111 protein-coding genes, 1 tRNA gene, 1 other RNA gene, 2 pseudogenes and 2 riboswitches (2 of these 117 cut by a window edge) are annotated in these 110,691 nt (G+C 64.2%); of the genes and pseudogenes, 41 read left to right on the top strand and 74 right to left on the bottom strand.

Features of this window, described 5'->3' with window-relative positions:
- The 9 genes from RQP53_RS00480 to RQP53_RS00520 all read right to left on the bottom strand — a co-directional run.
- Positions 1–1,652: the beginning of a GH36-type glycosyl hydrolase domain-containing protein gene (locus RQP53_RS00480; protein WP_315647966.1), read on the bottom strand. It extends 6,730 nt beyond the left edge of the window; only the first 1,652 of its 8,382 coding nucleotides appear in the window; it begins with the start codon at positions 1,650–1,652; its stop codon lies off the left edge, out of view.
- Positions 1,653–1,753: 101 nt separating this feature from the next.
- On the bottom strand, positions 1,754–1,966 hold the full coding sequence (locus RQP53_RS00485; RefSeq protein ID WP_315647968.1) for a hypothetical protein: 213 nt from the start codon (positions 1,964–1,966) through the stop codon (positions 1,754–1,756).
- 124 nt (positions 1,967–2,090) lie between these two features.
- Positions 2,091–2,444, bottom strand: a complete 354-nt coding sequence (locus RQP53_RS00490) for a hypothetical protein (RefSeq protein ID WP_315647969.1) — start codon at positions 2,442–2,444, stop codon at positions 2,091–2,093.
- Positions 2,445–2,468: 24 nt separating this feature from the next.
- Positions 2,469–2,630 (bottom strand): DUF1328 domain-containing protein, encoded by a 162-nt coding sequence (locus tag RQP53_RS00495; RefSeq protein ID WP_315647970.1) that lies wholly within the window; start codon positions 2,628–2,630, stop codon positions 2,469–2,471.
- Between the two features lie 46 nt (positions 2,631–2,676).
- The gene (locus RQP53_RS00500) at positions 2,677–3,309 is read right to left on the bottom strand and encodes a hypothetical protein (protein ID WP_315647971.1); all 633 of its coding nucleotides are present in this window, start codon (positions 3,307–3,309) and stop codon (positions 2,677–2,679) included.
- Between the two features lie 44 nt (positions 3,310–3,353).
- Positions 3,354–3,671, bottom strand: coding sequence for a BON domain-containing protein (locus RQP53_RS00505; protein WP_315647972.1), 318 nt, complete (start codon positions 3,669–3,671; stop codon positions 3,354–3,356).
- A gap of 166 nt (positions 3,672–3,837) precedes the next feature.
- Positions 3,838–4,803: an OmpA family protein gene (locus RQP53_RS00510; protein ID WP_315647973.1), complete on the bottom strand. Its 966-nt coding sequence runs from the start codon at positions 4,801–4,803 to the stop codon at positions 3,838–3,840.
- Between the two features lie 58 nt (positions 4,804–4,861).
- On the bottom strand, positions 4,862–5,299 hold the full coding sequence (locus RQP53_RS00515; protein WP_315647974.1) for a DUF4398 domain-containing protein: 438 nt from the start codon (positions 5,297–5,299) through the stop codon (positions 4,862–4,864).
- Between the two features lie 159 nt (positions 5,300–5,458).
- Positions 5,459–6,196 carry a Crp/Fnr family transcriptional regulator gene (locus tag RQP53_RS00520; protein ID WP_315647975.1) on the bottom strand — a complete coding sequence of 246 codons (738 nt, stop codon included), beginning with the start codon at positions 6,194–6,196 and terminating at the stop codon, positions 5,459–5,461.
- 252 nt (positions 6,197–6,448) lie between these two features.
- Between RQP53_RS00520 and RQP53_RS00525 the strand changes: the two genes are divergently transcribed.
- Both RQP53_RS00525 and RQP53_RS00530 read left to right on the top strand, forming a co-directional pair.
- Positions 6,449–6,985: a Dps family protein gene (locus RQP53_RS00525; RefSeq protein ID WP_315647976.1), complete on the top strand. Its 537-nt coding sequence runs from the start codon at positions 6,449–6,451 to the stop codon at positions 6,983–6,985.
- 26 nt (positions 6,986–7,011) lie between these two features.
- A complete protein-coding gene (locus RQP53_RS00530; protein WP_315647977.1) occupies positions 7,012–7,296 on the top strand; it encodes a hypothetical protein in 285 nt (94 codons plus the stop codon).
- Positions 7,297–7,552: 256 nt separating this feature from the next.
- On the opposite strand, the pseudogene RQP53_RS24725 reads toward RQP53_RS00530, so the two are convergent.
- From RQP53_RS24725 to RQP53_RS00540, 3 genes and pseudogenes are all read right to left on the bottom strand, one after another.
- Positions 7,553–7,663: pseudogene (locus RQP53_RS24725) on the bottom strand (glycine zipper 2TM domain-containing protein); the annotation flags it as partial.
- Between the two features lie 204 nt (positions 7,664–7,867).
- Positions 7,868–8,185: pseudogene (locus tag RQP53_RS24730) on the bottom strand (beta/gamma crystallin-related protein); the annotation flags it as partial.
- 96 nt (positions 8,186–8,281) lie between these two features.
- A complete protein-coding gene (locus RQP53_RS00540; protein WP_315647981.1) occupies positions 8,282–9,037 on the bottom strand; it encodes a Crp/Fnr family transcriptional regulator in 756 nt (251 codons plus the stop codon).
- Positions 9,038–9,189: 152 nt separating this feature from the next.
- Here RQP53_RS00540 and RQP53_RS00545 point away from each other — a divergent pair, with 152 nt between their 5' ends.
- Entirely contained in the window at positions 9,190–10,473 is a 1,284-nt protein-coding gene (locus tag RQP53_RS00545; RefSeq protein WP_315647982.1) for an OmpA family protein, read from the top strand.
- Positions 10,474–10,513: 40 nt separating this feature from the next.
- On the top strand, positions 10,514–11,074 hold the full coding sequence (locus RQP53_RS00550) for a sterol desaturase family protein (RefSeq protein WP_315647984.1): 561 nt from the start codon (positions 10,514–10,516) through the stop codon (positions 11,072–11,074).
- A gap of 32 nt (positions 11,075–11,106) precedes the next feature.
- Here RQP53_RS00550 and RQP53_RS00555 read toward each other — a convergent pair whose 3' ends face one another.
- The 7 genes from RQP53_RS00555 to RQP53_RS00585 all read right to left on the bottom strand — a co-directional run bounded on the left by RQP53_RS00555 (position 11,107) and on the right by RQP53_RS00585 (position 15,669).
- On the bottom strand, positions 11,107–11,829 hold the full coding sequence (locus tag RQP53_RS00555; RefSeq protein WP_315647986.1) for a Crp/Fnr family transcriptional regulator: 723 nt from the start codon (positions 11,827–11,829) through the stop codon (positions 11,107–11,109).
- 336 nt (positions 11,830–12,165) lie between these two features.
- On the bottom strand, positions 12,166–12,936 hold the full coding sequence (locus tag RQP53_RS00560) for a PRC-barrel domain-containing protein (RefSeq protein WP_315647988.1): 771 nt from the start codon (positions 12,934–12,936) through the stop codon (positions 12,166–12,168).
- A 63-nt stretch (positions 12,937–12,999) separates the two neighbouring features.
- A complete protein-coding gene (locus RQP53_RS00565) occupies positions 13,000–13,281 on the bottom strand; it encodes a sll1863 family stress response protein (protein WP_315647989.1) in 282 nt (93 codons plus the stop codon).
- A 263-nt stretch (positions 13,282–13,544) separates the two neighbouring features.
- Positions 13,545–14,291, bottom strand: coding sequence for a hypothetical protein (locus tag RQP53_RS00570; RefSeq protein ID WP_315647990.1), 747 nt, complete (start codon positions 14,289–14,291; stop codon positions 13,545–13,547).
- Positions 14,281–14,583: a hypothetical protein gene (locus RQP53_RS00575; protein ID WP_315647991.1), complete on the bottom strand. Its 303-nt coding sequence runs from the start codon at positions 14,581–14,583 to the stop codon at positions 14,281–14,283. The genes RQP53_RS00570 and RQP53_RS00575 overlap by 11 nt, the downstream gene beginning before the upstream one ends.
- A complete protein-coding gene (locus RQP53_RS00580) occupies positions 14,580–15,260 on the bottom strand; it encodes a VC1465 family Xer recombination activation factor (RefSeq protein ID WP_315647992.1) in 681 nt (226 codons plus the stop codon). Before RQP53_RS00580 ends, RQP53_RS00575 begins: the two co-directional genes overlap by 4 nt.
- A 19-nt stretch (positions 15,261–15,279) precedes the next feature.
- Positions 15,280–15,669, bottom strand: coding sequence for a helix-turn-helix domain-containing protein (locus RQP53_RS00585; RefSeq protein ID WP_315647993.1), 390 nt, complete (start codon positions 15,667–15,669; stop codon positions 15,280–15,282).
- Between the two features lie 175 nt (positions 15,670–15,844).
- Between RQP53_RS00585 and RQP53_RS00590 the strand changes: the two genes are divergently transcribed.
- From RQP53_RS00590 to RQP53_RS00625, 8 genes are all read left to right on the top strand, one after another.
- Positions 15,845–16,069, top strand: coding sequence for a hypothetical protein (locus RQP53_RS00590; protein ID WP_315647994.1), 225 nt, complete (start codon positions 15,845–15,847; stop codon positions 16,067–16,069).
- Positions 16,066–17,289, top strand: coding sequence for a phage/plasmid replication protein, II/X family (locus RQP53_RS00595; RefSeq protein WP_315647995.1), 1,224 nt, complete (start codon positions 16,066–16,068; stop codon positions 17,287–17,289). The genes RQP53_RS00590 and RQP53_RS00595 overlap by 4 nt, the downstream gene beginning before the upstream one ends.
- Entirely contained in the window at positions 17,286–17,603 is a 318-nt protein-coding gene (locus tag RQP53_RS00600) for a hypothetical protein (RefSeq protein ID WP_315647996.1), read from the top strand. The genes RQP53_RS00595 and RQP53_RS00600 overlap by 4 nt, the downstream gene beginning before the upstream one ends.
- A gap of 210 nt (positions 17,604–17,813) precedes the next feature.
- Positions 17,814–18,134: a hypothetical protein gene (locus RQP53_RS00605; RefSeq protein WP_315647997.1), complete on the top strand. Its 321-nt coding sequence runs from the start codon at positions 17,814–17,816 to the stop codon at positions 18,132–18,134.
- A gap of 60 nt (positions 18,135–18,194) precedes the next feature.
- Positions 18,195–18,398: a major capsid protein gene (locus RQP53_RS00610; RefSeq protein WP_315647998.1), complete on the top strand. Its 204-nt coding sequence runs from the start codon at positions 18,195–18,197 to the stop codon at positions 18,396–18,398.
- Positions 18,399–19,564: 1,166 nt separating this feature from the next.
- Positions 19,565–19,933 carry a virulence factor TspB C-terminal domain-related protein gene (locus RQP53_RS00615; protein WP_315647999.1) on the top strand — a complete coding sequence of 123 codons (369 nt, stop codon included), beginning with the start codon at positions 19,565–19,567 and terminating at the stop codon, positions 19,931–19,933.
- Between the two features lie 3 nt (positions 19,934–19,936).
- Positions 19,937–20,236 (top strand): DUF2523 family protein, encoded by a 300-nt coding sequence (locus RQP53_RS00620; protein ID WP_315648000.1) that lies wholly within the window; start codon positions 19,937–19,939, stop codon positions 20,234–20,236.
- A 1-nt stretch (position 20,237) separates the two neighbouring features.
- Positions 20,238–21,380, top strand: coding sequence for a zonular occludens toxin domain-containing protein (locus RQP53_RS00625; RefSeq protein WP_315648002.1), 1,143 nt, complete (start codon positions 20,238–20,240; stop codon positions 21,378–21,380).
- Here the strand turns inward: RQP53_RS00625 and RQP53_RS24670 are convergent.
- Positions 21,359–21,721, bottom strand: coding sequence for a helix-turn-helix domain-containing protein (locus tag RQP53_RS24670; protein WP_350340384.1), 363 nt, complete (start codon positions 21,719–21,721; stop codon positions 21,359–21,361). The two genes, RQP53_RS00625 and RQP53_RS24670, sit on opposite strands and share 22 nt — an antisense overlap.
- 490 nt (positions 21,722–22,211) lie before the next feature.
- Between RQP53_RS24670 and RQP53_RS00630 the strand changes: the two genes are divergently transcribed.
- The 3 genes from RQP53_RS00630 (at position 22,212) to RQP53_RS00640 (ending at position 28,326) form a co-directional block, all read left to right on the top strand.
- Positions 22,212–23,843 carry a M64 family metallopeptidase gene (locus tag RQP53_RS00630; RefSeq protein ID WP_315648003.1) on the top strand — a complete coding sequence of 544 codons (1,632 nt, stop codon included), beginning with the start codon at positions 22,212–22,214 and terminating at the stop codon, positions 23,841–23,843.
- A 138-nt stretch (positions 23,844–23,981) separates the two neighbouring features.
- Positions 23,982–24,839: a helix-turn-helix domain-containing protein gene (locus tag RQP53_RS00635; protein WP_315649171.1), complete on the top strand. Its 858-nt coding sequence runs from the start codon at positions 23,982–23,984 to the stop codon at positions 24,837–24,839.
- A gap of 124 nt (positions 24,840–24,963) precedes the next feature.
- Positions 24,964–28,326, top strand: a complete 3,363-nt coding sequence (locus tag RQP53_RS00640; RefSeq protein WP_315648004.1) for an amidohydrolase family protein — start codon at positions 24,964–24,966, stop codon at positions 28,324–28,326.
- A gap of 74 nt (positions 28,327–28,400) precedes the next feature.
- Here the strand turns inward: RQP53_RS00640 and RQP53_RS00645 are convergent, their stop codons facing one another.
- The 3 genes from RQP53_RS00645 to RQP53_RS00655 all read right to left on the bottom strand — a co-directional run bounded on the left by RQP53_RS00645 (position 28,401) and on the right by RQP53_RS00655 (position 32,133).
- Positions 28,401–29,993, bottom strand: coding sequence for a Do family serine endopeptidase (locus RQP53_RS00645; protein ID WP_315648006.1), 1,593 nt, complete (start codon positions 29,991–29,993; stop codon positions 28,401–28,403).
- 77 nt (positions 29,994–30,070) lie between these two features.
- A complete protein-coding gene (locus tag RQP53_RS00650; protein WP_315648008.1) occupies positions 30,071–31,477 on the bottom strand; it encodes an ATP-binding protein in 1,407 nt (468 codons plus the stop codon).
- Entirely contained in the window at positions 31,474–32,133 is a 660-nt protein-coding gene (locus RQP53_RS00655) for a response regulator (RefSeq protein ID WP_315648010.1), read from the bottom strand. The genes RQP53_RS00650 and RQP53_RS00655 overlap by 4 nt, the downstream gene beginning before the upstream one ends.
- A 111-nt stretch (positions 32,134–32,244) precedes the next feature.
- Positions 32,245–32,349, top strand: a riboswitch (glycine riboswitch).
- Positions 32,350–32,358: 9 nt separating this feature from the next.
- Positions 32,359–32,468, top strand: a riboswitch (glycine riboswitch).
- 40 nt (positions 32,469–32,508) lie between these two features.
- On the opposite strand from RQP53_RS00655, the gene gcvT reads away from it, so the two are divergent.
- From gcvT to RQP53_RS00680, 5 genes are all read left to right on the top strand, one after another.
- Complete coding sequence (gcvT, locus tag RQP53_RS00660; protein WP_315648011.1) at positions 32,509–33,642, top strand: glycine cleavage system aminomethyltransferase GcvT; 1,134 nt, start codon at positions 32,509–32,511, stop codon at positions 33,640–33,642.
- An 82-nt stretch (positions 33,643–33,724) separates the two neighbouring features.
- On the top strand, positions 33,725–34,099 hold the full coding sequence (gene gcvH, locus RQP53_RS00665; RefSeq protein WP_315648012.1) for a glycine cleavage system protein GcvH: 375 nt from the start codon (positions 33,725–33,727) through the stop codon (positions 34,097–34,099).
- 155 nt (positions 34,100–34,254) lie between these two features.
- Entirely contained in the window at positions 34,255–37,155 is a 2,901-nt protein-coding gene (gcvP, locus tag RQP53_RS00670) for an aminomethyl-transferring glycine dehydrogenase (RefSeq protein ID WP_315648013.1), read from the top strand.
- A 93-nt stretch (positions 37,156–37,248) separates the two neighbouring features.
- On the top strand, positions 37,249–37,611 hold the full coding sequence (locus RQP53_RS00675; protein WP_315648014.1) for an ASCH domain-containing protein: 363 nt from the start codon (positions 37,249–37,251) through the stop codon (positions 37,609–37,611).
- A 12-nt stretch (positions 37,612–37,623) separates the two neighbouring features.
- Positions 37,624–39,015 (top strand): L-serine ammonia-lyase, encoded by a 1,392-nt coding sequence (locus RQP53_RS00680; protein WP_315648015.1) that lies wholly within the window; start codon positions 37,624–37,626, stop codon positions 39,013–39,015.
- A 39-nt stretch (positions 39,016–39,054) separates the two neighbouring features.
- Here RQP53_RS00680 and RQP53_RS00685 read toward each other — a convergent pair whose 3' ends face one another.
- The 7 genes from RQP53_RS00685 to RQP53_RS00715 form a co-directional block, all read right to left on the bottom strand.
- A complete protein-coding gene (locus RQP53_RS00685; RefSeq protein WP_315648016.1) occupies positions 39,055–39,777 on the bottom strand; it encodes a substrate-binding periplasmic protein in 723 nt (240 codons plus the stop codon).
- Positions 39,778–39,995: 218 nt separating this feature from the next.
- On the bottom strand, positions 39,996–41,093 hold the full coding sequence (locus tag RQP53_RS00690) for a PEP-CTERM sorting domain-containing protein (RefSeq protein ID WP_315648017.1): 1,098 nt from the start codon (positions 41,091–41,093) through the stop codon (positions 39,996–39,998).
- 233 nt (positions 41,094–41,326) lie between these two features.
- Complete coding sequence (locus RQP53_RS00695) at positions 41,327–44,551, bottom strand: efflux RND transporter permease subunit (RefSeq protein WP_315648018.1); 3,225 nt, start codon at positions 44,549–44,551, stop codon at positions 41,327–41,329.
- 10 nt (positions 44,552–44,561) lie between these two features.
- Complete coding sequence (locus tag RQP53_RS00700; RefSeq protein ID WP_315648019.1) at positions 44,562–45,782, bottom strand: efflux RND transporter periplasmic adaptor subunit; 1,221 nt, start codon at positions 45,780–45,782, stop codon at positions 44,562–44,564.
- A 125-nt stretch (positions 45,783–45,907) separates the two neighbouring features.
- Positions 45,908–47,101, bottom strand: a complete 1,194-nt coding sequence (locus RQP53_RS00705) for an MFS transporter (protein ID WP_315648020.1) — start codon at positions 47,099–47,101, stop codon at positions 45,908–45,910.
- Complete coding sequence (gene aroC / locus RQP53_RS00710) at positions 47,101–48,201, bottom strand: chorismate synthase (protein ID WP_315648021.1); 1,101 nt, start codon at positions 48,199–48,201, stop codon at positions 47,101–47,103. The genes RQP53_RS00705 and aroC overlap by 1 nt, the downstream gene beginning before the upstream one ends.
- Before the next feature lie 154 nt (positions 48,202–48,355).
- Positions 48,356–48,826, bottom strand: a complete 471-nt coding sequence (locus RQP53_RS00715) for a CBS domain-containing protein (protein WP_315648022.1) — start codon at positions 48,824–48,826, stop codon at positions 48,356–48,358.
- Between the two features lie 82 nt (positions 48,827–48,908).
- Between RQP53_RS00715 and RQP53_RS00720 the strand changes: the two genes are divergently transcribed.
- Genes RQP53_RS00720 through RQP53_RS00730 form a run of 3 tightly spaced genes read left to right on the top strand, consistent with a single transcriptional unit; the run spans position 48,909 to position 51,400 of the window.
- On the top strand, positions 48,909–50,213 hold the full coding sequence (locus tag RQP53_RS00720) for an O-acetylhomoserine aminocarboxypropyltransferase (protein WP_315648023.1): 1,305 nt from the start codon (positions 48,909–48,911) through the stop codon (positions 50,211–50,213).
- A gap of 21 nt (positions 50,214–50,234) precedes the next feature.
- Complete coding sequence (locus RQP53_RS00725; protein ID WP_315648024.1) at positions 50,235–51,035, top strand: alpha/beta fold hydrolase; 801 nt, start codon at positions 50,235–50,237, stop codon at positions 51,033–51,035.
- 41 nt (positions 51,036–51,076) lie between these two features.
- Positions 51,077–51,400 carry an Mpo1-like protein gene (locus RQP53_RS00730; protein WP_315648026.1) on the top strand — a complete coding sequence of 108 codons (324 nt, stop codon included), beginning with the start codon at positions 51,077–51,079 and terminating at the stop codon, positions 51,398–51,400.
- A 7-nt stretch (positions 51,401–51,407) separates the two neighbouring features.
- Here the strand turns inward: RQP53_RS00730 and RQP53_RS00735 are convergent, their stop codons facing one another.
- Together RQP53_RS00735 and kbl are read right to left on the bottom strand one after the other, a co-directional pair.
- Positions 51,408–52,361 (bottom strand): NAD-dependent epimerase/dehydratase family protein, encoded by a 954-nt coding sequence (locus RQP53_RS00735; protein ID WP_315648027.1) that lies wholly within the window; start codon positions 52,359–52,361, stop codon positions 51,408–51,410.
- Positions 52,362–52,430: 69 nt separating this feature from the next.
- Positions 52,431–53,636 (bottom strand): glycine C-acetyltransferase, encoded by a 1,206-nt coding sequence (kbl, locus tag RQP53_RS00740; RefSeq protein WP_315648028.1) that lies wholly within the window; start codon positions 53,634–53,636, stop codon positions 52,431–52,433.
- A gap of 101 nt (positions 53,637–53,737) precedes the next feature.
- On the opposite strand from kbl, the gene RQP53_RS00745 reads away from it, so the two are divergent.
- Positions 53,738–54,316 (top strand): helix-turn-helix domain-containing protein, encoded by a 579-nt coding sequence (locus tag RQP53_RS00745; RefSeq protein ID WP_315648029.1) that lies wholly within the window; start codon positions 53,738–53,740, stop codon positions 54,314–54,316.
- Here the strand turns inward: RQP53_RS00745 and RQP53_RS00750 are convergent, their stop codons facing one another.
- The gene (locus RQP53_RS00750; protein ID WP_315648030.1) at positions 54,317–55,630 is read right to left on the bottom strand and encodes a YihY family inner membrane protein; all 1,314 of its coding nucleotides are present in this window, start codon (positions 55,628–55,630) and stop codon (positions 54,317–54,319) included.
- Positions 55,631–55,649: 19 nt separating this feature from the next.
- Here RQP53_RS00750 and RQP53_RS00755 point away from each other — a divergent pair, with 19 nt between their 5' ends.
- Together RQP53_RS00755 and RQP53_RS00760 are read left to right on the top strand one after the other, a co-directional pair.
- Positions 55,650–56,063: a DUF2069 domain-containing protein gene (locus tag RQP53_RS00755; protein ID WP_315648031.1), complete on the top strand. Its 414-nt coding sequence runs from the start codon at positions 55,650–55,652 to the stop codon at positions 56,061–56,063.
- Between the two features lie 9 nt (positions 56,064–56,072).
- A complete protein-coding gene (locus RQP53_RS00760) occupies positions 56,073–57,482 on the top strand; it encodes an FAD-binding oxidoreductase (RefSeq protein ID WP_315648032.1) in 1,410 nt (469 codons plus the stop codon).
- Positions 57,483–57,487: 5 nt separating this feature from the next.
- Here the strand turns inward: RQP53_RS00760 and RQP53_RS00765 are convergent, their stop codons facing one another.
- The 25 genes from RQP53_RS00765 to rpsO all read right to left on the bottom strand — a co-directional run bounded on the left by RQP53_RS00765 (position 57,488) and on the right by rpsO (position 83,906).
- A complete protein-coding gene (locus tag RQP53_RS00765; protein ID WP_315648033.1) occupies positions 57,488–60,703 on the bottom strand; it encodes an efflux RND transporter permease subunit in 3,216 nt (1,071 codons plus the stop codon).
- Between the two features lie 3 nt (positions 60,704–60,706).
- The gene (locus tag RQP53_RS00770; protein ID WP_315648034.1) at positions 60,707–61,855 is read right to left on the bottom strand and encodes an efflux RND transporter periplasmic adaptor subunit; all 1,149 of its coding nucleotides are present in this window, start codon (positions 61,853–61,855) and stop codon (positions 60,707–60,709) included.
- A 150-nt stretch (positions 61,856–62,005) separates the two neighbouring features.
- A complete protein-coding gene (locus RQP53_RS00775; RefSeq protein ID WP_315648035.1) occupies positions 62,006–62,494 on the bottom strand; it encodes a DUF1178 family protein in 489 nt (162 codons plus the stop codon).
- 42 nt (positions 62,495–62,536) lie between these two features.
- Positions 62,537–63,121, bottom strand: a complete 585-nt coding sequence (locus tag RQP53_RS00780; RefSeq protein WP_315649172.1) for an NUDIX domain-containing protein — start codon at positions 63,119–63,121, stop codon at positions 62,537–62,539.
- Complete coding sequence (locus RQP53_RS00785) at positions 63,117–63,425, bottom strand: DUF2818 family protein (RefSeq protein ID WP_315648036.1); 309 nt, start codon at positions 63,423–63,425, stop codon at positions 63,117–63,119. Before RQP53_RS00785 ends, RQP53_RS00780 begins: the two co-directional genes overlap by 5 nt.
- A 38-nt stretch (positions 63,426–63,463) precedes the next feature.
- Positions 63,464–64,945 carry an NADH-quinone oxidoreductase subunit NuoN gene (gene nuoN / locus RQP53_RS00790; protein ID WP_315648037.1) on the bottom strand — a complete coding sequence of 494 codons (1,482 nt, stop codon included), beginning with the start codon at positions 64,943–64,945 and terminating at the stop codon, positions 63,464–63,466.
- A gap of 14 nt (positions 64,946–64,959) precedes the next feature.
- Positions 64,960–66,432, bottom strand: a complete 1,473-nt coding sequence (locus RQP53_RS00795; RefSeq protein WP_315648038.1) for an NADH-quinone oxidoreductase subunit M — start codon at positions 66,430–66,432, stop codon at positions 64,960–64,962.
- Between the two features lie 19 nt (positions 66,433–66,451).
- Positions 66,452–68,497, bottom strand: a complete 2,046-nt coding sequence (nuoL, locus tag RQP53_RS00800) for an NADH-quinone oxidoreductase subunit L (RefSeq protein WP_315648039.1) — start codon at positions 68,495–68,497, stop codon at positions 66,452–66,454.
- A 32-nt stretch (positions 68,498–68,529) separates the two neighbouring features.
- Positions 68,530–68,853, bottom strand: a complete 324-nt coding sequence (gene nuoK / locus RQP53_RS00805) for an NADH-quinone oxidoreductase subunit NuoK (protein WP_315648040.1) — start codon at positions 68,851–68,853, stop codon at positions 68,530–68,532.
- Positions 68,853–69,494, bottom strand: a complete 642-nt coding sequence (locus tag RQP53_RS00810; RefSeq protein ID WP_315648042.1) for an NADH-quinone oxidoreductase subunit J — start codon at positions 69,492–69,494, stop codon at positions 68,853–68,855. Before RQP53_RS00810 ends, nuoK begins: the two co-directional genes overlap by 1 nt.
- Positions 69,495–69,650: 156 nt before the next feature.
- Positions 69,651–70,133 carry an NADH-quinone oxidoreductase subunit NuoI gene (nuoI, locus tag RQP53_RS00815; RefSeq protein WP_315648044.1) on the bottom strand — a complete coding sequence of 161 codons (483 nt, stop codon included), beginning with the start codon at positions 70,131–70,133 and terminating at the stop codon, positions 69,651–69,653.
- Positions 70,134–70,217: 84 nt separating this feature from the next.
- The gene (gene nuoH / locus RQP53_RS00820; RefSeq protein WP_315648045.1) at positions 70,218–71,327 is read right to left on the bottom strand and encodes an NADH-quinone oxidoreductase subunit NuoH; all 1,110 of its coding nucleotides are present in this window, start codon (positions 71,325–71,327) and stop codon (positions 70,218–70,220) included.
- Positions 71,328–71,331: 4 nt separating this feature from the next.
- Positions 71,332–73,656: an NADH-quinone oxidoreductase subunit NuoG gene (gene nuoG, locus RQP53_RS00825; RefSeq protein WP_315648046.1), complete on the bottom strand. Its 2,325-nt coding sequence runs from the start codon at positions 73,654–73,656 to the stop codon at positions 71,332–71,334.
- 31 nt (positions 73,657–73,687) lie between these two features.
- Positions 73,688–75,025, bottom strand: coding sequence for an NADH-quinone oxidoreductase subunit NuoF (gene nuoF / locus RQP53_RS00830; RefSeq protein ID WP_315648047.1), 1,338 nt, complete (start codon positions 75,023–75,025; stop codon positions 73,688–73,690).
- A 12-nt stretch (positions 75,026–75,037) separates the two neighbouring features.
- Positions 75,038–75,547, bottom strand: a complete 510-nt coding sequence (locus tag RQP53_RS00835; protein ID WP_315648049.1) for an NADH-quinone oxidoreductase subunit NuoE family protein — start codon at positions 75,545–75,547, stop codon at positions 75,038–75,040.
- Between the two features lie 10 nt (positions 75,548–75,557).
- Positions 75,558–76,811 carry an NADH-quinone oxidoreductase subunit D gene (locus tag RQP53_RS00840; RefSeq protein ID WP_315648050.1) on the bottom strand — a complete coding sequence of 418 codons (1,254 nt, stop codon included), beginning with the start codon at positions 76,809–76,811 and terminating at the stop codon, positions 75,558–75,560.
- Positions 76,812–76,897: 86 nt separating this feature from the next.
- Positions 76,898–77,494, bottom strand: a complete 597-nt coding sequence (locus RQP53_RS00845) for an NADH-quinone oxidoreductase subunit C (protein WP_315648052.1) — start codon at positions 77,492–77,494, stop codon at positions 76,898–76,900.
- 15 nt (positions 77,495–77,509) lie between these two features.
- Positions 77,510–77,986, bottom strand: coding sequence for a NuoB/complex I 20 kDa subunit family protein (locus RQP53_RS00850; RefSeq protein WP_046113908.1), 477 nt, complete (start codon positions 77,984–77,986; stop codon positions 77,510–77,512).
- Between the two features lie 129 nt (positions 77,987–78,115).
- Positions 78,116–78,475, bottom strand: a complete 360-nt coding sequence (locus tag RQP53_RS00855) for an NADH-quinone oxidoreductase subunit A (RefSeq protein ID WP_315648055.1) — start codon at positions 78,473–78,475, stop codon at positions 78,116–78,118.
- Positions 78,476–78,710: 235 nt separating this feature from the next.
- Positions 78,711–78,795, bottom strand: a tRNA-Leu gene (locus RQP53_RS00860).
- A 149-nt stretch (positions 78,796–78,944) separates the two neighbouring features.
- Positions 78,945–79,310 (bottom strand): preprotein translocase subunit SecG, encoded by a 366-nt coding sequence (secG, locus tag RQP53_RS00865; RefSeq protein ID WP_315648056.1) that lies wholly within the window; start codon positions 79,308–79,310, stop codon positions 78,945–78,947.
- A gap of 68 nt (positions 79,311–79,378) precedes the next feature.
- The gene (tpiA, locus tag RQP53_RS00870; protein WP_315648057.1) at positions 79,379–80,119 is read right to left on the bottom strand and encodes a triose-phosphate isomerase; all 741 of its coding nucleotides are present in this window, start codon (positions 80,117–80,119) and stop codon (positions 79,379–79,381) included.
- A gap of 30 nt (positions 80,120–80,149) precedes the next feature.
- Positions 80,150–81,136, bottom strand: a complete 987-nt coding sequence (locus RQP53_RS00875; protein WP_315648058.1) for an NAD(P)H-quinone oxidoreductase — start codon at positions 81,134–81,136, stop codon at positions 80,150–80,152.
- Positions 81,137–81,160: 24 nt separating this feature from the next.
- A complete protein-coding gene (pnp, locus tag RQP53_RS00880) occupies positions 81,161–83,314 on the bottom strand; it encodes a polyribonucleotide nucleotidyltransferase (RefSeq protein WP_315648059.1) in 2,154 nt (717 codons plus the stop codon).
- A 322-nt stretch (positions 83,315–83,636) separates the two neighbouring features.
- Positions 83,637–83,906, bottom strand: coding sequence for a 30S ribosomal protein S15 (gene rpsO, locus RQP53_RS00885; protein ID WP_315648060.1), 270 nt, complete (start codon positions 83,904–83,906; stop codon positions 83,637–83,639).
- Positions 83,907–84,454: 548 nt separating this feature from the next.
- On the opposite strand from rpsO, the gene RQP53_RS00890 reads away from it, so the two are divergent.
- The gene (locus RQP53_RS00890) at positions 84,455–84,895 is read left to right on the top strand and encodes an Hsp20/alpha crystallin family protein (RefSeq protein WP_315648061.1); all 441 of its coding nucleotides are present in this window, start codon (positions 84,455–84,457) and stop codon (positions 84,893–84,895) included.
- A gap of 42 nt (positions 84,896–84,937) precedes the next feature.
- Here the strand turns inward: RQP53_RS00890 and tsaD are convergent, their stop codons facing one another.
- From tsaD to uvrB, 10 genes are all read right to left on the bottom strand, one after another.
- Positions 84,938–85,969, bottom strand: a complete 1,032-nt coding sequence (gene tsaD / locus RQP53_RS00895; RefSeq protein WP_315648062.1) for a tRNA (adenosine(37)-N6)-threonylcarbamoyltransferase complex transferase subunit TsaD — start codon at positions 85,967–85,969, stop codon at positions 84,938–84,940.
- On the bottom strand, positions 85,966–86,301 hold the full coding sequence (fdx, locus tag RQP53_RS00900) for an ISC system 2Fe-2S type ferredoxin (RefSeq protein WP_315648063.1): 336 nt from the start codon (positions 86,299–86,301) through the stop codon (positions 85,966–85,968). Before fdx ends, tsaD begins: the two co-directional genes overlap by 4 nt.
- Before the next feature lie 2 nt (positions 86,302–86,303).
- Positions 86,304–88,160: a Fe-S protein assembly chaperone HscA gene (hscA, locus tag RQP53_RS00905; protein WP_315648064.1), complete on the bottom strand. Its 1,857-nt coding sequence runs from the start codon at positions 88,158–88,160 to the stop codon at positions 86,304–86,306.
- Positions 88,161–88,164: 4 nt separating this feature from the next.
- A complete protein-coding gene (gene hscB, locus RQP53_RS00910) occupies positions 88,165–88,683 on the bottom strand; it encodes a Fe-S protein assembly co-chaperone HscB (RefSeq protein WP_315648066.1) in 519 nt (172 codons plus the stop codon).
- 91 nt (positions 88,684–88,774) lie between these two features.
- A complete protein-coding gene (iscA, locus tag RQP53_RS00915; RefSeq protein WP_226878667.1) occupies positions 88,775–89,098 on the bottom strand; it encodes an iron-sulfur cluster assembly protein IscA in 324 nt (107 codons plus the stop codon).
- 27 nt (positions 89,099–89,125) lie between these two features.
- Positions 89,126–89,512: a Fe-S cluster assembly scaffold IscU gene (gene iscU, locus RQP53_RS00920; RefSeq protein WP_315648068.1), complete on the bottom strand. Its 387-nt coding sequence runs from the start codon at positions 89,510–89,512 to the stop codon at positions 89,126–89,128.
- Between the two features lie 93 nt (positions 89,513–89,605).
- Positions 89,606–90,826 (bottom strand): IscS subfamily cysteine desulfurase, encoded by a 1,221-nt coding sequence (locus tag RQP53_RS00925; protein WP_315648070.1) that lies wholly within the window; start codon positions 90,824–90,826, stop codon positions 89,606–89,608.
- A 28-nt stretch (positions 90,827–90,854) separates the two neighbouring features.
- The gene (gene iscR / locus RQP53_RS00930) at positions 90,855–91,388 is read right to left on the bottom strand and encodes a Fe-S cluster assembly transcriptional regulator IscR (RefSeq protein ID WP_315648072.1); all 534 of its coding nucleotides are present in this window, start codon (positions 91,386–91,388) and stop codon (positions 90,855–90,857) included.
- A gap of 220 nt (positions 91,389–91,608) precedes the next feature.
- Positions 91,609–92,100 (bottom strand): low molecular weight protein-tyrosine-phosphatase, encoded by a 492-nt coding sequence (locus RQP53_RS00935; RefSeq protein WP_315648074.1) that lies wholly within the window; start codon positions 92,098–92,100, stop codon positions 91,609–91,611.
- Entirely contained in the window at positions 92,097–94,205 is a 2,109-nt protein-coding gene (gene uvrB, locus RQP53_RS00940; RefSeq protein ID WP_315648075.1) for an excinuclease ABC subunit UvrB, read from the bottom strand. The genes RQP53_RS00935 and uvrB overlap by 4 nt, the downstream gene beginning before the upstream one ends.
- A gap of 145 nt (positions 94,206–94,350) precedes the next feature.
- Between uvrB and RQP53_RS00945 the strand changes: the two genes are divergently transcribed.
- From RQP53_RS00945 to rsxB, 3 genes are all read left to right on the top strand, one after another.
- Positions 94,351–95,553 (top strand): amino acid aminotransferase, encoded by a 1,203-nt coding sequence (locus tag RQP53_RS00945; RefSeq protein WP_315648076.1) that lies wholly within the window; start codon positions 94,351–94,353, stop codon positions 95,551–95,553.
- 257 nt (positions 95,554–95,810) lie between these two features.
- A complete protein-coding gene (locus RQP53_RS00950; RefSeq protein WP_315648077.1) occupies positions 95,811–97,118 on the top strand; it encodes a polyhydroxyalkanoate depolymerase in 1,308 nt (435 codons plus the stop codon).
- Complete coding sequence (rsxB, locus tag RQP53_RS00955) at positions 97,115–97,804, top strand: electron transport complex subunit RsxB (RefSeq protein ID WP_315648078.1); 690 nt, start codon at positions 97,115–97,117, stop codon at positions 97,802–97,804. The genes RQP53_RS00950 and rsxB overlap by 4 nt, the downstream gene beginning before the upstream one ends.
- Positions 97,805–97,830: 26 nt before the next feature.
- Here rsxB and RQP53_RS00960 read toward each other — a convergent pair whose 3' ends face one another.
- From RQP53_RS00960 to RQP53_RS00975, 4 genes are read right to left on the bottom strand one after another with little or no spacing between them, the layout of a single operon-like run.
- Positions 97,831–98,643 (bottom strand): ChbG/HpnK family deacetylase, encoded by an 813-nt coding sequence (locus RQP53_RS00960; protein WP_315648079.1) that lies wholly within the window; start codon positions 98,641–98,643, stop codon positions 97,831–97,833.
- A complete protein-coding gene (locus tag RQP53_RS00965) occupies positions 98,640–99,017 on the bottom strand; it encodes a GtrA family protein (RefSeq protein ID WP_315648080.1) in 378 nt (125 codons plus the stop codon). The genes RQP53_RS00960 and RQP53_RS00965 overlap by 4 nt, the downstream gene beginning before the upstream one ends.
- Positions 99,014–100,036 (bottom strand): glycosyltransferase family 2 protein, encoded by a 1,023-nt coding sequence (locus tag RQP53_RS00970; RefSeq protein ID WP_315648081.1) that lies wholly within the window; start codon positions 100,034–100,036, stop codon positions 99,014–99,016. The genes RQP53_RS00965 and RQP53_RS00970 overlap by 4 nt, the downstream gene beginning before the upstream one ends.
- Positions 100,037–100,047: 11 nt before the next feature.
- Positions 100,048–101,520, bottom strand: coding sequence for an ArnT family glycosyltransferase (locus RQP53_RS00975; RefSeq protein ID WP_315648082.1), 1,473 nt, complete (start codon positions 101,518–101,520; stop codon positions 100,048–100,050).
- Positions 101,521–101,604: 84 nt separating this feature from the next.
- On the opposite strand from RQP53_RS00975, the gene nth reads away from it, so the two are divergent.
- From nth to RQP53_RS01000, 5 genes are all read left to right on the top strand, one after another.
- Entirely contained in the window at positions 101,605–102,243 is a 639-nt protein-coding gene (gene nth / locus RQP53_RS00980; protein WP_315648084.1) for an endonuclease III, read from the top strand.
- Positions 102,244–102,302: 59 nt separating this feature from the next.
- Positions 102,303–102,518, top strand: coding sequence for a cell division protein ZapB (zapB, locus tag RQP53_RS00985; RefSeq protein ID WP_315648085.1), 216 nt, complete (start codon positions 102,303–102,305; stop codon positions 102,516–102,518).
- The gene (locus RQP53_RS00990; protein WP_315648086.1) at positions 102,515–102,838 is read left to right on the top strand and encodes a cell division protein ZapA; all 324 of its coding nucleotides are present in this window, start codon (positions 102,515–102,517) and stop codon (positions 102,836–102,838) included. Before zapB ends, RQP53_RS00990 begins: the two co-directional genes overlap by 4 nt.
- A 30-nt stretch (positions 102,839–102,868) precedes the next feature.
- Positions 102,869–103,046, top strand: a non-coding RNA gene (ssrS, locus tag RQP53_RS00995) — 6S RNA.
- Positions 103,047–103,113: 67 nt separating this feature from the next.
- Positions 103,114–103,575 carry an EVE domain-containing protein gene (locus RQP53_RS01000; RefSeq protein WP_315648087.1) on the top strand — a complete coding sequence of 154 codons (462 nt, stop codon included), beginning with the start codon at positions 103,114–103,116 and terminating at the stop codon, positions 103,573–103,575.
- A 25-nt stretch (positions 103,576–103,600) separates the two neighbouring features.
- On the opposite strand, the gene RQP53_RS01005 is transcribed toward RQP53_RS01000, so the two are convergent.
- The gene (locus RQP53_RS01005; RefSeq protein WP_315648088.1) at positions 103,601–104,629 is read right to left on the bottom strand and encodes a GGDEF domain-containing protein; all 1,029 of its coding nucleotides are present in this window, start codon (positions 104,627–104,629) and stop codon (positions 103,601–103,603) included.
- A gap of 367 nt (positions 104,630–104,996) precedes the next feature.
- On the opposite strand from RQP53_RS01005, the gene RQP53_RS01010 reads away from it, so the two are divergent.
- The 6 genes from RQP53_RS01010 (at position 104,997) to RQP53_RS01035 (ending at position 110,162) form a co-directional block, all read left to right on the top strand.
- Positions 104,997–106,229, top strand: coding sequence for a BaiN/RdsA family NAD(P)/FAD-dependent oxidoreductase (locus RQP53_RS01010; RefSeq protein ID WP_315648089.1), 1,233 nt, complete (start codon positions 104,997–104,999; stop codon positions 106,227–106,229).
- 190 nt (positions 106,230–106,419) lie between these two features.
- Positions 106,420–106,632 carry a 30S ribosomal protein S21 gene (rpsU, locus tag RQP53_RS01015; protein WP_056196873.1) on the top strand — a complete coding sequence of 71 codons (213 nt, stop codon included), beginning with the start codon at positions 106,420–106,422 and terminating at the stop codon, positions 106,630–106,632.
- Between the two features lie 155 nt (positions 106,633–106,787).
- On the top strand, positions 106,788–107,234 hold the full coding sequence (locus tag RQP53_RS01020; RefSeq protein ID WP_315648091.1) for a GatB/YqeY domain-containing protein: 447 nt from the start codon (positions 106,788–106,790) through the stop codon (positions 107,232–107,234).
- 42 nt (positions 107,235–107,276) lie between these two features.
- A complete protein-coding gene (locus tag RQP53_RS01025) occupies positions 107,277–107,618 on the top strand; it encodes a protein tyrosine phosphatase family protein (protein WP_315648092.1) in 342 nt (113 codons plus the stop codon).
- 163 nt (positions 107,619–107,781) lie between these two features.
- Positions 107,782–108,375 carry a TRAP transporter small permease subunit gene (locus RQP53_RS01030; RefSeq protein ID WP_315648093.1) on the top strand — a complete coding sequence of 198 codons (594 nt, stop codon included), beginning with the start codon at positions 107,782–107,784 and terminating at the stop codon, positions 108,373–108,375.
- Positions 108,376–108,386: 11 nt separating this feature from the next.
- Positions 108,387–110,162: a TRAP transporter large permease gene (locus tag RQP53_RS01035; RefSeq protein ID WP_315648095.1), complete on the top strand. Its 1,776-nt coding sequence runs from the start codon at positions 108,387–108,389 to the stop codon at positions 110,160–110,162.
- A 162-nt stretch (positions 110,163–110,324) separates the two neighbouring features.
- Here RQP53_RS01035 and RQP53_RS01040 read toward each other — a convergent pair whose 3' ends face one another.
- Positions 110,325–110,691: the final stretch of a TRAP transporter substrate-binding protein gene (locus tag RQP53_RS01040; protein WP_315648096.1), read on the bottom strand. The gene runs 716 nt beyond the window's last position; only the last 367 of its 1,083 coding nucleotides appear in the window; the start codon falls outside the window, past its right edge — the gene reads right to left on this strand; the stop codon is at positions 110,325–110,327.

The following is a 110,691-nucleotide window of genomic DNA, read 5'->3' on the forward strand; positions in this document are numbered from 1 at the left end:
TGTTCGGTCGCGGCATCGCTGAAATCGGACAGCAGGGCAAACTGCGCCTGCTGCTCGCGATTGGCCAGATAGTGGCGTTGCAGCTGCCGGACCAAGGCAGGTACCGCGGCGGCACTGCCAATCAGCACCGGCAGCACCAGCAACACCCGATCGGCAGCCGCGATGCCGTTCTTCAGCGCCAGCCGCGGCAGTCGATGCGGGCGCAGGGTTTCGCTGATCAGGCGGTTGGCCACGGCGATCACCGCCTCGGCCAGCGGCCACAGCAGGCACAGGCCCAGCAACAGTTCGGCGCCGACGCCCAGCGGCAGCGCGCCTCGGCGCTCGCTCAGGCTGGCCAGCAAGCCGGCACCCAGCAACAGACTGACCACGGCCAGCGTGCCCAAATAGAGCGGCAGCAAGAGGCGGCGTAACTGGGGCTCGCTGCGCCAGCGCAGCTGCCACCACGCTGGCCGCAGGCCCAGCGCCTGCAGCAGGGCCGGGCGACCCGCGCCGTTGAGCCAGTAGGCCGGCGAGGCCTGCACGGCGCCTTGTTCATCAGCAGGCGCTGCGGCCGCCATCAGGCCGAGCAGCTGGCGCGCAATGTGCAACTCGCTCAGCGCCTCGGGGCGATGGCGCGACAGCGCCTCGATCTCATGCAGGCTGGCATCCTGGGTGTCGTCGTGCTCAGCACAAAAGGCACTCGATTCGCGCATCAGCAGCATCAGTGCGCTGCTCTGGGCGATCAGGCTGCGCCAGTCGATGTCGCCGAGATGGCGCAGGGCGGTGATGGCGTTGCTGACGCTCAGGTTGTCGGCCGCCTCTTCGGCCTGCTGGGCCAGCCGGGCCGCGCCGGGATCGGGCAGCAGCAGCGCCAATTGGCGAGCCAGTTCGGCCAGCGGATGCGCCGGTTCGGCCCCGGGCTGCGAACCATTCTGCGCCGGCAGCGCGCTGACCATGCCGACCGCCAAGCCCGGCTCTGGCTGCAGCCTTTGCAAGAGCTGCAGCGCGAACACCGGCTGCACACCGCGCTCGGCCATCAAGGGCAAGCTGGCCAAGCTCTGCGCTGCGCCCTCGCTGGCCCACTGATCGGCGCAGAGATTGGCCAGTTCGCGGGCCGCCTTGGCCGCCGCGACGCGTTCGGCCAGGCGGCGCAGATTCTCGATCAGCACCACCCGCAGGCTGGTGGGCAGGGCCCAGAGCTCGCCCAGGGTCAGCTCGCGGGACTGCTGGTAGGCGCTGAGGAACTCGGCCAGCAGGCAGGCGTCGATGGCGCTGTCGGTGTGCGCCACCAGCGCCCAGGCCATGCCATAGACGCGCGGCAGACCGGCCAGGTGCTCATCCAGCAGCACCGGCAGATGGCGGAAATAGCGCCGCGGCAGGCCCTCGTGGATCTGCGCCAGCTGCAGCTGGACGATGTGAAAGTTGTCGAGCAGCCATTCACCGGCCGGGCTGACATGGTGGCCGCTGCGCTCCTGCAAACCGATGTAGTGATGGGCCTCGGTGAGCACGCGGATGTTGTCGTGCAGGCGCGGGAAAAAGGCGGCCGAGCGGGCTGCGGTCAGTGTGGCGGCTTGCGCCAGGCCCAGGCTGTGGCCATGCTGGCGAAAGCGCGCAGCGCCAAAGATCTCGGCGCGAATCGGTGCCGCCAACACGCCGCGGGCAGCATGCAGCATGGCAGCGGCTTCGCTGCTCAGCCCGGCTGCACGCAGCAATGGGGCAGGGCGAGCGAAGCGCCAGCTCCGTGGTGGCGCAGGGGGGCTGCCCATGCGCGTCCTTAGATCAGGCCGTACAGCACAAGCAAGGGCAGCGCGAGCAGCAGCAGGCCGCTTGCCGGGCGTCGCATCAGCCAATCCCTGGACGCTTCGCCGATGCAGCGCAGGCGATGCAGGCGGCCGCGGGCGCCGTGGCACTGCAGCAGATGCAGTCCCAGCTGTTCGGCCAGTGGTGTGGGGTCAGCACGATCGAGACCTGAGCTTGATGCAGCCATATTCGCTCCAGCGTTGGATGGGAAGGACGCGGCAGCCCCGGCGCAGCAACGCCAGCACGGAGCTGGCGTTGCTGCGCTTGCTAACCGTGTGAATGGCCAGCGGCGTCTGCCGACAATCAGGCCTTCAGCCGCGCGGCGGCGCCGGCCAGAGCAGGCGTGCCGCAGCCAGCAGCAACGCGCCACCAGCAGCAGCCATGGCCACCGATTTCAGCGGCTCCTGGCGGATATAGCCCTGCGTCTGCTCGCCCAGGCGGCGCGCGCTGGCCAGGCCCTGATCGCAGCGTTGAACGGCGCGGCTGGCCAGCCCGTCAACACGGGCAATCGCTTGGTCAGCGCCTTTGGCCAGGCTCATGGCCACCGTCTTCGCGGCGCTATCGACGGCAGCCGTGGCCTGCTCGGCCAAGGCCGATGGCGTGGCAGACGGCGTAGCAGTCGGCGCCGTGCTGGCCGAAGCCGACTGCGTGTTCAGATTGCTCATGATGGATTCCTTGAATGGGTGAGTTCAGCGACGCAGCAGGCCAAACACAAAGCTTGCCAGCGCCAGCACGATGAAGATGAAGAAGAGGACCTTGGCAATCTCGACGGCACCGGCGGCGATACCGCCGAAGCCGAACAGCGCTGCGATCAGCGCGATGACGAAGAAGACGACGGCGTAATGCAGCATGGTGGCTCCTTGTCCCGGTGGCGACGGGCACGCCGCCGCCCGGGCTTCACGGTTGGTGGTTGTCGGTCTTGGCCGTGATCAGGCAGTTGGCCTTGGCGTCGCCAGCGAGCGAATCGCACTTCTGCTTGGCCAGCGCATAGGCGGCTTCGCGCTTGTCGGCGCTCGCATCGGCGCGGGCCTCGTTGGTCTTGCTCTTGGCGGTGGCCAGGGCGGCGTCGGTCTTCTCACGTGCATCGGCATTGGCGTCGGCAGTCTTGACTGCCAGCTTGGCGTCGGCCTTGGCCTTCACATGCTCGCTGCTGGCCTGCTTGCGGCAGACGTCCTTGGCATTGCCGGCCATATCGTCACAGCGCTCCTTGGCGATGGCGAAGGCCGCGTCGGCACGGCTCAGGCGCAGCTCATAGCTGTGCTTCTCCGAGGGCTCGTAGTTCTGCTCCAGCTCGGCGCCGCTGATGTTCTGTGCGCCCTTGGCTTCCTCGATGCAGATGTCGCGGGCGTTGCCCGACTGGCTGTTGCAGGCCTGCTTGTCGGCCTTGTACTTGCTGGCAATGTTGTCCTTGGCGGCCTTGTAGTCGGCCTTGTTCATGGACGCAGCAACCGCATTGCCGATCCAAAGTGAAGAGGCCAGTGTGCTGATCAGGATCGCAGCGCTGAGCGCGTGCAGTGTGGGCTTGTTCATGGCAGTGATTCCTTGATGTGATTGAGCAAGAGGGCTGAAGCGATTCACTTCAGCTTCATGTCATTGGCGACCGAGCTGACGCCCTTGATGTCGCGGGCCAGGGCCACCGCGCGGTTGATGTCGGCCTGCGAGCTGACGAAGCCGCTGAGCTGCACCCGGCCCTTGAAGGTCTCGACATTGATCTCGGCGGATTTCAGCGTCGGCTCATTGAGCACGGCGGCCTTGACCTTGGTGGTGATCACCGTGTCGTCGATGTACTCGCCGCCGCCTTCGCTGTGGCGCGTGGAAGCGCAGCCGGTGAAGGCCAGGGTGCTGATGAGCAGCACGGCGAGGGCGCTGCGGCGTAGGCAATGCGTGTTCATGATGGTGTCCTTGTGCGAGTTCGAGAGGCTTGGCGCCGGAGATGCCGTCGCGGGTTGGCAGAGGGCTTGTCACAGCGTTGACCCAGCATCGGGCATGGCGGCGCGGCGGTCGGTGCGCTGACGTACAAAAGAGTCGTTATGTGCGGCCAGCGCTGACCCGCTGGGTTCAGTTCATCGACACGTCTTCGTCCTGTGCGGTGAACAGGATCTCGACACGACGGTTCTGCTGCCGGCCGGCGACGGTATCGTTGCTGGCGATCGGCTGCTCTTCGCCGTAGGCGCGCACCGTCAGCCGACTGGCGTCTACGCCCAGATCGGTGAGCGCCCGCACGACGGCCTGGGCGCGACGCTCGGACAGCAGCTGGTTGGCGCCTATCGTGCCGACGCTGTCGGTATAGCCTTCCACGGTCGCACGGCGGGTCGGGTAGCGCTGGAAGAACTCGGCCAGCTTGCTCATATTGCGCCGGCCTTCAGGGCTGAGCGCGAAGCGGCCGGTATCAAACAAGGTGTCGGACAGCGTGATCACCATGCCGCGCTCGGTCTTCTTGGCGTGGAGGGCATCCAGCTGTGTCTCCAGCTCATGCATCCGTGCCTCGCGCTGGGCCAGTGCAGCATCGCTGCGATCGGCCTTGGCATCGGCGCGTGCCAGCGCACCGCTCTGCGCTGCATTGGCCTGCTGCGACTGCGCCAGCTGCGCGCGCGCCGTGTCGGCTTCCTGGGTGCGCATAGACAGGCGCATGCGTTCGCGCTCGGCCGCAGCCGTCTTGACCTGTTGCTCCGCGTTACGGCTGGCGGCGCTTTCCTCGGCCAGGGCCACGCGCTGATTGGCGAGGTAGGCCAGATGATCGGTCTCGGCCAGCGTGCCGCCCGTGGCCAGCGATTGATCGGCGCTGCGCAAGGCCTGCGCCGCCGCTTGCAACTCATCAACCGCCATGCCATTGACTTGCGGGTTGGACTGCGCCGCGCCGAAGCGGGCATGGGCCCGCTCCAAGGCCAGATTGCGTTCCGGCATGCTGCTGCAGGCGGCAATGCCGCCAATGCTGGCAAGCAGGGTGATTAGGGCTATCGTCATCGCATCGGCCCGGGCGCTGCGCGGTGCCGGCGACTGAAGGGTAGAGGGATCGAGCTTCATGGTGTTTGTTCCTTGTTGGTTTGGAGGCGTGCGGGCAAAGGCTCGCTTCACACGCGGTTCAACCCGGTGTCTTGCGCTGGATTTCTTCCGACAGTGCGCGGGCGGCGTCCTGGGTTTCCTGGGCCGCGCGGCGGTTGCGTACCGCTTGCGCGCGGCGCTCGGCCAGCAAGGCGTCGAGTTGCGCCTGCTCGGCATAGCGTCGGGCGCTGTCGTAGTCCTGCGCGGTGACCGCAGTGCGGGCCGCGGCCAGCTTGTTCAGGGCAATCTGCAGCTCGACGCCGGCACTCTCGCTGGTGCTGCGTGTATTGGCGCTTTGCACCGCGGCTTCAGCAACTGCCAGCTGGCTGCTGGGCAGGGGCGCGCTGGCACAGCCTGCCAGCAGGGCGGCTGCGATCAGCAGGCCTGCGGCCGAAAGCGCCGTGCCGCGGGAGGCGAAGTGAATGCGAGGGCTGCCGGCGGGCGCCAGCAGGTGCTGCGTTGCGAGAATCGGCTTCATCGTGGATCTCCTGGTGGCATGGGCGGCGAAGTCGCCCTTCAGTGCAGGAGCCCAGTCTGTTCAGCGCCGCCTACCTTGTCTGTGTGGCAGCGCACGCCAGCGACAGTGTTTCTTTAGAGACGCTCTGTTACAACATTAGCGATATGGACGGCGCAAAGATCAAGCCCGCAGCTTGCCCAACACCTGCTGCGACAGCGGCAGCAAACGGTCGTACTCGCGCTTCACGACCTCGTAGCACTCGCAGGCTCGCCGCTCGAGTCCAGCACGATCGAGCACGGTGATGTGGCCGCGGTGGTAGCGGATCAGGCCGGCTTGCTGTAGATGGCCGGCCGCTTCGGTGACGCCTTCGCGGCGCACACCCAACATATTGGCGATCAACTCCTGGGTCATCTGCAGTTCGCAGCTGTGCAGGCGGTCCAGGCTGAGCAGCAGCCAGCGGCACAGCTGCTGGTCCAGTGAATGATGGCGGTTGCACACGGCCGTCTGCGCCAGCTGGGTGATCAAGGCTTGAGTGAAACGCAGCAGCAGCGCCTGGGTAGGACCGGCGCGATTGAATTCGCTGATCAGCGCTGCGGCCGGCAGGCGAAAGCCGTGGCCGCCGCTTTGCACCACGGCGCGGCTGGGCGTCGTCTGGCCCCCCATGAAGAGTGAAATGCCAACCACGCCTTCAAAGCCGGTGACGGCGATCTCGGCCGAACCACCGTCTTCGGTCACATACAACATGGACACGATGGCGCTGACCGGGAAGTAGGCGTGGCTCATGCGGCCACCCGATTCCTGCAGCACCTGGCCCAGTGCAAGGTCAACGGGTTCCAGATGGGGCAGCCACTGCTTCAAAGCTTGCGCTGGCAGCGCGCCCAGCAGCTGATTGCCGCATGGATCGCAGGCCTGATTCATGGGGCCTCCCTCATCCCGTACAAGCGAGCGCACCTTGGAAGAAGGTGTAAGCACTGCTTTGTCAGGTTGCAATCAGTATAGGTAGCCAAGTCATCAATGCCTTCATCACCCCAAATCCGGCCGACCTTTGCACAGTGTTAGCTAGCGCACAGACTGCGCGGCTCATCGCAAGCAGCCTCAGCGCACCGGCCCACAGGCCGCGGGCCGGAGGGTCTGCGCGGGGCAGCGGTGCTCACAGCAAGGACAGCCATCATGAAAGTCAGCAATGTCGATCTCAGCCTGCATGCCAACCGGCCACTGCAGACCCCGTCGGCCCTGGGCAGGCAGGCCTGCCAGGATCTCAGCGCCTCGATGAATGCGCTGCTCGCCGACGTGTTCGCCATCTACATGAAGACCAAGAATTTCCACTGGCATATGAGCGGCCCGCACTTTCGCGACTACCACCTGATGCTGGATGAGCAGGCCACGCAGTTGCTGGCGATGACGGATGTGCTGGCCGAGCGAGTGCGCAAGCTCGGCGGCACGACGCTGCGCTCAATCGGTCACATCGCCCGCACCCAGCGCGTGCTGGACAACGATGCCGCTTATGTCGAGCCCGCCGACATGCTGGCTGAGCTCGGTGAAGACAATGGCCTGTTGGTGGCGCGCCTGCGCGAGACCCACGATCTGTGCGCCGAGCATCGCGACATCGCCAGCGCCAGCCTGATGGAGGTCTGGATCGATGAGAGCGAACGCCGCGCCTGGTTCCTCTACGAGTCCGGGCGCCGGGCTGACAGCGGCGGGCACTGAGCATGGAAGCCGCGTCGCATGGCCCCATGCTGCCCCCGCCGATTTCCTTGCGGGAGCCTTTCTATCACCATGAATCCGGCACCGTGCGCTTCTGGGTATTGATTGAGGAAGCGGTGATCGGCGCCAGTGTCGGCCGCCTGGCCCTGCACTACCGCTACTGCCCGGAGGCGCGCGACGATGACCCGCTGGCCACCTACCTCAGCCACGCCAGTGAGGTTGACGAGGCGGTGCGCTTGCGCTGGGCCGAGGGCGCCCTGGAGCCGGTGATGCTGCGCGAGTTCGATCTGCGCCGGGTGAGGCGCTCGCCGTAGGCAAGAAGGTGTCGCAGAGCGGCCGCGCCTGAGCTGAACCGGTCAAGGCGGCCGCTCTGCGGCCTTACTGCCGCGGTTCGCCGCGTGCATTGACGCTGATCGTCGCGCCTGGTGCCATGCTGAGCTGGGCGCGATGCAACTGACCGGCGTGGCGGTAGCTGATGTCCCAGTACTGTGGTGGGCCGTCAACAGCGGTTTCGCAGCGTTGGATCTGCCGGCCATCGCCGGCCTCCTCACGATCACCACCGGCACGGGAGCCGATCACCGCCCCGGCCACGGCGCCACCGGCGGTGGCCAGGTCACGCCCGGTGCCGCCGCCGATCTGATGGCCCAGAATGCCGCCGATCAAGGCACCAACGATGGCGCCGCCACTGCTGTTGCTGCGGCCGCGGCTGGGCTGTTCATGTTCCAGCCAGCAGCGCTGCTGCGGCGTGCCATAGACCGCGCGAGCTGACAGGACTTCTGCCTGGTAGAGCCGCTCCTGCGGGCGCCGGCGGTATTCATAGCTGGGCATGATGGCACCGACCGGGGCCTCGTTGTCAAAGCGGCGGTCTTCGTCAACCGGACGCGCCGATGAGATGCGATTGTTCAGATTCATGCCTTGCAGCGAGGCATAGCTGCCTGGCCGCAGCACCCGGCAGCGCCCGGCATAGTCATTGCCTTCGCACACCTCCCAGGCGCCCTGGCCGACCACCGCCGATGAGGCGCGATCGTTGAAGCCGCTGCGTTGCAGGCGGCTCAAGGGCCTGTCGAGCTGCAGCAGCTGACCTCGAAAGTCAGTGCCTTCGTACAGGCTCAGCTGTGCCCAGGCCGATGAGAGACCCAAGCTTGGAAGGAGCAGGGCGATGGCGCACAGGCGCAGGGCCTTGCGGCCGGATCTTGCATTCATAGGGGGCTCCAGTGGTTTAAGTTGTGGCTTAAGTTGTGGCGTCGGTCCGCAGCATGGGCGGCGGCAAGGCAGGCTGTCTGTGCGCTGGCGGACCGTTCAGCGCTCGGCCGTAGCCATGCCCATGCCAAGCGCATAGCTGCGCAGATCGGCGCGATAGCAGCTGCAGGCCGCGGCACGCAGGGCAGGTCGATCGCAGAGCTGCATATCGCCACGGTGGTAGCGGATCCAGCCCTGCGCCTGCAGGGCAGTGGCCGCCTGCGTGATGCCTACCCGCCGCACCCCCAGCATGGCGGCAAGGAATTCCTGCGTCAGCGCGAAGCGCGACTGGCCGGCGCGATCGGCACTCATCAACAGCCAGCGGGCCAGCCGTGGCGTGATCTCGTGAAAGCGCAGGCAAGCCGCCGCACGGGCTCGTTGGGCCAGCAGCACGGCGGCGTAGCGCAGCAGCAGCGCATGAAGTTCTGGCTGCTGCGGCAAGACCCGCAGAAAGGCCTGGGCCTCGATGGCAAACGCCATCCCCTGGCCCTGCACGATGCCTTGCAAGGCCTGCGGTGGGAGCGCTGGCGCACCACGCGCTGCGCCCAGCGCGAGCTGAATGCCGAGCATGCCCTCGCGGCCGGCCATGCCGACTTCGACACCGTGGCCGCCCTCGGTATGACCCTGCAGCTGAGCCAGCAGCGACGCAAAGCCGCTGAGCGGAAACAGCGCCTGCGCGGTGGGCTCCCCCACCTCGAACAGGTGGTGCCCGAGTTGCAGGCTGATCACCTCGCCGAGGGGCTGCAGCTGCGCCAGTCGGGCAGCGGGCAGGGCGGCCAGCAGGTGATTGCCGTCGGGTTTCTTTCGAGTACTCATGCAACGCAGTCTGGGCGCCGCCAGGGCAAGCGACCGTCCCCTAGCGCACAGACGCAGGCCCCAGGGAGCTCTACAAGGGCGATGTGGAACTCGAGCTGTGGCAATCGCCGACTTCGACCACATCACCGAATTCAGCACAAGGACTGCACACCATGAGCAACACCCCTGCCAGCCCCCGTTCGCCGCCGCGATCTGCTACTGCCAGCAGCGCGACCAAGCGTTCCAGCATCTTGCCTCCGGCCTACACGCTGCTGATGCTGGCCCTGTCGCTGGCGCTGCCCGGCGCCGTGCGAGCGCAGGATGCCAGCTACGGCTATGGCGGTCTGGCCATTGGCCAGGCCCGTGGGCATTTCGATATCGAACGCATCAGCGCGCGCCAGCTGCTGGCCAGTCCGCAGCCGCTCACTGTGACTGGCAGCAGCAGCGATCTGCGTGATACCGCCTACCGGCTCTTCCTCGGCTATCAGTTCGACCGCCACATCGGGCTCGAAGCTGGCTTCTTCAATCTGGGCCGCTACAGCTTCCAGAGCCGCACCGAGCCCGACGGCGTGCTGAACGGCCTGATCAAGGTGCAGGGCGCGAGCCTGGATCTGGTCGGCACGCTGCCCATCAGTGACGACTTCGCGATGCTGGCTCGCGTGGGCGCGCAATACCCGAAGACGCGCATCAGCTACAGCGGCGGCGGCGCGGTAAGCGCTGTCTCGGCCAGCCCCAGTCAGCGCCAGCTGAACTACAAGTTCGGCCTGGGGCTGCAGTACCGGCTGAGCGCGAATCTGCTGCTGCGCGCCGAGGCCGAGCAGTACCGGGTCGCCGATGCGATGGAGGGCCATGGGCGCATCAGCCTGGTGTCGCTGAGCCTGGTGATGCCTTTTGGCGAAGGCGCTCGTGGTGCACGTGCCGCTGCGCCCAGCACCAGCAACTACGCTTACCGGCCGCCGGTGGTCGAGCCCACGCCGGCCCCGCCGCCCGTGGTGAGCGCGCCTCCGCCGATGCCGATGCCGATGCCGATGATGCCCATGAACAAGCCCGACCCGGCAGCGCAGCGCGAGCCGCCTCGCCGGGTCAGCTTCAGCGCCGAATCGCTGTTTGGCTTTGACCAGAGCTCGGTGAGCCCCAAGGGCCGCGAGGCCTTGGACCAGTTTGCCCGCGACATGGCCGGCACCCGCTTTGAACTGGTCGTCGTCGAGGGCCATACCGACCGACTCGGTTCGGCCGCCTACAACCAGACGCTGTCACTGCAGCGTGCCGACGCGGTCAAGGCCTATCTGGTTGCCTCTGGCGGCCTGGATGCCAGCAAGATCAGCACGGCAGGGCGCGGCGAGGGCTCGCCGGTGACGCGTGCGGGTGATTGCCTGGCCAGCTTGCCCACGGCCGCGCTGCGGGCCTGTCTGCAGCCGGATCGACGCGTCGATGTTGAGGTCAGCGGCACCCGCTGAATTCCAGTGACGCCACAGCCTTGCACAGGAAACACAGCTCATGACCAGCATGGAACTCAGCCGCAAGGCCTATATCGCCGACTTCGTCGTCTACACGCTGTTGGTGGCTGGCCTCGGCCTGTGGCTGGCAGCGTCGGCACCTTGGCTGCCCAGCCTGGGCTTGCTGCTGTTGGGGGCCTTGAGTTGGAGCCTGCTGGAGTACCTGCTGCACCGCTGGGTGCTGCATGAGCTGCCGCCGTTCTGCAACTGGCATGCCGATCACCATCGCCGGCCCGGCGCGCTGATCGCCGCGCCGACCTGGCTCAGCGCCGGCCTGCTGGGCATTGCCACCTTGCCTGCCTGGTGGTGGCTGCAGGCCTGGCAGGCCGGGGCGCTGAGCCTGGGGCTGTCGGCGGCCTATCTGGGCTATGGCGTGGCCCACCATCTGGCTCACCATCCCTGGCGCGGGCCCAGTCTGCCTGGCGTCAACCTGGCCGGCTTTCGGCGCCGGCATGCGCTGCATCACCGCGGCAGCGCTGGGCTGTCACCCGAGCCCTGCAACTACGGTGTCAGCACTGGCGCCTGGGACTGGTTTTTTCAGAGCGCGCCGCGGCGCCGCTGAACACCGCGCCATCCCCAAGGCCTGCCGGCGATTCAGCTGGCCTGGCGATCCGGCAGCAGCCGGTCGTATTCCTTCTTCACAACGCCGTAGCACTCGCAGCTGCGGCGTTCGATGCCGGGGCGGTCCAATACACTGATGTGGCCGCGGGCATAGCTGATCAGGCCGGACCTCTGCAGCTTGAGCGCCGCCTCGGTGACGCCCTCGCGGCGCACGCCCAGCATATTGGCGATCAATTCCTGGGTCATCACCAGCTCACGGCCTTCGAGTCGATCCAGGCTGAGCAAGAGCCAGCGGCACAGCTGCTGATCCAGCGAGTGATGGCGGTTGCAGACGGCGGTTTGCGACATCTGCGTGATCAGGGCCTGCGTGTAGCGCAGCAGCAGATGCATCACCGGGCCGGCGCGGGCAAACTCCTGCTTCAGCAAGGAGGCGCGCAGCCGGTAGCCCTGGCCGGCACTTTGCACCACCGCGCGGCTGGGTGTCGATTCGCCGCCCATGAACAGCGAGATGCCGACCAGGCCTTCTCGGCCGACCACGGCGATTTCGGCCGAAGCGCCGTCCAGCATCACGTAAAGCAGCGAGACGATGGCGGTGGTCGGGAAATAGACATGGGTCAGGGGCATGCCGGACTCATACAGCACCCGGCCCAGCGGCAGCTCCACCCATTCCATCTCGTCGTGCCAGCGCGCCCATTCCTCGACCGGCAGCGCCGCCAACAAATGATTGGCCAATGCGGCATCGCGGTGTTCGTTCATGCAGTCCTCCCGCGCCGGCTCCCGTGAGAGCGGACGTCCATGTGTATCGGCGTCTCGGATCACCGGCCCGGCTGGCGGCTGATGGAGGCTGCGCGCTGCGCAGCCCCAGAGGCGGACTCTAGCGCTTGGCCGGTGCGCTGTTGGTTCGCTAGCGTACAGACGGATCTGCGGCTGCGCCCACCTGGAGCTGCCCACCAAAGCGCCGGGGTCAAGCGGGACAGGGGGGGCAGTGGGGCGGGCAGTGGGGTTTGGCGTGTGCGGCGTGGCGCTCACGGTGCGGTAGTCAGCCGGCGGCTGGGTCCAGGGGAGAGGACCGTCAGCTCAAGAAGCGCGGGCTCAGTCCCAATAGCCCTGACGCTTGTAGCTCTGGTGCAGGCGAGTCTCGTAATCGCGATGCAGCTGATCCAGGCCTTGATAGACCGGGCTGGCCTTGACCTGGTTGCGCGTCAGATTGACGTGCAGGCGGCGCGTGGCCCATTCGATCTTGTCGACCCAGTGCAGGCCGATCAGCACCTTGCGGCCGCCGGGCCACCAGCTGTTGGTGTCGAGGATCAGATAGCGGATGGCCCAGTTGTAGTCGTCGAAGATGAAGTCCTCGACCTGACCGATGGATTCATGGGCCGCCTCGATGTGATAGCCGATCACCTGCGTGCTGCTGCGCAGATGCACGTCGGCCGGCTTGAAGTCGCGTTCCAGCATCGCGCGGTTGGCGGCCAGTTCGGCCTCTGACAGCGGCATCATCGGCCCATAAGGCGTCAGCCCCAGGCCCCAGAGCCCGCCGCCAGCCCAGTATTCGGGGTACTGGTAGAAACCGAGCAGCTCGCGTTCATGGCGCCGCGACACCGGCTGATGCGTGTCCACATCGGGGCTGTCGCGCAGCTGCTGCTTTGTCAGGTTCACGCGGATGCTGCGCGTCTCGCCCAGCGGCTGCCGCACGGCATAGGGCGAAATCAGCACCTTGCGCTCGGCCAGCCAGCTGCCGGTGTTGATGACCAGATAGCGGATCGCCCAGCTGTGGTCGTCGAAGAAGACTTCGCTGACCTGACCGATCTCGCCATCGCTGGCGTGAACGCTTGAGCCGCTGAGATGGCTGACGCTGTTGAGCATGATGAACTCCTGGAGTTTCAGAGAGCGGTGGGACGCATTGAACTTGGACGCGAGAGCGTCTGCCTAGACCTTGAAGTAGTCGAAGGAATGCCTGAAGGCCTCGCGCAGCTTGTCCATCTGGTTGCTCATCTGGTCCCAGCTTTCTTCGCCGGCTCTTTGCAAGGCGCTGAACTGGGTGGCGGCCTGGTGCGACTGCGCGCGCAGCTTCTTCAGCTCGGCCTGATAGCCCTGTCGGGCTTCCTCGCGAACGGCTTCGGCCTTGGCCTCCAGGCTGTCGATTTGGCTGTTCAGTTCATCCAGCTGGCGCTTGACGGTCTCGGTGTAGTGCTGGCGGGTTTGGTGCATGGCAGATCACTCCGTGTGGGTCGAGGTGGCGGCAACGGAACGATCCGCGGGATCGGGCCGTTGTGGCACTTGTAGAACCGGCGCCGCGGGCAGTCTGTTCGCCAGCGCACTGGCAGTCCAATGCCTCCATTAATTCGACAATGTGTACATACTCAATTTGATTCTCTCCTGAAAATACTTCAGCGCGGAAGCAAAAAAATAGTTAGTAACTCGGTAAGCATGGTCTTGATGGCGCGAATTTGCATCGAGATATTCGATTTTTCTTAGCCGCGAATACCCGCCGAATTACTGCCAGGTTGGCAGTTCCCGCTGCCTTCGGCATGCTCTCTGGGGCTCTGCCCCAGCCCCCGCTTGGCTGCGGGCTTGGGCAGCCACTCGGCACCGCCGAGGCTGGCCAAGCGCTTGGCCTCATCTGCCGCACCCTTGACGCCGAAGCGTTCGGCCTGGCGAAAAACCGCAAGCCGGAACAGATCCGCAACGTCCTCAGCGAACATGAACGGATCGAACCAGGCCGCAGGGTCTGCTGGGTCGTAGTCGGCATCGTCCGGCTCTTGCCAGGTCTTGCGCCTGGCTGCCAGGAATGCGGCCGCAGCAAGAGCCTTCACGACCTCGAGGTCGAGCCAATCCGCAGCCGCCTGGCGTGCTTGATCGGCCAGACTGGCATTCGGGTCTACGCGGCACAGCGATCGCGTCTCTGAGGCCGTTTCCGGGCCTCCGCGAAGCCTGTGCACCCGCGCCGTGATCCCGTCAGCGCCCAGCTCAATAGCGGGCAGGGTGCCTGGCAGGGCGGTGCCAGTCTTGCGCTCTGCTGGAAGGATGGCCAGGCCGTGCCGCTCCATGAAGATGCGCAGCGTCGAATAGGCCAAATCCAGCATGCCGATTCGAGCGCCGACCAGCTGCGTCAACCGATACAGGCTGATGCCGGGATGAATCTGAATGAGGCCCTCAATGGTCGCAATGTGCTCCTGCCGCAAACGACCTTGCTTGTTGCGGGAGTGATCACCGGCCATGGTTGCCTCCTTGGCTCGCATTGCTCGCAACCATCGGGCTTGCGACCAAAACCAGCCGTTTGGCCTTGATGCGTGCTGAGCGATCTGCCACGTGCTGTGGCACCTCTCGGATCACGCCGTGCAGGGCCAGAAAGTTGTGCAGCGACTTGTAGGTCACGTGGACCAGGCCAAGGCGTTGTGCGGCCAGGGGTGCCAGCTTGCGCAGGGACTTGCCGGGGTTCTCTGCAACCACTTGGCGCACGCCTGCCAGGTGCTCCGGCAGCAGGGCGACTCGGACAGAGCGCTTGCTCATCGAACGCCTCCCGTGCCTGAAATCGACGCTACGCGCCAAGGCATGTCGGTGCCGTCGGGCAGCGTCATTGCGCCCGGGTCGAGCAGTTCATCATGTGAAAAACGAGGGGGCGAATTCTCACCGGTGAGAATTGCGGGACGTGTTACAAGACCGTCCCGACCCTGACTCAGGGTTTGCCCGTGGGTGCGCTGCGCGCCTCCCACGGGCACCCCCTGAGTCGACAGACCTCGGCGCTCACGTGCCATGACGCCCCAAACCGCCAGCTCCAGAACGCCGGCGCGGCCTTCTGCGGTGATGGCCTGTTCTTCGGCGCGTGCCAACTCCTGGCGGGCTTCAGCGAGCTTCTGCCTCAGCTCGACGCGCTCACGGCTGAGGACGGTGAACATTGCCGAGCGCCGGACCGTGAGGTTGAGCCAGGCGAAATCCTTGCCGTCAAAGCCGTGGCCCTCAGGGCTCCACAGCGTGCCGCGGTTGAAGCACCAGCCTTGCCAGGTCGCGCCTGGCAGTTCCTGATGGCTCATCAGCCGCAGCAGCTTGATGACTGAGAACGGAATACGTTGATCGCCAGCTTCCCAGTGATAAATGGTTCGCTCGGAGACCTGAAGAAATGTCGCAAGCTGGGCTCTGGAATAGCCCAGGTAGCGATAGAGGGAACGCAGCTTGCGGCCTTGTTCCATGCGGGATTCCTGGCGGTGATCAGCTCGCCCTGGCTTCCTCAGTTTGTTCGACAATGTGTAATCCGTTCGGATGCGCACCAAACGAGTTAGCCTTAGCATTCATCGGGGTTACCAGCGATCCAGCCCCGACAAAACCCACTGACAAAACGACAGTCAAGAGCCGTCCAAGTCCTGCGGTTTTGACCTGGCGAAAGTAGTCCAGCTGGGCCGGATTAGCCTCCTGTTCTGCCAGCCATTCCACCAGCGGTTTAGGGTCAATTTCCAGCACCATCGACAGCGCCAGGATCTGCGCCAGCGTTGGCCGGCGCTTGCCGTGTTTCCATTCGCTGATGCGGCTGTGTGGAATGCCCAAGGCTTCCAGGGCATGCCGCTGTTCTTTTGTCAATCCCGCCAAAAGTAGGGTAAGCATCTGAGTCTCCGCTGTACCAAATTGGTACCAGAATGCGCCCCGTACCAAGATGGGACGCGGCGGAATGATAAGCGCACAAAACATGGGAGAAGGGCCAACAGCTGGCCCACTGACGCACAGGGCCTACACCGGCCACTTCGTCAGCCGCGCCCTGGAGTCTGGGAAGACTCCGACAGTGCACGTTCAGATTCGGCGCAAGGGTGTCACGCTCTGCGGCACCGTGGCCGAGATGGTCGAGCAGTTCGACCAGTCCGCGCGCGGCGAGTGGTTCAAGGTCGATTGCGACCTGGGCCGCGTCTGGGTCGAGTCCCGCAACGTCCGGCTGTGCTCGGGCGATGGCCGATGCACGTGCGAATCTGTTTGCACATTGCCATCTGCAAACACGGAGGCGCGGGCATGACGCTGCGCCTGGCGACTTCGGAGCACCGACTAGCCCCCCATTTGCTGGCGAAGGGTGGCCCCGGGGGAGGCGCGCAGCGCACCCCCGGGGAAACCCTGGGCCGGGCAGGTGACGTGCATGTCACACGTCACCAACGTATCACCGGTGATACAGGCAGCGAGCAAATCGCGTCTGGATGCAGTCGGCTTGAGCCGTTCTTTGTGGACTATTTGGGGCTGTATCAGAGCCATGCTGAAGACCTGCCGGTCATCCATGACGGGGAGGTGTTCGGCGTTGATGCCAACGGCGAGTTGATCTGGAAGACCAATCGGAAGCGCCGCATCAAGGGCTCGTTTGAGACGTCTGTTTCAGTTCGGTGTGATGGCCACACGGTCAGCTTTGACGGCAACGTCAGCCGCTTTGGACGGTCGAACAACGTGTTCGGCTTCGACCTGGCCGAGTGCTTGCGCCGCGTGAATGAGATCCTGGCCAAGCTCGGCTTGCCGCCGTTCACCTGGGGGCGGAAGTTCTATCGGCCCAAGAAGAGCACTAGCAATGGCGTGCTTGAGAACACGGGCGAGGTTGAAGAGTGCTGGACCGGTGCGCGTATCACACGCATTGATTTGACGGCGAACTATGGCGCTGGGTCGATGGCTGACGCTCGGGCCTACATGGAATGGCTCGCAGCGCAGCAGCACAGCGCGCGCGTCAAGGTCGATACCTACGCTGATGGCGAAACGGTCGATTGGGGCCGCGGCAGCCGTCGCGTGTATGCAAAGTGTTATTTGAAGTCTGTCGAACTGGCGAAGCATGGGGCACCCGCTCACCTGGTCGACTATTGCGCAGAGGCCGGAATGGTGCGGTTCGAAGTAACCGTAAAGGCGACGCAATTGATATCGATGGGGTGCCAATACCTGGGGAGTTTGGATATGCACCAGCTCGAATTGTTGTTTGAAGACCGGCGGGCGGTCATGGGGCGTGCTGAGCACTCGACCGATGACCTTGAGCAGTTGCCGAATCACTTTAGGCGTACTGCTCGGGACTACTTGGCCGGCGATGACCTGGCGGCTCGTATGTCGCGGATGACCTTCTATAGGCATCGGCAAGCGCTTTTGCCCTACGGGCTTGATATCGCTGTCAAGCGCAACGTGATCAATTTCAAACCGAAGGTGAGGGTGATTGAACTGCGCCCGCTCTCGGCTCCCTCCTGGTATCAGTTCGATGAAAGAAAGTCAGCATGAAAGTCAAAGTCACAGGGTTCAAGTACTTCACCGGCACGGTGGACGGCAAGTCGATCAACAGCGGCAAGCTCTACACCGAGTGCGCGCTTGATGTGTCGCGTAACGACTCTGAAAAGCAGTGGGCCAAGGGCATCTTTACTGAAGAGTGGAAGGTGCCGGTTGAAGCTGTGAAGCGCTTGATGCATCTGCCCGTGCCGTTCCTGGCCGAGCTGGAGGTTCAGCGCGTCGGTAACGGCAAGGAAGCGCGCGAGCTGGTCACCGATGTGGTGCCGCTTGAGGCTGTGCCGGCTCGGCCGGCTCCTGCAAAGGCTTGACATGCTGCACCTCTGGCTTGCTCTTCTCTGTGTGCCGCTCGCTGGCCTGGCCGTGGTTCGCCAGCTGCGCGCCCTGCTCAACCACGATCACGCCGGCTTGATGGCTAGCGACTCGCTGCGGCCGCTGGATTGGACTAGGGCAGGGGTAGCACGCCGCGCAACAGCTGCGCACCGCCTGGCTCGATCTGCTGGCTTGGCGGGGGTCTGCTGATGCTGCCGGTCTGTGTCAAAACGCTGCCTAGCGGCGATCAGGTCATTGCACCGGATGAGACCGGCAGCTGCGGCATCTACCTGATGAGTCAGCCGGATCTCGATGTTTGGAATCAGGGCCTGTATGGCGGTCCGTCCACGGCATGGCAAACACAGGATCAGGTGAGGGCGGTCGTTCGCGAGGAAATGCCGGTCAATCCGCTGTCGTTGACCACCGAGCAGGGCCTGGCGTTATCGGCTGCCATCGCTGGTGTCTGGGTAACCGCTTGGGTGGTTCGGATGCTGATCCGGGTGCTTCGCGCTGACGGGGCGACTGAATGAGTTTCGGGCTGCTAGACGCCGATATAGCGCCCGTGTCATTGGATCGGCAGGAGAAACATCATGAACAAGAAGTTTTTGAAGCGAGCCGCGGTTGTCGCTATTGGCCTGGCCACTGCTGCAGCTGCTCACGCAGACGCAATCGACCTGACTGGGCCTCTGGCTGATATCAAGTCCGCTGCCGCGGCTGTTGCCACGATTGGCGGCGCTGTGTTCACGGTTCACATCGGCATCAAGGTCTGGAAGTGGATCACGCGGTCTGCGTAAGCCTGGCGGCCCTTCGGGGCCTTTTTTTTCGTCTGGGGGTGAGCCGTGGGAATCTGGGTAGTGATTGCGTTTTTGGGGGCGCTATGGCTGTTGCTGGAAGACTGATTCTTTTTGTCCTGTTTTTGCTGTGCTCGCGCGACGGTTTGGCGTTCGGTAATGTCGGGTCTAAGACCGTTCGTCTTTACAGTGGCACGTGCTACGGTGTTCAGATGACGGATTTGCCGCGCTCTGTCTGGTTGTCGCAGTGCGCTGCTAAGAATACGTATACCGGTAACGGCTCTCAGTCGTCGTGTAATGACGGTAGGCCGAGGGTGCGAAAGCAGACTGTTACGGCGTCTGGTGGCTCTGACTGGGTGGCGCCTGGTGGGCAGTCCGGAACTTGGTCGTTTGCTTCGCATCAGTCCGTTGTTGAGACTGATCCTTGTACTGGGATTGTGACGACGGCAGAAAACGATTATCCGGCTGTCACGCCTGGTCCGAGTACTAACAATATTTGGAAGTTGGGCTATGCGTGCCCAGACTCGGCCAGTGGTACTGGTTCTGGTGCGAGCCTGAAATGCTTTTGTGTAGCTGGATATAAGCCGGGGCCTGGCGGTGACTGTGTGCCTGTGAGTTGTGGTTCGCCTGGTTCCTCTAGCGTGGTTACTCAGCCAGATATTGAGGTTGTTAGCGTCGGTATGCAGTGTCTGGGCGGCTGTGAGGTGCGGCCTAACACTGTGAAGACTAGCCCTGATGGGCGGCTGTGGGCCACGTGGCCGTTTACATACTCTGGCAATTTTTGTCAGGGCAAGTCAGATCCGGCAAATCCCGGTGGCACTGGCGAGACAAAGATCAGTGACGCGCCGGTGCCGTGTGGCGCGAATATGTGTCCTGGCACTGTCAACGGTCAGTCGATGTGCGTGGCGTGCAAAGGCACGACTGCGCCTGGTCCAAGCGAGTCGGCCAGCTCGCCGAGCTCGGGGGCGTCGAGTCCTGGTTCTGGTAGCACTAAGGACAGTTCGACCAGTTGTGACGGCCTGAATTGCACGACGACGACGACGACGAAGGATGGCCAGGGCAACACGACCGGCACGACGACGAAGACTCAGGACCAGCGGAGCTTTTGCCAGGAAAACCCGGCATCGCCGCTGTGTAAGCAGAGCAGTATCGGCGGCAGCTGTGCGGCTGTGACGTGTGACGGTGACGCCATTCAGTGCGCGATCGCAGCTGAGCAGCAGAAGCGTAACTGCCAGTGGTACGACGAGTACAACAAGCCGGCGAAGGAAAAGGGCGATCAGCTGCAAGCTTTGAACGGCCAGGCCATGCCGGATGGCCACCCAGGCAAGCAGCCACCGGAAATGGACGCCTCACGCCTGGTGCGCGATGTGGATCTGTTGGCAGGCAGCTGCCCGGCTGATATTCCGCTGAATTTGTCCGGCCAGACCGTGGTGATTCCGCTGGGCTCAATGTGCGGGCCATTGCAAATGATGGGTCAGCTCGGTGTCGGCCTGGCGTATTTTCTGGCCGCGTTCATCATGTTTGGTAAGCGAGGTTAAGCCATGGGCATTTTTATATCTGCATTGATTGGCGGCTTGTGGTCGGTGCTCGGTTCATTTGTCGGCCAGGTTCTGATTTCACTCGGTATCTCGTATCTTGTGTTTACTGGCGTCGATGTGTCGATTGATTTTGCTCGCGATACTCTGATTAACTCGATACTGCAAACCAATCCTCAAATTGTGGCCATTTGCAGCACGCTCAAGGTTGGACGCATCGTCAGTATCTTGTCTTCCGCAGTTGTTGGCCGTGCCACCTTGCAAGGCTTGTCGAGTGGCAAGCTGCGCGTTATGACAGGTAAGTGATATGGCGCTCACCCTCATTACTGGCCTGCCAGGCCACGGCAAAACGCTTTACTGCCTGTGGCGCTGGCGCGCTGAAGCCGAGAAAGAAGGGCGCCAGGTCTACCATAACGGCATACCTGGCCTGAATATCCCCGGCTGGCAAACCTGGGAGGTCGAGAAGTGGCAGCAGCTTCCACCAGGCGCGGTGTTCATCGTCGACGAGGCGCAGTTTGCCTTTCCGGTGACCGGTCGTGGTCAAACGCCAGAATGGGTGCAGAAGCTTGCGGTGCACCGGCATAGCGGCGTTGACCTGGTCGTGCTGACCCAAGACCCGATGCTGCTTGATGTATTCGTTCGCAAGCTCATCGATAGGCATTTCCACGTTGTGCGGAAATTCGGCACGACATTCGCGACCATTCATGAGTTTGTGAACGGCGTCAGGGATAACGTAGCCAAGAACAAGAAGGATTCAATCCGCCACGAGTGGAAATATCCGCCAGAGGTCTACACCTGGTACAAAAGCGCCGAACTGCACACCGTCAAGCGCAGTATTCCAATGCGTGTTTGGATCTTGTGCGCGCTGCCATTGCTGACGGCTGGCCTGGCCTATTACGGGTGGTCAATCCTCAAGTCAACGTCTGCCAGCTCGACGGCATCAGAGCATACGCCGGCAGCAGTGCATGCACCTGGTGCGCCTGGCCGGTCTGGCGTTGACTCATGGTCTGGCCGCGGCGGCCGCGATCGCCAGACGCCGGCTGAATATGCCGAGTCCTACACGCCGCGCATCCCTGGCCTGGCGCACACTGCGCCGGTCTATGACGAGGTCACCAGGCCGGCGCAGGCTCCGTATCCGGCAGCCTGCGTGCTCATGCGTGGCGTGTGCCGCTGCTACACCCAGCAGGCCACGCGCCTCGATGTGCCGCACCAGCTGTGCGTTGACATAGCCCAGGGCGGTTATTTCGTCGCTTGGGAGCGCCCAGCTGTCCAGGCGGTGCCAGTCTCCAGCCAGGCCAGGCCGATAGAGCAGCAAGGGCCTGGCCTGATCGGCATCAACGCTGGCGGCTCACCAGCTGCGCCGCCACCTCAGCAGGTAGCCGCTGCAGATCTGCCGGCACAGGTGCCGCCAGTGCGCCGGCCCATTCATCAAGACCCGACCCGGCCATAAGCGCTAGGCTCGTTAGCTGGTGGGCCGTAGGCCCGGAGGTCCGGCGTTCGCAGCTGTGCCTGTCTAAGCTTGGCAACCTCGCGCCAGAGCGCCGCCTGCTGAGTGAGCGCCAGTTGCGTCCTGTTGTGCATTTCGGCGTCCCAAACGCTGTGGCCGTGGCGCGACAGCCACCACAGCGAAAGCCGAGCAACACGCGGGGCTTCTGAGGCGAACCAGCGCCAAACAGTGCGCTCAGACACACCCAGCGCCCGAGCAATTCGCGGCGTGTCGTGAGCAGATAGACCTAGGTCGGAAAGCAGCTCCCTGAAGCTGCCGGGATCGCTCGGAAGGCGATTTAGCATGCGGCTGTTATCGGCTTGGCCAGGGCGAAAAAAAGGGCCGCTAGGCGGCCCGACAGGATCAGTTGCACGGTCCTACGACGCCGGCGCAAAGCTTCGACAATGTGTATTATGTAAACACTTAAAGATGCGAGCCGGAGGCCAATCCTTCCAAGCGATTCATCCTTCGGCCCACCTTTCATTTGCCAACTGATCATCGATGGCGAGCTCGAGCATGAGTCCCTCGGCCGCAGGCAGGCTGCCCTCGCCAGGAGCGCTACGCAGGTATTGGCACTCCAACACCCACCGATGCACAACACGCTGTTTATTCGGTAATCCAGTGAAACACGGGCATTCCCTCGCTGCGTGACCGCCACGTTTGGATCATTTCGGCCAATTTGCGCGCAAAGCGTACAAGGCGCAACCGAACGGCTGCATGAATATTGGGCCACGGTCGTGCATTGGCCGCTGGCCATGCAGGCTGACTTCTCAATTCAAACGGCGCTGAAACTCCATGAAACTAAAGCTCTTGCCTTTGCCCGTGACACTGGCTGCCGCCATGCTGCTGCTCAGCCCGTTCGCGAAAGCCGATGACTTGATGCTGCGGCTGCGCTTGCAGCAAGGCCCGGCATCGAGCAGTTACGACTTCATCCATGCCGAGGCTGGCAGTTTCAATGGGCCTGCCGCAGTGACGGACAGCCGCGACGGTGATCTGTGGCTGATCGGCCGCGACGCTGCCGGCAAGGAATTGTTCCGCCGGCCGCTGCGCCACCCGGGCCGGCATATGGCCGAGGTGTTCAATCCGCAAACCGGCGACATCGCCGTGGCGCGCCCCATTCAGCGCGATGGCGTAGTCGAATTGCTGCTGCCAAATCCACCAGCCCTCGCCACGCTTGATCTGCTTGATAGTGCGCCAGGCGGCCGCGGCGCCTTGGCGGCTGCAACGCCGCTCAAACGAATGAGCCGGGCTGATATCAGCGCCCTGTTGGACAGCAGCCAGCAGCCGCGCGCCGGCCGTCAAGCGCTGGCCACCGCCGTGCCAACGGGCAGTGCTTCACTATGGAACAGTGGCGCAGCCAATGCACGGATGGACCTGGTGTTGATCGGCGATGGCTACACCAGCGCCGAGCAAAGCAAATGGCAGACCGATGCGCAGAAAATCGCCAACGGCTTGCTGGCTGATCCGCTGTTCGCGAGCTACAAGAACTCGTTCAACATCACCCGGGTCGATATCGCCAGCCCGCAGTCGGGCGTCAGTGAAGGCGGCGTTACCCGCAATACCGCGCTGGGCACGGTGATCGGCTGTTATGGCATCGACCGGCTGGTCTGTGCCGACGAAACCAAGGTGTATGCCGCGGTCGGCAGCGTGACGGCAGCCGACGCACGGGACGTGATCATCGTCGTGGCCAACAGCACCACCTATGGGGGTGCCGGCGGCAATATCGGCACGATGACCATGCATCCGCAGTCGATCGAGATCGCACTGCACGAGATCGGCCACACCGCCTTCAAGCTGGCCGATGAGTACGACTACGGCACCTGCGCCACCAGCAGCGAGCCGAGTGAGGCCAATGTCACCAGGAGCGCCACACGCAGCGGCGCCAAATGGGCGTCCAGAATCGCCGCCAGCACCGCGGTGCCTACACAGCCCGGCAGTTATGCCAATGGCACCGTCGGCCTCTTCGTCGGTGCCAAGTACTGCACCAGCGGCGTCTACCGCCCGACCGAGAACTCGCGGATGCGCAATCTGGGCCAGCCCTGGCACCAGGTCAACGAGGCGCGGGCAGCTCAAGTCTTTGCCAGCTACACCGGCAGTTCAGGCGGCGGCACCGGCACAAGCACCACGGTGAATGGCACCTTGTCCAGCGTTGGCGCCAGCGCCAGCTACCCCAGTGGCTCGCCGGGCTACTACCAAAGCAGCGCCGGCGGCAGCTTCAGTCTCAAGCTGAGCGGCCCGGCCACAGCCAACTTCGACCTCTACCTGTACAAGTGGAATGGCAGTGCTTGGGCCGTGGTGGCGCAGGCCAAGGCGGCCAACTCGACGGAGAACATCAGCTACAGCGGTGCTGCGGGCTATTACTACGCCCAGGTCAAGTCGGTCAGCGGCACCGGGGCGTTCACGCTCAGCTACAGCTTCCCAAAGTAAGTGCAAGGGCGATGCAGGACGGTGGCCACGCGGACAGGGAAACCGAGATGGGGAATTGCCCCCGGTCGGCGTGCCACCCCGCCCTGTCTGTGCGCCAATGTGGTTTCTCATGAAGTGGAGGAGGAGTCCATCGTGTCCATGCTTCAGCTGAACGCCGGTGCCCCCTGGCGCCCTGCCCGGACGGACACGCTTACCCTGCCCACGCCGCTGGCCGGCCCCTTCGATGCCGCACCCGCAGCCGAGCAGGCGCTCTTGTTCGGCGCTGCGCAAACAGCCATGCTGTTCGACGGCATTGCCGGCTTTCTTTTCGTCGTCAAGGACCGCAGCGGCCGCTATGTGTCCTTCAATGCCTCCTTGCTTCAGCGGCTTGGTTTGCATGGCGATGAGCAGCGGCTGCGTGGCCGCACGGCGGTCGAACTTTGGCCGGGCGATCTTTCCAACCGCTATCGCCTGCAGGACGAGTGGGTGATCGAGCGCCAGGTGCCGCTGCTCTATCAACTCGACCCCATCCTGTTGCCCGGCGGCAAGCCGGGCTGGTGCGTCACGCACAAATACCCGCTGTGTTCGGAGCAAGGGCGGCTGCTGGGCATTTTGTGCCTGTCGCGCGATGTGCCCGGCCTGGCTCGCGAGCGCGAGGATGAGGCGCTGATGCAAGCGGTTGACCGCATGAGCAAGTGCAGCGCCGAGCGTCTGCTGATTTCCGAGCTGGCCGATCTGGCCGGCCTCAGCCAAGCCCGTTTTGCCAGCCGTGTACGGCGCATCTACGGCGTCAGCCCGATGGAATTCATCCAGCGCAACCGGGTGCGTGCCGCCTGCGCAATGCTTTTGCACGGCGACGAGCCGTTGCTGCAGGTGGCGCTGGCCTGCGGCTTCTATGACCAGGCGCAGTTCAGTCGCCAGTTCCGCCGCATCGTCGGCATGGTGCCCTCGGCCTACCGGCAGCTGGGTGCCGGGGCCGCCGTCAGCCCCTGGCGCTGGGACGGCGGCCTGCCCTGAGCACGTCATCGCCCTGCGCCATGCCATTGGTCATGGCCTGGCGTGCGGCAGGCGGTTTTGCTGCTGGATAGCTACAGGCAAGCCCGATGGGCCGCGGCCGCGCGCCTCGTTATGCTCGCGCCCCATGCGTATCACTCCCCCCCTCCGCCACCCGGGCAAGCGCCCTGCTCCACTGCAGCCTCTGCTGCTGCTCCTGATCGCGTCCGGCCTGTGCACCAGCACCGCGCTGCATGCCGAGGACAAGCCCGCCACCAAGCCAGACACCAAGCCAGACACCAAGACGGCGTGGAACGTCAACCAACCGCCCGGCCCCTCGCGCCAGGTGCAGATCGACACCCGCCGCGGCAGCTGGATGAGCGTGGACATCAGCCCCGATGGCAAGCAATTGATCTTTGATCTGCTCGGCGACCTCTATCTGCTGCCCATCGAAGGCGGCGAAGCCAAGGCGCTGACGCACAGCATCGCCTGGGAACATCAGGCCCGCTTCAGTCCCGACGGCAAGAAGATTGCCTATGTGTCCGATGCCGGCGGCGGCGACAACATCTGGGTGATGAACGCCGATGGCAGCGAGCCGCGCGCGCTGACCAGCGAAGACTACCGGCTGCTCAACAACCCGGTCTGGCATCCCAGCGGCAACTACATCGCCGCGCGCAAACATTTCACCGGCACCCGCTCACTGGGCTCGGGCGAGATCTGGCTCTACCACCTGGATGGCGGCAAGGGCGTGCAGCTGAACGAAAAGCCCAACTGGCAGAAAGACCTGGGCGAGCCGGCGCTGTCGCCCGACGGCAAGTACCTGTACTACTCGCACGACAGCACACCCGGCCGCAGCTTCGAGTACAACAAGGACGCCAACGGCGAGATCTTCCGCATCTACCGCCAAGACCTGAGCGACGGCAGCGTTGAGCCCTTTGTCGCCGGCGCTGGCGGCGCCATCCGTCCGACGCCCTCGCCCGATGGCAAATACCTGGCCTTTGTACGCCGCATCCGTGGACCCAAGGGCCAGCAATCGACACTGTTCCTGAAAGACCTGAACAGCGGCCGCGAATTCCCGGCATGGGGCGGGCTGGAGCGCGATCTGCAGGAGAGCTGGTCGGTGCACGGCGTCTACCCGGCCTTTGCCTGGACACCCGATGCCAAGCAGATCGTCGTCTGGGCGCAGGGCCAGCTCTGGCGTGTCGATCCCTTCAAGCAAACGGCGACCGCGATTCCCTTCCATGTGAAGGACAGCCGCGAGGTTCGCGAGGCGCTGCGCTTCACGCAAGACGTGGCCCCGGCGCAGTTCGATGTGCACCAGCTGCGCTGGGTCAATGTGGCGCCGGATGGCAAGCGTGTCGTCTACTCGGCCCTTGGCCAGCTGTGGATCAAGGACCTGCCCTCGGGCGAGCCGCGCCGCCTGACCCGCCAGAACGAGCATTTCGAGTTCTACCCGAGCTTCTCGCGCGACGGCCGCGAAGTCGTCTACGTCAGCTGGCATGACGACAAGCTCGGCGCCGTGCGCAAGCTCGATATCGCCAGCGGACGCGAGACGGTGCTGACGACGCAGCCCGGCAAATACCTGTCGCCACGGCTGTCGCCGGACGGCAAGCAGGTCGCCTATGTGAAGGCCCGCGGCGGTTACCTGACCTCACCCTGGCAAGGCCTGGAAACCGGCGTCTTTCTGGCGGCCAGCGATGGCCGCGGCCAGGCGCAGCGCATCGCCAAGGAAGGCGACAGCCCGCAATGGGGCGCCAGCAACGAGCAGCTATTCCTGACCCGCCACAGCTACGCCAGCGAGGTGGATTCGCAGCACAAGCTGGTTCGCATCGATCTGAAGGACCGCAGCGAAACGGAAGTCGCCAAGAGCGAGTTCGCCAGCGAGTTCGCCATCTCGCCGGATGGCAAGTGGCTGGGCTTCGTCGAGCGCTTCCACGCCTATGTGGCGCCGCTGCCGCAAACCGGCAAGGCGCTGTCGCTGTCGCCCAAGATGGAGGCGCTGCCGCTGCGCCAGCTTGATGTGAACGCCGGCGAATACCTGCATTGGGCCGGCAACAGCCAGACCCTGCACTACGCGCTGGGCGACCAGCTGTTCAGCGTGGCGCTGGACCAGGCTTTCGCACCCGCCGCCAAGCCAGAAGACAAGTTCAAGCCCAGCGAACAGGGCCTGAAGATCGGTTTCAAGCAGGCGGCCGACAAGCCGCGCGGTCGCATCGCCATCAGCGGCGCGCGCATCGCCACGATGAAGGCCGACAGCGTCGATCAGGTGATCGAGGACGGCGTCATCGTCGTGGACGGTGATCGCATTGCCGCCATCGGCCCGCGTGGCCAGGTCAGCGTGCCGGCCGACGCGACGGTGATCGACGCCAAGGGCAAGACGGTGATCCCGGGTCTGATCGACGCGCACTGGCACGGCGGCATGGGCGAAAGCCAGCTGATCCCGCAGCAGAGCTGGGTCAACTACGCCTCGCTGGCCTTTGGCCTGACGACGATCCACGACCCGTCCAACCGCACCAGCGACATCTACACGCAGAGCGAGATGCAGCGCGCGGGCCTGACGGTGGCACCACGGATCTACTCGACCGGCACCATCCTCTACGGCGCCAAGGCCGATGTGTCCGCATTGATCAATAGCTACGACGATGCGCTGACGCATCTGAAGCGGCTCAAGGCCGGCGGTGCCAGCTCGGTGAAGAGCTACAACCAGCCGCGCCGCGATCAGCGCCAGCAGGTGCTGGAGGCGGGGCGCCAGACCGGCATGATGGTGGTGCCCGAGGGAGGCTCGCTGTTCCAGATGAATATGAGCATGATCGTCGACGGCCACACCGGCATCGAGCATGCGATTCCGCTGGCCCATCTGTACGACGATGTCACCCAGCTGTGGAGCCAGACCCAGGTCGGTTACACACCGACGCTCAACGTCGCCTATGGCGGCCTCGATGGCGAGCACTACTGGTACGCGACGAGCGATGTCTGGCAACACCCCATCCTGTCGCAGTTCGTGCCGCGCTCGGTGCTGCAGCCACGTTCGGTGCGCCGTCAGACCGCACCGCTGGAAGACTTCAATGTCATCGAGGTGGCCAAGACGGCCACCCAGCTGCAGCGTGCCGGCGTCAACGCCAATATCGGCGCCCACGGCCAGCGTGAGGGCTTGGGCGCGCATTGGGAGATGTGGATGTTCGGCCTCGGCGGCATGACACCGCTGGAGGCCATCCGCACGGCAACGCTGAATCCGGCCCGCTACCTTGGGCTCGACAAGGACCTGGGTTCTCTGGAAGTCGGCAAGCTGGCCGATCTAGTGATCATCGACGGCGATGTGTTGAAGGACATCCGCCAGAGCGACAAGATCAGCCAGGTGATGCAGGGCGGGCGGCTCTACGCCGTGCCGGCGATGAACGAGGTCTGGCCGCGCAAGAAGCCACGCAAGCCCTTCTTCTTCGAGGGCGCCGGCAATCAGAACGCCCCCATCGACTTTGACCAGATGGGTGCCGGCCACGGTCACGGCGACTGAGACGTATCACCGCTCAATGAAAAAGGCCTCCTGCAGCCGCTGCAGGAGGCCTTTTGTCTGATGCTGTCGGGAACTCAGCCCAGGCGCACCGGCACGAAGATCTTCTGATTGCCGCGCTGCACCAGCAAGGCCACCGACTTTTCGGCGCCAGCCACTACCGAGCGCACCTGCTCGACACTGCTGACCGGCGTGCCGTTGATGGCCAGCAGCACATCGCCGGGGCGCACACCGGCCTTGGCGGCGGCACCGCCGGCCTCTTCAACAATCAGCCCCTCGCGGACACCGGCCTCACGCCGCTCGTCCTGCTGCAGCGGGCGCAGCGCCAGGCCCAGCTTGCCTTGCGGTGCGGCGGCCTCGTCGCTGCTGGCCACTTGTGCAGCCTTCTCGCTGGCGTCACCGAGCTTGGCATTCAGCACCTCCAGCTTGCCATTGCGCCAGACCTCCAGCCGGGCCGATTCGCCCGGGACGGACTGGCCGAGCAGCGCTGGCAGATCACGGCTGGCGACGATGGGCTGATCACGGAACTTCAGGATGACGTCGCCAGAGCGCAGGCCGGCCTTGGCGCCGGGGCTGCCATCCTCGATGCTGGCCACCAGCGCGCCGGCCGGTCGATCGAGCTTGAAGGAATCGGCCATGGCCTGGTCAACGTCCTGGATCACGATGCCCAAGCGCGCATGCTGTGCCTTGCCGCCCTTCTCGATCTGCTGGCGCACGCGGTTGGCCACTTCAATCGGAATCGCGAAAGACAGGCCCTGGTAGCCGCCGCTCTGGCTGTAGATCTGCGAGTTGATGCCGACGACCTCGCCGCGCGCATTGAACAGCGGCCCGCCGGAATTGCCAGGGTTGATGGCCACATCGGTCTGCAGGAAAGGCACAAAGGTTTCCTGACCCAGCGAACGGCCCTTGGCGCTGACGACGCCGGCACTGACGCTGTTCTCAAACCCAAACGGCGAGCCAATGGCCAGCACCCATTCGCCAACGCGCAGATCGCGGGTATTGCCCAGCGCCACCGTCGGCAGTCCCTTGGCCTCGATCTTCAGCACGGCGACATCGGTCTTGGGATCGGAGCCCAGCACCTTGGCCTTGAACTCACGGCGGTCGTTCAGCTTGACGGTGACCTCCTGTGCCTCATGGACCACATGGGCATTGGTCAGGATCACACCGTCTTCGCTGACGATGAAACCCGAGCCCTGGCCGCGCAGCTGCGGGCCGCCTTCGCCGTCGCCATTGGGGCCGCCGGGCATGCCCGGCACGCCAAAGCGGCGGAAGAACTCGAAGAAGGGGTCATTCGGGTCCAGCTGTGGCGCCTGGCGGTTGCCGCGCCGCACGATGGTCGACTTGGCCGTGCCGGAGACGCTGATGTTCACCACCGCAGCGCCTCGGGTGGCCGCGATCTGGGCGAAGTCGGGCAGCACGGTTGGCGCGACCGCAGCAGTGTTGCTCGAGCTGGCCACCGGCGTGCTGGTGGTCGATGCGCTGGCCAGCAGCTGGCTGCTCTCGGCGCTGGCCGTCTCGTTGGAAACGGCACTGCTGCTGTTCGAGGTCTTGATCGCGCTGGCCGTGTGCATGGCACCCGCGCCCCCGGCGGCGCCAAGCACGCCCGCGGCGGCCAAGGCCCAGACCAGACGCCGGGCCGGAATCATTGTTTCGCTATTGAACTTTGCCATGAGGCCTCCTGTTGGAATTCGCCGCAGGCCCCTTGCCTGCGATGGTCGAACTCTCGCGCAGCAGACTTAGACATCACTTAAGCAGCGGCTGAAACGACCTTCATCGGCAGGCGCAGCTCCACCCTCAGCCCGCCGAGCAAGCTGGAGCGATCAAGCCGCAGCCGTGCACCATGTCGCTCGGCGATCGCACGCACGATGGACAGCCCCAAACCGCTGCCGGCCGCGCCGTGTGCACCGGCCTCAGCACTGCGATAAAAGCGATCAAATACCCGTTCGCGCTCAGCCTCGGCGATGCCTGGGCCGCTGTCCTCAACCACCAGTAGCGCCTCGTCGCCGAGCGCCTGCAGGCTCAGGTCGACCCGGCCGCCCTCTGGGCTGTACTTGATCGCGTTGTCCAGCAGATTGCGCAACAGGATGCGCAATGCCTCTGCATGGCCACTCGCCTGCAGCGCATCGCAGCGCCCCAGGCCGACGTCGATATGACGCAGGGCGGCCGCATCGCTGGCCTCGACAACCGCATCGCGGCAAAGCGAGGCCAGATCGACCGTCTGCATGAGCTGCAGCGCCGCGGCGCCGCCACCATCCTCACGCGCCAGCACCAGCAACTGCTCGACCAGGCGGCTGGCCCGCTCAATGCCCTGCCCCAGGCGCTCTACCGCCTGAGCCTGTGTCGCTGAGTCTGTTGCACGCTGCAAGGATTGAAGCTGCAACTGCAATGCGGCCAGCGGCGAGCGCAGCTCATGCGCGGCATCGGCAACGAAATGCTGCTGAGTCTCGAAGGCTTGGCGCACACGGGCCAGCAAGGCATTGAACTCGTCAATCACCGGCTGCACCTCGGCCGGCAGATTCGCGCCCGCCACCGGCGAGAGATCGGCAGCAGCACGGCCGGCCAACTGCTCGCGCACCCGCGCCACCGGCTCCAAGGCATGGCTGACGCCCCACCAGACCACCAGAGCCAAAAGCGGCAGCATCAGCGCAATCGGCGCGATGGTGCGCCAGGCCAGCTGCCCCGCCATGCGCTGGCGCACGGCAATGTCCTGTGCCACCTGGACGACCTGGTAACGGGTCTGGAAGGAAAAGACGCGAAAGCGCCGGCCATTGGAGCGCTGCTCGGAAAAGCCCAGCACCGCGCGCTGCGGCAGCCAGGCCTCGCCCGGCGAGCGAAACAGCGGCGAGCCGTCGAGCGCCCAGACCTGGACCTGAAAATCAAAGCTCTGTTCTTCGCCCAGCGGCAGCGAGACGGTGCCGCTGCCCACGGTGCCGCGCAGCGACAGCGCCATCTGCTGCATCTGATAGTCGAAGATCTCGTCGGTTTCGCGCAGCGCGGTGTTGTAGGCGCTCAAACCCTGCAGCAGCGCCGCCGCGCTGACGGCGAGCAGCAAGAACATCAGCAGCCGATAGCGCAGCGAACGCGGCACCAGCAGGGCCGCCGCACGCTGCCAGGCGCTGGCGGCTGGCGTGGGGTCAGGTCTTGCCTCACTCATTCCTTGGGCACCCGGTAGCCAACGCCACGCACGTTTTGAATCAGCCCGGCGCCCAGCTTCTTGCGCAGGCCGTGGATATAGACCTCGACTGCATTGCTGGAGATCTCGTCCTTCCAGCTGTAGAGCTTTTCTTCCAGCTGCTGGCGCGACAGCACCATGCCGGGCCGGGCCAGCAGCGGCTCCAGCACCGCCCATTCGCGGGCCGAGAGGCTGACCGGCTGCCCGTCCAGCAGCACCTCGCGTGTGGCAGGATTGATGCTGACGCCCTTGTGTTCGTAGACCGGCTCGGCGCGCCCACTGGCACGGCGCAGCAGTGCGCGGATGCGGGCCAGCAGTTCATGCAGCTCGAAGGGCTTGAGCACATAGTCGTCAGCTCCGGCGTCCAGCCCGGCGATGCGTTGCTCCAGCGCATCGCGTGCCGTGGCGATCAGCACCGGCATCGTCTGTTTGCGCGCCCGCAGCGCCCGCAGCACGCTCATGCCGTCGCGGCGTGGCAGGCCGAGGTCCAAGAGCACCAGGTCATAGCTCTGGCTCAGCAAGGCGGTGTCGGCCAACTCGCCATCGCGCACCCAGTCGACCGCATACCCCTCTGCACGCAGCAACTCGAGCAGTTGCTCGCCAATCATCGCGTCGTCTTCCACCAGCAGCAGTCGCATGCGCAGCGTCGCCTTTCAGTGAGCAAAGGGGCAATTGTCCACGGCGTCGCCAGGCCCGCGCTTAGCCGAAACTTAAAAGCTGCTTCAGCCGCGGGCAAACCATGGCTACAATCCGCCCCGTCAGGAGAGAGCTCTCTAGCGAGAGCCGCCGAAGGCGCAGAGGCACAGGAAGATCCCACGCTTCGAACGCTCAGGCAAAAGGACTGACAAGACGCCCCCACCAGGGCGTTCCTCACTGGAGAGAGGCGGGCCTCGTAGCCCGTCCACCGAAGGGGCAAGCTGCTGGCAATACGCCAGCGGTCAATCTCTCAGGTACCAAGGACAGCGAGGGCAGCTTCCCCCACCCCGGGTTCAGATTTGGGGTGGGCTTCAAGAATGCCCTCGGAGATTGCCTTGTCCGCCGAACTCAAGACCACCCCCCTGCACGCATTGCACATCGAACTGGGCGCCAAGATGGTGCCTTTCGGCGGCTACGACATGCCGGTGCAGTACAAGGACGGCATCCTCGCCGAACACAAGCACACCCGCACGGCCGCCGGCCTGTTCGACGTTTCTCACATGGGCCAGCTGCGCCTGGTCGGCGCCGACGCCGGCGCTGCGCTCGAATCCATCGTGCCGGTCGATGTGATCGACCTGCCCGTCTTCAAGCAACGCTACGCCCTGTTCACCAATGAACAAGGCGGCATCCTCGACGACCTGATGCTGTGCCGCCGGCCGGACGACATCTTTGTTGTCGTCAACGCCGCCTGCAAGGAACAGGACACCGCCCATCTGCAGGCCAAGATCGGCAGCCGCTGCGAAGTGATCAGCCTGCCCGAGCGCGCCCTGCTGGCACTGCAAGGCCCTGAGGCCGTGACCGCCCTGTCGCGCCTGAACCCGGATGTGGCCAAGCTGACCTTCATGACCGGCGGCTACTTCAATCTGGACGGCATCGAGACCTTCCTGACCCGCTCCGGCTATACCGGCGAAGACGGTTTCGAGATCTCGGTACATAACGACCAGGCCGTCGAGCTGGCGCGCAAGCTGCTGGCCCAGCCGGAGGTCAAGCCCATCGGCCTCGGCGCCCGCGACACGCTGCGCCTGGAAGCCGGCCTCTGCCTCTACGGCCACGACATCAACACCGAGACCACGCCGGTCGAGGGCGCGCTGACCTGGGCGATCCAGAAGGTGCGTCGCGCTGGTGGCGCCCGTGCGGGTGGCTACCCCGGCGCTGCGGTGATCGATGCACAGCTGGCCAATGGCGCGGCGAAGAAGCGCGTCGGCCTGATCTCGACCGAGCGCATGCCGGTTCGTGAAGGCGCCAAGGTGATCGATGCTGACGGCAATGAAATCGGCGTCGTCACCAGCGGTTCGCTGGGCCCGACGGTCGGCCAGCCGGTCGCCCTGGCCTATCTGGCTGCCAGCCATGTCGCCGTCGGCACCGCGGTCTTCGCCCTGGTGCGCGACAAGCGTGTGGCGATGACCGTGGCCCCGACCCCGTTTGCGCCGCACCGCTATTTCCGCGGCTGATCTCCAGCCGGGCCTGCTCGCAGGCCCTCTCGTTTTCCCTGATCTTTTCTCCCGACCTCCCTGCTGATTCACGGAGCACACCATGAGCATCAAGTACACGCCCGACCACGAGTGGGTCCAAATCAACGCCGATGGCAGCGCCACCGTGGGCATCACCGTCCATGCCCAGGACGCCCTGGGCGATGTGGTCTATGTGGACCTGCCCGAAGTCGGCAAGAGCTACGCCGAGAAGGAAGTGGCCGGTGTTGTCGAGTCGGTCAAGGCCGCGGCTGACGTCTACATGCCTGTCGATGGCGAGATCACCGAAGTCAACGAAGCGCTGCGCGATGACCCCTCGCTGGCCAACAGCGACCCGCTGGCCGCCGGCTGGTTCTTCAAGGTCAAGCTGAGCAATCCCGCCCAACTTGACGCGCTGATGGACAGCACCGCTTACGACGAGCTGGTGAAGAACAGCTGATCGGCTGTTGATGAAGACAACGGGCACTTGGTGCCCGTTCTTGCATCGGAACGGCCGGGAACACCGGCCGCCGCTGCAAGCGCGATGAATGAACGATTGATGCTCTGACGAGCCGGTATCGGGCCACAAGCCCGCCATGCCAGAAGGATTGCCCCATGTTGATGTCTGCCCTGAAGCCGCTCGGCGAACTCGAAAACGCCGCTGAATTTCACGCCCGCCACATCGGCCCCGATGCCGCCGACGAAGCCGCGATGCTGTCGGTCATCGGCGCGGCCTCGCGCCGTGCGCTGATCGAGTCCATCGTGCCGGCCAGCATCAAGCGCTCGCAGGGCATGCAGCTGCCGCCGGTGGCGTCTGAAGCTCAGGCGCTGGCCGAGCTGAAAGCCGTGGCCGCGCAGAACAAGGTGCTGAAGAGCTATATCGGCCAGGGCTATTACGACACCCTGACCCCTGGCGTCATCCTGCGCAACATCCTCGAGAACCCCGCCTGGTACACCGCCTACACGCCCTACCAGGCCGAGATCTCGCAAGGCCGGATGGAGGCCCTGGTCAACTTCCAGACCATGGTCACCGACCTGACCGGCATGGCCATCGCCAATGCCTCGATGCTCGATGAAGCCACCGCCGCCGCCGAAGCGATGACGCTGGCCGCTCGCGTCGGCAAGAGCAAGAGCACGGTGTTCTACGTTGCTGACGACGTGCTGCCGCAGACGATGGAAGTGGTGCGCACCCGCGCCATCCCGCTGGGCTTCACCGTGCAGACCGGCCCGGCCGCCGAGGCTGGCGCTGCCGACTGCTTCGCTGCCCTGCTGCAATATCCGGCCGTTACCGGCGAGGTGCGTGGCCTGCAAGGTGTGGCCGATGCACTGCACGCCAAGGGCGCGCTGCTGATCGTCGCGGCCGACCTGCTGGCGCTGACGCTGATCAAGGCGCCGGGCGAGCAAGGTGCCGACATCGCCGTGGGCACCACCCAGCGCTTTGGCATGCCCATGGGCAATGGCGGCCCGCACGCCGCCTACATGGCCTGCAAGGACGAGTTCAAGCGCAATCTGCCCGGCCGCCTGGTCGGCGTCAGCGTTGACGTGCATGGCAACCCGGCCTACCGCCTGGCGCTGCAGACCCGCGAGCAGCACATCCGCCGCGAGAAGGCCACGTCGAACATTTGTACCGCTCAGGTGCTGCCGGCGGTTGTGGCCAGCATGTACGCCGTCTATCACGGCCCGCAAGGCCTGAAGCGCATTGCCCAGCGCGTGGCCAGCTACGCCGCCGTCCTGGCCCAGGGCCTGAAGGGCCTGGGCTATGAGCTGCTGAATGCTTCGGCCTTTGACACCCTGCATGTGCAGACCGGTGCCAAGACCGAGGCGCTGGCTGCCGCGGCGGTCGCTGCCGGCATGAACCTGCGCCGTGCCTCGGCACAGAGCCTGTCGATCTCGCTCGACGAAACCACCACTCGCGCCGATCTGCAAGCGCTGCTGGCCGTGTTCGCCGAGGGCAAGCCGGTGACCGGCTTCGAGTCGTTCGAGAAAGGCATCGCCAGCCTGATCCCGGCCGAGCTGGTGCGCAGCAGCGCCTACCTGAGCCATCCGGTGTTCAACCGCTACCACTCGGAAACCGAGATGCTGCGCTATCTGCGCGGCCTGGCCGACAAGGATCTGGCGCTGGACCGCAGCATGATTCCGCTGGGCTCCTGCACGATGAAGCTGAACGCCACCAGCGAGATGATCCCCATCACCTTGCCCGAGTTCGCTGGCGTCCACCCCTTCGCGCCGCACGATCAGCTCAAGGGTTATGCACTGCTGAACGAGCAGCTGACCAGCTGGCTGTGCCAGGCCACCGGCTATGCCGGCATCAGCCTGCAGCCCAATGCCGGCTCGCAGGGCGAGTACGCCGGTCTGCTGGCCATCAAGGCCTGGCATGAGTCGCGCGGCGAAGCCCATCGCAATATCTGCCTGATTCCTGAATCGGCCCACGGCACCAACCCGGCCTCGGCCCAGATGGTGGGCATGCAGGTCGTCGTCACCAAGTGCGACAAGGAAGGCAATATCGATCTGGTCGACCTCAAGGCCAAGTGCGAGCAGCACGCCGCCAAGCTGGCCGCGATCATGATCACCTACCCCTCCACCTACGGTGTGTTCGACACCCATGTGAAGGAAATCTGTGCGCTGGTGAAGGCCCATGGCGGCCGCGTCTATGTCGACGGCGCGAACATGAACGCGCTGGTCGGCGTGGCCGCGCCGGGCGAGTTCGGTGGCGATGTGTCGCACCTGAATCTGCACAAGACCTTCTGCATCCCGCACGGTGGTGGCGGCCCGGGCGTCGGCCCGGTCTGCGTGGTCGCCGATCTGGTGCCCTTCCTGCCGACCCACCGCTCGGCCGGCTATGAAAGCCCCACCGCCATCGGTGCCGTCTCCGCTGCGCCCCTGGGCAATGCGGCCGTGCTGCCGATCTCGTGGATGTATGTCCGCATGATGGGCGCCGACGGTCTGCAGGCAGCCACCGAAACCGCCATCCTGGCCGCCAACTATGTGGCCGCCCGCCTGGCCGATGCCTATGACATCCACTTCAGCGGCAATATCGCTGGCGTCAAGGGTGGCGGCGTGGCCCACGAGTGCATCCTGGACATCCGCCCGCTGAAGGACGCCACCGGCGTCGGCGCCGAAGACGTGGCCAAGCGCCTGATCGACTACGGCTTCCATGCACCGACGCTGTCCTTCCCGGTGGCCGGCACGCTGATGGTCGAGCCGACCGAGTCGGAATCGAAGTTCGAGCTGGACCGTTTCTGCGATGCCATGCTCGCCATCCGTGCCGAGATCGACGAAGTGGCCAAGGGCACCTGGACCCGCGAGGACAACCCGCTGGTTAACGCGCCGCACACGGCCGAAAGCCTGCTCAAGGCCGACTGGGCCCATGGCTACAGCCGCGAAGTCGCTGCCTACCCGGTGGCCACGCTGCGCAAGCAGAAGTACTGGGTGCCGGTGGGCCGCGTCGACAACGTCTACGGTGACCGCAATCTGTTCTGCTCCTGCCTGCCGGTGGGTGAGTACGAACAGGCCTGATCAGGGAGTGGCCCCTCGCCGAGGGGCCTTTTCTGGCCACAGCTCGCCGTCACGGTGATTGAGCGAGCAGGCCGGCATGAGGAGGGGAATGCAATGGACGATAGTGACCAGAGTCTGACCGCCCTAGCCGTGCTGAGCCCTGCCGGCAAGCTGATTGCCCAGGGCCGCCACCGGATCGAGCTGCGCTCCTGGCAGCCGCCGGTGCTGCCGCTGCGTAATCTGCTGATCGTCGAGAGCCAGCGCCAGGTCGCCGCCGAAGGTCAATGGGACCCTGAAGCCTGTGGGGTGGCGCTGGTTGATGTACTGTCGGTCAGTCCCTGGTCGGGCGCGCCGGGCATGTATGCCTGGGAGCTCTCGAACATCCGCCCCATCTGCCCCAAGCTCTGTCCGCTGCCGGCGCGCAGCGGTCTGTACAGCGTCAATCTTTGCGCCACCCGCGAAGCGCTGGAAACCTGATCGAAAGACACCATGGCCGTTTCCGTTTTCGACCTGTTCAAGATTGGCATCGGCCCCTCCAGCTCGCACACGGTGGGCCCGATGCGCGCGGCACGCCTGTTCGTGCTGCGCCTGCGCCACGAAGGCCTGCTGGACAAGACCAGCCGCGTGCTCTCGCAGCTCTATGGCTCGCTGGGCGCGACCGGCAAGGGCCACGGCAGCGACACCGCCGTGCTGCTCGGCCTGGCCGGCCATGAGCCGGATACCGTCGATGTCGAACGTGTTGCCGAGTACCTGAGCGCCATTCGCGGGGCCAAGCGCATTGCCTTGATGGGCGAGCATGAGATCGCTTATGACGAAGCCAAGGACCTGACGCTGTTCCGCCGTCAGAGCCTGCCGCTGCACGCCAACGGCATGCGCTTCACCGCTTTTGACGCCCAGGGTGAGGTGCTGCAGGAGCGCACCTACTACTCGGTGGGCGGCGGCTTTGTCGTCACCGAGGAAGTGCTGGCCGATGGGCAGAAGCAAAAGGTCATCGCCCCCGACGCCACCGTGCTGCCCTACCCTTTCAAGACCGGCGACGAGTTGTTGGCCCTGACCCAGCAGCATGGCATCAGCATCGCCGAGGTGATGCGACGCAATGAGCGCCACTGGCGCAGCGACGAGGAAACCCGCGCCGGCCTGCTGCGGATCTGGCGCGTGATGCAGGACTGCGTGCAGCGTGGCTGCAAGACCGAGGGCATCCTGCCCGGCGGCTTCAAGGTCAAGCGCCGCGCGCCGGACCTCTACCGTGCACTGACCAGCAATCCCGAGGCGGCCCTGCGTGATCCGCTGCAGGTGATGGACTGGGTCAACCTCTACGCGCTGGCGGTCAACGAAGAGAACGCGGCTGGCGGCCGTGTTGTCACCGCGCCGACCAACGGCGCGGCCGGCATCGTGCCGGCCGTGCTGCACTACTACAGCCGCTTCGTTCACAACGCCAGCGACGATGGGGTGATCGATTTCCTGCTCACCGCCGCAGCGATCGGCATTCTCTACAAGGAGAATGCCTCCATCTCCGGCGCTGAGGTGGGTTGCCAAGGCGAGGTCGGCGTGGCCTGTTCGATGGCGGCGGCGGCGCTTTGCCAAGTGATGGGCGGTACGCCGGAACAGGTGGAGAACGCCGCCGAGATCGGCATGGAGCACCATCTGGGCCTGACCTGTGATCCGGTCGGCGGCCTGGTGCAGATTCCTTGCATCGAGCGCAATGCGATCGCGTCGGTGAAGGCCATCAATGCGGCGCGCATGGCCCTGCGCGGCGACGGCACTCACTATGTGAGCCTGGACAAGGTCATCAAGACCATGCGCGACACCGGCGCCGACATGATGACCAAGTACAAGGAAACCGCGCGCGGCGGCCTGGCGGTCAATATCGTCGAATGCTGATGATCTGACGGGCCATGAGCTAGCCCCCTCGCGCGTCGCTCAGCGCAGCGGCGGCGCGTCGTGGGGCAGCCAGTGCTTGTAGATGCTGGCGAAGCGCCCATCACGCTTCATCTCGCGCAGCTTCTCGGCCCAAGCCTGCACGACGGCATCAGGCGTGTCCAGCGAAAAGGCGATATAGCCTTCGGCGCTCGCAAAGCTGTAGACAATTTCCAGCGCATCCTCGCGGATACCTGCCTGTGCCAAGGTTTGTGGCATCGAGATCCGCTCGGTCGCGAACAGCGGCGCCCGCCCCGCCAGCAGCATCCGTATGCCTTGTACGGGATCGCTGACCGGCACGAGGTTGTTGAAGCCTTGGCTGCTCAACTGTTCCGCCGTATACCAATCGCGAACGACCAGCACCGCGTTGGCGCGCCTGGCGTCGTCCAAGGAACGCAGACGCAGGCCATCATGGCGCGGCGCATAGAGTGAACTGTAGAAGGTCACGATGGGACCCACCCACTTGAACAACTTCTCGCGGCCCGGCGTCCGCGCCATTGCGAACAGAGCGCTCGCGCCCGGCCCTTGCACCTCGCGGTAGGCACGCGACCAGGGCAGGAATTCAATGCTCTGCTGCTGACCCAGGCGGCGCTGAATCTCCGTGACCAGATCGATCGACAGGCCGCGTGGTGTGCCCTCCTGACTGAAGTTGATCGGTGCGAACTCTTCGCTGAGCAGGCGCAGTTCACCCGGCGGCAAGGCCAGGCCTGGCCGACAGGCCAGCATCAGAGCGATCGAAAGACAAAAAAGGCGCCACATGGTCGGGCGCCATGATAGAGATCAAGGCCCGAACCCACTGTGCACAAATGCGCAGAATTGCCGGACATGCAACGAAGGACCACATCGACTCCAGCGCTGCCTCATTCACCACCTACAGCGGTGTCGCGATGAAAGGCAGTACGGCGATCGACAGAGCGGCCGCCGCCCGTTGAAAGCGCGGGCGATCAATCCTTGCGCAAGCTCTGGCGGCGCCGCTGTAAAAGCAGCAGCGCAGCGAAGCCGCTGAACATCATCGCCAGGCTTGATGGTTCGGGCACCGGCGGCGTGCCGCCACCACCGCCACCGGTGGCGCAGTTTTGCGTTGTGCAGATCGTGCCTGCGCCACCGCTGAACTGTGCTGTGCCGGCATAGTCGGTGCCCGAGGCGACGTAGAGGCGAGATCCGGCTGGCAAGGCCAGCTGGGTCAATGTCACCGTGTTCTGCACATCGGCAATGCCATTGCCATTGACCCAGGTCGTCAACGTGGAATCCACATAGAACGGCGTGTTGTAGGCAAAGCTCAGCTGAGCCGACAGATCCTCGTTCAACACCAGGGTGCCGCTGCCACTGCTACCGATCCAGCTGTTGCTGGCGATGTCGTAGATGCTCTTGTACCAGCTGTCGCTGTTGGCGTCGTAATAGGCACTGAGGCCCAGCACGGTGTGACCCTGGAAGTCGCGCTGCGCCCAGTAGATCTGCGCGGAGCCGGTGATGCTGCCGTTGGCGCCCAGGCTGCCATCAATGTGATAGGTCGGCGTCAACACGCCGGTGCCGGATGCGCCGCCGATGTAGTAGAGCTCTTCCCAGCGTGACTGGGCGGTGGCATTGGCGTTGTTGGTGATCCGGGTATCGACGTCGACCGTCGGTCCGATGCAAGCGCCACTGCCGTCAGTCATGCAGAAGGGCTGGCTGGTGGTGACGTCAACGGGATTGAAGCCGCTCAGCTCGACCTTGGCATGGTTGTGCCTGAAGTCGGTGCTGGTGTAGATGTTGTAGTTCACGTCGGTCATGCCCAGGCCGACGGTATCACTCCAGGTGCCTGCGGCCGTGCTGGTAAAGGGCAGGCTGCTGGTGTCGTAGACGGTGTTGTAGGAATAGACATAGCCGAACTGATCGCGGCGGCTGTAGCTGCCCAGCGGCGGGAAGTTCAGGCTGGTATCGGCGTTGTACTCGCCCCAGAGATAGTTGCTGACCCGGTAGGTCTGCGCTTGCGCCGAGGCGGCGAACAGGCCAACTGTCAACAGGGCTGCCGGCATGACCAGCAGACGCAAAGACTTCTTCATGGGTTCTCCCATTGTGTTTCCGCAGCGCCAACACACCCCTCATCGCAGCCGTCAGCGGGCTGCTCGCTGCGGCTGGAAGCAGACTAAGCGAAACGGATTTGTCCAGCTTCATGCAGGCTAGGGATATGTCCCTGTTGGCGGGGACGCCGGTGCGTTTGGCTTGCGTTGGATCAGCAAAAAGGGGCGCCTCGCGGCGCCCCTTTTAGGCATAAAGCAACAGCGCTCGCGCCGTGTCAGTCGTCACCGGCGGCCAGCGCGGCTGTCGCCGGCATGGCGGGCTCCTCAGGCTCTGTGCGGGTCTGGCGACGATCCCGGACGAGATAGGAGTACAGCACTGGCACAACCACCAGCGTCAACAGCGTCGAGGTCAGCACGCCGCCGATGATGGCGCGTCCCATGGGCGCCTGCACCTCGCCGCCCTGGTTCAGGGCAATGGCCATCGGCAGCATGCCAAAGACCATGGCCGCCGTGGTCATGATGATCGGGCGCATACGCACCAGGCCGGCTTCCAGCAGCGCCTCGGGGACGCTGGCACCGCCCTTGCGGGCATGGTTGGCAAAATCGATCAACAGGATGGCGTTCTTGGTCACCAAGCCCATCAGCATCACCAGGCCAATCATCGAGAACACGTTCAGCGTCGTGCCGGTCAACAGCAGTGCCAGCATCACGCCGATCAGCGCGAGCGGCAGCGAGGCCATGATGGCGATCGGCTGGATGAAGCTGCCGAACTGGCTGGCCAGCACGATGTAGATGAAGATCACCGCCAGGCCCATCGCGCTGAGCAGGCCCGAGAAGGCCTCCTTCTGCTGCTTGCCGGCGCCGTCGACATTGAAGTTCACGCCGGGCGGCAGCTCCATCGACTTGATCATCTTCTGCACATCGGCATTCACGTCGCCTGAGGGGCGGCCTTCGGTGCCGGCAAAGACGGCTTCACGACGCTGCAGGTTCTGGCGGCGTATCACCTCGGGGTTGAAGACCGATTCGATCGTGGCGACCTGATCCAGGGCGATCGGCGAGCCGTCCTTGGCGAAAGCCACCGGCAGCTTGAGCATCTGCTCGACGCGCTGACGCTGCTCGACCGGCAAGCGCAGCAGCACCTCGACCTGATTGCCGTCGGGCGTGGTCCAGTAGGTGGCGACCTCACCGTTGACATAGGCCCGCAAGGAGGCGGCGACCTGCGCGCCGGTCAGGCCCAGTTCACGAACGGCCGAATCCTTCAGCTTGACCGCAAAGGCCGGGATGCCGGGCTTGACGGTGGTGTCCACATCGACGGCGCCGGGCACCTTCTTGATCTTGGCGACCAGATCCTGGGCGACGCGGGTCAGCACCTCGGGATCGTTGCCGAGGATGGTGATCCAGATGTCACGGTTGCCGCCCACGCTGGCATCAACGCCAGGCACCTTGGCGATATCGGCCCGGATGGCGTCCTCAACTTCCTTTTGGCTGCGTTTGCGATCCTTGCGATCGACCAGCGCGATATTCAGCGCGGCCTGGTTGCGCCCAGTGGACATGCCATCGCCGGTGCTGCCCACCACGGTAGAAACCGTCTTGATCTCCGGATAGTGGCTAAGGATCTCCTCGACCTGGGCCACCTTGGCATTGCTGCGCTCCAGGCTGGAGGCCACCGGCAGGCGCAGATTGACCTGGGTGAAGCTGTCGTCGGTCCTGGGCGCGAACTCGGTACCCACGAAACCTGCCAGCACCAGGGCCAGCACAAAGCTGCCACCACCGGCCATCATCACCAGGCCTCGCGGGGTGATGGTGGCCAGGCGCAGGCGGCGCTTCTGGCTGCGGTCACGCTGACCATCTGCTGCGAACGGGCGGCCATAGACCGGGATAGGCGGCACAAAAAGGCGATAGCGCCGGCTGGAGAAGGCCCAGCGGATCAGCCGCTCATAGACGCGGTGCAAGAACTCCAAGCCCGCATCGGTGCCACGGATCAGGTGGCCGATCACCGGCATGCGCTTCAGGTAGTGGCTCGGCGGGTCCTTCCAGACCGAGCTGAGCATCGGGTCCAGTGTGAAGCTGACAAACAGGCTGACCAGCACCGCCACAGCGACAGTGATGCCAAAGGGATAGAAGAACTTGCCGATGATGCCGCGCATAAAGGCCAGCGGCACGAACACGGCACAGATGGCGAAGGTGGTGGCCATGACCGCCAGGCCGATCTCGTTGGTGCCGTCAAAGGCCGCGGCGCGGTGGCTCTTGCCCATGCCGACATGGCGAACGATGTTCTCGCGCACGACGATGGCGTCATCGATCAGCAAGCCAATGCACAGGCTCAGCGCCATCATCGTCATGAAGTTCAGCGTGAAGCCGAAGGCATGGACGGCGATGAAGCTGGAGATCACCGCGATCGGCAGCGTCAGCCCGGTGATGATGGTCGAGCGCCAGCTGTGCAGGAACAGGAAGACGATGGCCACGGTCAGCAAAGCGCCTTCGATCAGCGTGTGCTTGAGGCCGTTCAGCGAGTCCTTGACGTTGTCGCTGGACGCGTAGATCAGGTTGAGCTCGACATCCTTGGGCAGGTTCTTGCGCAGCTCTTCCATCGCCTCCTTGACGCCCTCGCCGGTGCTGACGATGTTGGCATCCTGCTGCTTGAAGATATTGAAACTGACGGCCTGTGCGCCATTGATGCGGGCCAGGCTGTCGGGCTCACGCTCGCGCTCGACCAGGCTGCCCAGATCACCCAGCGTCAGCACCAGATTGCCACGGCGGGCCACAACCACGGCGGCAAACTTCTTGGGATCACGCACCCGCCCTTCAACGCGCAGGATGGCGTCGGCGTAACGGTCCGAGATCAGGCCGACCGGCTGATCGATATTGGCCTCGCGCAGCGCCGCCGAGATTTCCGCCGGCGTCACGTTGTAGGCACGCAGTCGCAGCGGATCGAGATCGATGCGCACCTCGCGCGTGACCATGCCGCTGACGTCGACCCGCGCCACGCCGTCAACGCGGCCCAGTCGCTTGGCCACCGTCAGCTCGGCCAGCATCGACAGCTCGCGCGCCGGCCGCGTCTTGCTCATCAGCGCGGCCAGCACGACGGGCTGGTTGTCCTCGACCTGTGCGCGAGCGATATTGGGCGTCTTGGCGTCCTTGGGGAACACCGCCTGCACGGCGGACACGCGGTCGCGCACTTCCTGCATGGCGCGGCCCATATCGGTGTTCAGGCCGAACTCGACCTGCGATTGCACGCGCCCTTCAAAGCTGCGCGACACCACCTTCTCGACGCCAGCAATCGTGTTCAGCGCCTCTTCCAGCGGCTTGGCGATTTCACGCTCGACCGCCTCCGGCGATGCGCCGGGATAGCGCACATCGACGGAGGCGACCGGGATGCTGATATCGGGCATGTTCTCCACGCCCAGCTTGGCGTAGGAGAACATGCCCAGCACGCACAGGGCGACCATGACCATGGTCGCGAAGACCGGGTTCTGGATGGAAACGCGGGTCATCCACATGAGCGGCTCCTCAGTTCTGTGCCGCAGGCACGGTCGGTGTGGCCTCGGCCAGCTTGAGCTTGCTCGGCACGATGGCCGCGCGCATGCCTTCCTTCAGATTGTCAAAGCGTGCGCCCAACACCTGGGCCGTTGGCGTCAGGCCTTGCAGCACCTCGACGCGCCCTTCGCGGGCATCCTTGCGCCCGGTGGTGACGATGCGGCGCAGCAGGCTGCCGTTCTCGATCATCCAGACCTGCTCCTGGCCGCCATTGCTGGTCACCGCACTCTCGGGCACGGTCAGGCGCTGGGCGTTGTCCGGCAGCTCGACCCGCGCCATCGCGTACTGGCCGGCGCGGAAGGCCTCGTTGGGATTGGCCAGTTCCAGCGTCAGGCCGATGGAACGGGTGCCCGGCTCGGCTGCAGGAGCGATACGGCTGATGCGTGCCTCCACCGGTTTGTCCGTGCCCTCGACCCGCACCTGCACCGGCATGCCGGGCTTGAGGCGGCTCACCTCGTGGGTGCCCACCAGGCCGGCCAGTTCCAGCTTGCTCAGATCGACGATGCTCAGTAGCTGCTGCTCGGGTGAGAGCTTTTCGCCCGGCAGCGCATGGCGCTTGGACACGACGCCGCTGATCGGAGCGACCAGATTGGCCTGCTTCAACGAGACCTGGGCGGTGTCCATCTGGGCCCGAGCCGCCAGCAGCTGGCCACGTGCCGATTCCATTGCGGCGCGCGAGGCGTCCAGTGCCGTTGAGGCGATGAAATTCTTGCTGGCCAGATCCTCGTTCGCCTTGAAGGCGCGTTCGGCCTGGTCGAGCTGGGCCTTGGCCGCTGCCACGCTGGCCTGGCGCTCGGCCACGCGGTAGCGCAGCTCTTCCAGATCGACCTGGCCGAGCGACTGGCCGGCCCGCACCCGCGAGCCCTCGCCAACGGACAGAGCCAGCAGCGTGCCGGCGGCCTTGCTGCGCACGACCACGGTGCCCGGCGCCACCAGCGGGCCGGAGAACTCGATCATGTCCGGCATGCTGGCCAGGGTCGGCTTGATGACCTCGCTGGGCAGGAATTCCAGTGGGACGGCCTTCTTGTCCTCAGCCTTGGCTGCCGATTTGGCGTCAGCAGCGCTGGCCGCACTCGCGCCGGCCTGCGCCTTGTCGGCCTTGGGTGCCTCGCTCTTGCCCGCAAAAACCGTCACCGCTGCGCCACCTGCCAGCACCGTTGCCACCACACCGCCGATCAGCCATTGCTTGCGCATGGTCATCTCCCATCAGAGCAAAAAACACAAGATGGGGGCAGTTTAGGAATCGGCCCCGGCGGCGCCAGGGCCAGTGCGACGAAACGCAGATTGCGCATCACCGGCTGCGCGGGGCGACGACAGGGTCAGCCGGCCGGATCGAGTTTCATGCTGCGCCAGCAGCACAGGGCACCGAGCAGGGCAACGACGCTGGCGGCCCAGAACGTGGCGGCGTAGCCCCAATGGCTGGCCAGGCTGGCGCCGGCCACACCGCCGAGCACGCCGGAACAGCCATAGCCCAACACCGAATACAGCGCCTGCCCTCGGCCACGCAGCCGGCCCGGGAAATAGCGCGTGACCAGCGCTATGCAGACCGTGTGCTGGGCAGCAAAGGTGATCGCGTGCAGGCACTGCGCCAGGATCAACAGGGCCAACCAGCCGCCGAAGGCCGCGGTGACGGCAAACCGCAGCGCCGCCAGCACAGCCGCCAGCAGCAACCAGGCGTGCGGTCGGGCTCGTTCCAGCAGCCGCCCCTGAAAGGCAAACCAGGCGATCTCGACGATGACGCCCACGCCCCAGAGCACGCCAACCATGGGCTTGCTATAGCCCAGCCCGTCCAGATAGAGGCTGAAGAAGACGTAGAGCGCCGAATGGGCCAGCACGGTCAGGAACACACCGGCAAAGAACCACTGCACCTCGCGGCGGCGCAGCACCGCCAGGATCGGTGGCGCCGGCTCATGGGCATGGTGGGCCTGCACCGGCTGCACCGGCAGGCGCAGCGCCGACCACAGCAGCAGCGCCAGCAAGGCCAGGATGGTCCAGGCAAAGCTGCCCATGCCGGCATGCTGGAACCACCAGCCGCCCAGCAGCACCGTGCTCAAGAAGCCGATCGAGCCCCAGACCCGTACCCGGCCATAGCGCCGCGCGTCCATGCCGCCGCTCTGCGTGATCAGCTGCGCGGCGACCACGGTTTCGGTCAGCGGCACAACGGCGGCATTGAAGAAGAACATCAGAAAGGCCGAGACGGCCAGCGTGGCGAAGCTGGGCGGCAGCAGGAAGCCGCAGGCCGAGATCAGGCAGGCCAGCGAGGCCCAGCGGATCAGCTGCACCCGTTGGCCGCTGCGGTCGGCCAGTGCGCCCCAGAGGTAAGGCGCGAACAGCCGGGTCCAGCTTTGCAGCGACACCAGCACGCCGATGGCAAACACCGGCAGGCCCAGCTCCTTGTACCAGAGCGGCGCGTAAGGATTGAAGGCGCCGATGCTGGTGAAGTAGGCGCAGGACATCAGCGCGCAAGCGCGCAGCGTTCGTTCGCTGTCGGCGGACGTGGCCGTATCGGCCATCAGGGCCGTTGCGCCGCGATGGCCGGCAGCTGGTGCTGCACATCACCGCACTGGGCGCGATGGCGCAGTGCATGGTCCATCAGCACCAGGGCCAGCATGGCCTCGGCGATGGGCGTGGCCCGGATGCCGACGCAGGGGTCGTGGCGACCGAAGGTCTCGACGGTGGACGGGCTGCCGGCGCGATCGATCGAGGCCTTGGGGCTGCGGATTGAGCTGGTGGGCTTGATCGCAATCGACACGCGCAAATCCTGGCCGGTCGAGATGCCGCCGAGCACGCCGCCGGCGTTGTTGCTGGCAAAGCCGGTGGGCGTCAGCTCATCGCCATGCTCGGTGCCACGCTGTGCCACCGAGGCAAAACCTGACCCTATCTCGACCCCCTTGACCGCGTTGATGCCCATCATCGCGTAGGCGATGTCAGCATCGAGCTTGTCAAACAGCGGCTCGCCGAGGCCGACCGGCACGCCGGTGGCTTCGACGAGGATGCGCGCGCCGCAGGAATCGCCGGCCTTGCGCAGCGCGTCCATATAGTCTTCTAGCGCCGCGATCTGGCTCGTATTGGCGGCAAAGAAGGGATTGGCGCCCACATGCTGCCAGCCTTCGAAGGCGATCTCCATCTCGCCCAGCTGGGTCATGCAGCCACGGAACTCGGTGCCGTACTGCTGCTTCAGCCATTTGCGCGCCACGGCGCCGGCGCCGACCATGGGCGCGGTCAGCCGCGCCGAGGAGCGCCCGCCGCCACGCGGATCACGCAGGCCGTACTTGCGCCAGTAGCTGTAGTCGGCATGGCCGGGGCGAAAGGTGTCGAGGATGTTGCCGTAGTCCTTGCTACGCTGGTCGGTGTTCTTGATCAGCAGGCAGATCGGTGTGCCGGTGGTCTGGCCCTCGTAGACGCCAGACAGGATCTCGACCGCATCGGGCTCGTTGCGCTGGGTGACATGGCGCGAGGTGCCCGGGCGGCGGCGATCCAGCTCGGGCTGGATATCGGCCTCGCTGAGCGCCAGACCCGGCGGGCAGCCATCGATCACGCAGCCAATCGCTGGGCCGTGGCTCTCGCCGAAATTCGTGACCCGGAACAACTCGCCAAAGGTGCTGCCTGACATGAGGAATCCAAAACACTTGCCACCGGACGACCCGGACCGCACTGATTCTATCGGTGGCCTGCTGGCGCAGAGGGCCAGGCAACGCCTGCCAAGCCTGCCCTGCCCAAAAACGAAAGCGGCCCGCGGGCCGCTTCATTGCAAAGCTAGCGCCGGCTCAGAGCTTGGGCTCGCTGGCGGCGGCGCCCTCTTCCTCAACCGGCCAATCGCGGATATAGGCCTTCAACATGCGGTTCTCGAAGTCCTGACTATCGACCACGGCCTTGGCCACGTCGTAGAAGGAGATCACGCCCATCAGCGTCTTGCCGTTGAGCACCGGCATGTAGCGGGCGTGGCGGCCCAGCATCATGCGGCGGACTTCGTCGATTTCGGTTTCCGGGGTGCAGGTCAGCGGGTGATCGTCCATCACGCTGCGCACCAGCGAGGTCCCGACGGTGCCGCCATTGCGCACCACGGCGGCAATCACCTCGCGGAAGGTCAGCATGCCGACCAGATCGCCGAACTCCATGACGACCAGCGAACCGATATCGCGTTCGGCCATGGCGGTGATCGCCTCGGCCAGCAATTGATCGGGTGAAACGGTGTAAAGGGTGTTGCCCTTGACGCGCAGGATGTCAGCGACTTTCATGTGGCGGCTCCTCGAAGAGCTGGCTGTGAAACCTGTGCCCAACATAGCACACAATCTGCCCATCAAACACATCGGAGACACCATGTCTGGCTATGCCGATCCCGGCTTTGACACCTTGGCGCTACACGCAGGGGCAGGACCTGACCCCACAACCGGCGCCCGTGCCGTGCCACTGCACCTGAGCACTTCTTTCGTCTTCGAGAATTCGGAGCACGCGGCCTCGCTGTTCAATATGGAACGCGCTGGTCATGTCTATTCGCGCATCTCCAACCCGACCACTGCGGTGTTCGAGGAGCGTGTGGCGGCGCTGGAGGGCGGCGTTGGCGCCATCGCCACGGCCAGCGGCCAGGCGGCGCTGCATCTCGCCATTGCCACGCTGGCAGGCGCCGGCTCGCACATCGTGGCCTCCAGTGCGCTCTATGGCGGTTCGCACAATCTGCTGCACTACACGCTGGCCCGCTTTGGGATCAGCACGACCTTCGTTCGCCCTGGCGATCTGGATGCCTGGCGCGCGGCGATCCGCCCGCAAACCAAACTGCTCTTTGGCGAGACGCTGGGCAATCCCGGCCTCGACGTGCTGGACATCGAAAGCGTCAGCAGCATCGCCCACGACGCCGGCCTGCCGCTGCTGGTCGACTCGACGCTGACCACGCCCTATCTGCTGCGCCCCTTCGAGCATGGCGCTGATCTGGTCTATCACTCGGCCACCAAGTTCCTGTCCGGCCACGGCACCGTGGTCGGCGGCGTGCTGGTCGATAGTGGCGCCTTTGACTGGCAGGCCGCGCACGACAAGAGCGGCCGCTTCCCCGAGTTGTGCGAGCCCTATGCGGGCTTTCATGGCATGGTGTTCAGCGAGGAAAGTACCGTCGGCGCCTTCCTGCTGCGCGCACGTCGCGAGGGCCTGCGCGACTTCGGCGCCTGCATGAGCCCGCACACCGCCTGGCTGATTCTGCAAGGCATAGAGACGCTGTCGCTGCGGATGGAGCGCCATGTCGGCAATGCGATGAAGGTGGCTGAGTTCCTGGCCGGCCATGCGATGGTCGAGCGGGTCGGTTACCCGGGCCTGGCCAGCCATCCCGACCACGCCCTGGCACAACGCCTGCTGCCGCGCGGCTGCGGCTCGGTGTTCAGCTTTGACCTGAAGGGCAGCCGCGAGCAGGGGCGGCGCTTCATCGAGGCACTGAAGATCTTCTCGCACCTGGCCAATGTGGGTGACTGCCGCTCGCTGGTGATCCACCCGGCCTCGACGACGCACTTCCGCATGGACGACGCCGCGCTGGCCCAGGCCGGCATCACGCCGGGGACGATACGCCTGTCCATCGGCCTGGAGGATGCCGATGACCTGATTGCCGATTTGAAGACAGCTTTGAAGATCGCCGCCAAGTAAGCCACGGAACCCCGAACAAGCATGAAACTCATCGTCGATGGCCGCGAGGCCTATGCCTATACCGGTGGCAAACCCCTGGATCCCAGCCTGCCCTGTGTCGTGTTCATCCACGGCGCGCTGCACGATCACAGCGTCTGGACGCTGCTGGCACGCTGGTTTGCCCATCATGGCCACTGCGTGCTGGCGCTCGATCTGCCCGGCCACGGCCGCAGTGCCGGGCCGGCCTTGGCCGATGTTCCTGCGCTGGGCGCCTGGGTGTTGAAGCTGCTGGATGCGGCGGGCATCGAACAGGCCGCCTATGTGGGCCACAGCATGGGCTCGCTGATCGCACTGGAGGCCGCTGCGCAGGCGCCTGAGCGCGCGCGGCGGCTGGTGATGGTGGGCACGGCCTACCCGATGAAGGTGTCCGAGGCACTGCTGAACACCTCACGCGAGGCGCCGCTGCAGGCCATGGACATGGTCAACACCTTCTCGCACAGCAGCACGGCGGCCAAGCCCTCTTACCCCGGCCCGGGCGCCTGGCTGCATGGCGGCAACCGGCAGCTGATGCGGCGCATGCAAGCCGGCTATGCCGACGGCAATCTGTTCGAGCACGATTTCAAGGTCTGCGACAGCTATGCCGGCGGTATCGAAGCCGCGGCGCGAGTCGCCTGCCCGGTGGGCTTTGTGCTTGGCGAACGCGATGCGATGACCAGTCCCAAGCAAAGCCAGCAGCTGGCCGAGTTGCTGAAGGCCCGGGTGCACAAGATTGCGGCTGGGCATTCACTGATGACGGAGGCGCCGGATCAGGTGTTGAATGCGCTGAGGACGCTGCTGGCTTGATCCTCAGCAGCGACTTTGCCCCGCAGCCCCCAGGAGTCGCCATGTCCGCACCTGCCAGCGATGTACAGAAGCTCGGCAGCTTTGCCGAGTTCTATGCCTTCTACCTCGGCGAGCACAGCAACCGCACCTGCCGGCGCCTGCACTTTCTCGGCTCGACGCTGGCGCTGCTCTGCCTGGCGCTGATGATCAGCGGCCAAGGTCTGTACTGGCTGGGCATCGGCCTTTTATGCGGCTACGGCTGCGCCTGGATTGGCCACTTCGTGTTCGAGAAGAACAAGCCCGCCTCGTTCAAACGGCCGCTGTACAGCTTTGCCGGCGACTGGGTGATGTACAAGGACATCTGGACCGGCAAGATCCCGTTCTGAGCCGGTCTCAAAGACCCAGCAGCGGGCGCAGTTCCTTCAGCATATCGGCCACCATGGCGCGCAGGTCATAGGCCGGCTTCCAGCCCCAGTCGCGTGCGGCAGCGCTGTCATCGATCGATTGCGGCCAGCTGGCGGCGATCTGCTGGCGGAAGTCGGGCGCGTACTCGATCTCGAAATTCGGCAGGTGTTCGCGGATGGCCGCGGCAATCTCCGCCGGCGTGAAGCTGCAGCCCGACAGGTTGTAGGAACCACGCTCCTGAATCGCCTCGGCAGGGGCCTCCATCAGCTCGATGGTGGCGCGCAAGGCGTCCGGCATGTACATCATCGGCAGGGCCTGGCCGGCCTCAAGAAAGCAGCTGTAGCGGCCGGCCTTCAGCGCGCCATGGAAGATGTCGACCGCGTAGTCGGTCGTGCCGCCGCCGGGCGGGGTCTTGTAGCTGATCAGGCCCGGGTAGCGCAGGCTGCGCACATCAACACCGTGCTTGGCGTGGTACCAGCGGCACCAGCCCTCGCCCGCCAGCTTGGAGATGCCGTAGACGGTGCTGGGGTCCATCACCGTGTCCTGCGGCGTGTGCTGCTGCGGCGTCTTGGGGCCGAAGGCGGCGATCGAGCTGGGCCAGAACACGCGGGCCAGCTTGTGCGTGCGGGCCAGCTCCAGCACATTGAGCAGACCCTTCATGTTCAGGTCCCAGGCCCACATCGGGTGCTTCTCGCCGGTGGCCGACAGCGCCGCGGCCAGCAGATAGATCTGCGTGATGCCATGGCGCTCGACGACGTTGGTGAGCGCCGCCGCGTCGGTGCAGTCCAGCATTTCGTGCACCAATGCCGGCACGCGGCCGGTGGGCGCGATATCGCTGGTGACGACGTTGGCATTGCCGTGGCGCAGCGCCAGCTCTTGGGCCAGCTCGGTACCGATCTGGCCATTGGCGCCGACGATGAGAATCTTGGTGGTCTGGGTCATGGGTGGCCCCTGCGTGCTGCGGGTCTGCTTGTCAATGAGGTGGCTGTTGGCGCTGCTGATGCCGATGTTTCAAGCGGGGATCAAACCCAGCTCGCGGCCGGCCTGGGTGAAAGCCGCGACGGCCTTTTCCAGGTGGTGGCGTTCATGCACGGCCGAGACCTGCACGCGGATGCGGGCCTGGCCCTTGGGCACAACCGGGAAGAAGAAGCCGACGGCATAGACGCCCAGCTCCAGCAGGCGCGCGCTGAGTTGCTGCGCCTTCACGGCGTCATAGACCATGATGGGCACGATGGGATGGGTGCCGGGCTTGATCTCGAAACCGGCGGCCTGGATGGCTTCGCGGAAGTAGGCGGTGTTGGCTTCCAGCTTATCGCGCAGTGCGGTCGAGCCCTCCAGGATGTCCAGCACCGCGATCGAAGCGCCAACGATGGACGGCGCCACGGTGTTGGAGAACAGATAGGGGCGCGAGCGCTGGCGCAGCAGCTCGATCACTTCCTTGCGGCCGGTGGTGAAACCGCCCGAGGCGCCGCCCAGGGCCTTGCCCAGCGTGCCGGTGATGATGTCGATCTTGCCGAAGACATTGCGGTACTCGTGCGTGCCGCGGCCGGTCTTGCCCATGAAGCCGCTGGCGTGGCATTCGTCGATGCCCAGCAGCGCGCCATAGCGGTCGGTGATCTCGCGGATCTTGTCCAGCTGGGCAATCGTGCCGTCCATCGAGAACACGCCGTCGGTGAACACCAGTGTGAAGCGCGCGCCGGCGGCCTTGGCCTCTTGCAGCTTGGCCTCCAGATCGGCCAGATCGTTGTGCTTGTAGCGCAAGCGCTTGGCCTTGCACAGGCGGATGCCGTCGATGATGGAAGCGTGGTTCAGCTCGTCGCTGATGATGGCATCCTGCTCGCCGAGCAGCGGCTCGAACAGGCCGCCATTGGCGTCGAAGGCGGCGGCGTAGAGGATGGTGTCTTCGGTGCCCATGAAGCGGGCGATGCGCGCTTCCAGGGTCTTGTGCAGGTCTTGGGTGCCGCAGATGAAACGCACCGACGACAGGCCGTAACCATGGGTGCGCAAGGCCTCGTGGGCGGCGGCAATGACGTCGGGATGCGAAGACAGGCCGAGGTAGTTGTTGGCGCAGAGATTGATCACGTCACGGCCATCGGCGGTGTGCACCTCGGCCCCTTGCGGCGTGGTGATGATGCGTTCGTTCTTGTAGAGGCCCGCCTCGCGGATGCCCTGCAGCTCGGTGCGCAGATGGGCGTAGAAATCTTCCGTGGTGGTCATGGCGCGTCTCCTGGTGCACAATTCATTAAACTGAACGCAGTTCGTTATATCGAACTGTTGTACAGTATCTCGGATTTGCATTTCAAGGTCAAGCCGCCCCCATGTCCTCGCCCGCTCCCGACACCCTCGAACCGCCGCGCGTTGGCGCCACCCTGCAGACGCTGCGCCAGGCGCAGGGCCTGTCCCTGGACGAGCTGTCGCGCCGCGCGGGCGTCTCCAAATCGATGTTGTCGCAGATCGAGCGCAATCAGGCCAATCCAACGGTGGCCGTGGTCTGGCGCCTGGCCAATGCCCTGCGGGTCGAGTTGTCTGAACTGCTGGGCGGCGAGCGCGCGGCGGCGCCGGCCATTGAGGTCGTGCCCGCACACAGCATCCCGGCGATGAGCAGCCCGGACGGCCTGTGCAAGCTGCGCATCCTCGGCCCCATCGACCTGGCCGGTCAGTTCGAGTGGTATGAGCTGACGGTGCAGCCCGGCGGCGCGCTGGAGTCAGCCGCCCATGAGCCAGGGTCACGCGAGCATCTGAGCGTGCTCAGCGGCGCCCTGGATGTCCATGCCGGCCAGGCCACACACAAGCTCAAGGCCGGCGAGACCGCCCGCTATGCGGTCGACGGGCCGCACGCGATTCGCAACAGCAGCAAGCAGATCGCGACCGCCTTGCTCGTCGTGCTGCACCCCTGATCAATCGGCGCGTTTGAACACGGCCGGATCGGCATCCAGCAGATCGGCCAGGCGCAATTCCTTCCAGCAGCTACAACGCCACAGCGCCTGCAGGCTTTCACTGCGGCTGGCCAGCATCTGCTCCAGCAGGGGCTCGGCCGGCGTCTCCCGGGGCGAGCACATCAGCACCAGACGCTGGGTGCCGGCCTCTTCGAGCCGGCCGACCCAGTCCATCGCGATCAAGCCGTCGAGCACCGGCTCCAGCTGCAGTGGATCAACACGCAGCCGCTCGGCCAGCGCCAGCATCGCCACACCGCCCTCGCCCACCTCGCGGCTGCGCCACAACTCGCGCAGGCTCTCGATCGCCAGTTCCAGTTGCAAACCCGGCACCTCATCGCGGCGCAGCGTGCGTCGCGTCAGGCTCGGTGCGTTGGCGGCCAGGATGGCGCCCAAAAGCACGATGGCCCAGCCGACATAGATCCAGATCAGGAAGATGGGCACGGTGGCAAAGGCACCGTAGAGCGTCGAATAGGTCGGCACCTTCTTTACATACCAGGCCAGCCCGGCCTTGGCGATGCTGAAGGCAATCGCCACAAACGCGCCACCGAGCAACGCATGCCGCCAGCGCACATGGGTGTTAGGCACGTAATGAAAGAGGCCAGCAATGGCTGCACCCAGCACCAGCATGTCCATGCTGTTCAGCAGCACCGACAGGCCCTGCGGCAGCTTGGTCACCAGGCCCTCGCCGGCCGAGATCAGATAGCTGGTCAGCGTCAGGCTGGCGCCAAGCAGCAAGGGGCCGAGCGTCAGTGCCGCCCAATACACCAACACCCGCTGCGCGATCGGGCGCGAGCGCCGCACCCGCCAGATCGCATTCAGCGTCCGGTCTATCGTCAACATCAGGGCCAGCGCGGAGACGCCGAGAAACACCAGGCCGACCGAGCCAAGCCGGCTGGCCTTGGCGGCAAACTGGCTGAGCGACAGCAGCACCGGCTTGGCAATGGTGTCGGGCACCAGGCTCTTGAGGAAATACTTCTGCAGTGCATCCTGAAAGGACGCAAACATCGGGAATGCGGTGAACAGCGCCAGCATCACCGTCAGCAGCGGCACCAGCGAGATCAGCGTGGTGAAGGTCAGGCTGCCGGCGGTCAGGCCCAAGCGGTCCTGCTTGAAGCGCTCGCGAAAGGTGCGCAGCGTCTGCAGCCAGGGCCAGCTGATGAAGTCGCTGAGGAACTGGGACAGCAGTGCAATCGGGTTGTGCGAGGCAGGCCTTGCCTCTGCAGCGCTTGGGGTTGGTGCGGGCGCGGAAGGGCCGGACTCAGGAAGCATGCTCATGCTGGCTATGATGCCAAACATGTCAAGCCCTCCCGCCTCTCACCCGAACGAAGCAGCGCTGCTGCGCAGCCAACCCAGCCCGGCCGAAGCCTTCTCACGCAATCTGGCCCTGCTGAGCATCGTGGCCTTGTTGCTGCTTTGCCTGGCTTGGGAGCTGTGGCTCGCACCCACCGGCCGCGGCACCTTGGCCATCAAGGCCTTGCCCTTGCTGCTGCCGCTGCTCGGACTGTGGCGCTACCGGCTCTACACCTTTCGCTGGCTGAGCCTGCTGGTCTGGGTCTATTTCGCCGAAGGCGCGGTGCGCGCGACCAGCGAGCATGGCTTGTCGGCCTGGATGGCCGTTGGCGAGCTGCTGCTCAGTGTGGCGATCTTTGTGGCCTGTGCACTGCAGGTGAGGCTGCGACTGGCGGCGGCCAAGCAGGCCTCAGCCTGAGTGTCACGGATGAATCAGCTGCCGCTGCTGAACGCCTTGCGCGCCCGGCTGGGCGAGGCACATGTGCTTGTTGGCGGCGATCTTTCGGCCTATGAACGCGACTGGCGCAAACGCTATCACGGCCGCGCGCTGGCCGTTGTTCGGCCCGGCAGCACGGCCGAGGTGGCCGAAGTCGTTCGTCTCGCGGCAGCGCATGGGGTCAGCATCGTGCCGCAGGGCGGCAATACCGGTCTGGTTGGTGGCGGCGTGCCGGATGAAAGCGGCGATCAGCTCTTGCTCAGTCTGTTGCGGCTGAACCGGGTGCGCGCGCTGGATGCGGCGAACCTGACGTTGACCGTCGAAGCTGGCTGCCTCCTGCAAACCGTGCAAGACCATGCCGCGGCAGCCGGCCTGCTGTTCCCGCTCAGCCTGGCCTCGGAAGGCAGTTGCACCATCGGTGGCAATCTGGCCAGCAACGCCGGTGGCACCCAGGTGCTGCGCTATGGCAATGCACGTGAGCTCTGCCTGGGGCTGGAGGTCGTGACCGCCGGCGGCGACGTGCTGCAAGGCTTGTCGGGCCTGCGCAAGGACAACAGCGGTTATGACTTGCGCGACCTGTTCATCGGCAGCGAAGGCACTCTGGGCATCATCACTGCGGCAACGCTGAAGCTCTACCCGGCGCCTCGCGCGCAACTCACCGCGCTGGCCAGCTGCGACAGCCTCGCGCAGGGCGTCGCCCTGCTCGGCCTGGCACAGCGGGTGGCGCAGGCCGGTCTCAGCGCTTTCGAGCTGATGAACCAGCAGTCACTGGCGCTGGTAGCACAGCACTTTGCGCAGCTGCGTCAGCCGCTGCCGGCGGCGCCCTGGACCGTGCTGCTCGAGCTGTCGGACCACGAGGGCGAGGATCATGCACGCGGCCTGCTCGAGGCGCTGCTGCAGCAGGCCTTGGGTGACGGCGTGATCAGCGATGCCGTCGTCGCCGAGAGCCTGGCGCAATCGCAAAGCCTGTGGCATTTACGCGAAGCCATCCCGCTGGCGCAAAGCGAGGAAGGCTTGAACATCAAGCACGATATCTCGCTGCCGGTGTCTGCAGCGGCTGGCTTCGTGGCCCAGATGAGCGAGCGCCTGGCCGCCGGCTGGCCGGGCATGCGCCTGGTCTGCTTCGGCCATCTCGGCGACGGCAATCTTCACTTCAATGTGCAGGCTCCGATGGGTGTCGATGCCGCCGCCTTTTTGCGCGAGCAGGAAGCCGCCGTCAACCGCGTGGTCTATGACGCGGTCTGTGCCCTGGGGGGCAGCATCTCGGCCGAGCATGGCATCGGCCAACTCAAACGCGAGGAATTGGCCGCCCGCAAGGACACGACGGCGCTGACCTTGATGCGGGCCATAAAAAAGGCCCTGGATCCCCAGGGCCTGTTCAATCCGAATCGCCTGCTCTAAGAGCGTTAGTCAGCCCCTGCCGGCTGCACCGGAGGGCGGCCGCGCAGCAGTTGCATCGGCTTGACGATCAGCAGGCGGAACACCAGGCGCACCAGCAGCAACGCCAGGATGGCCTCGACAAAGGTCAGCACGAAGGCGACGAAGGCATTCCAGCGCGCCTGCCGACGACCAAATTTGGCGAACATCCGGTCCTTGGCGATCTCGATGCTGTCGTAGAAGCTGGGGACGACCAGCAGCGTCAGCAGCGTAGAGGTGATGGTGCCACCGATGATGGCCACGGCCATGGGGCGGTAGAACTCGCCGCCATCGCCAACACCAATCGCCACTGGCAGCATGCCGGCGATCAGTGCAAACGTCGTCATCAGGATGGGGCGCAGACGCTTGCGGCCGGCGTGCATCAGCGCCTCCTCGCGATCCATGCCCTCGGCCTCTTCCTGGCGCGCTGCGTCCAGCAGCAGGATGGCGTTCTTGGCCACCAGGCCCATCAACATGATGATGCCGATGAAGCTCATCAGATTCAGCGTGCCATTGGTGAGCAACAGCGCCACGACCACGCCGATCAGCGACAGCGGCAGCGACAGCATCACGCCCATCGGTGCCGTGAAGGAGCCCATCTGCATGACCAGGATCAGGTACATCAGGCCAATGCCGCTGATCAGTGCGATGAACATGGCACCAAAGACCTCGTTCTGCGTTTCGGAATCGCCACCCAACTCCAGGCCATAGCCGGGCGGGAAGTCGATCGCCTTGGCGATCTTCAGCGCGTCGGCGGTCACCTCACCCGGGGAGCGGTCGTGGGCGTTGGCCGACACGGTGATTGTGCGTTTGCCATTGGCATGCTCGATCTGCGCCGGGCCACGGCCCATGCGGATGGTGGCGATCTGTTCCAGCGGCACCATGCGTCCGGTGCCCAGCACCGGCACCGGCAGGCGTTCGATATGGCTCAGGTCGACCCGGTCCTCGGGATGCAGGCGAACGGCCACGTCGCGGGTCTCGCCGGTCGGGTCAACCCAGTCGCCGACCTCGACGCCAGCAAAGGCAACGCGCAATGCCTGGGCAGCGTCGCCGACCGAGATGCCCAGCGAGTTGGCCAGGCCACGATTGAGCTCGATCTGCAACTCGTTCTGCGGCGCCTGCTCGGACAGGCCTACGTCCACAGCGCCCTTGACCTCACGCAGTTTGGCGATGAAATCATTGCTGATGTCCAGCAGCTTGCGCGCATCGGTGCCGTTGAACTGGATCTGCACCGGCTTCTGGCCGCCATTGTTCAGATTGGCCTGCACCGTGTATTCGGCGCCCACCAGGCGGTTGACCTTGCTGCGCAGATCGGCAGCGATGTCGTCGGCGCTGCGCTTGCGCGTCTTGGCCTTGCCGATGTCCACGTAAATCGTGCCGCCACCGACGTTGACGCGGCTGTTCGTAGCGACCGTCTCAGGGATGCTGCGTGCCAGCACGGCGGCCGACTCCAGCTTGGCTTTGGAGTACTCCAGATTGGTACTGGCCGGTGTGCGGACATTGACCATTAGCAGGCCCGCATCGGACGAAGGAATGAAGGTGGTGCCAAGAAACTTCGCGGCCAACACAATGGCGCCAACCAGACTGCCGACAGCAAAGGCAGCCATCCAGCGCCGGTGATGCAGCGCCCAGGCAATGACACGGCCATAGCGATCCGACTGGTGATCGAACCAGCTGTTGAAGCGCTCCAGCTGACGGCCGACAAAGCCGCGCGGCTGCTCATGCACATTCGGCGGATCACCCCAGTAGGCCGACAGCATCGGATCCAGCGTGAAGGAGATCAACAGACTGACCAGCACCGAGGCCACCACGGTCAGACCGAAGGGACGGAACCATTCGCCGGACACGCCAGGCATGAAGGCCACTGGAATGAACACGGCCACGATGGAGAAGGTGGTCGCGGCCACGGCCAGGCCAATTTCGGCCGTGCCGTTGAGCGCCGCGGTGCGGCGGTCAGAGCCACGCTCCATATGTCTGACGATGTTCTCGCGCACGACGATGGCGTCGTCGATCAGCACACCAATCGCCAGCGACAGGCCCAAGAGGCTCATGAAGTTCAGCGTGAAGCCGCACAGCCAGACGGCGATGAAGGCGGCGATCACCGAGGTCGGCAGCGACAGCGCGGTGATCAGTGTCGAGCGCCAGGAATTCAGGAAGACATAGACGACGGCAATCGTCAGGCCGGCACCAAAGACCAGCGCGTGGATGACGTTGTTCAGGTTCTCCTGCGACTCCTCGCCGGAATCCCGGGTGACGACCAGCGTCGTACCCTTGGGCAAGCCTGCACGCAGCTGCTCGGCCACCTTCTGCACTTCCTTGGCCACGGTCACCGTCGAGGCGTCGCGTGAGCGGGTGATGGCAATGCCTACATTGGGATGGCCGTTGCGAACGCTGAAGCTGCTCAACTCAGCGAAGCCATCTTGGATGTCGGCCAGCTGGCCCAGGCGGATCGACTCATTGCCGTTGTGCTTGACCACAACCTGGCGGAAGTCGGCCGGTGCCTCGATGCGGCCCTGCAGACGGATGCTCTGATCCTCCATCTGTCCACGGACCTTGCCCACCGGCACCGAGATGTTCTGCGCCCGCAGCGCCGCCACCACGTCGGTGACCGAGACGTTGTACTCGCGCAGTTTCTCCGCACGCAGCAGCACGCTCAGCTCACGGCGCAGCGCCCCGCTGACGTTGACCGTGGCCACCCCACTGATGGCGCGGAACTTGTCGGCCATTTGGTCTTCGGCCATGCGGCTGATCTCGGCATGGCTGAGCGAGTCGGACGACAGCGCCAGCTGCATCACCGGTTCGGCCGACACATCAAAGCGCTGCAGCACTGGCTCGCGCATCTCGACCGGCAGCTTGTAGCGCACCGTGGCGATGGCATTGCGCACATCGTCGGCCGCCTCGATCAGGTTCTTGCTGAAGTTGAAGATCAGCGTGAACTCGGCAGCACCTTCGCGCGAAGTCGAATTGACCTTGCGCACGCCGGCCAGGCCTTGCAGCGATTTCTCAATCCGGTTGACGACTTCGCGCTCGACGGTATCCGGCGACGCACCCGGGTAGGCAATGCTCAGGAAGAGCATCGGTTCCTGGACATCCGGGATCGAGTTGACGCGCAGCTTCTTCAGCGCCATCAGCCCCAGGCACATCACCGAGATGATGATGACGATGGTCGCGATCGGCTTCTTGATACTGAAATTGGACAGGAACATGGCTCAGTTCCCCGTGGCCGTGGCCGTGGCTGACGCAGCAGGCTTGGCAGCCGCGGCCTTGGCGAGTTCCACCGCCTGACCATCCTTCAGCGCGCTATTGGGCTTGCGAAGGATTTGCTCACCCTGGGCCAGACCGCCGAGCACCGCAAAATCACCAGTGCGCGAATCGCGTTCGCCCAACTGCAGCTCGGCCTTGTTCAGCTTGCCGCCCTTGATGCGCCAGACATAGGCCTTATCGCCGGCGCGCACCAGCGCGGCATCTTCAATCATCAAAGCTTGCTGGCTGTGGGTCTCAATATTGCCCTCGGCGTAGAGCCCGGCCGCCTTGGGCTGACTGCCACCGGCGAAAGCGACCAGCACCTCGACCTGGCGCGTGGTGGCGTTGGCGGCGACATCGATGCGCTTGATCGTGCCATTGAACGGCGTTTGGCCATAACCGTTGACGCGGAAGTGCACACCCTGCCCCAGCTTCAGCTCGGCCAACTTGTCGGCCGAGACCAAGCCTTCGAAGCGCATGCTGTTGGGATCGATCACCTTGACCAGTTCCTTGCCGACCTGCGCGGTATCGCCGGCCGAGACCTTGCGTTCACTGACCACGCCATCAAACGGTGCGCGCACCTCGGTACGTTGCAACTGCTGGCGCGCCGCGGCGACACGGGCCTTGGCCGCCACCAAATCACTCTGTGCGTTATTGCGGCGGATCTCGGCATCTTCCATGGCCTGGATCGAGCTCATACCCTGGGCCTGGAGTGTCTTCAGACGCTGAAACTGGCGCTCAGCCTGTTCGAAGCTTTGGGCGGCAGCGCGAGCGGACTCGTCGGCCGATGTGAGGCTGTCGCGAATGGCGGTGTCGTCGAGCCGGACCAGCAGGTCACCACGGCGCACAGTATCGCCGTTTTCGCGCAGCACCTGCAGCACCACGGCCGAGACTTCGGCGCGCAGATCCGCGCGGCGCTCGGGCTGGATCGAGCCACTGATCACCGGACCGCTGGCAAAGTTGCTCAGGCCCAGCGTGCTCAGGTCCTCAGCGGCCAGCAGCAGGGCCGGAGCGGTGTCGGCCTTGGTCTTGGCTTCGCTTTCGATGGACTTGCCGCAGCCGCTGAGGGCGGCCGTGATGGCGACAAGAATCAGGGATGTACGCAGGGACGACATGCAGGCTCCGCTTTTTGGATAGCTGGCCCGCAGCAGGGTTTGCGGGCCTTAGTTCTCATCGGCACAGACGCCGAAGCGGACAAAGCTTAACGCCGAATGGAGGCGTTGACAGAGATCATGGCAGCCGCTGCGACGAACTGCCGAATGCGCTTACTGAAGCGTTCCTTTTGCGGCGTCAGGCAAAAGCAGCGGCAGCACGGCGATGCCCTCATCGAGCAGCTCGCGAGTCTCCTCGGCACTGGACTGGCCGCGTATCGCACGGGCCTCTGTTTCACCATAGTGAATCCGCCGCGCTTCTTCTGCGAAGCGTTCACCGACGTCCTCGGTCTTGCTGAGCACTTCGCGCATCGCCGTCAACAGCCGCCCGTGCAACGCAGCGTCTGTTTCTGGCGCCGCGGCCGCCTGTGTTGCGGTCTTGCCGACGTCAAGTGCGCGCTGCGGCTTGCTCGCCAGGTCTGCGGCGCCGCGCAGGTGCGACACATTCAGTCGTGGAGCCGAAGGCAGGCGCCGGATCTCGGCCGAGCCACAGATCGGGCAGCTGAGCAATTGGCGCTGCTGCTGGCCTTCAAAGTCCTGCGCTGAGCCGAACCAGCCCTCGAACGGGTGTTCGTATTCGCAGCAGAGATTGAGAACCAGCATGGCTTGCTTCTTGTCGGAGTCGAGGAACGCCAGGGGCAGCGCTCAGGCGCCGTCATGCCAGTCTAAGGACCAGCCGCCAGCCAGCCAGCGCTGCAGCCAGAGCAAGCCGATCAGCGTTTTGGCATCGGTCAAACTACCCTGCCGAGCGAGATCATCCAGTTCAACAGGCGTGTGCCGCACCAGATCGAGAAACTCACCCTCGTCGAGCGAGCGCTCTCCGGCCATCAGGCCGCGGGCGAAGAAGATCTCGATACCCTCGTCAGAGTATGCGATGGCGTTGTGCAAAACGCCGGCGTGGGCCCACTCCCGAGCGCTGAAGCCGGTTTCTTCACGCAGCTCGCGCTGCGCGCAGCGCAGCGGTGACTCGCCGGCGTCGAGCTTACCGGCCGGAAACTCCAGCATCACGCGGCCCATCGGATAGCGGTACTGGCGTTCCAGCAGCAAGCTGCCATCGTCGAGCAGTGGCACGATCATCACCGCGCCGGGATGGACGATGTACTCGCGTGCGGAAGTCTTGCCGTCGGGCAAGGCAATGCGATCACGCCGTACGTGCAGGAAATGACCCTGGTAGACGGTCTCGCTGCTGAGCTGTCGCTCGCGCAGGTGCTCGTCAGCGCTCGCCTCAATCTTGTCCACGCGAACGCCTCAAATAGCACCAGACAAAACCCGGCGAGCCCAGGGTGATGAAGAGGCAGAGGCCCGCCGCGTAGAACTCCCAGCCCTGTTCGTAGCGCTGGCCAATACGACTCTCCAGCAAGACGCCCAGGCCCAGCACCAGGGCCGCGCACAAGGCCAGCTCAAGCAGGCGCCAGCCTGCGTGCTTGTGGGGCACGCGGGGGCCGAAGAGGCACAGCCGCGAGCTGAGATAGGGCAGATTGGCTGCCAAGGCAGCAAAGCCAATCACCAGCCAGACGGCTGTGGTCTGATCCACGCGAAAGTACCCTCTTCCCTGCTCTGGCGCTGTTCGACTCAGGTCGCCAAGGTCTTGACGATGGCGGTGGCGCAAAGTGCCATCAGGCTGTCAGGCATCAAGCCGAACACCAGCACGGCTGCGCCGTTGATGGACATGACGATGCGCACATCATTGGGCGCGCTCAGCGCCGAGCGATCGGCAGGCTCATCAAACCACATCACCTTGACGACGCGCAGGTAGTAGAAGGCGCCGATCAGCGACAGCAGCACCGCGGCAATCGCCAGCAGCAGGTAGAGCTGGGTGTTGGTGGACACCAGGGCCTGCAGCACGGCCAGCTTGCCGTAGAAGCCTGCCGTCGGCGGGATACCCGCCAGCGAGAACATGAAAATGCTCATCACCAGCGCATACCAGGGGCTGCGGCGTGCCAGACCAGCGAGATCGCTGATCTGCTCAGACTCATGCCCTTGGCGCGACAGCAGCAGAATCATGCCGAAGCTGCCCAGCGTGGTCAGCACATAGGTGACCAGATAGAACATCGCCGAACTGTAGGCATTGGCCGAGGACAAGTTGTTGTCGTTGACGACGCCGGAAGCCAGGCCCAGCAGCATGAAGCCCATCTGCGCGATGGTCGAATAGGCCAACATGCGCTTCAGATTGGTCTGCGCAATCGCGACCAGATTGCCGACCAGCAGGGACATCACCGCCAGCACGATCAGCATCTGTTGCCAATCGACGGCCAGTCCCGACATGCCATCCACCAGCAAGCGCAGTGTGATGCCGAAGGCAGCCAGCTTGGGCGCGCCACCGATCAGCAAGGTGGCGGCCGTTGGCGCGCCTTGGTAGACGTCTGGCACCCACATATGGAACGGTGCAGCGCCGAGCTTGAAGCCCAGGCCGGCGACGATGAATACGACGCCAAAGATCAACACGGCCTTGTTCGGAATGCCCTGGCTGATGACATCAAAGACGCGCGGGATCTCCAGCGAGCCGGTGGCGCCGTACATCATCGACATGCCGTAGAGCAGGAAGCCGCTGGCCAGCGCGCCCAGCACAAAATACTTCATCGCCGCTTCGGTCGACACCGCATGGTCACGGCGCAGCGCGACCAGGGCATACAGCGACAGGCTCATCAGTTCCAGGCCGAGGTAGATGACCAGGAAGTTGTTGGCCGACACCATGATGCTGATACCCAGCATTGCGAACAGGCTCAGCGTGAACAGCTCGCCCTTGAGCATGTCGCGCGACTCGGCATAAGGGCGCGCATAAACCAATGTGACGATAGTGGCGATCGCCGCAAAGGCCGCCAGCAGATGGCCCATGGGATCGGAGATCACCATGTTCTGCATCGCGAACTGGGTCTCAGCGCCATTGAAGTAGCAGAAGTGCACACCAGCCACAACGGCCAGCGTCAGCTGAGTGAGCCAGTAGGTGGGCGTGCGGCGCGGGTCGGCGACAAAGAGGTCGACCAACGCCACCAGGCAGGCCATGCCCAGCAGGATGATTTCGGGATAAACCGCGAGCCAATTCATATTGTTCATATCCTTGTCGGCCCTCAGAGCTTCGAGACAGCCACGTGCTTGAGCAGCTCGGTGACCGAGACATGCATGACGTCAGTGAAGGGCTTGGGATATACGCCCATCCACAGCACGGCAGCGGCCAGCAGTGCCAGCATCAGGAATTCGCGGCCGTTGATGTCGCTGAGTTCCTTGACGTGGTCATTGCCGATGGCGCCGAAGTAGACGCGCTTGTACATCCACAGCGTGTAGGCAGCGCCAAACACCAGCGCCGTGGCGGCAATGGCACCGAGCCAGAAGCTGTACTGGACCGTGCCCAGGATCACCATCCATTCGCCGACGAAACCACCAGTGGCCGGCAGGCCGCAATTGGCCATGGCAAAGAACAGGGCGAAGGCCGCGAACTTGGGCATGGTGTTGACAACACCACCGTAGTCGGCGATTTCACGCGAATGGACGCGGTCGTACAGCACGCCGATGGAGAGGAACATCGCGCCGGAGACGAAACCGTGCGAGATCATCTGCACGATGGCACCGGACACGCCCAACTCGTTGTAGATGAAGAAGCCCAGCGTCACAAAACCCATGTGGGCGATCGACGAATAGGCGACCAGCTTCTTCATGTCCTTCTGCACCAGCGCCACCAGGCCGATGTAGACGACGGCGATCAGCGACAGCGCGATGATGAACCAGGCGTATTTGTGCGCGGCGTCGGGAGCGATAGGCATCGAGAAGCGCAGGAAGCCATAGGCACCCAGCTTCAGCATGATGGCAGCCAGCACCACCGAGCCGCCGGTGGGCGCCTCGACGTGGGCGTCGGGCAGCCAGGTGTGCACAGGCCACATCGGCACCTTGACGGAGAAGGCGGCGAAGAAGGCAAAGAACAGCAACGTCTGCGCGTCCAGCGGCAGCGGCAGGCGGTGCCAGGCCTGAATGTCGAAGCTGCCCCCGGACTTGTAGTACAGGTAGAGCAGCGCGATCAGCATCAGCAGCGAACCGGCCAGCGTGTAGAGGAAGAACTTGAAGGCGGCATAGACGCGGCGCGGCCCGCCCCAGACACCGATGATGATGTACATCGGGATCAGCGTCGCCTCGAAGAAGACGTAGAACAGCATGCCGTCGGCCGCCGCAAACACGCCCACCATCAGGCCGGAGAGGATCAGGAAGGCGCCCAGGTACTGGTTGACGCGGCTCTGGATCACCTCCCACGCCGCCAGCACCACGACGACGGTGATGAAGGCGGTCAACGGTACAAACCACATCGAGATGCCGTCAACGCCCAGCTTGTAATGGACGTTGAAGCGCTCGATCCAGTGGTAGTTCTCGACGAACTGCAAGGCCGCCGTCGAGGTGTCGAACTGGGTGATCAGCGGCAGCGTGACCAGGAAGCTGGCGATCGAGGCCAGCAGCGCCAGCCAACGCACCGTTTTGGCCTGGTCGTCACGACCGAGCGCCAACAGCACCCCACCGCTGACGACTGGCAACCAGATGGCAAGACTCAACAAATTCATTCTTGTTCTCCGCCCTTGATCAGAAGCCCGCCAGGGCCTTGAATTGGGGCCCGATGTATGGCCACAGTTGCCAGGTCATCAAACCGATGACACCCAGAATCATCACCAGCGCGTACCAGTAGAGGTGGCCGGTCTGCACACGGCGTGCAATGCCAGCCAGGCCGCCCACGGCGCCGGCGGAGCCATTGATGATGGCGCCATCGATGATGCCGACATCGCCGACCTTCCACAGACCCGTACCCAAACCACGGGCCGCGGCGGCGAGGATGTTCTCGTTGATCCAGTCCATGAAGTACTTGTTCTCCAGGACCACGACCAGCGGACGCAACACCCGGGCAAACATGGCCGGAATCTGCGGAGCAACCAGGTAGAACACATAGGCCGTCACCACACCACCCAGCGCCAGCCAGAACGGCAGGCTGCTCAGGCCGTGAATCGCCATCGACAGCGGATCATGGAATTCTTCGGCCAGTTCACCCATCGCATGATGGAGCTCGTGCTTGATGAAGATGGCGTCCTTGAAGAAGTCGCCGAACAGCATGGTCTTGATCGTCAGATAGCCGATCACCACCGAGGGAATGGCCAGCAAGATCAGCGGCGCGGTCACCACCCACTTCGACTCATGCGGGGCGTGATGCTCGCCATGGTCGTCGTGATGGTCATGCTCGCCCGGGAAGGGCTTGTGATGGAAATTCTCCTTGCCATGGAAGACCAGGAAGTACATCCGGAAGCTGTAGAAGGCCGTCACAAACACGCCGATGATCACCGCAGCGTAGGCGAAGTTTGCCGCCGGCAAATGGCTGGCGTGCACCGCCTCGATGATCGAGTCCTTCGAATAGAAGCCCGAGAACAGCGGCGTACCGATCAGCGCCAGCGAACCCAGCAGCGAGGTGAACCAGGTGATCTTCATATGCTTCCACAGACCACCCATATTGCGGATGTCCTGGTCGTGGTGCATGCCGATGATCACCGAGCCGGCGCCGAGGAACAGCAGGGCCTTGAAGAAGGCGTGCGTCATCAGGTGGAAGACGGCCACCGAGTAGGCCGAAGCACCCAGGGCAACGGTCATATAGCCCAGCTGCGACAGCGTCGAGTAGGCGACGACACGTTTGATGTCGTTCTGGATGATGCCCAGGAAGCCCATGAACAGCGCGGTGATGGCGCCGATCACCAGGATGAAATTCAGCGCGGTGTCCGACAACTCGAACAGCGGGCTCATCCGCGTGACCATGAAGATGCCTGCCGTCACCATGGTGGCGGCGTGAATCAGTGCGGAGATGGGCGTCGGGCCTTCCATCGAATCCGGCAGCCAGACATGCAGCGGGAACTGCGCCGACTTGCCCATCGCGCCGATGAACAGGCAGATGCAGGCCACGCTGAGCATCATCCAATCCGAGCCCCACAGCGGTGCCGGGAACTTGATCTGCGCCAGCTCATTGGCCTTGGCAAAGGTCTCGGTGTAGTTCAGCGAACCACCATAGGCGACCAGCAGGCCGATGCCGAGGATGAAGCCGAAGTCACCCACGCGGTTGACCAGGAAGGCCTTCATATTGGCGAAGATCGCCGTCGGCTTGGTGTACCAGAAGCCGATCAGCAGGTAGGACACCAGACCCACCGCTTCCCAGCCGAAGAAGAGCTGCAGCATGTTGTTGCTCATCACGAGCATCAACATCGAGAAGGTGAACAGCGAGATGTAGGAGAAGAAGCGCTGGTAGCCAGGATCTTCCTCCATATAGCCAATGGTGTAGATGTGCACCATCAGCGACACAAAGGTCACCACGCACATCATCATCGCCGTCAGCCCGTCGACCATGAAGCCGACTTCCATCTTCAAGCCGCCCAGATTCATCCATTCATAGATGGTCTGGTTGAAGCGTGCACCGTCGACGGCCACGCTTTGCAGCGTCATCGCCGAAATGATGAACGCGATCAGCACGCCAAGAATGGTGACGGTGTGAGCACCGGCACGGCCCACCTGCTTGCCGAAGAAACCCGCCACCACGGCACCGACCAGCGGCGCCAGTGGCACGGCCAACAGCATGTTCTGAGAGAGTTGTGCAGACATCTTTTTCGCCCTTGTTGGCTCTTGTGCGCCGTTCAGCCCTTCAAGGCGTCGAGTTCTTCCACATTGATGCTGGCCCGGTTGCGGAACAGCACCACCAGGATGGCCAGGCCGATTGCCGATTCGGCGGCCGCCACCGTCAGGATGAAGAACACAAAGACCTGACCGGCCATATCACCCAGATAGTGGGAGAAGGCGACGAAGTTCAGGTTGACCGCCAGCAGCATCAACTCGATCGCCATAAGTAGCACGATCAGGTTCTTGCGATTCAGGAAGATGCCGATCACCGACAGCGCGAACAGGATCGCGCCCAGCGTCAGGAAATGGCCCAGGGTGAGACTCGTGGTGATGGCGCCCATCATGCGCCTCCTTGTGCTTGCTCGGCTGCCGGAGCAGCGCTCGCTTCAACGGTGGCGGCGACCTTGACGATGCGCAGACGATCAGCCTTCTTGACCTTCACCTGCTCGGAAGGATCTTGATAGCGCGAATCCTTACGGCGGCGCAATGTCAGGGCAATCGCGGCAATGATGGCCACCAGCAGCAGCACGGCGGCAATCTGCAGCGGGTACAGATACTGGGTGTAGATAGCGATGCCCAGCATCTTGGTATTGCCGAGCTTCTGTGCCACTGCATCCAGCTCGGGCGCTTCGCTGAGGCGGAAGCCGCCCATCAGGATGGCTGCCATCTCCAGCGCGATGAAGGCACCGACCAGGCCAGCCAGCGGCATATGCTTCCAGAAGCCCTGCCGTACGCTGTCCGAGTTGATGTCGAGCATCATCACGACGAACAGGAACAGCACCATCACCGCGCCGATATAGACCAGCACCAGCGTGATCGCCAGGAACTCGGCCTTCAGCAGCATCCACAGGCAGGAGGCGTTGAAGAAGGCCAGGATCAGGAACAGTGCCGAATGCACGGTGCTGCGCGCCGTGATCACACGGAACGAAGCACCCAGCAGCACGGCCGAGAAGACGTAGAACAGAGCGGTGGTGATATCCATGATGCTCCAGCAAATGCGTTGACCCGAGGTTTGCCTGCTTGTCTTTGTGCCGTCTGCCCTGTCGGCCCAAGCAGGGCCACACGGCTATACGTCTAAGGCTGGCGGTCTTCAGCGTCCCCGGGGACCGATCAGGGCTTGCTCGCCCAGATCGAAAGGTCAACGGTACTTTGCGTCGGCCTCCTTTGTGGCTGCGATTTCTTTTTCATAACGATCGCCAACGGCCAGCAACATGTCCTTGGTGAAGTACAGGTCGCCACGCTTCTCACCGTGGTATTCGAAGATACTGGTTTCGACGATGGAGTCGACCGGGCAGCTCTCTTCGCAGAAGCCGCAGAAGATGCACTTGGTCAGGTCGATGTCGTAGCGCGTGGTGCGGCGGCTACCGTCTTCGCGCACATCGGACTCGATCGTGATCGCCATCGCCGGGCAGACTGCTTCGCACAGCTTGCAGGCGATGCAGCGTTCTTCACCGTTTTCATAGCGGCGCAAGGCATGCAGACCACGGAAACGCGGCGACAGCGGCGTCTTCTCTTCCGGGAACTGCACCGTGATATTGCGCGACAGGAAATGGCGGCCGGTCAGGGCCATGCCCTTGAACAGCTCGGTGAGCATGAAGCTCTTGATGAAATCTTTGACCATCACAGGCTCCGCCGAGCCGCCTCGAGGAGGCTGGCGCCCCTCTGGGGGGCAGTGAATGAAATGAACGTGGGGGCCATCTTCAACTTACTTCCAGATGTTCAGCGGCGACTGGATCCACAGGCCAACCACCACCAGCCAGACCAGGGTCACGGGAATGAAGATCTTCCAGCCCAGACGCATGATCTGGTCATAGCGGAAGCGCGGGAAGGTGGCGCGCACCCAGAGGAACATGGTGACGACGAAGAAGGTCTTGCCGAACAACCACGCCCAATTCCAGAAGGCCATCGTGTCCTTGATGAAGCCAGGCGTGTCCATGCCAAGCAGCGCCCAGCTGATAGGTGCCGTCCAGCCGCCCAGGAACATCACGACCGCCAAGGCCGAGACCAGGATCATGTTGGCGTACTCGGCCAGGAAGAACATCGCGAAGGACATGCCCGAGTACTCGATCATGTGGCCGGCGACAATCTCCGATTCGCCTTCGACAACGTCAAACGGATGGCGGTTGGTCTCAGCCAGGCCGGAGATGAAGTAGACGATGAAGATCGGCAGCAGCGGCAGCCAGTTCCAGGACAGGAAGTTGACGCCCATATCGGCAAACACGCCGCGCTGCTGCGAGGTGACGACCTCGGTCATGTTCAGGCTGCCGGTGACCATCAGCACAACAACCAGCGCAAAGCCCATCGCGATCTCGTAGGACACCATCTGAGCCGAGGCGCGCATGGCGCCCAGGAAGGCGTACTTGGAGTTCGAGCCCCAGCCGGCAATGATCACGCCATAGACCTCCAGCGAGGTGATGGCCATGATGAAGAGCAGACCGGCATTGACGTTCGCCACCGCCGCTTCCGGGCCGAAGGGCACAACGGCCCAGGCGGCCAAGGCCGGCATGATGGTCATGATGGGGCCGAGGAAGAACAGACCCTTGTTGGCCGCGCTGGGGACGATGATCTCCTTGAAGATCAGCTTCACCGCATCGGCAATCGGGGTCAGCAGGCCGTAGGGGCCGACGCGGTTCGGGCCCGGGCGGATCTGCGACCAGCCAATCGCCTTGCGCTCCCACAGCGTCAGATAGGCGACGCAGATCATCAGCGGCGCGACGACGGCGATGATCTTCAACAGGCTCCAGACGACGGGCCAGATCAGCGGGGAGATGCCGCCGAAGAGCGCAGCGCCGGAGTGGTAGAGGCTCTCAATCATGGGGTCACACCTTGGCAATCGTCAGGCTGCCGAACGCAGCACCCAGCGCTGCCGTTTCGGGCAGGCCGGCCGGCACGCGGACGACGTTGGCGGGCAGCTTGGCATCGAGCTTGGCCGGCAGTTGCACCGTGCCCGCACCATCCTGGCTGATGCTGACTTGCGCGCCATCGCTCAAACCGAGTCGCGTCCAGAGTGCCTGCGGCAACTGAGCCACGGCGGCCTTGCGGGCGTCTGCGGTCAGTTGCAGCGACGTGGCGTGGCGCACCAGGGCGTCGGCGGCATAGATGGGCAACTCGGCCAGACGCTCGATGTCCTGGGCTTGGCCCAATTGAACGGCTGCAGCGCTGGCATTGCTGAGGCGTGCGCCGAGGTCGGCATCGACACCCAGGGCCTCGTTGCGAACTTGCTCCGAGCTCTCATAGCCAAAGCCTTGCAGACCCAGCAGATTGCCCAGCACGCGCAGAATCTTCCAGCCCGGGCGGGTCTCCCCCAGCGGCTTGACGACACCGACAAAGCTCTGCAGGCGGCCTTCGGCGTTGACGAAACTGCCCGAGGTTTCCGTGAACGGCGCCGTCGGCAGCAGCACGTCGGCGAAGTCCAGGCCGGTCTTGAAGGGGCTCATCACCACGACCATCTCGGCCGCATTGACCGCCTTGACCGCAGCGGCCGGATTGGCCGCATCCAACTTCGGATCGACGTTAAGCAGCAGCAGTGCCTTGGCCGGCTTGCTCGACAGCAGTTCGCCGGCGTTTGCACCGCCCTGCCCTGGCAACGCCCTGACCAACTGGGCGCCGACCGTGTTGGCAGCGGCACTCAGGTAGCCGACGCTGGCGCCGACCTGCGTCGCAATCCAGTTCGCCATGCTCAGCAGGCTGGCCGCTTGCGGATGCTCGGCGGCGGCATTGCCCAGCAGCAGCGCCTTGCGCTGGCCCGAGAGCAGTGCGGCAGCGACGGCCTTGGCAGCCTCGGTGGCGGTGCCGGCAGCCGGTGCGGCCACGCCATTGGCCTCGGCGATGGCGGCGGCCACATTGGCGAGTTCCTGCACCCAGGCGCTCGGTGCGGCGGTGATGCGTGCAGCGAGCGGCAGCAGCCAGTCGTCTTCGGAAGCATGAAGTGCCAGCACCTTGGCGCCGTGACGGGCGGCCTGGCGCAGACGCTGGGCAAACAGCGGGTGATCCTTGCGCAGGAAGGAGCCGATGACGAAGGCGCGGTCCAGCGTCGTCAGCGAGGCGATCGAGGTGCCCAGCCACTGGGCCTTGCCGGCCTCGGCGACGTTATCGAAGGCGCTGTGGCGCACACGGTAGTCGATGCTCTGGCTGCCCAGGCCGCGCACCAGCGCGCCGAGCAGATGCAGTTCCTCAACGGTGCTGTGTGCCGAGCCCAGCGCGGCGATGCTCGACGCACCGTGCTGATCCTTGATCGACTTCAGGCCGTTGGCCACGTACTCCAGCGCCACGGTCCAGTCGACGGCCTTCCACTGGCCGCCCTGCTTGATCATCGGCTGGGTCAGGCGAGCGTCGCTGTTCAGCGCCTCGTAGGAGAAGCGGTCGCGGTCGGCGATCCAGCACTCGTTGACGTCTTCGTTCTCCAGCGGCACGACACGCATCACCTGATTGCCCTTGACCTGAACAATCAGGTTGGCACCGGTGGAGTCATGCGGGCTGACGCTCTTGCGACGCGACAGCTCCCAGGTCCGCGCGCTGTAGCGGAAGGGCTTGCTGGTCAGCGCGCCGACCGGGCAGATGTCGATCATGTTGCCGGACAGCTCGGAGTCCACCGTGCGGCCGACAAAGGTCTGGATCTCGCTGTGCTCGCCACGGTGGGCCATGCCCAGTTCCATCTGGCCGGCGATTTCCTGGCCGAAGCGGACGCAGCGCGTGCAATGGATGCAGCGGCTCATCTCTTCCATCGAGACCAGCGGGCCGACGTTCTTGTGGAAGACGACGCGCTTCTCTTCGGCGTAGCGCGACTTCGTGCCGCCATAGCCAACGGCCAAGTCTTGCAGCTGGCACTCGCCGCCCTGATCGCAGATCGGGCAATCCAGCGGGTGGTTAATCAGCAGAAACTCCATCACGCCCTGCTGGGCCTTGATGGCTTTCTCGCTCTTGGTGCGCACAATCATGCCTTGCGTCACCGGCGTGGCGCAGGCAGGCATGGGCTTGGGCGCCTTCTCCACATCCACCAGGCACATGCGGCAGTTGGCGGCGATGGAGAGCTTCTTGTGATAGCAGAAGTGCGGGATATAGGTACCGGCCTTCTCGGCAGCATGCATGACCATGCTGCCTTCGAGGACCTCTACCTTCTTGCCGTCGAGTTCGATTTCAACCATAGCTTGTCCTGGTTCTTTCCTGGCTGCTCGATCAGGCCGCCACCAGGGCCGTCTTGTGTTCGATCAGATGCACGAACTCGTGCTTGTAATGCTTGATCATGGCCCGCACCGGCATCGCCGCCGCATCGCCGAGCGCGCAGATGGTGCGGCCCTGGATGTTGTCGGCAACCGAGTTCAGCAGGTCGATGTCTTCCGGGCGGCCCTGGCCGTTGGCAATGCGCTCAACCACGCGATGCATCCAGCCCGTGCCTTCGCGGCAGGGCGTGCACTGACCGCAGGATTCGTGGGCATAGAAGTAGGACAGACGCAGCAGGCTCTTGACCATGCAACGGCTGTCGTCCATCACGATGACGGCACCCGAGCCCAGCATCGAACCGGCCTTGGCGATGGAGTCATAGTCCATCGTGCAGTCCATCATGATGTTGGCCGGCAGCACCGGCGACGAGGAGCCGCCAGGGATCACGGCCTTCAGCGTGCGGCCCTTGCGCACACCGCCAGCGAGCTCCAGCAGCTTGGCAAACGGCGTGCCCAGCGGAATTTCGTAATTGCCGGGGCGCTCGACGTCACCCGAGACCGAGAAGATCTTGGTGCCACCGTTATTGGGCTTGCCGATTTCCAGGTACGGCTGGCCGCCGTTGCGGATGATCCAGGGCACCGCGGCAAAGGTCTCGGTGTTGTTGATCGTGGTCGGCTTGCCGTAGAGGCCAAAGCTGGCCGGGAACGGCGGCTTGAAGCGCGGTTGGCCCTTCTTGCCTTCCAGCGATTCCAGCAGCGCGGTTTCCTCGCCGCAGATATAGGCGCCAAAGCCATGGTGGGCGTGCAGCTGGAAGCTGAAGCCCGAACCGAGGATGTTGTCACCGAGCAGACCGGCGGCACGGGCTTCCTCGAGGGCCGCCTCGAAGCGCTCATAGACCTCGAAGATCTCGCCGTGGATGTAGTTGTAGCCCACCTTGATGCCCATCGCGTAGGCAGCAATCGCCATGCCTTCGATGACGATATGGGGGTTGAACATCAGAATGTCGCGGTCCTTGCAGGTGCCCGGTTCGCCCTCGTCGGAGTTGCAGACCAGGTACTTGGCGCCGGGGAACTGACGCGGCATGAAGCTCCACTTCAGCCCTGTCGGGAAGCCGGCACCGCCACGGCCGCGCAGGCCTGAGGTCTTGACTTCAGCGATCACTTGATCGGAGCTGAGGCCTTCGCCGCCATCCTTGCCCAGGATCTTGCGCAGCGCTGCATAGCCGCCGCGGGCTTCGTAGTCCTTCAGGCTCCAGTTGCTGCCGTTCAGGCCGGCATAGATCTGGGCGCCGATATGGCGGTCGTGGAAACAGGTCTCGACGCCGGTCGATTGAAACTTGGAGAGATCCAGCATGCTTCTCGTCCCTCAGTTCTTGGCGTTGGCTTTGAGCACGTCGACGAGTTCGTCGAGGCGTTCATGGCTCATGAAGCTGCACATCTGGCGATCGTTCACCAGCATCACCGGCGCGTCGGCGCAGGCGCCCAGGCATTCGCTCTTCTGCACGGTGAACAGGCCATCGGCCGTCGTGCCGCCCTCTTCCACGCCCAACTTGTGGCACAGATGATCCAGCGCCTGCTGGCCGTGGCGCAACTGGCAAGGCAGATTGGTGCAGACGTTCAGCTTGAACTTGCCCAGCTGCCGCTGGTTGTACATGTTGTAGAAGGTCGTGACCTCGTACACCGCAATTGCCGGCATGCCCAGGTAGGCGGCGATGACGTCTTCGCTTTCGCGCGACACATAGCCCTGCTCCTGCTGCACGATGGACAGGCAGGCCATCACGGCCGACTGTTTCTGCTCGGCCGGGTACTTGGCGACCTCACGGTCGAAGCGCGCGCGCGTGGCGTCGCTCAACACATATTCTTTGCTGCTGCTCATCGCTCGCCCATCAACGGTCAATTTCGCCGAACACAATGTCCATCGTGCCGATCACCGCCACCGCGTCGGCAATCATGTGGCCGCGCGACATCTCATCCAATGCAGCCAGATGCGCAAAGCCAGGCGCACGGATCTTCAGGCGGTAAGGCTTGTTGGCGCCATCACTGACGATGTAGATGCCGAACTCGCCCTTCGGATGCTCAACGGCCGCATAGGCCTCGCCTTCGGGTACGCGGAAGCCTTCGGTGAAGAGCTTGAAGTGGTGGATCAGCTCTTCCATGTTCGACTTCATGTCAACACGCGAAGGTGGCGCCACCTTGTGGTTATCGGTGATGACCGGGCCGGGGTTCTTGCGCAGCCAGTCCACGCACTGTTTGATGATGCGGTTGGACTGGCGCATTTCCTCGACGCGCACCACATAACGGTCATAGGTATCGCCGTTGGTGCCGACGGGAATGTCGAAATCCATCTTGGCGTAGACATCGTAGGGCTGGCTCTTGCGCAGATCCCAAGGAATGCCCGAACCGCGCAGCATGGCGCCGGTGAAGCCCATGTTCAGCGCGCGTTCCGGCGACACCACGCCAATGCCCACGGTGCGCTGCTTCCAGATCCGGTTGTCGGTCAGCAGGGTTTCGTAGTCGTCGACGTTCTTGGGGAAGCGGTTGCAGAAGTCTTCGATGAAGTCCAGCAGCGAGCCCGAACGGTTCTCGTTCAGCTTGGCGATGGTCTTGGCATTCTTGATTTTGCTGACCTTGTACTGCGGCATCACGTCCGGCAGGTCGCGGTAGACGCCACCGGGACGGAAGTAGGCCGCGTGCATGCGCGCGCCCGACACCGCCTCGTACATATCGAACAAGTCCTCACGCTCGCGGAAGCAGTAGATGAGGATGTTCATCGCGCCGCAGTCCAGGCCATGGCAGCCCAGCCACAGCAGGTGGTTCAGCAGACGCGTGATCTCGGCAAACATCACCCGGATGTATTGCGCGCGCTCGGGCACCTCGACGCCGAGCATCTTCTCGATGGCCAGGCAGTAGGCGTGCTCATTGGCCATCATCGACACATAGTCGAGACGGTCCATATAGGGCAGCGACTGAATGTAGGTCTTGCTCTCGGCCAGCTTCTCAGTGGCGCGGTGCAACAGGCCGATGTGGGGGTCGGCACGCTGAATCACTTCACCGTCCAGTTCCAGCACCAGGCGCAGCACGCCGTGGGCGGCCGGATGCTGCGGACCGAAGTTCAGGGTGTAGTTCTTGATGTCTGCCATGGATCAGGACTCCCGCCGGGCCATCGCAATCGAGGCCTGCGCCCCTTGGCGGGGCAGCGAACGAATATGAGCGTGGGAACGGATCATCAGAGTCCGCCGTAGTTGTCTTCGCGAATGACGCGCGGCGTGATCTCACGCGGCTCAATCGTCACCGGCTGGTAGATCACGCGCTTTTGCTCGGCGTCGTAGCGCATCTCGACGTGGCCCGAGGTCGGGAAGTCCTTGCGCATCGGGTGGCCGATGAAGCCGTAGTCCGTCAGGATGCGACGCAGATCTTCGTGACCTTCAAAGATGATGCCGAACAGATCGAAGGCTTCGCGCTCGAACCAGTTGGCCGAGTTCCAGATCGGGGTCAGCGCGGCGACGCATGGGAAGTCGTCATCGGCAGCAAAGACCTTCAGGCGCAGGCGCCAGTTCTTGTTGACCGACAGCAGGTGCGAGGACACCGCGTAACGAGGGCCTTCGTAGCCGCCATCCTTGTAGCTGCTGTAGTCCAGGCCGCAGAGGTCGATCAGCTGTTCGAAGCGCAGCTCGGAGTGATCGCGCAAGGTCTTGGCCACGGCCAGATAGTCGGCCGGCGAAACGCGGATGGTGATTTCGTCGAACTGGCGCTTCAGTTCCAGAATCTGCGCGCCCAGCACCTTTTCCAGGGTGGCCTGCAGGGTGTCGAGTTTGATGCTCATGTCTGCCCTGCCCCTTCAGCGTGCGATCGTGTTTTCGCGGCGGATCTTGGCTTGCAGCTGCAAGATGCCGTAGAGCAGCGCTTCCGCGGTCGGTGGGCAGCCGGGCACGTAGACGTCGACCGGCACAATGCGATCGCAGCCCCGCACGACCGAGTAGCTGTAGTGGTAGTAGCCGCCGCCGTTGGCGCAGGAACCCATGGAGAGCACCCAGCGCGGCTCGGCCATCTGGTCGTAGACCTTGCGCAGTGCCGGTGCCATCTTGTTGCACAGCGTGCCGGCAACGATCATCAGATCGGACTGGCGTGGACTGGGGCGGAACAGCATGCCGAAGCGGTCAATGTCATAACGGGCCGCGCCCGCATGCATCATCTCGACCGCGCAGCAGGCCAGACCAAAGGTCATCGGCCACAGCGAACCGGTCTTGGACCAGTTGATCAGCTTGTCCACCGAGGTGGTGACGAAGCCTTCCTTCAATACGCCTTCAATACCCATTGCAAGCTCTCATTCATCGCAACCACCGGGGCCGAGCGCCGGGCCGCCCCAAGCCGACCCGCGTGCCAGCCAGTCGGCTGGCGTCCCCTCGGGGGACCGCCCAACGTACCCGTTGGGCGAGGGGCTTCATCATTCCCAATCCAGGGCGCCCTTTTTCCATTCATAGGCAAAGCCCACGACCAGAATGCCCAGGAAAATCATCATGGCCCAGAAACCTGCCGAACCAATCTCGCGCAACGACACCGCCCACGGGAACAGGAAGGCAATTTCCAGGTCAAACAAGATGAAGAGAATGGCCACGAGGTAATAGCGCACATCAAACTTCATGCGCGCGTCTTCAAAGGCCTCGAAGCCGCATTCGTAGGGGGAGTTTTTGGCCTGATCCGGCCGATTGGGTCCGAGCAGATAGCCCAGCAACTGTGGCGCTATACCTACCACTGCGCCGACCAAGATGAAGAGGATGACGGGGAGGTACTGTTCCAGACTCACAGCAGGTGCTCTCGGTTGCGCTGCCAATCCAGCCTCCAGGCAGATCGACAGCTTTTTCGACAAAAGCAACGGGCGCGCCGCCAGCGGTTGATAAAAACCACCTACGGACTGCGCCCGCCTTGTCCCTTCTGCAAACCACTGAGAGCAGCTTGCGACAGGGCGCTCCGACCAACTTCACAACGCATCGTCAGGCTCCGACCCTCTGATGTTAACCCACGAAGTTGACCGATATGTTTGGTGCCGACGGCGAGACTCGAACTCGCACAGCTTTCGCCACTACCCCCTCAAGATAGCGTGTCTACCAATTTCACCACGTCGGCTGTATTTCACTGTCTGATGGCTTGAGGATTGCTTCCCAGACAGCCTTGAATTCTATATCGCTTTTTCAGGCCCTCAGACCAAAAAACGACATTTTTGTCATCGACTCACGCTGGATGGCGCCATCGCAAAAACGCAATGGCGCGAGTGATCAGCGCGAGGCGGCCGGTGCTGCAGCGTCAGGAATTGCGGCGGCGCCAGAAGCAGCCACGGCAGGTGCCGAAGCGGCCACCGGTGCAGCACGCTCCAGCACGTTGTCAGACGTCGCGCCGACACTGCGATGGCTGCCCAGGTAGGCCAGCGCCAGCGTGCAGGTGAAGAACAGCGTGGCGCAGATCGCCGTGCTGCGCGACAGGAAGTTGGCGCTGCCGGTAGCGCCGAATAGGCTGCCCGACGCGCCGCTACCGAAAGACGCACCCATATCGGCGCCCTTGCCATGCTGGACCAGCACCAGGCCGATCATCGTCAGTGCGCTCAGCAGCTGCACCACCAGAACCAGATTCATGAACACTTGCATTTCGCTTCTCCAGGATCACAGGACAGAGCGTCACCTTCAGCGGCGCTCCATTGATTTGTTATGAATACTCAGGTGGCCGCCCGGCAGATGGCAGCAAAGTCAGCCGCCTTCAATGCCGCGCCACCAATCAGGCCACCGTCGATATCCGGCTGCCCAAACAGCGTCTGCGCGTTATCGGGCTTGACGCTGCCGCCGTACAGAATGCGCATCGCATCTGCCTTCTGTGTCGCCGCCTGCAGCTGCTTGCGCAGCACCGCGTGCACGGCTTGCGCCTGTTCAGGCGTGGCCGTCAGGCCGGTGCCGATGGCCCAGACCGGCTCATAGGCCAGCACGATCTCGCCGATGCAATGCGTCAGCGTATGGATCACCGCGGCCAGCTGACGCTTGACCACGGCTTCGGTCTGACCGGCCTCGCGTTCAGCCAGCGTCTCGCCAACACAGACGATAGGCGTCACGCCGTGGGCCAGCGCCGCCTTGGCCTTGTCAGCCACCAACTGATCGCTCTCCTGGTGGTAGGCGCGACGCTCGGAGTGACCAACGATCACATAGCGGCAGCCGATATCAGCCAGCATCGCCGACGACACCTCACCGGTGTAGGCGCCCTGCTCATGGGCCGAGCAGTCCTGTGCACCAAACGTGATTGCCTGCCCCGTCAGGGCCAGCGAGGTTTCGGTGATGTAGGGAAAGGGCACGCACACCGCCACATCGGCATTGAACGGCCCGGCTTCCTTCACACCATTGAGCAGACTGGCATTGGCAGCACGACTGCCATGCATTTTCCAATTGCCCACCACCAATTTCTTGCGCATCACTCGCTCCAAAATATCAGCGCCGCGGCCTCACCAGACCAGCACGATCTTGCCGACGTGCTCGCCCGATTCCATCAACGCATGCGCAGCTGCCGCCTCGTGAGCAGGCAGCTGCTTGTAGATCACCGGCGCAATCTGGCGATTCACCAGCAAGGGCCAGACCCGCTCACGCAGGTTTTTGGCAATACCGGCCTTGAAGGCCAGCGAACGCGGGCGCAGCGTCGAGCCACTGATCGCCAGCCTTCGACGCAAGACCTGACCCGCATCGAATTCCGCCTTGACGCCGCCCTGCACGGCAATGATGACCGCCCGGCCATCATCGGCCAGGCACTGCACATTGCGCGCCACATAGTCGCCAGCGACCATGTCCAGGATGACATCAACGCCGCGCTTGCCCGTAGCAGCCAGCACTTCGGTGACGAAGTCCTGCTCGCGGTAGTTGATCGCCACATCGGCACCCAGGCGCAGGCAGGCCGCCGCCTTGTCGGCGCTGCCCACCGTCACCAACACGCGAGCAGCAAAGGCCTTGGCCAACTGGATGGCCGTCACCCCGATGCCGCTGCTGCCGCCGTGAATCAGGATGCTCTCGCCGGCCGCCAGATGGGCCCGCTCGAACACATTGCTCCAGACGGTGAAGAAGGTCTCGGGCAGGCTGGCCGCCTCGGCCATGGTCCAGCCCTGCGGCACCGGCAGACATTGCGCCACCGGCGCCACGCACAACTCGGCATAGCCACCGCCGGCCACGAGGGCACAGACGGCATCGCCGAGCTTCAGTCCGGCGCCCGCCAGGGCCTCGGCGTCGCCTGCAACGATGCGCCCCGCCACCTCGAGTCCCGGCAGATCGCTGGCACCTGGTGGTGGCGGATAGGCGCCTTTGCGCTGCAGCACATCCGGCCGGTTGATGCCATAGGCCTCAACAGCGATCAGACACTCCCCGACGCCGGCTTGCGGGTCGGGGCGTGTCGTCAGCTGCAGCGCCTCGGGGCCGCCCGGCTGGCTGATGGCGATGGCCTTCATGGCAATGCCTACGCTTCGCCTTGCTTACTCAGCCGCGCCTTCCGCGGCAGCTGGAGCCGCCACGGGGGCCGCAGCGGGAGCTGCATCGCGGTCGATCAGCGCCTTCATCGACAGCTTGATGCGACCCTTTTCGTCGGTCTCCAGCACCTTGACCTTGACCACTTGGCCTTCCTTCAGGAAGTCGGTGACCTTTTCGACGCGCTGGTGCGCGATCTGGCTGATGTGCAGCAGACCGTCCTTGCCCGGCAGCAGATTGACCAGGGCGCCGAAGTCCAGAATCTTGGTGATCGGGCCTTCGTAGACCTTGCCGATCTCGACTTCAGCGGTGATCTCTTCGATGCGCTTCTTGGCGTGTGCGGCCTTGTCGGCATCGGTCGAGGCGATGGTGATGGTGCCGTCTTCGCCGATATCGATGGTGGTGCCGGTTTCTTCGGTCAGCGCACGGATGGTGGCACCGCCCTTGCCGATCACGTCACGGATCTTCTCGGGGTTGATCTTCATCGTGTACAGACGCGGCGCGAATTCGGACACCTCGGCAGAGGCGCCGGCCACGGCTTCGACCATCTTGGACAGGATGTGCAGACGGGCTTCCTTGGCCTGAGCCAGCGCGACCTGCATGATCTCCTTGGTGATGCCCTGGATCTTGATGTCCATCTGCAGAGCGGTCACGCCGGTGGTCGTGCCGGCCACCTTGAAGTCCATATCGCCGAGGTGATCTTCGTCACCCAGGATGTCGGTCAGCACGGCGAAGCGGTTGCCGTCCTTGATCAGGCCCATGGCGATACCGGCCACATGCGCCTTCAGCGGCACACCGGCGTCCAGCATCGACAGGCAGCCGCCGCAGACCGAAGCCATCGACGAGGAGCCGTTGGACTCGGTGATTTCCGACACGACGCGGATCGAGTACGGGAAGTCTTCCTTGCTCGGCAGCACGGCCACCAGGGCGCGCTTGGCCAGACGGCCGTGGCCGATTTCGCGGCGCTTCGGGCTGCCCACGCGACCGGTTTCGCCGGTGGCGAACGGGGGCATGTTGTAGTGCAGCATGAAGCTTTCGCTGTACTCGCCGGCCAGCGCATCGATGGTCTGCGCATCGCGGTCGGTGCCGAGGGTGGCAGCCACCAGGGCCTGCGTTTCACCACGGGTGAACAGCGAGGAGCCGTGGGCGCGCGGCAGCACGCCGGCACGGATTTCGATCGGGCGCACGGTGCGGGTGTCGCGACCGTCGATACGCGGCTCGCCGGCCAGGATCTGGCTGCGCACGATGCGCGCTTCGATCTCGAACAGCAGGCCGTCGACTTCGACGCCGTCGAACTCCACGCCTTCTGCGGTCAACGCCGCCTTCACATCGCCATAGGCCTTGCGGCAGGCTTCGGTGCGGGCTTGCTTGGAGCGGATCTGATAGGCGGCGCGCAGTGCTTCTTCAGCAAGGGCGGTGACCTTGGCGATGAAGGGCTCGTTCTTGGCCGGAGCAACCCAGTCCCAGGCCGGCTTGCCGGCGTCACGGACCAGTTCGTGGATCGCGTTGATCGCGACCTTGCCTTGCTCGTGACCGAAGACCACGCCGCCCAGCATGATGTCTTCGCTCAGCTGGTCAGCCTCGGATTCGACCATCAGCACGGCCGCTTCGGTACCGGCAACCACCAGGTCCAGCTTGGAATCGGCCAGCTGGGTCTTGCCCGGGTTCAGCACGTATTCGCCGTTGATGTAGCCGACGCGCGCGGCACCAATCGGGCCGGCGAAGGGAATGCCAGAGATGGCGAGTGCAGCGCTCGAAGCGATCAGCGCAGCGATGTCGGCCTGCACTTCAGGGTTCAGCGACAGCACGTGCACAACGACCTGGACTTCATTGAAGAAGCCTTCCGGGAACAGCGGGCGGATCGGGCGGTCGATCAGGCGGCTGGTCAGGGTCTCGAGTTCGCTCGGACGGCCTTCACGCTTGAAGAAGCTGCCGGGGATCTTGCCGGCGGCGTAGGTCTTCTCGATGTAATCGACGGTCAGGGGGAAGAAATCCTGGCCGGCCTTGGGCGCGCTCTTGGCCACAACGGTGGCGAGCACGACGGTGTCATCGATGTTGACGACGACGGCGCCGGTCGATTGACGGGCGATTTCGCCAGTTTCCAGCGTGACCGTGTGTTGACCCCATTGAAAGGTCTTGGTGACTTTGTTGAACATGCTCATGTTCTTTTCCTCTCTCTAGTCAAACCGCTTGCGGTGCAGTTCATGACCGGGCGTGAGGCTGGGTTTGGCGAGATGCCATTCCAGCGTGCTTCGCTGCAGTCCTTGCTGCAAAGCACGCTGGAATGACACATCCACACCACGTCAGCTCAACGCCGAAACATACGACGACAAAACTCTACATAGACAAAGAGCCTGCACTGGCTTTTGAGTTCCAGTCAGGCTCTTGCCTCACGGCGCCAGCGACGGCCGGACATGGCACCCACCCCGAACGGAGCAGGCGCAGCCCGGCCATGCGGCAACGCCGTGTTTTCTCATGCGCTGATTACTTGCGCAGACCCAGCTTCTGGATCAGGGCGGTGTAACGCGAAGCGTCCTTGGACTTCAGATAGGCCAGCAGGCTCTTGCGCTGATTGACCATCTTCAGCAGACCGCGACGGCCGTGGTGGTCCTTGGCGTGCAGCTTGAAGTGGGGGGTCAGCTCATTGATACGAGCGGTCAGCAGTGCAACTTGCACTTCCGGCGAACCGGTGTCGTTGGCGCTGCGCGCGTTGGACTTGACGATTTCTGCTTTATTGAGATCGGCGACTGCCATGATGCGTTCCTGAATATCGGATTCCGCCGGGCAGCGCATCATGATCTCGATGCGGGCGCTCGAACGGTTTCCAGAGGTTTTAATGACTTGCGGTCACAGGTGAAACCGACCCGTGCCGTGCTGAGTTTCATTTCGCTCAACGCACCCGCCCTTGTTGCCTCTTTCAAGACGCCAAAGGCCGGCCCGTCGCGCAAAACCTGCGGATTATAGAGCAAATCACGCCGCGCGCTCAGGTGCGACCATGACAGCCCCATCCAGCCAGCCCGACTCCAGCATGAGGCAAGCCCGCCAGACTCCAGCCCCCATTCATCCCTCGGCAGTGCCAATCGAAGGCGATGTCGACGCAGACCAAGCTGAGGCAAATAGCGTCATTTGCCCGGCATTCAAGGGCCAAACGCGGGCAAACAAGCGACAAAGACAATCTTTCTGCGATTCAGCAAAACCCATCAATCGGGCCTCTTGAAAGCAGCCTGGGCTGATCCAAATTGGCAGTCAAGGGACGCTGCTCCCGACACCTTGAAACGCAGCACCAACCGCTTGGAGGCCTTATGTTTTTCGTTCCCGTCGCTCGCCACGCCAATGAATTCTCCCGCAGCCTGGAGCGCCTGTTCGACGATGGACTGGCCGGGCTGAACGCCGAGCCGCGCGAAGCCGCCATCGCCCTGCGCAGCCCGGCGCTGGATGTCAGCGAAACCGACCAGCTCTACACCGTGCGCCTGGAAATGCCTGGCGTGCCCAAGGACGCGGTCAAGATCACCATCGATGGCCGGCGCGTCAACGTCGAGGCCGAGCAGCGCCGTGACGAGGAGAAGAAGGACGGCGAGCGTGTGCTCTACCGCGAACGCAGCGTCTCGCGCTTCTCGCGCAGCTTTGCCCTGCCCGAGGAAATCAACCAGTCCGACTCCAGCGCCAAGATGGACCACGGCGTGCTGACCCTGACCCTGGCCAAGCGCCTGGCCAAGGGCGCGACACAGCTGGCCGTCAACTGAAAGCAAGCCGGCTGATCAACGCCAGGCGGATCTGAGAGCGCTTCAAGCGCTGGCCAGATCCCAGCGCGGCCGCACCTCGAAGCTGCCGCCGCGCTGCAACTGGCCGAGGCCGCGCTGCAAGCGCATCGCGGCCGCCATGGCGATCATGGCGCCGTTGTCGGTGCACAGGCTCAACTCCGGGTAGTGCACGCGGATGCCACGCTTGGCGCAAGCGGCGTTGAGTTGCTCGCGCAAGCTTCGGTTCGCGCCCACGCCGCCGGCCACGACCAGGCGCTTCAGCCCGGTCTGCTTCAAGGCCAACAGCGACTTCTTGACCAGCACCTCGACGATGGCCGCCTGCGTGGCCGCGGCAAGATCGGCGCGCTGTTGATCGCTCGGTGATTCGCCGAGCCGCTTCACCTGGGTCAGCACGGCCGTCTTCAGCCCGGCAAAACTGAAGTCCGGCTTGCCGCTGTGCAGCAGCGGACGAGGCAGCTCGAAGGCCGCAGCATTGCCCTGCAGGGCCAGCTGCGCCAGATGAGGCCCACCGGGATAAGGGAGGCCGAGCAGCTTGGCGCTCTTGTCAAAGGCCTCACCGGCCGCATCGTCGATGGTCTCGCCCAGGATTTCGTAGCTGCCCACCTCATCCACGCGCATCAGCTGCGTGTGCCCGCCCGAGACGAGCAGCGCGACGAAGGGAAACTCCGGCGCATCGGCAGAGAGAAAGGGCGACAAGAGATGCCCTTCCAGGTGATGCACCGCCAGCGTGGGCTTGCCCAGCGCCGCAGCCAAAGCCACCGCCACTCCGGCACCCACCAGCAGCGCGCCGGCAAGACCTGGCCCCTGCGTATAGGCGATCACGTCGACATCGGCCAGGCTCAGCGAGGCATCGCGCAGCACCTCGCGCGTCAGCGGCAGCACGCGGCGGATATGGTCGCGCGAGGCCAACTCGGGCACCACGCCACCATAGGCCTGATGCATGGCGATCTGGCTGTGCAGCGCCTGCGCCAGCAGGCGCGGTGTGCCCGCAGCCGGCACCTCGATCAGCGCAACACCGGTCTCGTCGCAGGAGGACTCGAAACCCAGGACCTTCACTTTTCGCGCGCGTGATTGATCGAGTACTTGGGAATCTCGACCGTCAAATTCTGATTGGCGACGATGGCCTGGCAGGACAGGCGGGAGTTCGGCTCCAAGCCCCAGGCGCGGTCCAGCATGTCTTCCTCGCCCTCCTCCATCTCGGACAAGGAAGCAAAGCCCTCGCGCACGATCACATGGCAGGTGGTGCAGGCACAGACCTGATCACAGGCGTGTTCGATGGCAATGTCGTTGTCCAGCAGCGCCTCGCAAATCGAGGTGCCTGAGGGCACATTGACCTCGGCACCGGCCGGGCAGTATTCGGAATGGGGCAGGATCTTGATGATGGGCATGATTACATCTGCTCGATATTGCGGCCGGCCAGCGCCTGGTGGATGCCTCGGTTCATACGTGCCGCGGCAAATGCCTCGGTGCCCTTGGCCAGCGCTTCGACGCCGGCGGTGATGACCGCAGCGTCGGCGCCTCCGGCCACCTCGGCCAGGCGCTGCAGCATGGCCTCGATCTCTGCACGCTCCTCGCTGCTGAGCAGATCGCCATCAGCCTGCAGTGCCGACAGCGTTGCCAGGCGCATCCGCTCCGCTTCGACCAGTGCTTCGCGCAGCGTGCGCGCCTGCATATCGATCTCGGCGCTGGCGAAGCCGTCCTTCAGCATGGCGGCGATCTGATCTTCACTGAGCCCGTAGCTGGGCTTGACCTGCACGGCGGCCTCGACACCGGAGCCCAACTCACGCGCCGAGACGCTCAGCAGACCATCGGCATCAACCTGGAAGCTGACGCGGATGCGCGCTGCGCCCGCCACCATCGGCGGGATGCCACGCAGCTCAAAGCGCGCCAGCGAACGGCATTCGCTGACCAGCTCGCGTTCGCCTTGCAGCACGTGAATGGCCATGGCGGTCTGGCCATCCTTGAAGGTGGTGAAGTCCTGCGCCTTGGCGATCGGGATGGTGGCATTGCGCTCGATCACGCGCTCCACCAGTCCGCCCATGGTCTCAAGACCCAGCGACAGCGGGATCACATCCAGCAGCAGGATTTCGCCATCGGCCGCATTGCCAGCCAGCTGATTGGCCTGGATGGCCGCGCCCAGCGCGACCACCTCGTCGGGGTTCAGATTGGTCAACACCTCGCGGCCGAACAGCGCGCTGACGGCGCTGCGCACGCAGGGCATGCGGGTCGAGCCACCGACCATCACCGTGCCCCGCACCTCGTCGGCCTTGACCTTGGCATCGCGCAGCACGCGGCGCACCGAGGCCAGCGTCTTGTCGACCAGCGGCTTGGCCAGCGCCTCGAAATGCTCACGGCTGACGATGACGCTCAGCTCACCCGCATCCAGCCGCGCATGAAGGGTAGCCGCATCGGCGGCGGAGAGCGCCTCCTTGGCCTGCCGCGCTGCCACCAGCACCGCGCGTTTGTCGTGGGCGCTGCTGAGCGCTAAGCCGGCCTGAGCCAAGGCCCAGTCGGCCAGCGCGCGGTCGAAATCGTCACCGCCCAGCGCGGCGTCGCCGCCGGTGGCCACGACCTCGAACACACCGCGTGTCAAGCGCAAGAGCGAGATATCAAAAGTGCCGCCGCCCAGGTCGTAGACGGCGTAAAGCCCTTCGCTGGCGTTGTCCAGCCCATAGGCAATGGCCGCAGCGGTCGGCTCATTGATCAGCCGCAGCACGTTCAGGCCGGCGAGCTGGGCAGCATCCTTGGTGGCCTGGCGTTGGGCGTCGTCGAAATAGGCTGGCACCGTGATGACGGCGCCAAACAGATCGTCGGCAAAGCTGTCCTCCGCCCGGTAGCGCAGCGTGGCCAGGATCTCGGCCGAAATCTCGACCGGTGACTTGACGCCCTCGCGCGTGGCCAAGCTGAGCATGCCGGGCGTGTCTTCAAAGCGGTAGGGCAGCTTCTCGCGATTGGCCACATCGGCCAGCGAGCGGCCCATGAAACGCTTGACCGAGACGATGGTGTTTTCAGGATCTTCGGCCTGCGCGGCAAAGGCCTCGGCCCCGATCTGTCGCCGGCCATCGCCCAGATAGCGCACGGCCGAGGGCAGGATCACCTGCCCCTGCTCATCGGGCAGGCATTCGGCCACGCCATGGCGCACCGAGGCCACCAGCGAATGCGTGGTGCCCAGGTCGATGCCCACGGCAATGCGCCGTTCATGGGGATTCGGCGAAGCGCCGGGTTCGGAAATCTGCAGCAATGCCATGTTCTTATTGTCCCAGTGCTTCAAGCCGGCGATCGAGATCGGCGCGAAAGCGCGTCACAAACATCAGCGCCCTGACCTGCTCGGCCGCGGCCAACGCATCACCTTGTTCATCCAGCAATCTGGCCGCTTCGGCGAGCAGGCTCAGTTCACGCGCCGCCACCTGATCGTCGATGGCCTGCACCTCGTCGGCACCTTCGGCCTCATCCAGCGCCTCGCGCCAGGCCATCTGCTCCATCAGAAAGCTGGCCGGCATTCGCGTGTTCTCGTTGGCATGCAGGGGCGCACCGCGCAGTTCGCAGAGGTAGGCCGCGCGCCGGAGCGGGTCGCGCAGACGCTGGTGCGCCTCATTCACACGCAAGGCCCATTGCATCGCCAGGCGCTGCGCCGCGGCGCCCTCGGCGGCGAACTTGTCGGGATGGACTTTGGCCGCCAAGGCTTTCCAGCGCGACTCGATCTCGGCGCGGTCCTGGGCCTGGCGCTGCGGCAGGCCAAAGAGGCTGAAGTCATCATCGGCGAGGTTCATCGGCGCTGTCGTTCTTGGCTGTTTGAAAAACAAAACGCGGCCCGCCCGGACCGCGCTGTTGCTGAGCGGGGCGAGGGCCGCCGCCGCCCGCTCAGACCCGGAAGGACTCACCGCAGCCGCAGCGATCCTTCTCGCGCGGATTGCGGAACTTGAAGCCTTCGTTCAGCCCTTCGCGGACGAAGTCCAGCTCGGTGCCATCCAGATAAGGCAGGCTCTTGGGATCGATCAGGATCTTCACGCCATGGCCTTCAAAGACCACATCCTCGGGCGCCACCTCATCGGCATATTCCAGCTTGTAGGCCAGGCCCGAGCAGCCGGTGGTCTTGACGCCCAGGCGAACGCCGACACCACGGCCACGCTTGCTGATATAGCGCGTCACATGGCGCGCGGCGGCTTCGGTCAAGGTGACTGACATCCTGTGCTTTCCTTTGGCTCGCCGGTCTTACTGCGTGTGCTTGGCGCGGTAGTCGTCCACCGCGGCCTTGATGGCGTCTTCGGCCAGGATCGAGCAGTGGATCTTCACCGGCGGCAGTGCCAGCTCTTCGGCGATCTGGGTGTTCTTGATGTCCAGCGCCTGATCCAGGGTCTTGCCCTTGACCCATTCAGTGACCAGCGAGCTCGACGCGATGGCCGAACCACAGCCATAGGTCTTGAACTTGGCGTCTTCGATCAGCCCGGTGGCCGGATTGACCTTGATCTGCAGCTTCATCACATCGCCGCAGGCCGGCGCACCGACCATGCCGGTGCCCACCGTGTCATCGCCCTTTTCGAAGGCGCCGACATTGCGGGGGTTTTCGTAGTGATCAACGACTTTTTCGCTGTATGCCATGATTGTTCTCCTGCTGTCTTTCGCCGACCCGAGGCGGACTGGCCGCCCAGGCCCTGCCGCCGCACTCGCACGAGCGCAGCGGGCTCTTGTGCTTCAGTGGGCCGCCCACTGGATGGTGCTGAGGTCGATGCCGTCCTTATACATATCCCACAGCGGCGACAACTCGCGCAGCTTGGCCACGCGATCCTTCAAGGTGTTGACGGCGTAGTCGATCTCTTCTTCGGTGGTGAAGCGACCGATGGTCATGCGCAGGGAGGAATGGGCCAACTCGTCGCTGCGCCCCAGCGCGCGCAGCACATAGCTGGGCTCCAGGCTGGCCGAGGTGCAGGCCGAACCCGAGGACACGGCCAGGCCCTTGACGCCCATGATCAGCGACTCGCCTTCGACGTAATTGAAGGACATGTTCAGGTTGTGCGGCACCCGCTGCTCCAGGTCGCCATTGACGAAAACCTGCTCAATGCCCGAGAGGCCGTCAAGCAGGCGTTGGTGCAATTTGCGAATTCGCGCACCCTCCTCTGCCATTTCTTCCTTGGCAATCTGATAGGCGACACCCATGCCAACAATCTGATGCGTGGCCAGCGTGCCCGAGCGCATCCCACGCTCTTGCCCGCCACCATGCATCTGCGCCTCGATGCGGATGCGCGGCTTACGGCGCACAAAGAGCGCACCGATACCCTTGGGGCCATAGCTCTTGTGCGAGGCCAGGCTCATCAGATCGACCGGCAAACTGCTCAGATCGATGGCAACCTTGCCAGTCGCCTGCGCCGCATCGACATGGAAGATGATGCCGCGTTCGCGGCAGATCGCGCCGATCGCCGGGATGTCCTGAATGACACCAATCTCGTTGTTGACGAACAGCACCGAAACCAGAATCGTGTCGGGCCGCAGCGCGGCCTTGAAGGCATTGAGATCGAGCAGACCGTTGGCCTGGACATCAAGATAGCTCACCTCGAAGCCCTGGCGCTCCAGTTCGCGACAGGTATCCAGCACCGCCTTGTGCTCGGTCTTCAGCGTGATGATGTGCTTGCCGCGAGTCTGGTAGAAATGCGCCGCGCCCTTCAAGGCGAGATTGATGGACTCGGTCGCTCCCGAGGTCCAGACGATTTCACGCGGGTCTGCGCCCACCAGGCCAGCGACCTGCTCACGGGCCTTTTCCACCGCCGCTTCGGCCTCCCAGCCCCAGGCATGGCTGCGCGAGGTTGGATTGCCGAAATGCTCACGCAACCAGGGCACCATCGCGTCGACAACGCGCTGGTCCACCGGCGTCGTGGCGCCGTAGTCCATATAGATCGGGAAGTGCGGGGTCATGTCCATGCTTGACGAAACGGCTGTCTGCTGAGGGTTATTTGTTGAAGGCGTTGCCAAGGGCAAACACCGAATTCGGCGCGGTGATGCGGATCGGCTTGACGACCGGCTGCGAGGAAATCGCCCGCTTGATCGGAGCTTCTTCGATGGTGACGCCCTTGGCCAGTTGGTCGTCCACCAGCTTGCGCAGCGACACGGAGTCGAGATATTCGATCATCTTGTTGTTCAGGCTGGTCCAAAGCTCATGCGTGATGCAGCGGCCGGTTTCCTCGCCCATGCAGTTTTCCTTGCCGCCGCAGCCGGTGGCGTCGATGGGCTCATCGACGGCCACAATGATGTCGGCCACGGTGATCTGGTCAGATTTGCGGCCCAGCGAATAACCGCCACCAGGCCCGCGGGTGCTCTCGACCAGTTCATGCCGGCGCAGCTTGCCGAACAGCTGCTCCAGATAGGACAGCGAAATCTGCTGGCGCTGGCTGATCGCGGCCAGCGCCACCGGGCCGCTGTTTTCGCGCAGGGCCAAATCGATCATCGCCGTGACCGCAAAACGACCTTTGGTGGTGAGACGCATGCAACTCTCCTTCGGCCAACAGGCCATGAGCCAGCTCGGAGCAGGGTCTGCTGCACCGGCCAGAGCCCCCATTCAGGGCTTGGGCGCGGCGCAACGGGTTAACCCTTGCTTATGTCCGAGCATTTTACTCAATTATCGGCAGCCGTGCTGCGGCGCGTCATGATGACGAGCTTTTGCCCCGCTTGGCGACAGGGCGATGGCGCGACATGCGCCCCTCAAGCTAGCAGCGCGGCAAGCGATCTTTCAAGTGCTGCGCCAGTGGTTCGCAGGCCGCCTCGACCAGATCCAAGACCTGCTCAAAGCCCTCTGGTCCACCGTAATAGGGATCAGGCACATCGCGCAAGCCGGTTTGGCGCGCATGTTCAAGCAGCAGCCCGAGCTTGTGCTGCAGCGCCGGCGGACAACGCTGGCGCATCGCACGCAGATGGCACTCATCCATGGCCAGCAACAGATCGAAACGCTCGAAATCCTGCGTCGTCAGCGGCCGGGCACGTTGCGCCGCGAGTTCGTAGCCACGTGACCTTGCATGCAGCTGGCTGCGCGGGTCCGGTGCTTCGCCTGCATGCCAGCCCTCGATGCCGGCGGAGTCAACCTGCACACGGTCTTGCAAGCCCAAGGCTTTCAGCTGTTGGCGCAGCACCGCCTCGGCGGTCGGTGAGCGGCAGATATTGCCGGTGCAGACCATCAACACCGACAGTTCTGCGCGGCTCATTTGCTCACCGCCGGTGCGATATTGTCGTGGGTCGCAGCCCCAAAGACCTGCTCGCGCAGCTGTGCCAGCTGATCGCGCACCCGCGCTGCCTTCTCGAATTCCAGATTGCGCGCGTGTTCCAGCATCTGCTTTTCGAGCAAGGTGATGCGCTTGCTGAGGTCTTTCTCTGAGAGCTCCTCAAGCTCAGTGCTGTGCAGCAGCTTTTGATCGTCGCGCCCCGGCTTGTCTGAATAGACACCGTCGATCAGATCGCGGATGCGTTTGTTGACGCCGCGCGGCGTGATGCCGTTGGCTTCGTTGAAGGCGATCTGCTTGGCGCGGCGGCGCTCGGTCTCGCCAATGGCCTTTTTCATCGAGTCGGTCATCCGATCGGCATAGAGGATGGCCTTGCCGTTCAGATTGCGCGCCGCCCGCCCTATGGTCTGGATCAGGCTGCGCTCAGAGCGCAGAAAGCCTTCCTTGTCAGCGTCCAGGATGGCAACCAGCGAAACCTCGGGAATGTCCAGGCCTTCACGCAGCAGATTGATGCCGACCAGCACATCAAAATGCCCCAGCCGCAGATCGCGCAGGATCTCGACCCGCTCGACCGTATCCACATCCGAGTGCATATAGCGGACCTTCACGCCGTTATCGCTCAGGTAGTCGGTCAACTGCTCGGCCATGCGTTTGGTCAGCGTGGTGATCAGCACCCGCTCGCCAATGTCGACCCGGTCGCGGATCTCCTGCAGCACATCGTCCACCTGATGCGTGGCCGGCCTCACTTCAACGATAGGGTCGACCAAGCCGGTCGGCCGCACCACCTGCTCGACCACCTGTCCGGCATTCTGCTGCTCGTAGTTCGATGGCGTGGCCGACACAAAGATGGCCTGGCGCATCTTGCGCTCGAACTCCTCGAACTTGAGCGGGCGGTTGTCCAGCGCCGACGGCAGGCGAAAGCCATATTCCACCAGCGTGGTCTTGCGCGCCCGGTCGCCGTTGTACATGCCGCCGAACTGACCCAGCGTGACATGGCTTTCGTCAATGAACATCAGCGCATCGGCCGGCAGGTAGTCCACCAGCGTCGGCGGCGGCTCACCCGGCTGAGCGCCGGAGAGGTGGCGGGTGTAGTTCTCGATGCCCTTGCAGTGGCCGACCTCGGTCATCATCTCCAAGTCGAAGCGGGTGCGCTGCTCGACACGCTGCGCCTCAACCAGCTTGCCATCGGCAACGAACTGGCCGACCCGCTCGCGCAGCTCGGCCTTGATCGTTTCCACCGCGGCCAGCACGCGGTCGCGCGGTGTCACATAGTGGCTGGAGGGGTAGACGGTGAAACGGGCGATCTTCTGGCGCACCTGGCCGGTCAGCGGGTCGAAGAGCTGCAGGGTCTCGATCTCGTCGTCGAACAGCTCGATGCGCAAGGCCAGCTCGGAATGCTCGGCCGGGAAAACATCGATGGTGTCGCCGCGAACGCGGAAATGGCCGCGCACAAACTCCAGCTCATTGCGCTGGTACTGCATCCGTATCAGCTGGGCAATCACATCGCGCTGATCCATCTTGTCGCCACAGCGCAGCGTCATCACCATCTGGTGATAGTCGCTCGGATTGCCGATACCGTAGATCGCCGACACCGAGGCGACGATCACCACATCGCGCCGCTCCAGCAGGCTCTTGGTGCAGGACAGGCGCAGCTGTTCGATCTGCTCGTTGATTGCGCTGTCCTTCTCGATGAAGAGGTCGCGCTGCGGCACATAGGCCTCGGGCTGGTAGTAGTCGTAATAACTGACGAAATACTCAACCGCATTCTTGGGAAAGAAGTCGCGAAACTCGCTGTAGAGCTGCGCCGCCAGCGTCTTGTTGTGGGCGAAGACGATGGCCGGACGCCCCATGCGGGCAATCACATTGGCCATCGTGAAAGTCTTGCCCGAGCCGGTCACGCCCAACAGGGTCTGGAAGCTCAGGCCATCCTGCAGGCCCTCGACCAGCTGGGCAATCGCTGTCGGCTGATCTCCGGCGGGCGGAAAGGGCTGAAACAGCTGGAACGGAGAGCCTTCGAAAGAGACGAATTCACCCTTCGGTTCATTCGTTTCTCCCTCTGAAATAGGCAAGTCAACAGAAGCGTCGGACATCGGGGTTTCCCTGAGAAATCGACCGCCCTCGCCCTAGAATTCCAAGGTTTGCGCGGCTGCGAACCCGACAGCGTAGCGCAGACCGCCGTCTTTGGCGCCGCTCCCCTCGGCGCCGCTCATGCCACCGTCCTGTCAGGAATCGTCCATGTCTTTGTTTGCCGCCGTCGAAATGGCCCCGCGTGACCCCATCCTGGGCCTGAACGAACAATTCAACGCCGACACCAATCCGGCCAAGGTCAATCTGGGCGTTGGCGTTTATTACGACGACAAAGGCAAACTGCCCCTGCTGCGCTGCGTGGCCGAGGCCGAGGCGTTGATGCAGGCTGCGGCCAAGCCGCGCGGCTATCTGCCCATCGACGGCATCGCCGCCTATGACAAAGCGGTGCAAGGCTTGGTCTTCGGCGCCGACAGCGCCGTGCTGGCTGAAGGCCGTGTGGCCACGGTGCAGGCCCTGGGCGGCACCGGCGGCCTGAAGATCGGCGCCGACTTCCTGAAGCGCCTGAACCCGAATGCGCAGGTGCTGATCAGCGATCCAAGCTGGGAAAACCACCGCGCGCTGTTCACCAACGCTGGCTTTGCCGTCGCCACCTATCCGTACTATGACGCGGCCCAGCGAGGCATCAACTTCGAGGCCATGCTGGCCGCCTTGCAAGCGGCTGCCGCCGGCACCATCGTTGTGCTGCATGCCTGCTGCCACAACCCGACCGGCTATGACCTGAGCCCGGCGCAATGGAGCCAGGTCGTCGACACCGTCAAGGCGCGTGGCCTGGTCGCCTTCCTGGACATGGCCTACCAAGGCTTTGGCGAAGGCATTGCCGAAGATGGCGCGGTAATCCAGCAATGCCTGGCCGCCGGCCTGGACTTCTTTGTCTCGACCAGCTTCTCCAAGAGCTTCTCGCTGTACGGCGAGCGCGTCGGCGCGCTCAGCGTGGTGTGCGGCTCCAGCGCCGAAGCCGGCAAGGTGCTGAGCCAGCTGAAGATCGTCATCCGCACCAACTACTCCAACCCGCCCACCCATGGCGCCCAGGTGGTGGCCCATGTGCTGTCCACACCGGCGCTGCGTGCGATGTGGGAAGAGGAACTGGCCGGCATGCGTGTGCGCATCCGCGAGATGCGCCAGGCCCTGGTCGCTGAGCTGAAGGCCGCCGGCGTCAGCCAGGACCTCAGCTTTGTCACCCGCCAGAAGGGCATGTTCAGCTACTCCGGCCTGAGCGCCGCGCAGATGCAGCGCCTGCGCAGCGAGTTCGGTGTCTACGGTGTCGACTCCGGCCGCATCTGCGTGGCGGCGCTGAACAGTCGCAATCTGAAGTCCGTGGCTGCCGCCATGGCGGCGGTGATCAAGGGCTGAGCCGTCTGTGAGCGAGGGCTGCTGGCTATCCGCTCAGCCCCGGCAGGAGACGCTTCTGGGCGCTGCTCGCGCAAAACGGCAGCTCTGGCCACCCAAACGGTAGTTTTTCGGGGTTTCTCTCGGGATCGCACCAAGCTGGCTGTCAGAAATGGCTGCCTAGAATGCTGCGACGCACAAAATCAGGCAAGATAGCTCCGGCTTCTGGCCTGATTGCCGTTTCCTCGCCAACCCGGCGACACCGTTCAGAGGGGTCCCCCATGCTGTACCAGCTATACGAAACCCAGCGCGCGCTGATGAGTCCGTTCTCGGAGTTCGCCAGCGCATCGGCCAAGCTTTACAGCCATCCGCTTTCGCCGTTCACTCACACACCCTTGGCACAGCGGATCTCGGCTGGCCTTGATCTGATGCATCGGCTTGCCAAGGAGTACGAAAAGCCCGAGTTCGGCATTCGCGGCGTTGATGTGGACGGCGTTGAAGTCGCGGTGCAGGAACTGGTGCCGGTCAACAAGCCCTTCTGCCGGCTGCTGCGTTTCAAGCGCTACACCGATGATGTGCGGGTACTGGAGAAGATGAAGACACAGCCGACGGTGTTGGTGGTGGCGCCGCTGTCGGGCCATCACAGCACCCTGCTGCGCGATACCGTGCGCCAGTTGCTGAAGGAGCACAAGGTCTACATCACCGACTGGACCGACGCCCGCATGGTGCCGTTGGAAGTCGGCCCCTTCCATCTGGACGACTACATCGCCTATGTGCAGGAGTTCATCCGCCACATCGGCCCCGAGGTCCATGTGATCTCGGTCTGCCAGCCCACGGTGCCGGTGCTGGCCGCCATCTCGCTGATGGCGTCCAAGGGCGAGATCACGCCGCGCTCGATGACGATGATGGGCGGCCCCATCGACGCTCGCAAGAGCCCGACCGCCGTCAACAACCTGGCCATGAACAAGAGCCACAGCTGGTTCGAGAACAACGTCATCTATCGGGTGCCGACCAATTTCCCGGGCGCCGGCCGCGCCGTCTACCCGGGCTTCCTGCAGCACACCGGCTTTGTGGCGATGAACCCCGACCGCCACCTGAGCTCGCACTACGACTACTTCCTCGATCTCGTCCGCGGTGACGACGACAGCGCCGAGTCGCATCGCCAGTTCTACGACGAGTACAACGCCGTGCTGGACATGCCAGCCGAGTACTACCTGGACACGATCAAGACGGTGTTCCAGGACTTTGCGCTGGTCAACGGCACCTGGGATGTCGAGGGCCAGCTGGTACGCCCTCAGGACATCCAGGGCACCGCGCTACTGACCGTCGAAGGCGAGCTGGACGACATCTCCGGCGCCGGCCAGACCCGCGCCGCCCACGAGCTGTGCAGCGGTATTCCGAGCGCGCATCAGTACCACTACGACGCGATTGGGGCTGGTCACTACGGCATCTTCTCCGGCCGCCGCTGGCGCGAGAAGGTCTATCCGGTGGTCAAGGACTTCATCCTGAAGTACGACGCCGCGGCTGAACGGCCGGCCCACAGCAGCGAGGGAGCGGCGCGCAAGACGCGCGCCAAGAAAACCAGTTGAGCACAGCCGTCGTCGAACTGGACGCGGCCGCGCAGGCGCTGGCCCAGCGCATTGACGCCGCCTTGCCGCAAACGCAGTGCACCCGCTGCGGCTACCCGGACTGCCGCAGCTATGCCGAGGCCATTGCGCGCGGCGAGGCGGGCATCAACCAATGCCCGCCCGGCGGCGCTGAAGGCGTGGCGCGGCTGGCTGCGCTCACGGGCCGCCCTGCCCTGCCGCTATCGGCCGCGCATGGGCAGGAAGGGCCGCGTGCGCTGGCTGTCATCGATGAGGACTGGTGCATTGGCTGCACGCTGTGCATCAAGGCCTGCCCGGTCGATGCCATCGTCGGGGCGCCCAAGCAGATGCATCTGATGCTGGACGAGTTCTGCACCGGCTGCGAGCTGTGCGTCCCGGTCTGCCCGGTCGATTGCATCTCGCTGCAGGTCGCGGAGCCGCATCGCAGTGGCTGGGCCACGTGGTCAGCGGCACAGGCCGACACCGCCCGGCAGCGCTATGAGTTTCATCGCTTCCATGTGGAGCGTGAGGCCGAGGAAAACGAGCAGCGACTGCAGGCCAAGGCGCGCGAAAAGCTTGCCCACCTGGCCGAGCTGACCAAGCCCGCCGATGCCAGCGAATTGGATCGCAAGCGCTCGGTCATTGAGGCCGCACTGGCCAGGGCACGGGCCAAACGCGGCGAGTCCTGAGCAGGCCCCGGCGCTGGCGCGAGGATTCAGCGCCAGTCCTGGCAAAGCCCCAGCTGAACGCCGAGTTCGGCCAGCAGCTCGCCGGATTCCGTGCTGCGCCAAAACTCGTACTCGCGGACGCGCGCGGCCCGTATCGCATCGGCACGGGTTTCGGTGTCGCCCGGCAGCCCGGGGTGCGTCATCAGCAGGCCGCCATCAGGCAAGCTCTTCAGCCAGCCGCGCACCAGCGCCGAATAATCGGTCGCTGGGGAAAAGTCGTAGACACCGGCAAAGTCGCGGTTGCCCGCCAGCCCAAGGCGAGCCGCGCCACTCGCCAGTGCCGCAGCCCCCAAAGCACCGATCACCGCGGCCTTGGTACCGCGCCATTGACGGCTCGTCGTGATGCGCAGCGCACAGCGGCGGCCGTAGCGGGCCTGCAGCGCCGTCAGCACCGCCTCGCGGATCACCGGCAACTGATGCAGGTGCTGATGGCCGTCGACATAGTCCGGCGCCCGCCCCAGCCCGGCTTCGAAGGCGTCGAGCTGACTGCCCACCCACTGCGCGGCTTCAGCTAACGAGATGCGACGCAAATAGGCAGCAGCAATCCAGCCCTGCAGCGAACGACCCGGCGCATAGGGCGCGAACTCGCTCAGATCCAGATGCAGGCCAAAGTCCGCTGCCCCCTCGCGATCACGCAAGGCCGGCGCACAAGCGGCCCAGGCCGGCGACAAGACCATGCAGCTGGTGGCGCTGAGCCGGCCCATATCGATGCCGTCAAGGATTGCCTGGCTGATGGCACGGTCAAAGCCGTAGTCGTCGGCGCAAATCTGGATGCGCTTGGCCACTGCAGGAGCGCTCATGCCTCGCGTCCCTTGAAGGCCCAATGCCGGCTCAGCAACCAGGTCATGGCCGCCACTGCCACAAGCACCAGGAGCAGCGCCAGACGGTACTCAAGGCCCAGGCGCAGCAGCAGCGCGTACATCAGCTCGTTGCTGACGAAGCCCAGGCCAGCCACCAGTGCAAAGCGCGGCAAGGCTTGGCTCGCCTTGGCTTCTTGGGCAGCAAAACTGAAACGATGGTGGCCGGTAAAGCTGACGCAAAAGGCGAGCGCGAAACCGGCCACGTTGGCAGCCAAAGCCGGCCAGCCGAAGCGTTCGACCAGCCACCAGACGACGGCGAAATGCACAGCCGCGGCCGAGGCACCGACGGCGCCGAACCAGAGCAGCGACCTCACAGCGAGGCTTCCTCGCCGGTCGCAGCTGATGATTTCCGGCGCAATGGTGGGGTCAGGTCTTGCGTCACGTACAGCGGCCGGCGCTTGACCTCATCGAACACCCGCCCCAGGTACTCGGCAATGATGCCGAGGCAAAGCAGTTGCACGCCCGCCAGAAAGGTGATCGAGGCGGCCAGCGTCGCAAAACCCGAGGGGCTGTTGCCGAGGAACAGCTTCTCGAACACGATCCACAAACCGAAGAACACCGACAACAGGGAGACCACAATCCCAACCGCCGACACCAGGCGCAGCGGCACCTTGGAGAAGGCGGTGATGCCGGTGATGGCCAGCGAGAGCAGGCGCGCGAAGCGGAAATGCGTTTCGCCGTGGGCGCGCGCCTCGGGCACAAAGGCAATCGGCCGGGCGCTGAATCCCACCCACGCAAACAAGCCCTTCATGTAGCGGGCGCGCTCGGGCAATTGGCGCAGCGCCAGCACCACGCTGCGGTCGAGCAGGCGGAAGTCGCCCGCATCGGCCGGCATCTCGAAGCGCGAGCCCTTTTGCATCAGCCAATAAAAGATGCGGGTATAGCTGCGCCGTGCCCAGCCCTGCGAGGCCCGTCGACCGGTCTGCACGCCGTAGACCACGTGATGGCCTTCGCGCCACAGGGCCAGCATTTCCAGCACGGTGTCGATCGGGTGCTGGCCGTCCGAATCCATGCTGATCACGACATCGCCTTCGGCCGTGTCCAAGCCGGCGGTCAGCGCCGATTCCTTGCCGAAATTGCGCGACAGCCGCAACAGCCGCAGCGGCAAGCCCTGGTTGATCAGGCCATGCATCAACAGCACCGTGTCATCACGGCTGCCGTCATCAACCACCAGCAACTCCAGCTGATCCGCTTCCGGGCTCAGTCGCTTGACCAACTCGGGCAACAGCCAGGCCAGATTGGCCGCCTCGTTATAGGCCGGCAACACCACGGACAGAAGCTGGGGGCGGCCGCGCGGCTGAAGTCCAAGGTGGGCGGGTGCGGGTGCAGACATCGGTTGGGCACTCATGGCAGCGTCGGAGTGGCAGCTTGGGCAGCGTTGGCCTGGACAAGGCAGGCGTCCTTGTTGCAAGCCAGTGTCGCAGCTGGCGCAGGCCGTGACACAACGGAAAAGCCCGGCTTCCCGGCAGTTCCCGGCATGCCGGCGTAGAGGCGGCCTGCACTGTAGAAGTAGGCCGAATAAGGTGGCTTGCTCATGTAGCTCAGTGCGCAGTCCTGGGCCGGGCAGGCGCTGCGATAAGCCTCGTACAGCACCTTGTCCGACGAGCGCTCCGCGACGGCCGGCAGCTTCCAGACAAAGGCCCAGGCCATCAGCGCCAGCAAGGCCGCCGCACTGCCCCAGCCGCGGCGCCACGCCAGCGCGCGTTCCGACATCAGACCCAGGCAGAGCAGCACCAGACCGGGCAAGGCCGTCAGCGCATAGGTCCAGATGATGTTGCGCGCCACACTGAACAAGAGCAGCGGGGCCAGCGCGATGCACAAGGCATAACACGCAAGATCAGCTCCCAGGGTGCCTCGCCATTGCGCAGCTGCAGCACCAGCGCCACGACGCCAGCGCAGCCAACCCAGGCGCAAGGCCGCGGCCAGCAGCCAGGGCAAGGCGGCCAGCAAGGCATAGAGCCAGATCATGCCCAGCGGCTCGGCATGGGCGAAACCGTAACGATCACCCTTCCAGCCCGGCTGCAGGAATCGCATCACATGCTCGCCGAGCACGAAGTACTCGATAAAACCCGGCGTGCGCAGCTCGGCCAGTACATACCAGGGCAAGGCGACCAGCATCCAGGCCAGCCACACAAGCGGGTCACGAATCACCTGCAGGGCCACCGGCCAATGGCGGCGCCAAGTGGCGTGCATCAACACCGGCAGCAAGGCCAGCACGGCGGCGGCAGGCCCCTTGGTCAGCAGCGCCAGGCCCATCGCCAGGCCCAGCACCCAGCCGGCACGCCGGCGCGCCTGGCCCTGATCCTGCAGCACCCGCCACCAGGCCGCCTGCACCAGCAGCACGGTCGCGCCCAGCGTCGCATCCGTCATCACCGCGCCGGCGCAGAGGAAGAACAGCGGGCACAGCATCAGCGCCGTCTGCATCGCGGCGCGATGCACTGCACTCACGGCCGTGCCCAGCATCCAGCGCAGACCTGCAAGCGTCATCAAGGCCCACAGCCAGGCGGCCAGACGGCCCGACCATTCGCTGACGCCGAACAGCGCCATCAACGCGGCCTGCGACCAGGTCGACAGCGGCGGCTTGGCCCAGAACACTTCCTCGGGCGTCACATGCGGGCTGACCCAATTGCCCAGCTGCAGCATCAGCCGGGCGATCTCGGCGTAGCGGGCCTCGGTGTGATCGGTCAGCGGCATCAGCGGCAGCGTCAGCAAGCGCAGCAGCAAGGCCAGCGCCAACAGCCACAGCCAAGGCGCCGCACCGGCGGCTTCCGATGCGGCCTGGCGCGAAGTGGAAGAGGTAAAGCGATCGTCAGTCATGAAGGTCAGCAAGGCTGCCACAGCGATTCGCGGGCCAGCGCGAGCATTGTCCTTCAGCAGCGGGCTCTGGCGGACAATGTGCCGATGAATCGTCAAGACACACGGAACTTTTTCGAGACGCTGCGCGCGGCCAACCCGGCCCCGCAGACCGAACTGGCCTATGCCAGCGTGTTCGAGTTGCTGGCCGCGGTGCTCTTGTCGGCCCAGGCCACCGACGTCGGCGTCAACAAGGCCACCCGCCGCCTGTTCGCCTTTGCCAACACGCCGGCCAAAATGCTGGCACTGGGCGAGGAGGCGCTGGCCGAGCAGATTCGCACGATTGGCCTGTACAAGACCAAGGCCAAAAACCTGCTCGCCACCTGCCGCATCCTGATCGAACAGCACGAGGGCCAGGTGCCGCGCAGCCGCGAGGCGCTGGAGGCGCTACCCGGTGTCGGCCGCAAGACTGCCAATGTGGTGCTCAACGTCGCCTTTGGCGAACCAACGATGGCGGTGGACACCCACATCTTCCGCCTTGGCAATCGCACCGGCCTGGCGCCGGGCAAGAACGTGCTTGAGGTGGAGCAAGGCCTGCTCAAGCGCATCCCGGACGAATTCATGGTCGATGCGCATCACTGGCTGATCCTGCACGGCCGCTATGTCTGCCAGGCACGCAAGCCGCTGTGTGAGCGCTGCACGGTGCGCCCCTATTGCGACACCGGCCGGCGCGCGGGAGCGGGCTGAAGCCGCACCTACAATGCATCCGGCCTATTGATTCGCCTTTTGATTCAGCACAGGACGCCATGTCAAGCATCTCCGACCTTGTCGACCGCGTAGAGCGATTGCTGCTACGCCATGAGGAACTGACGCGCACCAACGCCTTGCTGGAGCAACAGTTGCAAACCTTGAGCCACGAGCGCGACAGTCTGCGCTCGCGTTTGAACGCGGCCCGCGCGCGCGTCGACGCCCTTTTGGACCGCCTGCCGGTCGAGACCGAAACCGAGAAGAACGCCCCATGAAGCAGATGGAAGTGACGATCATGGGCCAGAGCTATCTGCTGGGCTGCCCCGAAGGCGGGGAAGCGGCGCTGGCCAAGGCCGTTGACAAGGTCGATCGCGAAATGTGCGCCATCCGCGATGCTGGCCGTGTCCGTGCCCGTGAGCGCATCGCTGTGCTGGCCGCGCTGAACCTGGCCTACCAGTTGGTTGAACCGGTGGCGCCGAACAAACCGGCGCCAAGCCGCAGCGAGGCCGAGCCCGGCGGCGAAGCGGTGCCCGATCTGGCTGCCTTGGTGCGCAGGCTGGATGAAGCCCTGGCGCAAGATGGTCAATTGCTCTGATCTGCCACGGCTGCAGGCTTAGAATTGCCGGGTCCGCTGCATTCGCGTGGGTCCTATATTTCCTTGAACCGATGCTCTATGAGCAAGGGCTTGGAACATTGCCCGGCTGGTGTGATCGTCTCGCGTCAGATGAACCCGAAGTCTTGCTGACCTCGCCCACCTGAATCCCCTGGGTTCAGGAATGCGGCTCACGGTTTGCGGCGGACACCCTCTTCTAGCAAACGCCTGCGCGTTTTGCTTTCACCCCGCCTCCCTCAACAGCCAATCCCTCGCGCATGAGCCAGTTCTGGTTGATGAAGTCCGAGCCTTCGGAATGCTCGATTGATGACTTGGCGGCGGCTCCCGCACAGTCGGTGCCCTGGATTGGCGTGCGCAATTACCAGGCACGCAACTTCATGCGCGACCAGATGCAGCCGGGTGATGGCGTGCTGTTCTACCACTCGTCCTGCCCCGAGCCGGGCATTGCCGGGCTGGCCGAAGTCTCGCGGCTGGCCTATGTCGACGCCAGCCAATTCGATCCACAAAGCCCCTACTTCGACGCCAAGAGCAAGCCCGAACAGCCTCGCTGGCTGCATGTCGACGTGAAGCTGCGCCGCAAGACCCGGCTGCTCGCCTTGAACGAGATGCGGCAAAGGCCTGAGCTGGCCAGCATGCGGGTGCTGCAGCCGGGCAACCGGCTCTCGATCACCCCGGTCAGTCCTGAGGAATGGCAGGCCGTGCTCGCCCTGCTGGGTTGAAGCTAGCTTCGGGTGGCTCTGCCGCTCAGATCTCGGTGGCGAACGGAATGGGCGCCAAGACGACCTGATTGCCGCCACGGCGTTGCGCCTCCTGGACGGCTGTTTGCGAGGCATGCAGCAGTTCTTCCTGCTTCGATGCCGTGTGGGGGAAGCTGGCCACGCCCATCGACAGGGACAGCCCCAGATCGTGCCCATTCAGCACGATGATCTGGGCAATGCACTGTCGGCGTAGTTGCTCCATACGCGCATGGGCCGTCGCCAGGCCAACGCCGGATAGCAAGACCGCGAAGTGGTGCGGTCCGACCCGGCAGGCAGCATCCATCGCCCGGGTGTTGGCACGCAACATGCGCCCCATGCCCTCGAGCATCCGCTGTTGCGCCTCCTCGCCCAGCTCGGCATTGGCCGGCGGCAGCGGATCCAGTGCAATCAGCACCAGCGCGAACTCGCGGTGCTCACGGGTCGACAGATCGATCTCGCGCAACAATTGGTCATCGAACTGCGCGCGCAGATAGAGGCCGGAGACATCATCGCGCCCACTGCCCTGCTGCAATTCGCGGCGCAGCTGCTCCATCGTTTTCTGCTGCTGTTCGATCTGCTGCAGCGCCCGTTGCAGGTGCGTTTCGCGATGGCGTTCATCGGTGCGTTCGGTCCACAAGGCCATCACGTGCTCACCGCCCAGCGCCATCCGTGCGACAGAAAACTCACGACGACGCCCGCCCAACTCCATCCGATGCTCACTGAGTACGGCATGCCCTTGAGCCATCACGGCCTGCTCGACACGACGCATGGCCTGCACCTCGTCGATGCGCATCAGATCGGCATCGGTGCTGCCGGCGATGGTGGATTCGACTCGCTCAAAGAGCATGTCCATACCCTTGCTGGCATAGACATAGCGACCATTCGCCAACGATTTCACGGTGACGAAGGCTCCCAGCAATTCCGCCATGGCCAAGACGTTGGCGGCGGTCTGCGCTTGATCGACATCAAGGCTGTTCAGCCATTGCGCGAACTCGGGCCGCTCGGGGGCGGCGGCAGAGGCGACGGGATTGTCCATGTAGTTCTGATTCTCGACCTGAGGGCTACAACCTGGTTCGCGCAGGTCGCGGACTCAAATAGGGCTGATGCACCGAATGTAGATGGCTTGCACCAAGGCGGGCAAGACTTCGGCCAGCAGGTATGCCACAGTCCCCCTAGCTTGAAGCAAGCGCGAGCTGCAGCGATGGTAGCGAATCCGGTAACGGTTTGCGTCAGTGGCGCTGCATTTGATGCGACTGACCCCTGCGCCGCTGTCTGCACCGTCGCTTTTCGGCAATAGTTCACAAGGCCGTCCCTCTTGGGCCACAGGCAGGCTGCCCCGGCCATCAACGACAATTGCTGCCCTTGCCCGAGTCAGTTCGGGCCATTGAGACACAGGAAGTTGGATGCTGAAGTTTGACGTGGTGGTGGTGGGCGCAGGCGCTGCGGGCCTTTCTTGTGCGGCCGAGGCCGGCCAGGCTGGCTTGCATGTGCTGCTGCTTGATCATGCCGAGCGGCTGGCCGAGAAGATTCGCATCTCCGGCGGCGGCCGCTGCAACTTCACCAATCGCGACGCCGGGCCGGGCAACTATTTGTCAGACAACCCCGCCTTCTGTCGTTCGGCGCTGGCCCGCTACCCCGCACGCGATTTCATCGCACTCTTGCAAAAGCATGGCATCGGCTTTCATGAGAAGCACAAGGGCCAGCTGTTCTGCGACGAAGGCAGCGAACGGATCATCCAGATGCTGGTCGATGAGTGCGCGGCTGGTCAGGTAGAACGTTGGCAACCCTGCCGTGTCGAGCAGCTGGATGTGATCGACGGCGGCTTCAGCCTGCAAACCAGTCGCGGCCTCGTTGAAGCCAGGCGCCTGGTCGTTGCCACCGGCGGCCTGTCGATCCCGAAGATCGGCGCCACCGATTGGGGGCTGGCCCTGGCGCGGCGCTTCGGCCATGCGATTGTCGAACCTCGACCCGCCCTGGTTCCGCTGACCTTTGACCCGGCGACATGGGCGCCCTTTGCAGAATTGTCGGGCTTATCCCTCCCCGTGAAGGTCTCGGTCGGCAGCGGCAAGGCGCGCACCAGCTTTCTGGAGGATTTGCTCTTCACCCATCGCGGCCTGAGCGGGCCGGCCATCCTGCAGATTTCGAGCTTCTGGACACCGGGCCAGGCACTGGAAATTGACTTGGCGCCGGAGCAGGATCTCGCTGCGCTGCTGCTGGCCGCCAAGGCGCAATCCAAACGCAAGCTCGGCAATGAGTTGGCCGCCCTGCTGCCGCAGCGCCTCGCCGTGACCTGGCTGGCGCGCAGCGGCCTGGATGCCGAAAAGCCCATGCCGGATTTCAAGGACAAAGACCTGCAAGCCCTGGCCCGCCAGCTGCACCAATGGCAGCTGATGCCCAATGGCTCGGAGGGTTGGCGCAAGGCCGAGGTGATGCGCGGCGGTGTCGACACCCGCGAACTGAGTTCCCAGACCCTGCAGAGCAAGCGCCAGGCGGGCCTGCATTTCATTGGCGAAGTCGTCGACGTGACCGGCTGGCTCGGCGGCTACAACTTCCAATGGGCCTGGGCCAGTGCCGCGGCCTGCGCCCGCGGCATTGCGGCCGAACTGCAGGCTACGGCGAGCGAAAAGCAGGTCTGAGGGATAAAATCAGCGCAAATCTAGTCAAGCTGTCATTTTCACGCTATACTCGCAATCTTTGCTGGCAAACCCTGCGCGTCGATTCGGAAGCGGACTCCGGATACTCCCGCTTCAGAGCTGTCGAAAGATGCATGAAAGTGCATGACGGCTCGGGCGAACACCGAGCGCATATTGAAGGAACCACTGTTTCATGACCACCATTCGCGTCAAAGAAAACGAGCCGTTCGACGTGGCCCTGCGCCGCTTCAAGCGCACCATTGAAAAGCTGGGCCTGCTCACCGAGCTGCGCGCCCGCGAGTTCTACGAGAAGCCCACGGCTGAGCGTAAGCGCAAGAAGGCTGCCGCCGTCAAGCGCCACTACAAGCGCGTGCGCAGCATGCAGCTGCCGAAGAAGCTGTTCTGATCGTTTTCGGACACTGATCGCTTCGAGAGGGTTCATCCCCCTCTCCGAACGAGCCCGCGCAGGACGCTGCCGCGGGCTTTTTCCATTTCTGCCGGGCACTTTGGCAAGTGTTTTGCTGCCACACTGCAGGCCGCCCGCACCAAGGAGTTGATGCCATGACATTGAAAGCCCAGATCACCGAAGACATGAAGGCCGCGATGCGCGCCAAGGAAGCCGACAAGCTGTCGACCATCCGCATGCTGCTGGCCGCCGTCAAGCAAAAGGAAGTTGATGAGCGCATCGAGGTTGACGACGCCATGCTCATCGCCATCGTCGACAAGCTGATCAAGCAGCGCAAGGACTCGATCAGCCAGTTCACAGCCGCGGGTCGCCAGGATTTGGCCGACAAGGAATCAGTCGAACTGAAGGTGCTGGAAGCCTATCTGCCGGCTCGTCTGAGCGAAGCCGAGATCCAGGCTGCCGTGGCTGCCATCGTCGCGCAACTGGGCGCCAGCGGCCCCGGCGACATGGGCAAGGTGATGGGTGCCGTCAAGGCCGAACTCGCGGGCAAGGCCGATATGGGTCTGGTGTCGGCCGCAGTCAAGCAGGCGCTGAAGCCCTGACGCTTCGGCAGCGCTACATCGATTGAACACCGGAGACACACGATGAGTCTGAGCGTCCAGGCCTTGACTGATGCACTCAGCGTCGCCCCGCAGCTGCAGCCCGAGCATCTTGCAGCAGTGGCCGCAGCGGGCTATCGCAGCGTGATCAACAACCGCCCCGACTTCGAGGGCGGCCCCGATCAACCGACCAGCGCCACGATGGCCGCCGCAGCCGCTGCAGCAGGCCTTGAGTACCGCCATCTGCCGGTCAGCGGCGGCTATCAGTCGCCGGAAGAGATCGAGGCCTTTGCCCAGCTGCTGGCGGAGTTGCCGGCACCGGTGCTGGCCTTCTGCCGCTCGGGCGCCCGCTCGACCAAGCTCTTCGTCGCGGCACAGCAGCTCTGACGAGCGAAAGGCGCCTGTATGAACAGGCGATTTGCCTAGGATTTGCCCTAGGTTCACGCCATCGCCACATCACGGGCTGCCCTGGCACTCGTACATTGCGCATCAGGCAAGCTTGGCCGGCACCGCGGCCACTTGCATCTGCCTCAGTGTCCAGGAGCCGCCCTTGAGCTTTCTACTGCAATTCTCCCGGTTGATAGACCGGCTCAACACCTTTGTCGGCCGCTGGGTCATCTGGTTGGTGTTGGCGTCGACGCTGATCAGCGCCGTCAACGCACTGGTCCGCAAGGCCTTCAACTACAGCTCCAATGCCTTTCTCGAGGTGCAGTGGTATTTGTTCGCCGCGTCCTTCATGCTGGCGGCGGGCTACACGCTGCTGAACAACGAGCATGTACGCATCGACGTCGTCGTCGGCCGCTTCTCCAAGCGAGTCCAGGCCTGGATCGATGTGTTCGGCTTTACCGTTTTCCTGATGCCACTGTGCGCCACCGTGCTCTACCTCGGCGTGCCCTTTTTTCTGCAGGGCTGGCGCTCCAATGAAGTCTCTTCCAATGCCGGCGGCCTGATTCTCTGGCCGGTCTACGCGCTGATGCCGGCAGGTTTCTTCCTCTTGCTGCTGCAGGGCATCAGCGAGCTGATCAAACGCCTGGCCTTTCTGGCTGGACTGATTGACGACCCGACCAAAAAGGCAGAGACCAAGTCCGCCGAAGAAGAGCTGGCCGAGGCCATCCGCCTGGCTGCCGAGCAGAAGAAAGCCTGAGGCGCAATCGAATGGAAATCATCGCCAACAACCTCGCCCCGATCATGTTCGCGGGCCTGATCATCTTCCTGCTGATGGGCTTTCCGGTTGCCTTCAGCCTGGGCGCCTGCGGTCTTTTCTTCGGCTTCGTCGGCATTGAGATGGGCGTGCTGCCGGCGTCGCTGTTGCAAGCACTGCCCTTGCGCATCTTCGGCATCATGAAGAACGACACGCTGCTGGCGATACCGTTCTTCACCTTAATGGGCTTGATACTGGAGCGCTCCGGCATGGCCGAGGATTTGCTGGATACCATCGGCCAGCTCTTCGGCCCGGTACGTGGCGGTCTTGCATTTGCAGTGATCTTCGTAGGCGCGCTGCTGGCTGCCACCACCGGCGTCGTTGCCGCCTCGGTGATCTCGATGGGTCTGATCTCGCTGCCCATCATGCTGCGCTACGGCTACGACCGGCGCATTGCCTCGGGCGTCATCGCTGCGTCAGGCACCTTGGCGCAGATCATCCCGCCCTCGCTGGTGCTGATCATCCTGGCCGACCAACTCGGACGCAGTGTCGGCGATATGTACAAGGGCGCCTTTGTGCCTGGCTTCATCCTGACCGGTCTTTATGCCTTGTTCGTCATCGGTGTGGCCATCTTCCGGCCGCATTGGGTACCGGCCCTGCCGCTGGAAGCACGCTCGATCAAGGAAGACAACGGCAAGAGCGGTCTCGCCTCGCTGGGTCTGCTGGCACTGGCCTCGACCGCAGCCGCGATCTACTTTGGCCAGCACTATGCCCAGGTGTTGAGCTATTTCAAGGGCGAGACGGTCGCCCAGGTGGCGACTGACGAAACCATCGTCGTCGCGATGTCGGTCGGCGTTGGCCTGGCTTTTGTCGCCTCGCTGCTGAACAAACTGTTAGGGCTGGGCTTGCTGTCGCGGATGGCCGAACGTGTCACCTTCGTGCTGATTCCGCCGCTGGCGCTGATTTTCCTGGTGCTTGGCACCATCTTTTTGGGCATCGCGACGCCAACCGAGGGCGGCGCCATGGGCGCACTCGGCGCATTGCTGATGGCACTGGCGCGCGGTCGCATCAGCTACAAGCTGATGGTGCAGGCACTGACGACGACGACCAAGCTGGCCTGCTTCGTCGTCTTCATCCTGATCGGTTCCACGGTGTTCAGCCTGTCCTTCCAGGGTGTCGACGGCCCGAAATGGGTCGAGCATCTGCTGACCGCCCTGCCTGGCGGTCAACTCGGCTTCCTGGTCTTCGTCAACGTGCTGGTCTTTGTGCTGGCCTTCTTCCTCGACTTCTTCGAGCTTTCGTTCATCGTCGTGCCGCTGCTTGGGCCGGTGGCGGAGAAGCTGGGTATCGACCTGATCTGGTTTGGCGTGCTGCTGGGCGTCAATATGCAGACCTCCTTCATGCATCCACCCTTCGGCTTTGCGCTGTTCTACTTGCGCAGCGTGGCGCCCGATCGCGACTACACCGACAAGCTGACCGGCAAGCGAATCGAGCAGGTACGCACCAGTCAGATTTACTGGGGTGCCGTGCCCTTTGTGATCATTCAGATCATCATGGTCGGCCTGATCATTGCATTCCCGAACCTGGTCTCTGGCGGGCAGGACAAGGCCGCGGTGCAGGACACCAGCAATGTTCAGTTGGAAGCGCAGCCGCAGGACGAAGGCAGCGGCAAGGAGATGGACGCCAACAAGCTGTTCGGCCCGGCCGATGCGCCGCCTGCCACATCGGCCAGCCAGCCAGCCAGCGCGCCGCTTGATCCGCTGGAGGCAGCCGCCAACGCCGGCAAGTAAGTGGCAGAGGGGGGTCTCGAGTCACGTTGAAAAAGGGCTGCAGCAAAGCAGCCCCTTTTTTCATCGTCGGTCGCCCGAGGGTTGAAACGTTAAGACAGGAAAAAGCCCGGCAGGCCATGTGCAGCCAACCGGGCTTGAAGCGAGGGGATCAGGTCGAGCTGATCAGAGCTTTTGCGCTTGCATGAAATCGTCAAAACCCGCCTCAGCGAAACGGAACCACAGGTTCTGCTCGCGGCGGAACTTGGCGAAGTCCTCGTAGACCTTCTTCCAGTTCTGGTTCTTCGCCGACAGCTCGCTGTACAACGCCTGTGATTCCTTGAATGCCGCATCCATCACGTCCTTGGGCATGCGGAACAGCTTGGTGCCGCTTGCCACCAACTGGCGCAGCGCATCGGGGTTCTTGGCATCGTACTTGGCCTGCATATCGATATGCGCTGCCGCTGTGGCCGCCTCGACGATCGCCTTGTACTCGCTGCTCAGCGCCTCATAGGCCTTGGTGTTGATGAAGAAGTCGAGCTGCGGGCCACCC

Origin of the sequence: Roseateles aquae, from assembly GCF_032337115.1 — a bacterium.
GTDB classification, from domain to species: Bacteria; Pseudomonadota; Gammaproteobacteria; order Burkholderiales; family Burkholderiaceae_C; genus Roseateles_C; species Roseateles_C aquae.

What these genes read in the sequence shown, in the direction of transcription:
- RQP53_RS00485 (WP_315647968.1), bottom strand. Translation starts at nt 1,966, where the DNA reads ATGGCTGCATCAAGCTCAGGTCTCGATCGTGCTGACCCCACACCACTG.
- RQP53_RS00490 (WP_315647969.1), bottom strand. Translation starts at nt 2,444, where the DNA reads ATGAGCAATCTGAACACGCAGTCGGCTTCGGCCAGCACGGCGCCGACT.
- RQP53_RS00495 (WP_315647970.1), bottom strand. Translation starts at nt 2,630, where the DNA reads ATGCTGCATTACGCCGTCGTCTTCTTCGTCATCGCGCTGATCGCAGCG.
- RQP53_RS00500 (WP_315647971.1), bottom strand. Translation starts at nt 3,309, where the DNA reads ATGAACAAGCCCACACTGCACGCGCTCAGCGCTGCGATCCTGATCAGC.
- RQP53_RS00505 (WP_315647972.1), bottom strand. Translation starts at nt 3,671, where the DNA reads ATGAACACGCATTGCCTACGCCGCAGCGCCCTCGCCGTGCTGCTCATC.
- RQP53_RS00510 (WP_315647973.1), bottom strand. Translation starts at nt 4,803, where the DNA reads ATGAAGCTCGATCCCTCTACCCTTCAGTCGCCGGCACCGCGCAGCGCC.
- RQP53_RS00515 (WP_315647974.1), bottom strand. Translation starts at nt 5,299, where the DNA reads ATGAAGCCGATTCTCGCAACGCAGCACCTGCTGGCGCCCGCCGGCAGC.
- RQP53_RS00520 (WP_315647975.1), bottom strand. Translation starts at nt 6,196, where the DNA reads ATGAATCAGGCCTGCGATCCATGCGGCAATCAGCTGCTGGGCGCGCTG.
- RQP53_RS00525 (WP_315647976.1), top strand. Translation starts at nt 6,449, where the DNA reads ATGAAAGTCAGCAATGTCGATCTCAGCCTGCATGCCAACCGGCCACTG.
- RQP53_RS00530 (WP_315647977.1), top strand. Translation starts at nt 7,012, where the DNA reads ATGCTGCCCCCGCCGATTTCCTTGCGGGAGCCTTTCTATCACCATGAA.
- RQP53_RS00540 (WP_315647981.1), bottom strand. Translation starts at nt 9,037, where the DNA reads ATGAGTACTCGAAAGAAACCCGACGGCAATCACCTGCTGGCCGCCCTG.
- RQP53_RS00545 (WP_315647982.1), top strand. Translation starts at nt 9,190, where the DNA reads ATGAGCAACACCCCTGCCAGCCCCCGTTCGCCGCCGCGATCTGCTACT.
- RQP53_RS00550 (WP_315647984.1), top strand. Translation starts at nt 10,514, where the DNA reads ATGACCAGCATGGAACTCAGCCGCAAGGCCTATATCGCCGACTTCGTC.
- RQP53_RS00555 (WP_315647986.1), bottom strand. Translation starts at nt 11,829, where the DNA reads ATGAACGAACACCGCGATGCCGCATTGGCCAATCATTTGTTGGCGGCG.
- RQP53_RS00560 (WP_315647988.1), bottom strand. Translation starts at nt 12,936, where the DNA reads ATGCTCAACAGCGTCAGCCATCTCAGCGGCTCAAGCGTTCACGCCAGC.
- RQP53_RS00565 (WP_315647989.1), bottom strand. Translation starts at nt 13,281, where the DNA reads ATGCACCAAACCCGCCAGCACTACACCGAGACCGTCAAGCGCCAGCTG.
- RQP53_RS00570 (WP_315647990.1), bottom strand. Translation starts at nt 14,291, where the DNA reads ATGGCCGGTGATCACTCCCGCAACAAGCAAGGTCGTTTGCGGCAGGAG.
- RQP53_RS00575 (WP_315647991.1), bottom strand. Translation starts at nt 14,583, where the DNA reads ATGAGCAAGCGCTCTGTCCGAGTCGCCCTGCTGCCGGAGCACCTGGCA.
- RQP53_RS00580 (WP_315647992.1), bottom strand. Translation starts at nt 15,260, where the DNA reads ATGGAACAAGGCCGCAAGCTGCGTTCCCTCTATCGCTACCTGGGCTAT.
- RQP53_RS00585 (WP_315647993.1), bottom strand. Translation starts at nt 15,669, where the DNA reads ATGCTTACCCTACTTTTGGCGGGATTGACAAAAGAACAGCGGCATGCC.
- RQP53_RS00595 (WP_315647995.1), top strand. Translation starts at nt 16,066, where the DNA reads ATGACGCTGCGCCTGGCGACTTCGGAGCACCGACTAGCCCCCCATTTG.
- RQP53_RS00600 (WP_315647996.1), top strand. Translation starts at nt 17,286, where the DNA reads ATGAAAGTCAAAGTCACAGGGTTCAAGTACTTCACCGGCACGGTGGAC.
- RQP53_RS00605 (WP_315647997.1), top strand. Translation starts at nt 17,814, where the DNA reads ATGCTGCCGGTCTGTGTCAAAACGCTGCCTAGCGGCGATCAGGTCATT.
- RQP53_RS00610 (WP_315647998.1), top strand. Translation starts at nt 18,195, where the DNA reads ATGAACAAGAAGTTTTTGAAGCGAGCCGCGGTTGTCGCTATTGGCCTG.
- RQP53_RS00620 (WP_315648000.1), top strand. Translation starts at nt 19,937, where the DNA reads ATGGGCATTTTTATATCTGCATTGATTGGCGGCTTGTGGTCGGTGCTC.
- RQP53_RS00625 (WP_315648002.1), top strand. Translation starts at nt 20,238, where the DNA reads ATGGCGCTCACCCTCATTACTGGCCTGCCAGGCCACGGCAAAACGCTT.
- RQP53_RS24670 (WP_350340384.1), bottom strand. Translation starts at nt 21,721, where the DNA reads ATGCTAAATCGCCTTCCGAGCGATCCCGGCAGCTTCAGGGAGCTGCTT.
- RQP53_RS00630 (WP_315648003.1), top strand. Translation starts at nt 22,212, where the DNA reads ATGAAACTAAAGCTCTTGCCTTTGCCCGTGACACTGGCTGCCGCCATG.
- RQP53_RS00635 (WP_315649171.1), top strand. Translation starts at nt 23,982, where the DNA reads ATGCTTCAGCTGAACGCCGGTGCCCCCTGGCGCCCTGCCCGGACGGAC.
- RQP53_RS00640 (WP_315648004.1), top strand. Translation starts at nt 24,964, where the DNA reads ATGCGTATCACTCCCCCCCTCCGCCACCCGGGCAAGCGCCCTGCTCCA.
- RQP53_RS00645 (WP_315648006.1), bottom strand. Translation starts at nt 29,993, where the DNA reads ATGGCAAAGTTCAATAGCGAAACAATGATTCCGGCCCGGCGTCTGGTC.
- RQP53_RS00650 (WP_315648008.1), bottom strand. Translation starts at nt 31,477, where the DNA reads ATGAGTGAGGCAAGACCTGACCCCACGCCAGCCGCCAGCGCCTGGCAG.
- RQP53_RS00655 (WP_315648010.1), bottom strand. Translation starts at nt 32,133, where the DNA reads ATGCGACTGCTGCTGGTGGAAGACGACGCGATGATTGGCGAGCAACTG.
- gcvT (WP_315648011.1), top strand. Translation starts at nt 32,509, where the DNA reads ATGCCCTCGGAGATTGCCTTGTCCGCCGAACTCAAGACCACCCCCCTG.
- gcvH (WP_315648012.1), top strand. Translation starts at nt 33,725, where the DNA reads ATGAGCATCAAGTACACGCCCGACCACGAGTGGGTCCAAATCAACGCC.
- gcvP (WP_315648013.1), top strand. Translation starts at nt 34,255, where the DNA reads ATGTTGATGTCTGCCCTGAAGCCGCTCGGCGAACTCGAAAACGCCGCT.
- RQP53_RS00675 (WP_315648014.1), top strand. Translation starts at nt 37,249, where the DNA reads ATGGACGATAGTGACCAGAGTCTGACCGCCCTAGCCGTGCTGAGCCCT.
- RQP53_RS00680 (WP_315648015.1), top strand. Translation starts at nt 37,624, where the DNA reads ATGGCCGTTTCCGTTTTCGACCTGTTCAAGATTGGCATCGGCCCCTCC.
- RQP53_RS00685 (WP_315648016.1), bottom strand. Translation starts at nt 39,777, where the DNA reads ATGCTGGCCTGTCGGCCAGGCCTGGCCTTGCCGCCGGGTGAACTGCGC.
- RQP53_RS00690 (WP_315648017.1), bottom strand. Translation starts at nt 41,093, where the DNA reads ATGAAGAAGTCTTTGCGTCTGCTGGTCATGCCGGCAGCCCTGTTGACA.
- RQP53_RS00695 (WP_315648018.1), bottom strand. Translation starts at nt 44,551, where the DNA reads ATGTGGATGACCCGCGTTTCCATCCAGAACCCGGTCTTCGCGACCATG.
- RQP53_RS00700 (WP_315648019.1), bottom strand. Translation starts at nt 45,782, where the DNA reads ATGCGCAAGCAATGGCTGATCGGCGGTGTGGTGGCAACGGTGCTGGCA.
- RQP53_RS00705 (WP_315648020.1), bottom strand. Translation starts at nt 47,101, where the DNA reads ATGGCCGATACGGCCACGTCCGCCGACAGCGAACGAACGCTGCGCGCT.
- aroC (WP_315648021.1), bottom strand. Translation starts at nt 48,201, where the DNA reads ATGTCAGGCAGCACCTTTGGCGAGTTGTTCCGGGTCACGAATTTCGGC.
- RQP53_RS00715 (WP_315648022.1), bottom strand. Translation starts at nt 48,826, where the DNA reads ATGAAAGTCGCTGACATCCTGCGCGTCAAGGGCAACACCCTTTACACC.
- RQP53_RS00720 (WP_315648023.1), top strand. Translation starts at nt 48,909, where the DNA reads ATGTCTGGCTATGCCGATCCCGGCTTTGACACCTTGGCGCTACACGCA.
- RQP53_RS00725 (WP_315648024.1), top strand. Translation starts at nt 50,235, where the DNA reads ATGAAACTCATCGTCGATGGCCGCGAGGCCTATGCCTATACCGGTGGC.
- RQP53_RS00730 (WP_315648026.1), top strand. Translation starts at nt 51,077, where the DNA reads ATGTCCGCACCTGCCAGCGATGTACAGAAGCTCGGCAGCTTTGCCGAG.
- RQP53_RS00735 (WP_315648027.1), bottom strand. Translation starts at nt 52,361, where the DNA reads ATGACCCAGACCACCAAGATTCTCATCGTCGGCGCCAATGGCCAGATC.
- kbl (WP_315648028.1), bottom strand. Translation starts at nt 53,636, where the DNA reads ATGACCACCACGGAAGATTTCTACGCCCATCTGCGCACCGAGCTGCAG.
- RQP53_RS00745 (WP_315648029.1), top strand. Translation starts at nt 53,738, where the DNA reads ATGTCCTCGCCCGCTCCCGACACCCTCGAACCGCCGCGCGTTGGCGCC.
- RQP53_RS00750 (WP_315648030.1), bottom strand. Translation starts at nt 55,630, where the DNA reads ATGAGCATGCTTCCTGAGTCCGGCCCTTCCGCGCCCGCACCAACCCCA.
- RQP53_RS00755 (WP_315648031.1), top strand. Translation starts at nt 55,650, where the DNA reads ATGTCAAGCCCTCCCGCCTCTCACCCGAACGAAGCAGCGCTGCTGCGC.
- RQP53_RS00760 (WP_315648032.1), top strand. Translation starts at nt 56,073, where the DNA reads ATGAATCAGCTGCCGCTGCTGAACGCCTTGCGCGCCCGGCTGGGCGAG.
- RQP53_RS00765 (WP_315648033.1), bottom strand. Translation starts at nt 60,703, where the DNA reads ATGTTCCTGTCCAATTTCAGTATCAAGAAGCCGATCGCGACCATCGTC.
- RQP53_RS00770 (WP_315648034.1), bottom strand. Translation starts at nt 61,855, where the DNA reads ATGTCGTCCCTGCGTACATCCCTGATTCTTGTCGCCATCACGGCCGCC.
- RQP53_RS00775 (WP_315648035.1), bottom strand. Translation starts at nt 62,494, where the DNA reads ATGCTGGTTCTCAATCTCTGCTGCGAATACGAACACCCGTTCGAGGGC.
- nuoN (WP_315648037.1), bottom strand. Translation starts at nt 64,945, where the DNA reads ATGAACAATATGAATTGGCTCGCGGTTTATCCCGAAATCATCCTGCTG.
- RQP53_RS00795 (WP_315648038.1), bottom strand. Translation starts at nt 66,432, where the DNA reads ATGAATTTGTTGAGTCTTGCCATCTGGTTGCCAGTCGTCAGCGGTGGG.
- nuoL (WP_315648039.1), bottom strand. Translation starts at nt 68,497, where the DNA reads ATGTCTGCACAACTCTCTCAGAACATGCTGTTGGCCGTGCCACTGGCG.
- nuoK (WP_315648040.1), bottom strand. Translation starts at nt 68,853, where the DNA reads ATGGGCGCCATCACCACGAGTCTCACCCTGGGCCATTTCCTGACGCTG.
- RQP53_RS00810 (WP_315648042.1), bottom strand. Translation starts at nt 69,494, where the DNA reads ATGGATATCACCACCGCTCTGTTCTACGTCTTCTCGGCCGTGCTGCTG.
- nuoI (WP_315648044.1), bottom strand. Translation starts at nt 70,133, where the DNA reads ATGGTCAAAGATTTCATCAAGAGCTTCATGCTCACCGAGCTGTTCAAG.
- nuoH (WP_315648045.1), bottom strand. Translation starts at nt 71,327, where the DNA reads ATGATTGAGAGCCTCTACCACTCCGGCGCTGCGCTCTTCGGCGGCATC.
- nuoG (WP_315648046.1), bottom strand. Translation starts at nt 73,656, where the DNA reads ATGGTTGAAATCGAACTCGACGGCAAGAAGGTAGAGGTCCTCGAAGGC.
- nuoF (WP_315648047.1), bottom strand. Translation starts at nt 75,025, where the DNA reads ATGCTGGATCTCTCCAAGTTTCAATCGACCGGCGTCGAGACCTGTTTC.
- RQP53_RS00835 (WP_315648049.1), bottom strand. Translation starts at nt 75,547, where the DNA reads ATGAGCAGCAGCAAAGAATATGTGTTGAGCGACGCCACGCGCGCGCGC.
- RQP53_RS00840 (WP_315648050.1), bottom strand. Translation starts at nt 76,811, where the DNA reads ATGGCAGACATCAAGAACTACACCCTGAACTTCGGTCCGCAGCATCCG.
- RQP53_RS00845 (WP_315648052.1), bottom strand. Translation starts at nt 77,494, where the DNA reads ATGAGCATCAAACTCGACACCCTGCAGGCCACCCTGGAAAAGGTGCTG.
- RQP53_RS00850 (WP_046113908.1), bottom strand. Translation starts at nt 77,986, where the DNA reads ATGGGTATTGAAGGCGTATTGAAGGAAGGCTTCGTCACCACCTCGGTG.
- secG (WP_315648056.1), bottom strand. Translation starts at nt 79,310, where the DNA reads ATGCAAGTGTTCATGAATCTGGTTCTGGTGGTGCAGCTGCTGAGCGCA.
- tpiA (WP_315648057.1), bottom strand. Translation starts at nt 80,119, where the DNA reads ATGCGCAAGAAATTGGTGGTGGGCAATTGGAAAATGCATGGCAGTCGT.
- RQP53_RS00875 (WP_315648058.1), bottom strand. Translation starts at nt 81,136, where the DNA reads ATGAAGGCCATCGCCATCAGCCAGCCGGGCGGCCCCGAGGCGCTGCAG.
- pnp (WP_315648059.1), bottom strand. Translation starts at nt 83,314, where the DNA reads ATGAGCATGTTCAACAAAGTCACCAAGACCTTTCAATGGGGTCAACAC.
- rpsO (WP_315648060.1), bottom strand. Translation starts at nt 83,906, where the DNA reads ATGGCAGTCGCCGATCTCAATAAAGCAGAAATCGTCAAGTCCAACGCG.
- RQP53_RS00890 (WP_315648061.1), top strand. Translation starts at nt 84,455, where the DNA reads ATGTTTTTCGTTCCCGTCGCTCGCCACGCCAATGAATTCTCCCGCAGC.
- fdx (WP_315648063.1), bottom strand. Translation starts at nt 86,301, where the DNA reads ATGCCCATCATCAAGATCCTGCCCCATTCCGAATACTGCCCGGCCGGT.
- hscA (WP_315648064.1), bottom strand. Translation starts at nt 88,160, where the DNA reads ATGGCATTGCTGCAGATTTCCGAACCCGGCGCTTCGCCGAATCCCCAT.
- hscB (WP_315648066.1), bottom strand. Translation starts at nt 88,683, where the DNA reads ATGAACCTCGCCGATGATGACTTCAGCCTCTTTGGCCTGCCGCAGCGC.
- iscA (WP_226878667.1), bottom strand. Translation starts at nt 89,098, where the DNA reads ATGTCAGTCACCTTGACCGAAGCCGCCGCGCGCCATGTGACGCGCTAT.
- iscU (WP_315648068.1), bottom strand. Translation starts at nt 89,512, where the DNA reads ATGGCATACAGCGAAAAAGTCGTTGATCACTACGAAAACCCCCGCAAT.
- RQP53_RS00925 (WP_315648070.1), bottom strand. Translation starts at nt 90,826, where the DNA reads ATGGACATGACCCCGCACTTCCCGATCTATATGGACTACGGCGCCACG.
- iscR (WP_315648072.1), bottom strand. Translation starts at nt 91,388, where the DNA reads ATGCGTCTCACCACCAAAGGTCGTTTTGCGGTCACGGCGATGATCGAT.
- RQP53_RS00935 (WP_315648074.1), bottom strand. Translation starts at nt 92,100, where the DNA reads ATGAGCCGCGCAGAACTGTCGGTGTTGATGGTCTGCACCGGCAATATC.
- uvrB (WP_315648075.1), bottom strand. Translation starts at nt 94,205, where the DNA reads ATGTCCGACGCTTCTGTTGACTTGCCTATTTCAGAGGGAGAAACGAAT.
- RQP53_RS00945 (WP_315648076.1), top strand. Translation starts at nt 94,351, where the DNA reads ATGTCTTTGTTTGCCGCCGTCGAAATGGCCCCGCGTGACCCCATCCTG.
- RQP53_RS00950 (WP_315648077.1), top strand. Translation starts at nt 95,811, where the DNA reads ATGCTGTACCAGCTATACGAAACCCAGCGCGCGCTGATGAGTCCGTTC.
- RQP53_RS00960 (WP_315648079.1), bottom strand. Translation starts at nt 98,643, where the DNA reads ATGAGCGCTCCTGCAGTGGCCAAGCGCATCCAGATTTGCGCCGACGAC.
- RQP53_RS00970 (WP_315648081.1), bottom strand. Translation starts at nt 100,036, where the DNA reads ATGTCTGCACCCGCACCCGCCCACCTTGGACTTCAGCCGCGCGGCCGC.
- RQP53_RS00975 (WP_315648082.1), bottom strand. Translation starts at nt 101,520, where the DNA reads ATGACTGACGATCGCTTTACCTCTTCCACTTCGCGCCAGGCCGCATCG.
- nth (WP_315648084.1), top strand. Translation starts at nt 101,605, where the DNA reads ATGAATCGTCAAGACACACGGAACTTTTTCGAGACGCTGCGCGCGGCC.
- zapB (WP_315648085.1), top strand. Translation starts at nt 102,303, where the DNA reads ATGTCAAGCATCTCCGACCTTGTCGACCGCGTAGAGCGATTGCTGCTA.
- RQP53_RS00990 (WP_315648086.1), top strand. Translation starts at nt 102,515, where the DNA reads ATGAAGCAGATGGAAGTGACGATCATGGGCCAGAGCTATCTGCTGGGC.
- RQP53_RS01000 (WP_315648087.1), top strand. Translation starts at nt 103,114, where the DNA reads ATGAGCCAGTTCTGGTTGATGAAGTCCGAGCCTTCGGAATGCTCGATT.
- RQP53_RS01005 (WP_315648088.1), bottom strand. Translation starts at nt 104,629, where the DNA reads ATGGACAATCCCGTCGCCTCTGCCGCCGCCCCCGAGCGGCCCGAGTTC.
- RQP53_RS01010 (WP_315648089.1), top strand. Translation starts at nt 104,997, where the DNA reads ATGCTGAAGTTTGACGTGGTGGTGGTGGGCGCAGGCGCTGCGGGCCTT.
- rpsU (WP_056196873.1), top strand. Translation starts at nt 106,420, where the DNA reads ATGACCACCATTCGCGTCAAAGAAAACGAGCCGTTCGACGTGGCCCTG.
- RQP53_RS01020 (WP_315648091.1), top strand. Translation starts at nt 106,788, where the DNA reads ATGACATTGAAAGCCCAGATCACCGAAGACATGAAGGCCGCGATGCGC.
- RQP53_RS01025 (WP_315648092.1), top strand. Translation starts at nt 107,277, where the DNA reads ATGAGTCTGAGCGTCCAGGCCTTGACTGATGCACTCAGCGTCGCCCCG.
- RQP53_RS01035 (WP_315648095.1), top strand. Translation starts at nt 108,387, where the DNA reads ATGGAAATCATCGCCAACAACCTCGCCCCGATCATGTTCGCGGGCCTG.